Below are 89,335 nucleotides of genomic sequence, written 5' to 3'. Positions count from 1 at the left end.
CCATCCGCCGCAAGGACTTCCGCGGCCACACCGCCGGCCAGGCGCCCGGCTACGCCCAGGGCAACCTGGCCATCCTGCCGCGTGCCTATGCCGACGAGTTCCTGCGCTTCTGCCGCCTCAATCCCAAGCCCTGCCCGGTGATCGGCATGACCGAGCCCGGCGACCCGCGCGTGCCCGAACTCGGCGCCGACATCGACCTGCGCTACGACGTGCCCGGCTACTGCGTCTTCCGCGACGGCGAGAAGGTGGGCGAGGTGGACGACCTGGGCGCGCTCTGGCAGGACGACATGGTGGGCTTCGTGCTCGGCTGCTCGCTGTCCTTCGAGGCGGCGCTGCTCGACGCCCGCGTGCCGGTGCGCCACATCGACGACGACCACACCGTGCCCATGTACAACACCAGCCTGCCCAACGGCCAGGCCGGCCGCTTCGGCGGCAACATGGTGGTGAGCATGCGGCCGATGACGCCGGCCCAGGCCATCCGGGCCATCCAGGTCACGTCCCGCTTTCCGGCGGTGCACGGCGCGCCGGTGCATTTCGGCGACCCGGCCGCCATCGGCATTGCCGACCTGTCGCGCCCCGATTACGGCGCGCCCTCGGTGATCCGCGACGGTGAGGTGCCGGTCTTCTGGGCCTGCGGCGTGACGCCCCAGCAGGCCATCCGCGTCGCGCGCCCGCCGCTGGCCTTCACGCACAAGCCCGGCCACATGCTGGTGGCCGACGTGCGCAACAGCGAGCTGGCCGCCTTCTGAGCGGGACACGGCGATGGACATCGATCTCAACAGCGACCTGGGCGAGAGCTTCGGCGCCTGGCGCATGGGCGACGACACGGCCATGCTCGACGTGGTCAGCAGCGCCAACGTGGCCTGCGGCTTCCATGCCGGCGATCCGGCCGGCATCCTGGCCACGCTGCGCGGCGCGGCCGAGCGCGGCGTCACGGTCGGTGCGCACGTGGCCTATCCGGACCTGGCGGGCTTCGGCCGCCGCCACATGGACATGGCCAGCAGCGACCTGCGCGCTGCCGTCATCTACCAGATCGGCGCGCTGCAGGGCCTGGCCGCCGCGGCCGGCACGCGGGTGCGCTACGTCAAGCCGCACGGTGCGCTCTACAACGTCATCGCGCACGACGAGCGGCAGGCGCAGGACGTGATCGCCGCCATTTGCGCCATCGATCCATCGCTCGCGCTGGTGGTGCTGGCCGGCTCGCCGCTCACGGCCTGGGCCCGCGCCGCCGGCCTGCGCACCGTGGCCGAGGCCTTCGCCGACCGCGGCTACCGGGCCGACGGCAGCCTGGTGCCGCGCAGCCAGCCCGGCGCCGTGCTGCACGACCCGGCGGCCGTGGCCACGCGCATGGCGCAACTGGTGCGCGAGGGCACCGTCACCGCCAACGACGGCAGCACCGTGCGGATCGACGCCGAGTCCATCTGCGTGCATGGCGACAGCCCCGGCGCGGTGGCCATGGCGCGCGCGCTGCGCGAACGGCTGACGGCCGACGGCGTGGGCGTGCGCAGCTTCATGGATGCCGAAGAAGGAGTCGCGGCGTGAGCCTTCGCGTGTTGCCTGCCTCGGCCCGGTCGGTGCTGGTGGAACTGGACGACCTGGCCCAGACGCTGGGCCTGCTCGCCTCGCTGCAGGCCAGCCCCATCGCCGGCGTGGGCGAGATCGTGCCTGGCGCCCGCACGCTGCTGCTCGAGTTCGAACCGCACCGCCTGAGCCGCGAGGCCCTGGCCGCCGAGCTCGCTGCCCGCCCGCGCGCGCGCCGCGAGGCCCAGGCCGGCGCGGTGGTCGAGCTGCCCGTGCACTACGACGGCGAAGACCTGGCCGAAGTGGCCGGCCTGCTCGGCATCACGCCCGACGACGTGGTGCGCCGCCACACCGGCAGCGACTGGTTCGTGGCCTTCACCGGCTTCGCGCCCGGCTTCGCCTACCTGAGCGGTGGCGACGAACTGCTGCAGCGCGTACCGCGGCGCAGCTCGCCGCGCACGCGCATCCCCCCGGGCGCCGTGGCGGTCGCGGGCGGCTTCAGCGGCGTCTATCCCAAGGCCAGCCCGGGCGGCTGGCAGATCCTGGGCCAGACGCCGGTGCCCATGTGGGACCTGGACCGCGACCCGCCCGCGTTGCTGCAGCCCGGCCAGCGGGTGCGTTTCGTGGATGCCGGCGCGCGGCCGGTGGAGGGCAGCGGGGCGCTGCAACGCGACGCGCGGCCCAGCTCCTCCATGTCCGGCGAGGATGCCGGCGGGCCGCCGCGCGCAGCACTGACCGTCGTCCAGCCCGGCCTGCAGGCTTTGCTTCAGGACCTGGGCCGGCCGGGCCAGGCCGGCCAGGGCGTGTCGGCGTCCGGCGCCATGGACCGCAGGGCGCTGCGCGGCGCCAACCGGCTGGTGGGCAATGCCGCCGACGCCGCCTGCATCGAAGTGGCGCAGGGCGGCGTCGTGCTGCAGAGCCGGGGCGACACGGTCGTGGCCGTCACCGGCGCGGCAGGCCCCCTCACGCTCGTCGCCCCCGACGGCCGCCGCTGGGCCGTGCCCCGCCAGGCCCCCGTGGCGCTGGGCGATGGCGACCGCCTGCATCTGGGCGAGCCCGAAGCCGGCGTGCGCAGCTACGTCGCGCTGCGCGGCGGCATCGACCGCGCACCGGTGCTGGGCAGCCTGGCCTTCGACACGCTGGCGCAGGTGGGGCCGCCGCCGCTGGCGGCCGGCGACCTGCTGCCGGTGCGCAGCGCCGCCGGCCTGAAGGCCGTGGGCGACGCCGAGCTGCACAGCACGGCGCTGCCCCGGTCCGGCGAATGCGTCACGCTCGACATCCAGCTGGGCCCGCGCACCGACTGGTTCACGCCCGAGGCCATGGCGCTGCTGGCCGCGCAGGAATGGACCGTCACGCCCCAGTCCAACCGCGTCGGCCTGCGCATCCAGGGCGCCGAGCCGCTCACCCGCGCCGTCACCGCCGAGCTGCCGAGCGAGGGCACCGCGCTGGGCGCCATCCAGGTGCCGGCCAGCGGGCAGCCGGTGCTCTTCCTGGCCGACCATCCGCTCACCGGCGGCTACCCCGTCATCGGCTGCATCGCGCCCTGGCACCTGGACCTGGCGGGGCAGATCCCCGTCGGTACGCGCATCCGCTTCCACGTCGTCGCCGGCTTCACGCCCATCGAATTCCGAGACTGATCCCATGAAGAAAGTGCTCATCGCCAACCGCGGGGAGATTGCCGTGCGCATCGCCCGCGCCTGCGCCGACTATGGCGTGCAGTCCGTCGCCGTCTACGCCGACCCCGACCTCGACGCGCTGCATGTGCGCGTGGCCGACGAGGCCTACGGCCTGGACGGCCACCGGCCCGCCGACACCTACCTGCACATCGACAAGCTGCTGGCCATCGCCCGCCGCAGCGGCGCCGATGCGGTGCACCCCGGCTATGGTTTCCTGTCCGAGAACGCGGCCTTCGCCCAGGCGGTGATCGACGCCGGCCTGGCCTGGATCGGCCCGCCACCCTCGGCCATCGCCCGTCTGGGCGACAAGGTGGAGGCGCGCAAGATCGCACTCAAGGTCGGCGCGCCGCTGGTCGAAGGCACGGCCGATCCGGTGAAGGACGCCGGCGAGGTCGAGGCCTTCGCCCGCACCCACGGCCTGCCGATCATCATCAAGGCCGCCTTCGGCGGCGGCGGCCGCGGCATGAAGATCGCCTGGCGCCTGGACGAGGTCGCCGAGCTCTACGAGTCGGCCGTGCGCGAGGCCGTCACCGCCTTCGGCCGCGGCGAATGCTTCGTCGAGCAGTTCCTCGACCGGCCGCGCCACATCGAGGCCCAGGTCATCGCCGACACGCACGGCCACGTGGTGGTGCTGGGCACGCGCGACTGCTCGCTGCAGCGGCGCAACCAGAAGCTGGTGGAAGAAGCGCCCGCGCCCTTCATCAGCGAGGCCCAGCGCGCGCGCATCCACGAGGCCGCGCGCGACATCTGCGCCGAAGCCGGCTACGTGGGCGCGGGCACGGTCGAATTCCTGCTCAGCAACACCGGCGCCATCTCCTTCCTGGAGGTGAACACGCGGCTGCAGGTGGAGCATCCGGTGACGGAAGAGACCTGCGGCCTGGACCTGGTGGTCGAGCAACTGCGCGTGGCCGACGGCCTGCCGCTGACGCTGCGCGAGACGCCGGTGCCGCGTGGCCATGCCATCGAGTTCCGCATCAACGCCGAGGACGTGGGCCGCGGCTTCCTGCCCGCCCCCGGACCCGTGACGGCCTTCGAGCCGCCGGCCGGCCCCGGCGTGCGGGTGGACGCGGGCGTCTACAGCGGCGCCGTGGTGCCCGGCAGCTTCGACTCGCTGATGGCCAAGCTGATCGTCACCGGCGCCACGCGCGAGCAGGCGCTGGCGCGGGCCCGCCGCGCGCTGGCCGAGTTCCGCATCGAAGGCGTGGCCACGGTGCTGCCCTTCCACCGCGCGGTGCTCCAGCAGCCGGACTTCACCGGCGGCGAGGGCTTCAAGGTGCACACGCGCTGGATCGAGACCGACTTCGCGGAACCCCTGGCTGCTGCGGCGCGCGCCGAGCCTGCGCCGACCGAGGCGTTGCAGCGCACCGCCATCGAGATTGACGGCCGCCGCGTGAGCCTGGGGTTGCCCGCGGTGCTGCTGCGCGGCCTGGCCAGCGGCGCGGGCACGGCGGTGCCGCAGCCCGCGGCCGACGACACGCCCGCGAACGATCCGGCCGCGGTCGCGGCCCCCATCGCCGGCACGCTGCAGGCCTGGAAGGTGGAGGAGGGCGACGACGTGGCCGAGGGCCAGCTCATCGCCGTGATGGAGGCCATGAAGATGGAGATGCAGGTCTGCGCGCACCGCGCGGGCCGCGTGTCGCTGAAGACCGCGGCCGGGGCCTACGTGCCGGCGGGCGCGGCACTGGCGCACATCGGCTGAGGAAGCCCGACCGCCGCGGCATGCGGCCGCGGGGCGGCTGCCGGCCTGCGACAGGGCATGCGCCGCCGTTCATCGCTGCCGCGCGCCCGCCTCATACGCGGTGCGCGGCCCGAAGGTTGGCTTTGAGATGCGCCGGCACCCGCTCGTCGAAGCCCAGCGCCACGCGGCGCACCTCCGGGCTGTCGGTGGGCGCATGGCCGACACCCAGGGCCGAGGCGCGTGGCGGGTCGATGGCGACGACCGTGCCTTCGACGCGGCCGATGCCGGTGATCTCGCAGGCCACCACCCGGCCCGCATCGATGCTGCGCGAGTGGCAGGGCGTGCCCATCAGGATCACGTCGCCGGGCACCAGCGTGATGTGGCGCGCGATGTCGGCGATCACGTAGTGCGGGCCCCAGATGGTCTCGTCGCCGATGTGCGCCTCCTGCACCACGCGGCCGTCGACGAAGGTGCGCAGCGTCTGCGCGAACAGGTCCACGCCGCGCACGATGCCGGGCCCGATGGGCAGCAGCGTGTCCGCGCCCTTGACGCGCAGCATGCTGCCCTGGTCGGTGTCGCGGAAGTCCTGCAGGCCCATGTCCAGCGCGGGGCAGAAGCCTTCGATGTGGTCCCAGGCTTCGTCGGGCGTGACGTTGCGGCAGGTGCGGCCGATCACGACGGCGTACTCGCCTTCGTAGTTGAGGTACTGGCAGTCCGCCGGCTTGAGGATCTGGCCCTTGTGGCCGTTGAGCGAGGTCGGCGGCTTGGTGAAGTAGGTGGGCGTCTCGGTGGGCTTGGGCTTGTTGCGCGTCTCCATGCTGCGCGAGCTGTAGGAGATGTGCACCGCGATGATCTTGCTCGGGTTGACCGGCGGCAGGTAGGTCTGCGCGTCGGCGTCCAGCAGGCGGCCGTCGTCCAGGCGCAGGCGGCCGGCGTCGGCGCCGTTCTCCACCATCGTGCCCCAGAAGGCGCTGCCGCCGATGAGGACGCGGCGTCGTTCGACGCGGGGGCCCCGCATCACGGCGGGCAGGCTCTGGAGTGGGAATTCGAAGTTCATGGCGATTCTTGTGTGTGAGGGCTCAGGCCGGGAACCAGACGTGGATGTTTCCGGTGCCGCGCGCGTTCTCGTAGGCGGACAGGGCCTCGCCCTTGGCGCGGCAGTCGGCGCCGCCCATGGCGCCCAGCATCTGCAGGTAGTGCGCGCCGAAGGCCTCCCAGGGCTTGCGGCGGTACTCGGCGTCCCAGCGCTCAAGGATCAGGTCGTGCCGGCCTTCGGCCATCAATGCGATGGCGCCCTTGTCGCTCTCGATGTTCTCGGGCGAGGAGACGTTGTTCTCGTGGAAGATGCGCGGATGGTTCGGCTTCCAGTCGATGCCGTTGAACTTGTGGCTGAGCGCGCCCGAGGCCAGCAGCAGCACGCGCAGGCCGCTGGCGCGGATGCCTTCGCCGATGTCCTCGCCGGACTGGAGGAACTGCTCCCAGCGACAGTTCTGGCAGGAACTCACCGTCACCACCGGGATGTCGTCCAGCTCCAGCCGCAGGTGCTTGACCAGGTTGACCGTGGCGTAGTGCCGGCCCAGGTCGGGATGGTCGATGACGCGCACATAGCCCTGGCGCGCCCGCGAGGCGGTCTCCAGCGCCCGCGCCAGCTTCGGGTGTCCTCGGTAGGCGAAGGGCACACCGTGCAGGTACCAGGGCATCTCGTCGGAGATGTAGGTGCCGCTGTAGCGCGCGCCGCCGTCCACCAGGTGGTAGCCGGTGGTGAACCAGTGGCTGTCGAAGATCATGATCACGTCCGGCTTCGCCGCCGCGATGCGCTCGCGCAGCCGGGCATAGCCGGCGATCAGGTCCGAGTCCTCGCCCGCACCCTGCAGGCGGCGGAACTCCTCGCACTGCATGAGGCCGGGGTGATGCGACACGATGGCCGAGCCAACGATCTGTCCCATGGGAATGTCTCCTTGGTTGCGTTCAGCGGTGGCTGAAGCTCGCCTTGAACGGCTTTTTGGGGACCACGACGTCCTTGATGTCGCAGAAGAATTCGAAGCTCCAGTCGCCGCCTTCGCGGCCCACGCCGGAGCGCTTGATGCCGCCGAAGGGCGCGGCCAGGTCGCGGATGCCGAAGCTGTTGACCCAGATGAAGCCGGTGCGTACCTGCTTCGCCAATTCGGTCGCGTGGCCGGTCTCGCCGTAGCAGACGCCGCCCAGGCCGTAGTCGGTGCCGTTGGCCAGGGCGACGGCCTCTTCGTCGCTGGCGAAGGTCTGCAGCGTGAGCACGGGGCCGAAGACCTCGTTCTGCACGATCTCGCTGTCCTGCGCCACCTTCGTGAGCATGGTGGGCTGGAAGTACTGGGCGCCGAAGCCGTGGCGCTCGCCGCCCCACAGCAGCTCGGCGCCGGCCGCGACGGCGCGCTGCACGAAGCCCTCGACGCGGGCCACCTGGCGTGGATGGATGATGGGGCCGACTTCGGTGGCCTCGTCGCGCGGGTCACCCACGTTGAGCTTCTCAACGTGGCTGCGCATGGTGGCGATGAAGCGCTCGGCCACCTTTTCATGCACCAGGAAGCGCGTGCCCGCCAGGCAGACCTGGCCGGCATTGCGGTACATCAGCGCGCCGGTGGCGGCAGCGCCATCCAGGTCGGCATCCTCCAGCACGATGAAGGGGCTCTTGCCGCCCAGCTCCAGGCTGCAGGGCACCAGGTTGGCCCCCGCGGCCTGCGCAATGGACTTGGCCGTGGGCACGCTGCCGGTGAAGGAGACGCGCGCGATGCGCGCATCGCCCACCAGCCGCGCGCCGGTGCTGGCGCCCGTGCCCTGCACCACATTGAAGACGCCTGGCGGCAGGCCGGCCGCATCGGCGCAGTCGGCCAGCAGCGAGCAGGTCAGCGGCGCCCACTCCGGCGGCTTCAGCACGCAGGTGTTGCCGGCGGCCAGGGCCGGGCCCAGCTTCCAGGTGGACAGCATCAGCGGCGCGTTCCACGGCGTGATGATCACCACCACGCCGGCCGGGTCGTGGCGCACGATGTGGTGGGCCTGCTCGGTGTCGATGGGGCGGCTCTGCAGTTCCAGCGCATGCTGCGCGAACCAGCGGATGTTGAGCATGGCGCGCGGCACCACGCCGTGGCGCATGCGCGAGAGCAGCACGCCGGCGTCGGTGCTCTCCAGGCGGCAGAAGTCGTCGGCACGTTGGCCGATCTCTTCGGCGAAGCGCTCCAGGTAGGGCAGGCGCTCGGCGGCGCTCAGGGCGCTCCAGGCCGGGAAGGCGCGCTGCGCGGCCGCGATGGCGGCCTCGGTGTGGTCCTCCAGGCCTTCGGCGATGCGGCCCAGCGGCTGCTGGTCGATGGGGCTGAAGAGCGCGAAGGTGGTGGCCGAGGGCACGCGGCGGCCGTCGATGTAATGGTCGGGCGACACCGGGACGCCCGCGATGTCGAGCAGGGAAGAAGCCATGGATCGGTTTCCGGAAGAGGTGGCGGCGTGGTGCTTGGCGCGTCAGGCGAACTTGAGCGAGATGGCACCCAGCGGCCCGTAGTCGGCGTGGAAGGTGTCGCCGGCGGCGCAGTGCACCGGCCGGGTGAAGGAGCCGCCCAGCACGATCTGGCCGGCCTCCAGGCCTTCGCCGTGTGCGGCCAGCTTGTTGGCCAGCCAGGCCACGCCGTTGGCCGGGTGGTTGAGCACCGCGGCGCCCAGGCCCGACTCCTCGATCACGCCGTTCTTGAACAGCAGCGCGCCGGCCCAGCGCCAGTCCACCTGGTCCGGGCGCATGGGCCGCCCGCCCATCACGATGCCGGCGCTGGCCGCGTTGTCGGCAATGGTGTCGAGCACGGTGCGCGGCGCCTTCGTCACGCTGTCGAACTGCTCGATGCGCGCGTCGATCAGCTCCAGCGCGGGAATGACGTAGGCGGTGGCGTTGAGCACGTCGAACAGCGTGGTGCGGGGCCCGCGCAGCGGCCGGGCGAGGATGAAGGCGAACTCCACCTCCAGCCGCGGCACGATGAAGCGCGCGGCCTCCACCGTGCTGCCGTTGTCGATCACCATGCTCTGCAGCAGCACGCCGTAGTCGGGCTCGGTGATCTGCGAGGCGATCTGCATGGCGCGCGAGGTCAGGCCGATCTTGCGGCCGACGATGGTGTCGCCCGCGGCCAGCTTCAAGGCCGTCCATTCGCGCTGGATGGCGTAGCTGTCGGCGATGGTCATGCCGGGCAGGCGCTGGCTGAAGTGGGCCACGGGCCGGCGCGTGCGCTCGGCCTCGATGAGCGCTTGCGCAAGGGCGCGGTGGTCCTGGGGGATGTCGGTCATGCGTTGTCTCCGGGGGGCGCTGCGGTGGTCGTTCCTGCCCGCAGCGCGCCCGCAGTCTGCGCCGCGCGACGCCGGCGCACCAGCAATCGATTCCGCGGCATCATCAAGCAGCGCTTGATAATCCGCCCATGCCCCTCGTCCGCTACACCCTGCGCCAGCTCGAGGCATTCGCCGCCGTGGCCGAGCAGCACAGTTTTGCCGCGGCCGCCGGCCGGCTGGGCCTCACCGCCCAGGCCGTCAGCCAGCTGGTGGCGGAGCTCGAGGCCGTGCTCGGCTTCCGGCTCTTCGACCGGACCACGCGGCGCGTGGCCCTGTCCAGCGCGGGCCAGGACTTCCTGGGCCCGGCCGAGACGGTGCTGCGGCATGTGCAGGCTGCCGACAGCGCCGCCGCCGACGTGCGCAACCGCGCAGCCGGGCTGGTGCGCGTGGGTGCGCCGCTGGTGCTGGCCGGCACGGCCATTCCGGCGGCCATCCGCGGCTACCAGGCGCAGCGGCCGCGGGTGGTGGTGCGGGTGAAGGACCTGCCGGTCGACCAGCTGGTGGATGCCGTCCAGGCCGGCGACGTGGACCTGGCTGTGGGCCCCGACCGGCCGGCCGGCGACGCCGTGCGGCGCGACGGGCTCTTCGACAGCCGCTGGGTGCTCTGGTGCGCCCCCGCGCATCCGCTCGCGCGCCGCCGCCAGCTGCGCTGGGCCGATCTGCAGGGCCACGCCCTGGTGGCTGCCGGCCGCGACCACGAGCGCAGCGTGGCGCAGATGCATGCCAATGCGCCCGAGGGCGAGCGGGTCGAGCCGGTGGAGGTGGTGGACAACATCTCCACCGCGCTCGGCCTGGCCGCGCAGGGCCTGGCCGCCACGCTGGCACCGGCCTATGTGGGTGTGATGGCACTGCCGCTGGGCCTGGTGATGCGCCGCGTGCTGGGGCCCGAGACGGTGCGCAAGGTCTGTCTCTACCAGCCCGCCTCCCGTCCCCTGTCGCCCGCCGCGCAGGGCTTCGCGGAGCACCTGATGCAGTGGTTGCCGCAGTGGCCCGCGGACGCAGCGGGGTCGTCCAGGCCGCCTCAGCCCGCCAGGCGTGCCACCGTGCGGCGCTGAAGCGCGTCGAACACCGCACGCGTGCGCGCCAGGGCCCGCTCGCCCGGCACCGGCCCCTGCGCCTTGCGTCGCAGCAGGGTCAGCACAGCCTGCTTCTGGCTGCCCTTGAGCGGCCGGATCGCCACCCGCGCGGCCGCCAGCAGCACGCAGCTGGCCGGCACCAATGCCACGCCCAGGCCCGCGCCCACCAGGTCCAGCACGCCGTGCACGGTGCTCGCCTCGTAGCGGATGCGCGGCGAGAAGCCGGCGCGCGCGCACAGGTGGATGGCCTGGTCGAAATAGGCGGGGCCGCGGTGGCGGGTGAAGGCGACGAAGTCGGCCTCGGCAAAGCGCCGCAGGTCCAGCGCGCCGGCGGCCAGCGCGGCCGCGTCGGCCGCCGGCATCGCCACGCAGAAGGGATCGGGAATGCGCGCGACCGCCTCGATGCGCGGATGCCGGGCCGCGGCCCGCGCGATGCCCAGGTCGATCTGGCCGCTCGCCAGGGCGTCGACCTGCTCGCTGCTGATCATCTCGCGCAGCGCGATCTGCAGGCGCGGATGCTCGGCGCGCAGCGCGGCCAGCAGCTGCGGCATCACCGTGCTGCCGGCGGAGGGCACGAAGCCCAGCGACAGCCGTCCCACCGGCGACGCACCGGCCAGCCAGTCCTTGAGCCCCGCAGCCCGCTCGACCAGCTGCCGCGCCTCCGGCAGCAGGCATTCGCCCGCGGCCGTCAGGCGCACGCCCTTGGCGTGGCGCACGAACAGGGCGGTGCCCAGCAGGTCTTCCAGCTGGCGGATCTGTACCGACAGCGGCGGCTGCGCAATGAACAGCTTCTCGGCCGCGCGGCTCAGGCTGCCCGCTTCGGCCACGGCGATGAAATAGCGCAGGTGGCGCAGCTCGGCGGCCATGCTTGTCTCCATACCTGTGGGATATGGCAAGCATAGCGATTCCGTCCTGGACGTATCGCTTGGCCTTCTCCAGAATGCCCGCCATCGCCGCCCGCTTCGAGGTGGCACCGACGGAGACATTCTTGAAACGCCTGCTCGCCCTTGCCCTCTTTCCCCTGCTGGCCCTGAGCGCCGCCGCGCAGGACTGGCCCACGCGCCCGGTGAAGCTGGTGGTGCCGGCGCCGGCCGGCAGCAGCCTGGACTTCATCGCCCGCACGCTGGGCAACCGGCTGAGCGGCCGCTGGGGCCAGCCCGTGGTGGTGGACAACAAGCCCGGCGCGGGCGGCATGCTGGGCATGTCGGCCGTGGCCAAGGCGCCGGCCGATGGCTACACGCTGGGCATCGGCTTCAACGGCCCCATCGCCTTCGCCCCCTTCATGTACCGGCAGATGGCCTACGACCCCGCGAAGGACCTGCTGCCGGTGGTGCTGACCTCGTCGCAGCCCAACGTGCTGGCCGTGCCCGCCGCCAATCCGGCGCGCACCGTGCAGGAGTACGTCGCCTGGGCGCGCAAGCAGCCGGGCGGCGTGCCCTATGGCTCGGTGGGGGCGGGCAGCTCCTCGCACCTGACCATGGAGCTGTTCCGCAGCGCGGCGGGCTTCGAGGCCGTGCACGTGCCCTTCAACGGCTCGCCGCCGGCCGGCATCTCGCTGGCCTCGGGCGAGACGCAGGCGCTGTTCGCCGTGCAGCCGGCCCTGCTGCCGCTGGTCGGCAGCGGGCGCATCCGGCTGCTGGCCGTCACCAGCGCCCAGCGCATGGAGGGCATGAAGGAGCTGCCCACGGTGGCCGAGGCCGGCTACCCCGGCTTCGAGGCCCTGGCCTGGAACGGCGTGTTCACCGCGGCCGGCACGCCCGATGCGCTCGTCAGGCGCATCAATGCCGACGCCAATGCCGTCATGCAGGAAGCCGAGGTGAAGGACGCCTTCGCCAAGCAGGGCCTCGTCGTCGGCGGCGGCACGCCGGAGGCCTTCCGCAGCTTCATCGCGGCCGAGAGCGCCAAGTGGGGCGCCATCATCAAGAAGGTGGGCATCCGCATCGACTGATGCGCCTGGCCACGGCAAAGGAATGCGCATGCAAGCCCTGAGAAAGACCCGGCCCGAGGCCGGCCTGGAACTGGTGGAGGTGCCCGCCCCGGCCCTGCCGCCCGGCGATGCCGACGAGGTGCTGGTGCGCGTGCGCGCGACCGGCATCTGCGGCAGCGACCTGCACGTGGACGACTGGACGTCCAGCTATGCCTTCATCGCGCCGGCGCTGCCCGTGACCATCGGCCACGAATTCGTGGGGGTGGCGCAGACCGGGCCGCTGGCCGGCCGGCGCGTGGTGGTGCGGCCCTCCGTCACCTGCGGCAGCTGCGCCGCGTGCACGGCCGCGGACTTCGACCGCTGCGAGCAGCGCCGCGGCATCGGCATGACGCGCGACGGCGCTTTTGCCGACTGGGTGCGGGTGCCGCTGCGCAACTGCGTGCCGGTGCCCGAGGGCGTGGACGACGAACTCGCGGCGCTGACCGAGCCGCTCACCATCGCCATGCAGGCCCTGCGCATCGCCGGCGACGTGGCGGGCGCGCGGGTGCTGGTGATGGGCCCAGGCACCATCGGCCAGGGCATCGCGGCGCTGGCCCGGCGCGCGGGTGCCCGGCAGGTCGTGGTGAGCGGCCATGACGACGCCGTGCGCCTCGCGGCGTTGCGCCGCATGGGTTTCGACCAGCTGGTGGACGTGGCCGGCGGCAGCCTGGCCGATGGCGTGCGGCCCTTCCTGCACGGCGAGCGCTTCGACGTCGTGTTCGAGGCCACCGGCGTGCCCGAGACCATTGCCGAGGCCCTGCCGCTGCTGCGGCGCAACGGCGTGGTGGTGGTCACCGGCATCCACGCCCGGCCGCTCACGCTGGACCTGACGCCGCTGGTGCGCAACCAGCACCAGCTGCGCGGCTCCTTCCGCCCGCCGGAATCGGACTGGCCGCTCGCGCTCGCGCTGATGCAGGAACTGGCGCCGGTGCTGCGGCCCATGGTCAGCCATGTGCTGCCGCTGTCGCAGGCTGCCGAAGGCTTCGCGCTGGCCCATGGCAAGCGGGCCTGCAAGGTGCTGCTGGCGCCCGGGCATGTCCAGGCCTGACTGGCTGGCCGGCGCCGGCGCGGTGCTCGCGCTGTGGAACGACGTCGATGAAGAGGTCGCCGCCGACTATGAGGACTGGCATGCCAACGAGCATGTGCCCGAACGCCTGACGGTGCCCGGCATGCTCGGCGCGCGGCGTTTCGAGGCGGATGGTCGCCGCAGCCGGCCGCGCTTTCTCACGCTGTATGCGCTGCACGACGCGCAGGTGCTGCAGAGTGCGCCGTACCTGCGGCTGCTGTCGCATCCGACGCCCGCCAGCGCGCGCATGCGGCCGCATCTGCGCAACCTGTCGCGCTGGGTCTGCCGGGTGCAGCAGGCGTCCTTGCGCTGGATCGAAGCGCCGGTGGCGGTCCACACCGGCGCGCATGCACCGGCACCAGGCGGCGAGGCCAACGCCCTGCTGGTCGCGCAGCGCCTGCCCGACGCGCCGGGCCTGCCCTGGCTGGCCGCAGGGCAGGCCGCGGCCGTGCAGGGCACGTGGCTGGTGCTGCGGTCGGCCGGCGACGGCGACGGCGATGCCGGGCCGGCGGCGGACATGGACGTCTGCCGCCCCCTGCCCATCGCGCAGACCCGCTGCTGAAGCGCGTTTCCGGGCGGCGGCGCCCCGGCACCGATATCCCTCGCACCCGGCCGGCTTTGCGCGATGCGCTCGCGCGGGGCCGCTAGACTGGCCGGCAGATGTCCATCGACGCCTCCGAGCCTCCCAGTCCGTTGCTGGCCTGCGCCAGCCCTTCCGTGCCCCGCCGGCACGATTCCTTCCTCCCGCTTTCGAGACCGCACCGTGCCGGCCCTGCCGCTGCCGGCCGGGTCACGCTGCGCCTTGCTGCGGCCGCAGATGCCCTGGGGGCGCGCTCATGATCGAGCTGCTCACCGACCCGGCCGCCTGGGCCGGACTGCTCACCCTGGTGGTGCTGGAGATCGTCCTCGGCATCGACAACCTCATCTTCATTGCCATCCTGGCCGAGAAGCTGCCGCCGCACCAGCGCGAGCGGGCGCGGGTCATCGGCCTGTCGCTGGCGCTCGTCATGCGGCTGGGCCTGCTGTCGGTGGTGTCGTGGCTGGTCACGCTCACGCAGCCGCTGTTCTCGCTGGGCCCGCTGAGCTTCTCGGGCCGCGACCTGATCCTGCTGCTGGGCGGCCTCTTCCTGCTGTTCAAGGCCACGTCCGAGCTGCACGAGCGGCTGGAGGGCGTGGAGCACCGTGCCAGCGCCAATCCGGCCTATGCCGGCTTCGGCCTGGTGGTGGCGCAGATCGTGGTGCTGGATGCCGTGTTCTCGCTCGATGCGGTCATCACCGCGGTCGGCATGGTCGACGAACTGCCGGTCATGATGGCCGCCGTCGTCATCTCCATCGGCGTCATGCTGCTGGCCGCCAGGCCGCTCACGCGTTTCGTCAACGCACATCCCACGGTGGTGGTGCTGTGCCTGAGCTTCCTGTTGATGATCGGCCTCACGCTGGTGGCCGAGGGTTTAGGCTTCCACCTGCCCAAGGGCTACCTCTATGCCGCCATCGGCTTCTCGATCGGCATCGAGATGCTGAACCAGCTGGCGCGCCGCAACCAGGCCCGCCAGCAGGCCCTGCGGCCGCTGCGCGAGCGCACGGCGGAATCGGTGCTGCGGCTGCTGGGTGGCGGCCGCCGGCTGCAGGCCGCGGAGTCGCACTCCGATGCGCAAGCGGCGCTGGCCGACGCGCCGGCCTTCGCGCCCGAGGAGCGGCGCATGGTCAGCGGCGTGCTGTCGCTGGCCGAGCGCAGCGTGCGCAGCATCATGACGCCGCGCGCCGACGTGTCGTGGGTCGATCTGGAAGAAGCGCCCGACGCCGTCCGCGAGCGCCTGCTGGGTTCGCCCCACAGCCTGCTGCCGGTGTGCCGCGGCAGCCTCGACGCGGTGGTGGGCGTGGGACGCGCCACCGAGCTGCTGGCCGTGCTCGTCGCGCAGGGCCACATCGCGCAGGAGGGCGATCACCTGCGCACGCCCATCCATCTGCCCGAAAGCGCCGGCGTCACGCACGCGATCGACGTGCTGCGCCAGGCGAAGGGCCAGCTGGTGCTGGTCAACGACGAATACGGCACGCTCACCGGCCTGCTCACGCCGTTCGACGTGCTCGAAGCCATCGCCGGCGAGTTCCCGGACGAGGACGAGTCGCCCGAAATCGAAGCGCTGCCCGACGGCGGCTGGCGCGTGGCCGGCACTGCCGACATCCACCAGGTCCAGCGGCTGCTGGAAACCGACGGTCTGGTGAGCGAGGACGACAGCCACACCTCGGTAGCGGGCTACGTACTCGCCCAGCTGGGCCGCATGCCCGCCGTGGGCGAGGCGGTGCTGCACGATGGCTGGCAGCTTCAGGTGGTGGCGGTGGACGGGAAGCGCATCCTCACCGTGCAGATCCACCCCGCGCCGGCGGGCGGCGAGTCGGCCGTTCCAACGCAGGCTTAAGCGGCCGCCGAGGCCTCCCGCGCGGCGTCGGCGGTCTTCTCCAGGTAGGCGTACAGGCCCAGCGCGATGGCCAGCGGCAGCAGGTAGTACAGCGCGCGATAGGCCAGCACCGCACCCATCAGCCTGCCCTGCGGCACGCTGCCCGACAGCAGGGCCAGGTACACCGCTTCGAGCACGCCCAGCCCGGCCGGGATGGGCATGCACACCCCCACGACCGACGCGGCGAGCAACACACCCAGCACGTGCGCATAGGGCACGGCACCGCCCAGCAGCAGGTACATCAGCGTGCCCATCAGGCTCCAGTTGGCGGTGGACAAGGCCAGCTGCACCAGGGCGAGTTGCGGCGTCGGCAGGTGGACCGGCTTGCCCCGCACGGTCCAGTTCTTGCCGTGCCAGCGCAGGCAGGCCAGCAGGTAGGCGGCCGGCAGCAGCATCAGCACGACGCCGATGGCTTGCAGGGCACCGTTGGACAGGGGCACCGAGGCCGGCAACTCCAGCATGCCGGAGGAGAACAGTGCCCCGGCGACCAGGCCGTAGCCCAGCCAGTTGGTGCTGAGGCTCATGGCGATGATCTGGCCCACCTTGGTTTCGTCCAGACCCGCCCGGGCATAGAGGCGCGCGCGCAGCGCCACGCCGCCGACCAGCGAGCCCAGGTTGAGGTTGAAGCCATAACTGGCGACCGCGATGGCCCATGTGCGCCACACGGGCAACCGATGACCGGTGTGCCGCCGGCCGGTCAGGTCGAAGCAGCCGTACAGCGCATGACTGCCCAGCGCCAGGATGGCGGCTTCGGCGAGCACCAGTGCGGGATAGCGCTTAAGGGCGGCCCAGGCGCCGGCCCAGTCGATCTTGTGTGCATGCGAAATCAGCATCGCCAGCACCAGCAGGCCCAGCACCGGGACCGCCCAGCGACGGACCACGGGCCACAGGCGCGTCCAGCGGCTTTCGGTGCGGCCGTGCCCGCCGTGTGGGCGCGCAGGCGCCGATTCGGTGCCTGAGGGGGCCGGGCTGTCCATCACGGCGTGCGCCTTGGTGTCTTGCATCGGGCGATGTTGCCCCTGGGCACAGGGCGCGACCGTCGGCGGGCGTGCGCGGGCGGTGTAGGTGCGCAGGCGCTGGCCCGGTTCATGCTAGATATGCAGAGTCTCCTCGCAGCTCCCTTGCTGCGACTTCGCCCGGCGGTCCTCGGACCGACCGGGCTTTTTCATTGGCCGCCGGCGTTGCGCGGCGCGATGCGGTCCAGCGACTTGACCAGTTCGCTGCGCTCGTCGGAGGCGCGCTGGGCCAGGGCCGCCACCTGCTTGTCCTCGGCGTCTTCGGCCGATTTGCGGAAGATGCGCACCTGCTCTTCCAGCAGTGCGCGCACCGTGCGCACCATGTCGCGGTCGAACTGCGCGCCTTTGCTTTCGGCCACGCGGTCGACCATGCGCCGCGATTCTTCCGACATGTCCAGGGGCAGGTTGGTCTTGTGGCGTTCGGCGAAGTCGGTGATGTCGCGGTAGAGGGCGTCCGACTTGTTCTTGAGCTGGCCGGCCCATTCGCGCAGCTCCCGCTTTTGGAAGCGCTTCATGCCCAGTTCGCCGATCTGCCGGTCGCGGGCGAGCAGGCCGCCCGCGGAGCGCATGAACACGCGGTCGCCATTGCTCATGTCGCCGCGCAGGGTGGCATCGTCCGGGTCCTTGCTGTTGGGCTGGGCATGCAGCAGCGGCGCGGCAGCCATGGCACAGCCGGCCATCAGCGTCGCGAGCGCGCGGCGGCGGCTTGCGCCGGCATCGGCAATGGCGACAAGGTTGGAAGAGGAGGTGGATCGCATCACGGTCTCGCGGAAATCTTTCATCGCCGCTGAGCATGCGGGCCCGAGACCGGGGCGGACTGGCGCCATCGCGCCCAAGGCGGGTAGGACCGGGGACCCTGCCCCAGGCGGCGTTGTCCCACGCGCGGGCCGGCTGCGGCAGGTTCAGCGGTCTTCGCCGACCGGCCGGGGTTCGGCCGCGTCAGGCGCGGGGGTGGCGGACGCTGGTGCAGGAAATCCGTGCTGCTCCAGAAACGCCGCCACGCGCGGCTGCCAGATCTGCGGGGCGCGGGAGAAGGTCAGGTGCCCGTCCTCGCCCTGCGGCGGAAACCGGGTGAACTCGCCGGTGCCTCCGGCGGCGCGAAAGGCGGCGAACCAGGCCTGCGGATAGGTGGCGCCGAAGTACCGGTCGTTCTCGGTGTAGAGCCAGAGCGAGGGCATGCGCAGCGTGGCGCCGTAGTGGGCGAACAGCCGTTCCAGCCGCTGCGGCGCGCAGGGCCGGCCCGGCTGGGTCTGCGGGTTGCCGCCACCGCCGCCAGCGAAGTTGATCACCGCCTGCACCCCGGCGGGCTGCAGCGCGCCCACGGCGATGGCGGTGGTGCCGCCGTAGGACTGGCCCATCACCACGGCCCGGTCCTTGGCGGCATCGGGCCGGGCGCGCACGGCATCGAGCACCTGCAGCGTCTGCCGGGCCGCCGCGCTGTAGCCGGGCGGGTAGTTCTTGTCCTGGCAGGTGCCGCTGTCCTCCACGTCCTCCCCGCCGCTCACGCCGTAGCCGATGCGCGTGGGCACCGCCACGATGAAGCCACGTCGCACGAAAAAGGCCGACGCCTCCGAAAGACGCACCCGCCCCAGGCCCGCGCGCTGGTCGGCATGGGCGGAGCGGCCGTGGCCGAGCACCAGCACGGGCGCCGGCGTCGGGTTGGCGTCGTCGGACCACACGGTGACGCGGATGGGCTGGGCAACGGCCTTGCCGTAGGCGTCGACCACTTCGACCGGCACGTCCATCTGCGACTCCCGCAGCCGCGCATGCGCGGGAAGTGCGGCGAGCGCGGCGGCCAGCGCCACGAGGGCGAGGTGGGACGGCAGGCGGAGGGGCAGGGCAGACATGGTGGCGCGGTCATGTGACGAGGGTGCGCGGCACTGTAGGGCACCGGCATGACACATGCCTGCGCCGCCACGGCGCGGCGTCGCGCGCCGGGGCCCTCAGAAGCGCCAGCCGCCGGCCAGCCAGAGGCGCGGACGGCGGTCGGGGGCGGTCAGCGGCGCATCGCCTTCGCGCCAGGCGATGCTGGTGCGGGCATAGAAGTCCTTCCACTGGCCCTGCAGGCCCACGCCGTAGCCGCGCAGCGTCTGGTGGTTGCGGCCGGCCGCGTAGGGGTCGTGGCTGAAGCGGGCGCCGCCCGCGTCGTAGAACACCATCGCCTGCACGCCGGGCACCACGTCGTGGCGTAGTTCCAGGTTGAGCAGCCAGCCGTCGTCGCCCACGCCTTCGCCCTGCGGATAGGCACGCACGCCGTAGGCGCCGCCGACGACGAACTTTTCGGACGAGTCCAGGTTCTTGCGTGCCATCTGGCCCGAAGCCTGCACGGCGAAGGTGAAACCGGCCGGCAGGGCCTGCAGCCGGCTGGCGCCGAGCTGCAGCTTGGAATAGCCGCCGGCGGCACGCGGCCCGGCGGCGTCGAAGGCGGCGGCCGCGGGCGTGTCGATGTCGAGGCGGCCGGCCGTGGCGGCCACGCGCCAGGTGCTGTAGCCGCCACCGCCCAGGGCGTCGGCCAGGTCGCCGTAGGCTTCCAGCGTGCCGACCCGGGCCTTCTTGTCGGTCTGCGAGGACGTCAGGCCCACGCGGTCGCGCAGGTTGCGCGCCTCGACCGAGCCGGCCAGCCACACGTTCTGGTTCAGCCCGCGCAGCAGCGGCCAGCTGGCGTAGGCGCTGGCGGTGTTGGCCGTGCCGCTCGCATCCAGGTTGGCGAATTCGCGGCCCAGCTCGTAGCGGGTGGTGCTCAGCGCCACGCCGCCGCGCAGGCCGTTGCGGCCCAGCGGCAGGTCGTAGGCGATGCGGCCGGACAGCAGGTCCTGGTCGGAGGCGGTGCCCCGCAGGTCCAGCCGGTCGCCGATGCCGGTCAGGCTGTTGAAGGTCACGCGCGCATTGGCGCGGTTCTGGCCGGTGTAGCGGTTGCCGTGGTTGTCGAGCGAAAGGTCGCCATCGACCCGCTTGCCGGGCTCGGCCTCGACCACCAGGTCCGACGTGCCCACGCGCGCGCCGGGCTTGAGGTTGCCGCTGACGTTGCCCACGCCAGGCAGGTCCGACAGCAACAGCAGGGTGCGGTCCATGGCGTCGGCCACGATGGGCTTGCCGACCAGGCCCTGGGCCTCGACGAAGCCGGCCAGCACGTCGGTGCGCACCTGGCTGCGGTTGTCGAAGCTGAAGGCGGTGAGTTCGCTCTCGAGCACGGTGATGGTGACCACGCCGTCGGCCACCTGCTGGGCCGGCACGAAGGCGCGGGCCACGATGTAGCCGTGCTGGCGGTAGAACTGGGTGATGCGCTGGGCGCCCTGGCGCAGGGCGCCCAGGCTGGCCTGGGTGCCTTCCAGCGGCGCCACCAGGGCATGCACCTCGGCCGCGTTCAGCTCGCGCACGCCGTCCACGCGGATCTGGCGGACCAGGAAGCGCTGACCGATGTCGGCGCTGGTGTCCGTGTCGGCCGGCACCGTGAGGGTGGCACTGCCGCGCGGCGGCACGTCGATGGGCGGGCGCAACTCGCGCAGCACCTGGCCCGCATCTGGCGGCGCCACGGGCTGTGCCAGAGCGGGCAGGGCGGCCGCGGCCGCGAGGGTGACGAGGACGGCGCGGCCGACACGCGAAAGGGTGGCGCTGGGGGCGGCGCTGAAGGAATGGCTCATGGCGAAGACAGTCGGGAAATCCGTGGAAGGGGGCGGGGGCTCACTGCGGCGCGTCGCGGTCGGAACCGCGCACGCCGGCGGGCAGGCGGATGCCGCCGTCCGCCACGCTGAAGGTGCGGCGCTGCAGCAGGTTCTCCGCCGTGTTGGTGCTGACGACGGTGGCCTGGCGGGCCTGGGCGGTGCCCTGGCGGTTGCCGCCTTCGTCGCTGCCCTGGCTCACCTGGCTTTCGATACCGGGCGTCGGCACGCTGGCCGCGGTGTAGGCCGAATTGACGGCCGACGCATAGCTCGGCGTCGTGGTGGTCGCGTCCTGCACGGTGCCGACGGCGCCGACCACCTCGCCGGTGTAGAGCCTGTAGTTGGCCAGCCGGGTGGTGCCGTCCGCGCGGTAGTCGCCGGCGGAAAGCGTGGCGTACACCGCCTTGCCCGTGCCCGTGGACGCATCGGCATAGCGGCCCTGGGGCTGGACGACGCGGATGAAGTCGCCGAGCACCAGATTGCCGATGGCGTAGTTGCTGCTGTCCAGGCTCGCGGCGGTGCCGCCGTCCTGCGCCTTCGCCACCGTGCCCTGCAGGGCCACCAGCAGCGGCCGCGGGTTGACGTCGGCGGTGGTGGTGGCATTGCCGGCCGTGCGGTAGTTGGCCGCGTCGGCGCCCAGCAGGGTGATGCCCGTGACGGTCACCGCCTTGCCGGTGCCGGCATCGCGGTCGGCCAGCACGGCATTGCCGGTGGCGGCCACGCTGTCGCCGGCGACGACGCCGGAGGGGCTCAGGCGCACGGCCACGGCGGTGCTGCCGTCGTAGACCTTGTCCACGCCCGCGGCGGCCACGGCGATGGTCTTGGCGGCCACGTCGGCGCTCGTCGTGGCGGTGGTGCTGCTCAGCCTGTAGTTGCCGGCGTCCGCACCGCTGGCCGCGATGCCCGTCACGCTCACGGCCTTGCCGGCGGCGGCGTTCTTGTCGGCGAAGCGCGCCGTGCCGCTGAAGCTCAGGCTGTCGCCGGCCACCACGCCGCCGCTGGCCAGGGCCACGCTGGCGTCCGTGCTGCCGTCGTACACCTTGTTCACGCCGGTGGCGGCCACGGTGATGGACTTGGCCGTGACATCCGCCGTGGTGGCCGCCGTGGTGTTGATGGCGTAGTTGCCCGCGTCGGCGCCGCTGGCGCGGATGCCGGCGACGCTGACCGTCTTGCCGGTGCCGACGTTCTTGTCGGCCAGGGTGGCGGTGCCGGTGAAGCTCACCACGTCACCCGCCACGACGCCGTTGCTGGCCAGGTCGGCCGTCGCCGCGGTGCTGCCGTCGTAGACCTTGCCCACGCCGGTGGCCGCGACGGTGATGGCCTTGGCGGCCACGTCGGCCGTGGTGCTGGCCGTGGTGTTGATGGCGTAGTTGCCGGCATCGGCACCGCTGGCGGTGATGCCCGCCACGCTGACCGTCTTGCCGGTGCCCACGTTCTTGTCGGCGAGCGTCGCGGTGCCGTTGAAGCTCACCACGTCACCGGCCACGATGCCGTTGCTGGCCAGGTCGGCCGTCGCCGCGGTGCTGCCGTCGTAGACCTTGTTGACGCCCGTCGCTGCCACGGTGATGGCCTTGGCGGCGATGTCCGCCGTGGTCGCGGCCGTGGTCGCGGCCAGCACGTAGTTCCGGGCATCGGCGCCGGCGGCGGCAATGCCGGTCACGCCGATGGCCTTGCCCAGGCCGGCATTCTTGTCGGCGAAGCTGGCGTTGCCGGTGAAGCTCACGCTGTCGCCCGCCACCACGCCGCTGCTGGCGAGGTTGGCACTGGCGGCGGCCGTGCCGTCGTACACCTTGCCCACGCCGGTGGCGGCCACGGTGATGGACTTGGCCAGCACATCCGCCTTGGTGGTGGCCGAGGTGTTGATGGCGTAGTTGCCCGCATCGCTGCCGCTGGCCGTGATGCCGGCCACGCTCACCGTCTTGCCCGTGCCGACGTTCTTGTCGGCGAGCGTCGCGGTGCCGGTGAAGTTCACCACGTCGCCGGCCACGATGCCGTTGCTGGCCAGGTTGGCGGTGGCGCTGGTGGCGCCGTCGTACACCTTGTTCACGCCCGTGGCCGCGACGGTGATGGCCTTGGCCGTCACGTCGGCGGTGGTGCTGGCCGTGGTGTTGATGGCGTAGTTGCCCGCATCGGTGCCGCTGGCGCGGATGCCGGCCACGCTGACCGTCTTGCCCGTGCCGACGTTCTTGTCGGCGAGCGTCGCGGTGCCGGTGAAGCTCACCCCGTCGCCGGCCACGATGCCGTTGCTGGCGAGGTTGGCGGTGGCACTGGTGCTGCCGTCGTACACCTTGTTCACGCCCGTGGCCGCGACGGTGATGGACTTGGCCGTCACGTCGGCCGTGGTGCTGGCGGTGGTGTTGATCGCGTAGTTGCCGGCATCGGCACCGCTGGCGCGGATGCCTGCCACGCTCACCGTCTTGCCCGTGCCCACGTTCTTGTCGACCAGCGTGGCGGTGCCGGTGAAGCTCACCGTGTCGCCCGCGACGACGCCGCTGCTGGTCAGGTTGGTCGTGGCAGCGGTGGCGCCGTCGTACACCTTGTTGACGCCGGTGGCCGCGACGGTGATGGCCTTGGCCGTCACGTCGGCGGTGGTGCTGGCGGTGGTGTTGAAGGTGTAGTTGCCGGCATCCGTGCCGCTGGCATTGATGCCTGCCACGCTCACCGTCTTGCCGGTGCCCACGTTCTTGTCGGCCAGGGTGGCGGTGCCACTGAAGCTCACCGCGTCACCCGCCACGACGCCATTGCTGGCGAGATTGGCCGTGGCGCTGGTGGAACCGTCGTACACCTTGTTGACACCCGCGGCAGCCACCGTGATGGCCTTGGCCGCCACGTCCGCCGAGGTGGTGGCCGTGGTGTTGATGGTGTAGTTGCCGGCATCCGTTCCGCTGGCGGTGATGCCCGCGACGCTCACGGCCTTGCCGGTGCCCACGTTCTTGTCGGCGAGCGTTGCGGTGCCGTTGAAGTTCACCACGTCGCCGGCGACCACGCCGTTGCTGGCCAGGTTGGCGCTGGCGGCGGTCGACCCGTCGTACACCTTGTTCACGCCGGTGGCGGCCACCGCGATGGCCTTCGCCGCCACGTCGGCCGTGGTCGAGGCGGTCGTGCCCGTGAGCACGTAGTTGCCCGCATCCGCGCCGCTGGCGCCGATGCCGACCACGCTCACGGCCTTGCCGGTGCCCACGTTCTTGTTGGCGAAGGTGGCCGTGCCGCCGAAATTGACGGTGTCGCCCGCGAGCACGCCGCTGCTCGACAGCGTCGCGTTGGCAGCCGTGCTGCCGTCGTACACCTTGTTCACGCCGGCCGCGGCCACGGTGATGGCCTTGGCCGTCACGTTGGCCGTGGTGCTGGCCGTGGTGTTGATGGCGTAGTTGCCCGCATCGACGCCCGAAGCGCTGATGCCTGCGACGCTCACGGTCTTGCCGGTGCCGACGTTCTTGTCGGCCAGCGTGGCGGTGCCGGTGAAGCTCACCGCGTCGCCCGAGACCACGCCGCTGCTCGCCAGGTTGGCGCTGGCCGCGGTCGTGCCGTCGTACACCTTGTTCACGCCGGTCGCGGCGACGGTGATGGCCTTGGCCGTCACGTTGGCGGTGGTGCTGGCGGTGGTGTTGATGGCGTAGTTGCCTGCATCGACGCCCGAAGCGCTGATGCCCGCGACGCTGACGGCCTTGCCGGCGCCGACGTTCTTGTCGGCCAGCGTGGCGGTGCCGGTGAAGTTCACCACGTCACCCGAGACCACGCCGCTGCTGGCGAGGTTGGCCGCGGCAGCGGTGGAACCGTCGTACACCTTGTTCACGCCGGTGGCGGCCACGGTGATGGCCTTGGCAGTGACGTTGGCGGTGGTGCTGGCCGTGGTGTTGATGGCGTAGTTGGCGGCATCGGTGCCGCTGGCGCTGATGCCGGCCACGCTCACCGTCTTGCCGGTGCCCACGTTCTTGTCGGCGAGCGTCGCGGTGCCGGTGAAGTTCACCAGGTCGCCGGCCACGATGCCGTTGCTGGCGAGGTTGGCCGTGGCGCTGGTAGCGCCGTCGTAGACCTTGTTCACGCCGGTGGCGGCCACGGTGATGGCCTTGGCCGTCACGTCGGCCGTGGTGCTGGCCGTGGTGTTGATGGCGTAGTTGGCGGCATCGGTGCCACTGGCACTGATGCCGGCCACACTCACGGCCTTGCCCGTGCCGACGTTCTTGTCGGCCAGCGTGGCGGTGCCGGTGAAATTCACCACGTCGCCCGAGACCACGCCGTTGCTGGCGAGGTTGGCCGTCGCCGCGGTGCTGCCGTCGTAGACCTTGTTCACGCCGGTCGCGGCCACGGTGATGGCCTTGGTGGCGATGTCCGCCGTCGTCGTCGCCGTGGTGGCCGTCAGGGCGTAGTTGGCCGCATCGCTGCCGCTGGCGCTGATGCCGGCCACGCTCACGGTCTTGCCGGTGCCGGCGTTCTTGTTGGCGAAGGTGGCGTTGCCGCCGAAATTGACGGTGTCGCCCGCGAGCACGCCGCTGCTCGACAGCGTCGCGTTGGCGGCCGTGGTGCCGTCGTAGACCTTGTTCACGCCGGCGGCGGCCACGGTGATGGCCTTGGCTGTGACGTTGGCGGTGGTGCTGGCGGTGGTGTTGATGGCGTAGTTGCCCGCATCGATGCCGCTGGCGCTGATGCCGGCGACGCTCACCGTCTTGCCTGTGCCGACGTTCTTGTCGGCCAGCGTGGCGGTGCCGGTGAAGCTCACCACGTCGCCCGCGACCACGCCGCTGCTCGCCAGGTTGGCGCTGGCCGCGGTCGTGCCGTCGTACACCTTGTTGACGCCGGTAGCGGCCACGGTGATGGCCTTGGCCGTCACGTCGGCCGTGGTGCTGGCGGTGGTGTTGATGCTGTAGTTGCCCGCGTCGGTGCCGCTGGCGGCGATGCCCGCAACGCTGACGGTCTTGCCGGTGCCGACGTTCTTGTCGGCCAGCGTGGCGGTGCCGGTGAAGCTCACCACGTCGCCCGAGACCACGCCACTGCTGGCGAGGTTGGCGCCGGCCGCGGTCGTGCCGTCGTAGACCTTGTTCACACCGGTGGCCGCCACGGTGATGGCCTTCGCCGTCACGTTGGCCGTGGTGCTGGCCGTGGTGTTGATGCTGTAGTTGCCGGCATCGGTGCCGCTGGCGGCGATGCCCGCCACGCTCACGGCCTTGCCGGTGCCGACGTTCTTGTTCGCCAGCGTGGCCGTGCCGGAGAAGTTCACCACGTCGCCCGCGACCACGCCGCTGCTGGCCAGGTTGGCGCTGGCCGCGGTCGTGCCGTCGTACACCTTGTTCACGCCGGTGGCGGCCACGGTGATGGCCTTCGCCGTCACGTTCGCCGTGGTGCTGGCCGTGGTGTTGATGCTGTAGTTGCCGGCGTCGGCACCGCTGGCGGCGATGCCCGCGACGCTGACGGCCTTGCCGGTGCCGACGTTCTTGTCGGCGAGCGTGGCAGTGCCGGTGAAGTTCACCGCGTCGCCCGAGACCACGCCGCTGCTGGCCAGGTTGGCGCTGGCGCTGGTGCTGCCGTCGTACACCTTGTTGACGCCGGTGGCGGCCACGGTGATGGCCTTGGCCGTCACGTCGGCCGTGGTCGAGGCGGTCGTGCCGGTGAGCGCATAGTTGGCCGCGTCCGCGCCGCTGGCACTGATGCCGGCCACGCTCACGGCCTTGCCGGTGCCCACGTTCTTGTTGGCGAAGCTGGCGGTGCCGCCGAAGTTGACGGTGTCGCCCGCGACCACGCCGCTGCTCGACAGCGTGGCCGCCGCGGCCGTGGTGCCGTCGTACACCTTGTTCGTGCCGGCGGCGGCCACGGTGATCGCCTTGGCCGTCACATTCGCCGCCGTGGTGGCGGTGGTGCCCGAGAGCAGGTAGTTGCCCGCATCCGTGCCGCTGGCGCCGATGCCGGCGACGGTCACGGCCTTGGCGGTGCCCACGTTCTTGTCGGCAAAGCTGGCGGTGCCGCTGAAGTTCACCACGTCGCCATTGACCACGCCGCTGCTGCTCAGGCTGGCGCTGGCGGCCGTCGTGCCGTCGTAGACCTTGTTCACGCCGGCCGCGGCCACGGTGATGGTCTTGGCCGTCACGTTGGCGGTGGTGCCGGCGGTGGTGTTGATGCTGTAGTTGGCGGCATCGGTGCCGCTGGCGGCGATGCCGGCGACGCTCACCGTCTTGCCCGTGCCCACGTTCTTGTCGGCCAGCGTGGCGGTGCCGGAGAAGTTCACCACGTCGCCCGAGACCACGCCGCTGCTGGCCAAGTTGGCCGTCGCCGCGGTGCTGCCGTCGTAGACCTTGTTCACGCCGGTGGCTGCCACGGTGATGGCCTTGGCCGTGACGTTCGCCGTAGTACTGGCCGTGGTGTTGATGCTGTAGTTGCCGGCGTCGGCCCCGCTCGCGGCGATGCCCGCGACGCTGACGGCCTTGCCGGTGCCGACGTTCTTGTTCGCCAGCGTGGCCGTGCCGGAGAAGTTGACCACGTCGCCCGACACCACGCCGCTGCTGGCCAGGTTGGCGCTGGCCGAGGTCGTGCCGTCGTACACCTTGTTCACGCCGGTGGCGGCCACGGTGATGGCCTTGGCCGTCACGTTGGCGGTGGTGCTGGCGGTGGTGTTGATGGCGTAGTTGCCGGCATCGACGCCCGAAGCGCTGATGCCCGCGACGCTCACGGCCTTGCCGGTGCCGACGTTCTTGTCGGCCAGCGTGGCGGTGCCCGTGAAGCTCACCGCGTCGCCCGAAACCACGCCGCTGCTGGCCAGGCTGGCGCTGGCATTGGTCGTGCCGTCGTACACCTTGTTCACACCGGTGGCCGCCACGGTGATGGCCTTGGCGGCAATGTCCGCCGTCGTCGCGGCGGTGGTGGCGGTCAGCGTGTAGTTGCCCGCGTCGGTGCCGCTGGCGCTGATGCCCGCCACGTTCACCGCCTTGGCCGTGCCCGCATTCTTGTTGGCGAAGCTGGCGGTGCCGCCGAAGTTGACGGTGTCGCCCGCGATCACGCCGCTGCTGGCCAGCGTGGCGCTGGCGGCGGTCGTGCCGTCGTAGGTCTTGTTGACGCCCGTCGCGTCCACGGTGATGGCCTTGGCCGTCACGTTCGCGGCGGTCGTCGCGGTGGTGGCCGACAGCACGTAGTTGGCCGCGTCCGCGCCGCTGGCGCCGATGCCGGCCACGCTCACGGTCTTGGCGCTGCCCACGTTCTTGTTGCCGAAGCTGGCGGTGCCGGAGAAGTTCACGACGTCGCCATTGACCACGCCGCTGCTGGCCAGGTTGGCCGTGGCGGCCGTCGTGCCGTCGTAGACCTTGTTCACGCCGGTGGCGGCCACGGTGATGGTCTTGGCCGTGACGTCGAGGGTGCCGGACGCGGTGGTGCCGGCCAGCTGGTAGTTGCCGGCATCCGCACCGCTGGCGCCGATGCCGACGACGCTCACGGTCTTGCCCGTGCCGACGTTCTTGTCGGCCAGGCTGGCGGTGCCGGAGAAGTTCACCACGTCGCCGCCGACCACACCGCTGCTGCCCAGGGTGGCCGTGGCGGCCGTCGTGCCGTCGTAGACCTTGTTGACGCCGGTCGCGGCCACGGTGATGGTCTTCGCCGTGATGTCGCCGCTCAGGCTCTGGCCCGCCAGGACGTAGTTGGCGGCCCGGCCGCCGTTGTTGCCATCGGCCAGGCTGTAGCTGGCACTCACGGCCTTGGCGGTGCCCACGTTCTTGTCGGCGAAGTTGCCGCTGGCGCTGACGACGACCATCTCGCTGCCCACGAAGCCCGTGACGGTGCCCACGTTGACGGTGGCCGTGGCGTTGCCGTCGTAGGTCTTGGTCGCGATGCCGGAGCCCGTGACCGTCAGCGTCCGGGGCGTGATCGTGGCCGTCAGGCCCGAGGGCTGCACCAGCTGGTAGTTGCCGGCGTCCGTGCCGGTGGCGGTGTAGCCGCTGACGGCCACGGCCTTGTTGACGCCCGCGTTCGCATTGGCGAAGGCGCCGGTTCCCGTGCCCGAGATCGCGACCAGGTCGCCCGCCAGCGCCGTGGCCGTGGCGGTGCCGGAGAGCGTGGCGGCGGCACTGCCGTCGTAGGTCTTGTTGTTGGCCGAAATGCCGCTCACGTTCAGCGCGCGCGGCGTGACGGTGAGCGACTGCGCGAAGGGCGCGTACTGGTAGCCCAGGCTGTCCGTCAGCGTGCCGTTGAGCGTGTAGGCATAGCTGCCCACCTGGCGGAACCCTGCGCTGGACAGGGTGCCCGCCGGCGCCAGGGTGAAGCTCTGCGAACCGGTGAAGGACGACAGCGTGTCGCCGTCGATCATGCCGCTGTAGTTGCTGGCGCCGAGTGTGGTGGCGGGCTCGGCGCTGCCGTACACCATGGTCGTGGTGCTGGGCGTGACGCTGATCACCGGCGCGACCGAATACAGGAACCAGTTGCCGCTGCCGGCGTAGCTGGGCGTGGCGCCCGCCACATAGGCCTGGTTGTAGTGCTTGCTGTAGCCCGTCATGCCTTCGGTGCTGGCCGCGGGGTCGGTCGAGTAGACGAAGTAGCGGCCTGCGGCGGAGATGCCGGTGCTGCCCTTGTTGTTGATGAAGTTGCGGCCGGCCGCCAGCACGACATTGCCGGCGGTGGTCGTCGTGACGCTGCCGGTGCTGGCGATGGTCAGGTCGGCCGCGCTGCCGCGTGCCTCGACCGTGATGGCGTTGCTGGAGGCGCGCATGGCGCCGTTGAGCGTCACGCTGCCGGCGGCGACATTGATGGCGCCGTAGGACGTGGTCCCACCTACGCCATTCAAGGTGAGTGCCGCATTGGCGCCGCCGCCGTCGGCGGTCGTGTCGATCGTGAGTGCGACGGCTCCGGCGGAGTTGGCGTTCAGCGCGATGTTGCCCAGCAGCAGCCGGCCGGCGGCGTTGGTGCCGCCGGCGCGGTCGGTGGTGATGGTGTAGGTGCTACCGCGAGTCTGCATGTTGCCAGCCATGCCGCTCAGGTCGATGTCGCCGCCATTGGTGCTCAGGCCACCTGTGGCCGTCAGTGCACCGGCGGCATAAGTCTGGCTGCCCTCCGTGGCCACGGCGGCGTTCAGCGAGATTCCCGAGGCGATGCTGCCGCGCGTGTTGATGCTCAGGCTGTCCAGGTAGTAGCCGCCGGCCATGCCCGCGCCGCCATTGAGAACAACCGCTCCGCTGGCGTTGCCGACACCGGTGGTGATGGTCAGGCCGGCGCCCGTGGTGGTGGCCGAGACGGCACCGAGTGTCACGCCGCCAGCGCCCGAGCCGAGGCTGCCGATGGTGTTCATCCTCACGCTGCGAGTCAGCCGCACATCGCCGTTGAGGCTGATGGACCTGGCGTCCGCATACAGGTCGCCGTACAGGGTGATGTTGCGTCCGTAGTAACTCTGGCTGCCGGTGCCACCGTAGTTCGCGCTGGTGCTCACGGCGGACAGGCTGATGTCGCCGCTGGTGCCGTTTGGGCTGCGTGTGTCCACCAGCAGGCTGGCCAGGCTCAGCGGGTTGCTGGCGCTGTTCTGCGCGAGCAAGCTCACGTTGCCCCCGTTGCCGGTGAGGAAGTTCGTGGAGGCGTTGAAGTAGGTCTGGCCAGTGCTGTAGGACGTGCCGGATCTCAGGCTGGCGCCGCTGAAGCTGATGTTGCCGGCCGACGCGGTGTTGCCTTGCTCCGTGTCGATGGTGACGCCGTTGCCGTTGCCCAGGTAGGTATTGCCCGCCGACGAGAAGTCGCCCTTGAGCAGGATGCTGCTCGCGCCGCTGGAGCGGGAAGCCAGGGAGACGGTGTTGTCGCTGGCTGTCGTGGCGCCGGTGGCATTGAAGGACAGGCCGGACAGGTAGTTGCCGGCCCGGTTGTCGACGTTGCTCGGCGCATAGATGTAGCCGCCCTGCGCGGCGGTGGAGCTGGAATCCACCGTCAGCGAATAGCTGCCGCCGGAGGAGGAGACCGACGACGTCGCGTTGCTGTAGTCGCCATACAGGTAGATGGTGCCGCCGATGCCGGTGCGGCCCACATTGCTGTCCACCAGTACGGACTTCAGCAGGTCCACGCCGGCGTAGCCGTACAGCGTGATGTCGCCGCCGATGGTGCGGATGTCGCCGTTGAGCTTGAGGAGGCTCGACGGGCTGGCGCTGCCGCCCGCACTCAGCGTGTAGCTGCCGGTGCCCAGCGAGTTGCCGTCGGTCTGGATGCTGCGCTGGCCGGCCGTCAGGCTGAAGTTGCGGTTGTTGGCCGCCACGTTCACCTTGGTGGCGTCCACGCTGACCAGGCTGCCGCTGTCGCTGAAGTTGATGTCGTCGGGGCCCGCCAGATCGATGGCCACGTTCTGCGCGGCGCTCGCCGAGCCCAGGCTCAGGGAGATCGTCTTGAAATGGTTCTGGCTCAGCTCGTGGATGGCCACGTTGCCCTGCTGCGTGCCCACCGACAGCGTGTTGTTGCCCGTGCCCGCGCCCTGCGCGATCTGGATGTCCTTGCCGCCGGCGCCGATGGTGCTGGCCGCCGGCGTCGGATAGTTCTGCACGCTGAAGCTCACGTCGCCCGCGGTGATCTGCGCAACGGGCGCGCTGGCGTTGTAGCTGTTGGCCGCGGCGATGATGCCGGTCGCGTTGTAGATGGGAATGACCAGCGAGAAGCTGCCCGCGCCCAGGTTCACCGCGTTGTCGCCCAGCACGAAGCCGCCGGAACTGGCGGTCATCTCGAGGTAGCGCGGTTTGGACGTCGTGCGCGTGGTGTCGATGCCGTTGGTGGCGAAGAAGGTGGAACCGTCCGTGGGGCCGCCCGAGATCGTGGGCAGCACGACGTTGTTGCCGTCGCTCGCATAGACGATGCGGTCGCCGCCTGCGTACAGGATGTGGTGCGTGCCGACGTCCTTGACGTTCATCAGCTTCACGTAATTGAACGAGTCATCCACGATCTTCAGGAAGGTCGAGCCGCCCGAATTGGTCACCATCAGGCTGCTGTCCGTGTAGCCCATCGTGGTCGCGAGCTCCAGCGGACGTGCCTGGGTGCCCACATCCCGCGCGTTCAGGCGGATGTCGCCGGAGAGGATGTCCGCGACGCCGTTGCCGGCCGCCGCGCTGGCGAGCGTGGTGCCCGATGCGGAGAAGTAGCCGTCGCCCGTTTTCACCGCGTTGTCGGCGAAGCTCATGCTGGGGGCGGACAACTCCACGCTGGTGGCGCGGCCGCCGGCGCCCACGGTGTTCACGTCATCCGTCGCGACGGCCAGCACGCCGTTGGCATCGTTGCGCAGCAGCAGGTGGCCGGTGCCGTCGTGGCCGGTGCCGCCGAAGTCGCCCATCAGGCGGATGTCCTGCGTGCTGTTGGCCTGCGAACTCACGTTGACCGCGACCGTGCTGAACACCTGGTTGCTGCCCATCTGGCTCACGTAGGAACTGCCGGTGGTGTTGTTCACCGTCAGCGTCTGGTAGGCGTCGCCGGCGGTGTCGGTGCCGATCTTGATCGGGTTGGCGCTGCTGCCGATGGTGCCCGCCTGCAGCGTGGTGCTCACCTGCGTGCGGATGTCCGCCACCGTGGGGTCGGTGTTGGTGCTGGTGATGGTGCCGGCGGCCAGGTTGATGGCGATGCCGCGCTGCGAGAAGGCGGTGGGCGTGGTGGTGTAGTAGGGGCTGTAACTGCCGCTGCTGCGCAGGCTCCCGGCGGCCAGGGAGATGGTGCCGTTGACCCGCGCGTCGAGCATGCCGCCGTTGGTCTGGATGAAGCTGCCGGCCGCCATGGTCAGGTTGTTGCCCTGGGCCGTGACCGTTTCGCTGCCGCCCGTGCCCGACAAGGCGCCGACGTAGACGTTGCCGCCGCGCGTGGTGATGCTGCCCGTCGCCCCGAAATTCACGTTGCCCGTGGCACCGGGGGTGAGCACCACGTTCAGGCGGTTGCCGTAATAGGCGCTGTCGGTGGTGTTGGCGATGGCGGCGTTGACGTTGATGTTGTTGGCCGCCTGCAGCGTGAGCGTCGGGCCGACGTAGGACGCCGTGTTGTTGACGGTGATCGGCGCCGCGACGGTGATGTCGCCCGCCGAGGTGCCCGTCGTGCCCGTCGTGATGGTGACGCTGGTGCCCGCATTGAGCGAGGCGTTGATCGAGCTGGCCAGGATGACGGAGTCGGCCGCCGGCACGTAGTTGGCCGAATAGGCCGTTCCGCTGGCGCCGCTGGATGCGATCGTCACGTTGCGCGGGTCGAGCAGCCAGGCGCCGCCCTTGCCCGCCGGCGCCGTGGTGTCCACGCTGCCGACGGCCTGGAGTACGTCCTTGGAAGACGTCTCCACCTTGCCGCCGTCGCCGCCGCCCGCGCCGCCGCGCGCGGCGATGCTGCCGCCGAAGGCCGTGTAGTCCTGCGACCAGAGCACCGCCGTGCCGCCGCTGCCCTGCTGGCGGGCGCTGACGTCGATGGAGGCGCCCGGTGCCATCGTCACCGTCGAGGCATTGGCGATGTCGGCATCCTGGCCCTGCCAGCCACCGCCGATGCGCACCTTGCCGCCGCCGGTGGCGCCCGAGGCATCCACCGCCGCGCCGGCCTGCAGGTGGACCGCATGGCCGCTCACGGCCACCGCGCCGCCCTGGCCGCCGGCGGACGACACGTCGACGCGGCCCGACACGTTGACCTCGCCCGTGCGGGCGTCGCCGCGCAGCTCGACCACGCCGTTGCTGCTGTCCACGCCCTGCGCCTCGATGATGCCGGTGTGGTTGACGACCGCGCGGGCCACGGCGTCGGCCGCGTCGGCCGTCAGCGCCACGCGCCCGCCCGGCGCCTGGATCAGGCCGTGGTTGGCCACCAGCGCGTTGAGCGTGCCGCGGTCCACCGAGAAGCCGGCCAGACCGGCGCCGTTCAGGCGCACCGACACCGCATCGGCCGCGGCCAGCCGCACGTCGCCCCCCGGCGCCTGGATGCTGCCGCTGTTGATGACCTGGGCGCCGATCAGCGCCACGTAGCCGCCCTGGGCCGCGCGCAGCGAGCCCTCGTTCACGACCGTGCCCGTGCCGTTGCCGCTGAAGCTGAACTTGCCGTTGGCGAAGTCGGTGGTCGAGATGTCCCGCGTGGTGGCCAGCAGGCCGGCGGTGCTCACCTGCGCGCCTTTGCCGAAGAGGATGCCGTTGGGGTTGACCAGGAACACCTGGCCGTTGGCCTGCAGCGTGCCGTAGATCTGCGTCGGGTCCTGGCCCAGCACGCGGTTGAGCGCCACGGCGGCGCTGGAGGGCTGGACGAAGTGGACCGTGTTGCCGGCGCCGATGCTGAAGCGCTGCCAGTCGATGGCGGCCGCCTGCGTGTCCTGCCGGATCGTCATGACCGCGCCGGACTGCTGGATGCTGGCGCTGCCGGTGGTGACCTGGCCGCCGGATGGAAGGCCCGGGTCGGCCGCGGAGGCGCTGCCGATCAGCGTGGCGAGCACGGTGGCGGCCAGCGTGGTGGCGCCCCGCTTGCCGCGGGCGCGCGTGCGCTCGGGAGCGGGCACCCACGCCTGGAACTTGTCGCTCCAGACGAGCGAGAAGGCACGGTTGAGGGAGGCGTGGCGGTGAATAGACATGGTTTGACCAGATGGTTGCAAACCCAGTCTATTTGTATTCAGATGTTTCTTGTGTCGCTAAAGTGTTTTTCTCGGACTAAGTGTCCGTTGGTTGACAAATGTCTACAAACAATGCGCACAGTCGCAGGCGCCTGCGTCGCGCGCGTCGAGCGGGGGGCCTTGGCGGGTGCCGGCGCCGCGGCGCTGCTCAGTCGTCCACCCAGGTGACGACCTCTTCCAGCCCGGCCCGCGTCGTGCGGAAGCCGTTGGCGGGATGGGCGTCGTCGGCCAGCCCGAAGGAAATGCCGCACACGACGCGCCGGTCATCCGGCAGGTCGAAATGCGCCCGCAGCACGTCGGCGCGCGAGGCCAGGGCCGCCTGTGGCACCGTCGCCACACCGAGGCTGGTGGCGGCCAGCATGAAATTGGACACGTAGGCCCCGCAGTCCACGGCGCCATAGACGCCCAGGGCCTCGTCCGAGGTGACGATGGCCACGTGCGGCGCGCCGAAGAAACGAAAGTTCTCCAGCGCCTGACGGGCCGAGGCCTCGCGGTCGCCCTTGGCCACGCCCACGGCGTCGTACAGGGCCAGCCCGCATTCGCGCCGACGGGCCTGGTAGGCGCCGTGGTATTCGCGCGGCCAGGGATAGTCCGGCGCCGGTGGCCGGTGTTGGGCGGCCAGCAGCGCGTTGCTCAGGCGTGAGGTGGCTTCCCCGCTGACCACGATCACCTGCCAAGGCTGGGCGTTGCACCAGGAGGCGGTGCGCTGCGCCAGCTGCAGGATCTGCGCGATGGTGCCGTGGGCCAGCGGCTGCGGCCGGAAGGCGCGGCAGCTGTAGCGCTGGTCCAGGATCGTCTGCAGGGCGGCGAAGGACGAGGCGTCGTCGGGTCCGCCGACGGCGGAAGGGGCGTCGAGAGGCATGGGCAGTACAGAAGGGGTTGGCGAAGGCGGCCGGGCGGCACAGTGGCGGCGCGGCCATGTCGAAGTCAAGCGCCATGGTGCGCGAAAACGCCGCGTGCTGCAGCGGGGCATGCCAGGGGGCTCGGGCGTGCAGCGCCGCGCGCGCGGGGCGGACGTGCGAGCATCGACCCCCCCGCCACGACCCCGACACCCATGACCGCCAGCGACATCCAGCTCCTCCTCACCGCCCTTGCCAGCGTCGTCGCGCTGGTGTTCCTGATCGTGGCGCGGCCGCGGCTGCATCCCTTGCTGGCCCTGCTGCTGGTGTCGCTGGGCACGGGCCTGGCCACCGGCATGCCGCTGGACAAGCTGGTGCATGCCGTGGCCAACGGAGCCGGCAAGACGCTCGGCGCGGTGGGGCTGGTGGTGGCGCTGGGCGCCATGCTGGGCAAGGTGCTGGCACAGGCCGGCGTCACTGACACGCTGGCCAACGCCATTCTGCGGCGCGCCTCGCCTCGGGTGCTGCCCTGGGCCATGGCGGGCGTGGCCTTCATCATCGGCATCCCGATGTTCTTCGAGGTGGGCCTGGTGATCCTGCTGCCGCTGATCTTCGGCGTGGCGCGCAAGCTGGAGGCGCGCGGCGAAGGCCGCGGCTCGGCCTACGTCTACGTGGGCGTGCCCGTCATCGCCGCGCTGGCGGCCATGCACGGCATGGTGCCGCCGCACCCCGGGCCGCTGACGGCCATCGCCACGCTGGGCACCAGCGTGGGCGCGACCATGCTCTACGGCTTCATCGCCGCCGTGCCGGCCATCGTGCTGGCCGGGCCGCTCTATGCGCTGTTCATCGCGCCGCGCATGACGGTGCGGCCCGACGATGCGCTGCTGGCGCAGTACGCCTCGGCGGACGACACGGCCGCGCCGGCCGCCCACCGCACGCCGCCCGGCCTGGGCCTCGGCGTGGTCGTCGCGCTGGCGCCGGCCCTGCTCATGCTGTGCCATGCCGTGGCCGAGGTGCTGCTGCCCAAGGGCTCGGCCGTGCTGCATGTGGCGGCCTTCGTGGGCCATCCCATCGTCGCGATGCTGCTCGGCGTGGTGCTGGCGATGGTGGCGCTGCGGCCGGACGAGCCGGCCGCCGTGCGCAAGGCGCTGGGCGACAGCGTCAAGCCCATTGCCGGCGTGCTGCTCATCATTGCCGGCGGCGGTGCCTTCCAGCAGGTGCTGACCGACGCGAAGGTCGGCGACGCCATCGTTCACATGAGCCAGCAGCTGGCCCTGTCGCCGCTGCTGCTGGGCTGGCTGATCGCCATGCTGCTGTCGGTATCCACCGGTTCGGCCACCGTGGGCGTGGTAGGCGCGGCCGGCCTGCTGGCGCCGCTGGGCGCGGCCGAGCCCACGCTCAACCTGCCGCTGCTGGCGCTGTCCATCGGCTGCGGCTCGCTCTTCTTCAACTATGCCAACCATGCCGGTTTCTGGCTGGTGAAGGAGTCCTTCGGCATGAGCATGGGCGAGGCCACCAAGACCATTTCGGTGGTGCAGTCCATCGTGGCGCTGGTGGGGCTGGGCATGGTGCTGCTGCTGAACCTGCTGCCGCGGCTGGCCTGAGCGGCCGGGCGGCTTGGCGATTCCCTGCCTCGGGCAGCCGCCGGCATCTGCCGGCGCTTCGCACATCGGCGACGAATCTTCAGGAACCGTCGCGCGCCCGCCGCACGTTGGCCGCGGACGGAGGGACCGCCTGCGCGGCAAGGCCGTCGCTGCGGACAATCTTCCACGGCCCGCTGGCAGGGCCGAAGGGAGTTGCCGTGACGTCATCGAGTGCCGTCGATTGGAGGGGGTGGTTCTGGACCGTGCTCAGGCTGCTGTGCGTGTTGGTGATGTCGTGCGTGCCACTTCCGGCTTTCGTGCTGGTGGTTAACTCGCTCTTCGCGGCGCCGCTGGAGGCACCCACCTGGTTGTTCGCGGCGGCCTGGTGCTGCTACGCCGGGCTGTGTGTGCAGTGGGTTCGCGGCCGGCCGCTGTGTGGCCGTCTGCTGGCCGGCGGATGGCTGTCGCTGGCCTCCTTCTTGGCGCTCGCCGTCGTTCCGCCGGCTGCGATCCCGGTGAAGGACCAGTTGTGGGGCGCCTTGTTCTTTCTGTTTTTCGGCGCAGGTCCGCTGCTGATGTCGCTCTACTTCACGGTGCGCTGGCTGATGGCGCGCGGCCGCCGTCCGGCCGACTGACGGCCGGGCACTCGCCCGTCCGACGCCCGCCGCACCACGGGTTTTCCGGTGCTTGGGACTTCGGTGACGAAACTACAGGAAGCGTCGTGTCTCGGCTGCACGTTGACCGCAGAAAGCATGTTCGCAGTGCGGGGCGCGGCAGTCGCTGCGGACAATCTCCCGCGGCCCCTTTTTGGCGGGTCCAAGGGGAGCTTCCATGACGTCGTCGACTGCCACCGGCTGGAAGGTGTGGTGCTGGCCCTTGCTCCGGCTGATCTGCGTGATCTGCCTTTCCTGCCTGCCCTTTCCGACCTTCGTGCCAGCCATCCTGGCGCTCGTCGAAGAGCCTCGCAGTCTCCACACCTGGCTGTTCCTCGTCACCTGGCTGTTCTATGCGGCGCTTTGCGTACGGTGGATCCTGGGGCGATCCGTGTCTGGTGTCCTGCTCGCGGGGGGCTGGCTGTCCTGGCTCGGCTTCTGGAGCCTGCTCTTCGTTCGGATGGACTTGACGTGGAAAGTCTTTTTTGACGGGTTGTATGTGATCGCCATCGTTGGCGCCGGGCCCCTGCTGCTGGCCCTCTATTTCACCTTGAGGTGGGTCGTGGCACAGGTCGGGGGCGCCTACCGCGGACGGCGTGGCGGTCGCCTGTCCGACGGCCTTCGCGCGATACGCGCTCCATCATCCCGGACAGCTATGTGCAGCGGCAACATTGCCGCGCGCCATCCGAATCCAGACACCCCGGAGCTTCCCATGCATCTCGAAGGTTCCTGCCACTGCGGCCGCGTCCGCTTCAGCGTCGAATCGACGGAGCCGGTGCCCTTCATGCGCTGCTACTGCTCGATCTGCCGCAAGACGGCCGGCACGGGCGGCTATGCCATCAACCTGGGTGCGGACAAACGCACCTTCACGCTGCACAGCGGCCAGGACGATCTGCGCGTGTACCGCGCCATGCTGGACGGAAAGGAGAGCAGCGGCCAGCGCCACTTCTGCGGCCACTGCGGCACGGCGCTCTGGCTGTACGACGACAGCTGGCCGGAGCTGATCCATCCGCATGCCGGCGCCATCGACACGCCGTTGCCTGTGCCGCCGGACCACGTGCACATGATGCTGGACTCGAAGGCGCCCTGGGTGCAGGTGGAAGGGCAGCCGGACGATGCGCGCTTCGAACACTATCCCCAGGAATCCCTGGCGCAGTGGCATCGGCGGCATGGGCTTTGAGAAGGTGTGAACGGCCACGCCGGAGTCATTCACACCTTCTGACGCGACCTTTCAGCCGCAGGCCAGCCGGTGCGGCGCCGCCAGCTGCACGCCCCAGCGCCGGGCCACCTGGGCCGGGTCGAGCGCGCACAGTGCCGCGTACTCGTGCTGGCGCGCCGCGGCGATGCCGTCGTCGGGCGTGCTGTCCACCGCCGGATGGCACATCAGCACGTCGCCGTCGCGGCATTGCCGCAGCCAGGCGTCCAGCGACGCGGCATAGGCCTGCGCATCACGATCGAAGCCATACACGCCCAGCAGCCGGCCGCTGAGCGCCAGCCCCGCGCGCTTGGCCAGCCGGCGGTTGCCCCAGCCGCCCAGCCCATGGATCACGCGCTGCTTCAATGCCACCGCACCCACCGCCGGACCGGGCCGGGTGCCGCGCAGCCACGGCAGGTCGCGGCCGTAGCGCGCCTGCAGCAGCTCGGCCAAGGTCTCGCGCACGCCCGGCAGCTGGTGCACGTGACGGTGGCCGTCGACGTGGCTGGGTGCGCGGCCCATGGCGTCCTCGAAACGGTCGAGCTGCTCGCGCAGGATGGGGCGCCAGTAGGCGCTGCCGCGCGGCAGCAGCATGGCGCGCAGCGCCAGGCCGGCCAGGCTGGCCTCCAGCGCCGAGCCGTCCACGCAGGTCAGGTCGATGTGCAGGCCGGCATCCACCTGGGTGGGCGGCTGGTCGCGCAGCAGGGCCGCGTCCGCCGTCCAGGCCTGGCGCAGCACCATGGCGCTGGTGGCGGTCACCATGCCCTGTTCGATCAGCTGCAGGATGGCGCGGTCGATGCCGGGGGACAGGCCGTAGTCGTCGGCGCAGATGCACAGGCGGCGCAGCGGTGCCGTTTCTGCGGCGGCGCTGTTCGCGGCGCCGGGCGCTCGCGTGTCGTCGCTCATGGCGCCCCCGTCCAGGCCGGCAGGGCGCCGCGCGTCATGTCCCGGGCCAGGCAGTCGGCACCGTCGCTGGGGTGGGCGTCGTGGCGCCAGACGGCGATCTCGGTGCCGAAGGTCACCAGGTCCATGCCCAGCACCCAGGGTGCGATCAGCTGTGCATTGGAGGGGCCGATGACCCAGGTGCGCCCCGTGCCGCCGCCGCCACTGCAGACCTGGGCCGGCTGGGCCGCGATGGGCTGCAGCCAGCGGGCGCGGGCCTCGGGCTCGAAGTCGCCGGCGTCGGCCAGTTCCTTGCGCCAGTTGTCGCTGGCCTGGGCCACGGCGGGCCGCCAGTCGCCGGCCACCACCACCGGCCCATGCAGGCGCCAGTAGAAGGGCAGCTCGTAGTAATAGCGGTCCAGCATCACCACCCGGTCGCCGGGCGCGACGGCCTGGCCGGCCGGCAGCCGCAGCCGGGCATCGGGCGGGGTCCCGACATGGCCGGCCACCAGCACCGCCGCCACGCAGAGCGCGGCCGCCACGCCGCCGGTGGCGGCCAGCGCGCGGATGGGACGACGGGTGCGCGTCTCGCCCAGGTCCTGCGCGGCCGGGTCCGGCGCGCGCAGCGCCCGCGCCAGGCCGCCCGCCACCAGCGCGGCCAGCGGCGGCAGCGCCGGCAGCACGTAGCCCACCAGCTTGGACCGCGGCAGCGAGAAGAAGACGACGATCACGCCCAGCCACGCCCCCATGAGCAGGCGCACCGCCCGGTCGTCGGAGGACGGGGTCACGCCGTCCGCGGCCGGGCGCCGCAGCCAGCCCAGCAGCCAGGGCGTCCAGGGCAGGCACAGGCCCAGGATCACCGGCAGGTAGAACCACAGCGGATGCTGGTTGTTGAAGCCGCTGTCGGCAAAGCGGCGGAAATGCTGCGTGATGACGAAGTAGTCGAAGAACTGCGCATAGCGCAGCTGCATGGCCACGAACCACGGCCCGGCGATGGCCAGCATCAGGAGCCAGCCCGGCCACCAGGCGGCCAGCCGCAGGGCGGTGCGCCCGCGGCGCGCCAGCAGCGCCCACAGCACGATGACCGCGCCGGGCAGCACCAGGCCGATCAGCCCCTTGGCCAGCAGGCCGAGGGCCGCACCCGCGAAGGCGCCGGCCAGCGGCAGGCGCCAGGGCGCGCCGGCGTCGCGGCGCAGCAGCGCGTCGGCCGCGCAGGCGATGGTGGCGGAGATGCAGCCGGCCACCAGCATGTCCAGGTTGGCGAACTGGGCGCCGACGAAGAAGAAGGGGCAGGTGCACAGGATCAGCGCCGACCAGCGCGCTTGCCGCGCATCCCCATGCCGCCGCAAAAAGGCATAGAGCGCCGCCGCCGCCAGCCAGGCGCCCAGCACCGAGGGCAGCCGCGCCGCCCACTCGTGCACGCCGAAGACGCGCATGGCGCCGCCGGCGATCCAGTAGAAGAGCGGCGGCTTGTGGAAGAAGGGCAGGCCGTCGAGCCGCGGCACGATCCAGTCGCCCGACTGCAGCATGGCATGGGCCACGCCGGCATAGCGGCCCTCGTCGGGCGCCGTCAGCGGCCGCAGCCCGGCCGTGAGGGCGAGCCAGAGGCCCGCCAGCAGAAGAAACACCGAATCGCCACGCTGCCAGCTGCCGCGCGCCTGCGCGGCGAGGCTCACGGGCCCGGCTCCGACAGGCCGCTGCCGTGCTCCTCGCGCACCAGGAACAGGGGGCGCGCCTTCACTTCCTCGAAGATGCGGCCCACGTATTCACCCACGATGCCCACGGACACCAGCTGGATGCCCATGAAGAACATCAGGCTCACCACGATGGTGGACCAGCCGGGCACGTCGCTGCCCGAGATGAAGTGGTCCAGCACCAGGTAGACGCCATAGCCCAGTGCCGGAATCGCGAGCAGCAGCCCGATCACGCTGATGAGCCGCAGCGGCCAGGTGGTGAAGGCGGTGATGCCGTCCAGCGCCAGGTGCAGCAGCCGCAGCGCGCCGAAGCGGCTCTCGCCCTCGGCGCGCGGGGCGGGCGTGTAGGGCAGGGCCACGGTCTTGAAGCCGACCCAGGCGTACAGCCCCTTCATGAAGCGGTTGCGCTCGGGCAGGGCGAGCAGGGCGTCGACCACCTTGCGGTCCATGAGGCGGAAGTCGCCCGCGTCTTCAGGCAGCGGCGTGCGGCTGGAGACGTTGACCAGCCGGTAGAACAGGCTGGTGCCCCAGCGCTTGAGGGCGCTCTCGTCGGCGCGGTTCTCGCGCACGGCGTACACCACCTCGGCGCCGCCGCGCCACTGGGCCACCATCTGGCCGATCAGGTCGGGCGAATGCTGCAGGTCGCCGTCGAGCAGCACCACCGCGTCGCCCTTGGCGGCCTTGAGGCCGGCGCTCAGCGCGGCCTCCTTGCCGAAGTTGCGCGACAGCCGCACCAGGCGGAAGCCGGCCAGCTGGCACCAGGTGCGTGCCACGTCGGCCGTGGCGTCGCTGCTGCCGTCGTCCACCACGATCACCTCCCAGCGCAGGCCGCTGGCCTGCAGCAGCCGCTCCAGCAGGGGCAGCAGCAGCTTGAGGTTGCCGGCTTCGTTGTAGCAGGGGATCACGCAGGACAGCGCGGCCGCATGCCTCGGGATGGGCGGCTGGGCGACGACCTCGTCGTCCGGGACGACCTGGAGGTGCGCGGGGGGGGCGTGCAGGGCGACGCTCATGACAACGGTTCCTGGCGGTGGAGGGCGGCGATGGCGGCCGCCGCGCGGGAGGGCTTGGCGCCGGCCGGCAGGGCGGATTCGCGGGCGGCGCGCAGGTGGCGCAGCGCGGCCAGGAATGCGGCCAGCAGGAGGGCGGCGAGCAGGAAGCCTCCTACAACGTCCAAGGGGAAGTGCACGCCGACATGAATTCGCGCCCAGCCCGTCGCCAGGGCAGCGCCGGCCGCGACCATGCCCACCTGGCGCAGTCCCGGCCGTGCCAGCAGGCCCAGCGCCACCAGGCTCATGACCGTGGCGTGCGTGCTCGGCAACCCTTCGCTGCCGCCATGGGGCAGGTAGGCCGGCGTCACGCCCAGCATGAAGGGCCGCGGGAAGGCCAGAACCTGGGCCAGTGCATGGGCGACTGGCGCCGCCACCGCGGCGGCGGCCAGCAGGGCCAGCAGGTACGGCCGCTGCCGCGGATGCCGTAAGGCCGCCCATCCCATCAACCCCGCGCTCAGCCACGGGCCGTTGCGCGCCAGGAAGCAAGCGATCGCTAACAACCAGGAATTGGGCGTCGGCCCGGCCGTCATGGCCAGGAACAGGCCCATGTCCGGGCGCATCATGCGGCGCCCCGCCGGCCGGCTTCAGCCGCCCGTTGCTTGCCGCGCGCGGGGCCGGCCGTCTTGAAAATCGGCCCCCTGGCCCTGTCGTTCATCATGCCGGCGCATGCTAGGCAGGCGCCGTGAATCCACCCTGACAGGTCGTTTCAGCCCTGGTTCAGGTGTAGGACGAGGCCGCGACCGGGCGGGCTATTCCTCCTTCATGCCGGTGGCCTTGACCACCGCACCCAGCCGCGCCCGCTCCTCGTCCACGAACTTGACGAAGCTGGCGCGGGTGCCGCCCATCGGCTCGATGCCCATGCCCTTGAGGCGCTGCACGGTGGCCGGGTCCTTCATGGCCTTGTCCACGGCCTCGGCCATCTTGTCCAGGATGGCGGGCGGCGTGCCCGCCGGCGCATGCACGCCGGCCCAGTGGGCGATGCGGATGTCCTTGAAGCCCAGTTCGGCGGCGGTGGGCAGCTCGGGGTAGGCCGAGATGCGCTGCGTCCAGGTGGTGGCCAGGGCCTTGAGCTTGCCGGCCTTGATGTAGGGCAGCACCACGATGCTGGCCTCGGAGGTGGCGTCCACCTGGCCGCTGAGCACCGCGGTGATGGATTCGGAGCCGCTCTTGTAGGGCACCACGTCCAGCTTGGCGCCGTAGTTCTTCTCCAGCAGGCCTTCGACGAAATGCGGCGTGCTGCCCGTGCCGGCGGTGGCGAAGTGCAGGCCCTGGCCCTGCTTGGACTTGTTGACGAAATCGGTCAGGTCCTTGTACGGCGAATTGGCCGGCGCCACGATCACCGAGGGCGCCAGGCCGATCATGGCCACGGGCACCAGGTCGCTGTCCTTGTAGGGCACCTTGCGGATCATGCTGTTGGACACCACGCCCGCCGCGCTGACCAGAAAGGTGTAGCCGTCCGGCGCGCTCTTGGCCACCACGTCGGTGCCCAGCATGGCGCCAGCGCCGGGCTTGTTGTCCACCACGATGGGCTGGCCCAGCGCCTTGGAGGCGCCATCGGCCGCGGCGCGCGCCATCAGGTCGTTGGCGCCGCCGGCCGAGAAGGGCACGACGAAGTGGATGGGCTTGGCGGGCCACTGCGCCTGGGCGCAGGCCGCGCCGGCGGCCAGGGCGAGGGCGGTGAAGGCGCCGGCGAGCAGCACCGGGCGGCGGGAGGGGCGGGGGGACATGGGCATCTCCTGTTTGTGGATTGGTGTGGTTCAGGAACGCGGCCGGGGACCGGTCGGGCATCATGCCAGGGTGCGCCGCACATCAGGATGCGCGCAGGGTCGCCAGCGCGCCGACCCGACCACCGAGGAGACGCCATGCCCTACCTTCAACTGGACGTGAACGGCCGCTACGCCGCCGACAACAAGCAACGCTTGGCCGCCGCGATGAGCCGGACCTACGCGCAAATGATGGAGGTGGACATCCGCCGCATCAGCGTGGCGATCCGCGAACTGGGGGAGGGCGGCCTCTGGCGCATTCCGGAGGTGGGCGGCGAGCCGGTGCCGGTGTCGCTGATGATGCTGGACATCCGCCGCGGCCGCCCTGCCGAGTTGCGGATGGCCGTCGCCAGGGCGCTGTGCGCGCACTGCATCGAGATCCTGGGCCTGCGCAAGGATCGGCTGAACGTCGAGTTCACCCAGCACGACGGCGATGAGATGTACCACCCCACCCTGGGCGGCTTCAGTCCGGACTGGACGCCGGGCGAAGCCTGAAGCAGGACCCGGATCACAGGCCCAAAAAGACAAGCAGCGCGCGGCGCCGGATGCCACGCGCTGCGGGATCCTGCGGCGCCGAAGCGCGCCCGCTTCAGTCCAACTGCAACCCCGCCTCCTGCGCCGCCTTGGGCAGCACGGCCAGTTCGCGCTTGAGCACTTCGGCGAAGGCTTCGGGCGTGTTGCCGCTGGCGGGGGCCACGCCGCCCAGGTCGAGCAGGCGCTGGCGGAAGGCGGGCTCGGCGGTGATCTTGGCGATCTTCTCGCTCAGCAGCTTGACGACGGGTGCGGGCGTCTTGGCCGGGGCCACCACGCCGAACCACACGTCGAAGTCCACGCCGCCGGGCACGCCCTGCTCGGTCAGCGTGGGCACCTCGGGCCACAGCTCCGAGCGGCCCTGGCGCAGCTGGCCGATGGCCTTGAGCTTGCCCGACTGGATGAAGCTGCGCACGTCGCCCGTGCCCAGCAGGCCCCAGGCGACTTCGTTGGCCATCAGCGCCTGCACCAGCGGCGCGCCGCCCTTGTAGGGCACGTGCGTGAAGTTGCCGTTGGCATGGCTGTTGACCGACTCGGACGCCAGGTGCGACAGGCCGCCGGCGCCGGCCGAGCCGTAGGCCATGCCGCCCTTGCCGGCCTTCTTGCCGGCCTCCAGCAGCTCCTTCACGTTCTTGTAGGGCGACTTCTCGGGCACCACCAGCAGCAGCGGCGCCAGCGACACGCGCGCCACCGGCGTGAAGTCCGCGGCCTCGAAGCCGGCTTTCTTGTAGATCACCGGGTTGATGGAGAGCATGCCGGTCAGCGTCATGGCCAGCGAATGGCCGTCGGCCGGGCTCAGCGCCACGTTGTTCATGGCGATGTTGCCGCCGGCGCCGGGACGGTTTTCCACGATCACGGGCTGGCCCAGCTCTTCCTGCAGGCGCGGCTGCAGCGTGCGGGCGGCCACATCGGTGGCGCCGCCGGCCGGATAGGGCACGACCAGGCGGATCGGCTTGGTCGGATAGGCAGCGCCCTGCGCCGAGGCCGTGGCGGCCAGGCCCAGGGACAGGGTGCCTGCCATGACGAGGCGGGCGAGGAAGGTGAAAGTGCGCACGGTGTCTTGCTCCTGAATCGTTCTGTGGGGAAAGGTTGTCGTCGTTGCCGGATTGCAGCCCAGCGTCCGCCGCTCAGCGCGCGGCGCCGGTCTCGTAGTGCGCCTGCCGCGCCTCCAGCGCATGCCAGCCGATCAGCTGCTTGAAGTCGGCCATCGTGGTCTGCGCGAAGGGCAGGTCGTCGAAGTCGCCCGAGCGACGGCGGGCCAGCTCGGCCAGGTTGGCCTGCACGGTGTGCACGGTGGTCAGCAGGCTGGCGATGGGATAGGACGCGAAGGCCGCCACGCTCTCGATCTGGGTGCGGGTGAGCGCCGTCATCCAGGTGCCGGCCATCAGCTGCAGCGACAGGCGGCGGCCGCAGGCCTCGCGTAGCTGCACCAGCTGCTCGTAACTGTTGAAGGTGCGGGAGATGGGCTGGATCAGGTCCGCCCCCGCCTCGGCATAGCGCGCCGCGCGGTCCAGCGCTTCGGCCGGGTCCATGGCGTCGGTGCGCGCGACGATCAGCAGATCGGGGTCGGTGCGCGCATCGAGCGCGGCCTTGATGCGGGCCAGCGCGTCGTTCACCGACACCAGCGTGGACGTGGTGGTGGCGGCCGGGCAGCGCTTGGGGCTGACCTGGTCTTCCAGCTGCAGGGCGGCGGCGCCGGCCTTCTCGAATTCGCGCACGGTGCGGCCCACGTTGAGCACGCTGCCGTAGCCCGTGTCCGCATCCACGAAGATGGGCTTGGTCACCACGTGGGCCATGCGGTCGACCGTGGCCACGTTCTCGCTGAGCGTGTAGAGCTCCATGTCGGGCTGGCCCAGCAGCGCGGCCGAGATGCCGAAGCCGGTGCTGAAGATGCCGTCGAAGTCCGACTGGTCCACCAGCAGGGCCGACAGCGCGTCCTGCGCGCCGCCGAACCACAGGGTGTCGCCGCGGTCGATGCGGGCGCGCAGCGCCTGGCGGGAAGAGGAAGAGGTCATGGCAGGTCTCCGTTCGATGGGGCCGCCGCCCGGTGCAGGCACGGCCAGGGTCGGTGAATGAAAGGGCCGGCGCCGGGGCGGCGCTTCTCAGGCCGCGGGCGCCGTCGCGCCCTTGGCCGCGGCCAGCCGGCGCTGCAGGTAGGGGATGAGCCCGCCGGCTTCGAGCATGCCGCGCTCGGAGGCCGAGAAGGGCTGCAGCGCCAGCACCTGGCCGCTGCGGTGGTTGGTGACCTGGCTGGTCGCCCAGTCCACCGACAGCGTGTCGGCGCGCGCCGTCGCCGCCCGGATGCCCGGGCAGGTGATGAGCGGAAAGCCCATGCTCGTCTCGCCGCGGAAGAAACCCGGCGAGAAGGACTCGGCGATCACCGCCGCGATGCCCAGGTGCCGCATGGCGCGCATGGCCGGGTAGTGCGGATGGCCGTAGCCGAAGTTCTCGCCGCCCACCAGCAGGTCGCCCCGGGCGACGGTGGCCGCGAAGTCCGGCACGTAGTCGGCCATGGCCAGCGCGGCCAATTCCTTCACGTCGGTGATCTTGATGTTGCGCACGCCGACGATGAGGTCGATGTCGTAGTCGTCTTCTTCGAAGACCCAGGCCGCACGGCCGTGCAGGTTGGCGAGGCTCATGCGGCGGCTCCTGCAGAGGCGGCGGCTTCTGCCAGGTAGGGCCGGGGATCGGCGATGCGCCCTTCGAGCGCCGAGGCCGCCACCACCGCGGCATTGCAGATGTAGATCTCCGAATCCACGCTGCCCATGCGGCCGGGCGTGTTGAGCGTGCCGGTGGAAACGGCGCGCTGGCCATCGCTCATGGTCGCGATGCGGCCGAAGCAGTAGTCGCAGCTGGGCGAGCTGAGGAAGGCGCCGGCCTCCACCAGCACCTCGATCAGGCCCTCGCGCGCGGCGGCCGCCATGATGGCCCGGGAGGTCGGCACCACGTGCAGCTGAAAGCCCGGCTGGATGCGCCGGCCGCGCAGCACGTCGGCCGCCACGCGCAGGTCTTCCAGCCGGCCGCTGGCGCAGGAGCCCAGGTAGCCGGTGTGCACCTCCACGCCGGTGTAGTCGGCCAGGTCGCGCGTGTTGGCGGGACTGGGGGGCACCACGACGATGGGTTCGAGCGCGGAGACGTCGATGCGCACCACGCGCTCGTACTCGGCGTCGGCATCGGGGTAGACGGGATCGAGCTGCACCTTGGCGCGGCCCTTCACGTAGTCCAGCGTCTTCGCATCGGGCGCGATCAACATCGTGGTCGCGCCCAGAAACATCGCCTGGCCGCAGATGGTCTGCCGGCCCTCGATGCTCATGGCGTCGATCACCGGGCCGCACAGCTCCACCACCTTGAAGCGGCACGACGCCGGGCCCATCACCCGCACCATGTGGTGGAATACGTCGCGCGCCATGACGCCCGGCTGCAGCGTGCCCGTGAGTTCGACCTTGATCGTGGCCGGCACCGTGAGCGTGAGCGTCTCGGTGGCGAAGGCCTCGACCACGCCCTTGCGCGCGCCGAAGGCGAAGGTGCCGAAGGCGCCCAGCTGGCTCACGTGGCCGTCGAAGTGCACGGCAAAGGCGCCCGGCGTGGCGTAGCCCATCTCGGCCGACACCTGGTGGCCGATGCCTTCGCGCTCCACCACCGGCACGCCCTGCGCCTTGCCCCAGGCGCGGGTGATCTTGTGCAGCTCTTCCTCCTTGGGCGCGGTGGCCGGCACCATGTGGTCGATGAAGAGCACGAAGCGCTCGGGGCTCGTGACCTGCTCGACGCCGAAGTCTTCGCGCGTCTCCTTGAAGAACACGTCGGTGTAGCCGGGAAAGTCGTAGCTGATCACGAAGTCGGGCCGGGCCGTGATTTCTTCGCCGGGGCGCACCTCGGCCCGGCCGCTGGCCCGCGCCAGGATCTTCTCGGTCATCGTCTGGGGCATGGATGTCTCCGCTCGTTGGCATGCGCGATTCCCACCATGTGGCGGTTGCTGCATCGCGCTTGACCCAATTACATTGGCACACAGAGCGCCAGCGTTCAGGTGCAACCCCGATTACTGCCACACTGTGGAAACTGAAAAACGAACTCTCCGCAAGAAGGCCGGCGCGTCGGCGCAGCCTTCAACGCCGACGCAACCCCGCGAGGCGGCCGTGGCCCGCACCGGCACCCAGAGCATCGAGCGCGTGGTCGGCATGCTGCGCGTCGTGGCCTCGCGCGGGCGGCGCGGCATGCGCATCGCCGACGTGGTGACCATGAGCGGCCTGCCCATGTCCACCTGCTTTCGCATGCTGCAGCGGCTGGAGCTGGAAGGCCTGGTGCTGCGCGACCCGCTGACCCGCAAGTACCACCTGGGCCCGCTGCTGCACGAGCTGGGCCTGCTGGCCGAACCCCGCTACCGCCTGAGCGAGCTGTGCGACGCGGCCATGCATGCCATCGCCGAAGAGACGCAGGACACGGTCTACCTGAGCGAGCGGCGCGGTATGGAAGCCATCTGCACCAGCCGCGTGCTGGGCGACTACCCCATCAAGGCGCTGACGCTGGACGTGGGCATCCGCCGGCCCATGGGCGTCGGGGCCGGCGGCCTGGCCATCCTGAGCGCGCTGCCCGCCGCCGACATCGAGCCCATCATCGAAGCCAACGACGCGCGCTACGCCAAGTTCGGCGCCTTTGCGCCCGGCTTCGTGCGCCAGGCCGTGGCCGAGACGCATGCGCGCGGGTATGCCTTTCTGGACAGTGCGGCCACGCCCGGCACTGCGGCGGTGGGGGTGGCCTTTCCGCCGCACAACCCGGTGGCGGCCATCAGCGTCGCGGCCATTTCCAGCCGGTTGGGGGCCAAGCGGCGGGATGAGGTGGCGAAGGTGATTCAGCGGGAGGTGCGGGGGATCTGTGCCCTGCTGCGGGCGGAATCGGCGGGCACCGTGCATGGTCCGCGGGGCGGCCCGCGCTGAGGGACGTTGCCGCCGCTCGAGCGCGTTCGCAGCGCGCCGCTTCGGGGTCATCGAGCCTGGTGCCGAAGAACGTTGAGCGAACCGGCCTCGTCCACGACGCCTTGGACGCGATGGACCCCGGACTAGATGTCGAGTTGCAATAGGTTGTTCCCACAAAGGCGGGAGGCTGGGGGCTTGTGCCCCAGAGCGCAGTGCGGGCGCTCGCAGTTGTAGTAGCGCAGGAAAGCTGGCAACCAGGCGGTGCGCTCGGCACTGTTGGCCCAGGTGCGTCCATAGGCCCATTCGCGCAGACAGGTCTGAATGAAACGCTCGGCCTTGCCGTTGGTCTGGGGGCGGTAAGGCCGGGTGAAGGTGTGCTTGATGCCCAGCGCCTGACAGGTCTTGGCGAACAGCCGCGAGCGATACGCCGAGCCGTTGTCGGTGATCAGCCGCTTGATCTTCACGCCCAGCTGCCCATAGTGCGCCACGGCCGCCAGCAGGAAGCTCACCGCCGAGTCCTTGCGCTCATCAGCATGCATCTGCACGAAGCCCAGGCGGGAATGGTCGTCGATGGCCACGTGGGCGAACTCCCAGCCTGCGCCGTCCACCGAGTCGCGCCGGTTGCCTGTGACGCGGTGGCTGGGCCGCACGATGCGTCCGAGCTTCTTGGTGTCGATGTGCAGAAGCTCACCGGGTGCATCGCGCTCGTAGCGCAGCGGCGCGCTGACAGGATCGAGCGCCTTCAGGCTGGACAGACCCAGGCGGGCGAGCAGCCGGCACACGGTGGGCACGCTGCGCCCGACGATGCGAGCGATCTGCCGCATGGGCATGCGACAGCGGCGAAGCTGTTCGATGCGCTCGCAAAGCTGCGCGTCCAGGCAGGAGCGCGTGCGAGCCGGGCGTGAGCTGCGGTCCAGCAGGCCGCGCTCGCCATGCTGCTCGAAGCGCTGGAGCAACTTGCGTGCGGTGCGCGGGCTGATGCCCGCAGCCTCGGCTGCGGGCATCAGCCCCAGGGTGGCGATGCGCTGGACAAGCAATTTGCGTCCTTCGAAGGTCAATCTGGCATTCTTATGGCTGTTCACTCGGAAGATCCCTCTGGTGACTGAAGCGTGGTAACTCCAGTCTCCCAGACCCTTCCGGGTGAACAACCTATTGAGACACGACAACTAGATATCGAGCACGAGGTCCGCACTGCGCGCGCGCGACACGCAGGTACAGATCACCTTGCCGCTGGCCTTCTCGGCATCGGTGAGCGCGTGGTCCCGGTGTTCCGGCACGCCCTCGATCACCCCGGTGATGCACATGCCGCACTCGCCGCGACGGCAGTCGTAGAGCGGGTCCATGCCTGCGGCCAGCATGGCGTCGAGGATGGACTCATCCGCCTTGACCAGAATCGTGCGGCCGCTGGCCCGCAGTTCCACGCGAATCGGCCGGTCGGCGCCCAGAGCGACCGCGCCGCCGAAGGTCTCGAAATGGACGTCGTCCTCGTTCCACCCCAGGCGCCGAGCCGTCTCCACGACCTCGGCGATGAGCGAACGCGGACCGCACACATGGAGCTGCCGCCCCGGCGCGGGGTCGGCGAGGATGGCAGCAACGGGCATGCGCTCGCGTGCACCCTCTTCGCTGTGGTAGATGGTGGCGCCGGGCAAGGCAGCGACCTCGTCGTGGAAGGCCGTGCGGTGCCGCGACTTCGCCGCGTAGTGCAACTCGAACGGAAGGCCGCCACCCCGCAGTTCCCGTGCCATCGAGAGGATCGGCGTGATGCCGATCCCCCCTGCGATGAGCACACGGTGTGTCGCGCCGCCGCGCAGCGGGAACGCATTGAAAGGACCCTGCGCGTCGACGATGTCGCCGGCGGCCAGGGCATGCATGGCGCGCGAACCGCCGCGGCCGGCCGGCTCCAGTTGCACCGCCACTTCGTAGCAGTCGCCCTCGGCCCCGCGGCCGACGATCGAGTACTCGCGCACCATGCCACCCGCGTCGGCGGCCAGTGCGATCTTGAGGTGCGCGCCTGCCGTGCAGGGCGGCAGCGCCTGGCCGTCCGCTGCGGCGAAGTGGAGCCGGCGCACGCCGTCGGCGATGAACTCTGTGGCCTGGACGATGAGTTTCATAGTGGGGTGTCGAGCACGATGTGGACGCTCGCCGCCAATGCCAGCAGCGCACGCTCCTGATGTCGGTGGCCCACCAGCTGCATGCCGATGGGCATGCCATGGGGACCGCGAAGGCCGGGCACGCTGACGCAGGGCAGGCCGAGCAGCGTCCAGACGCGGCTGAACACCGGGTCGCCGGTCGCGTCGAGGCCAAGCGGCGCTTCGCCGGGAGCGGCCGGCACGAGCAGGGCATCGACATCGGCCATGAGGGCTTGCGCCACCTGCCGGCCGACGGCTGCGCGCGCCTGTGCGGCCAGGTACTCGGCCTGGGTTAGGGCCCGCCCCTGGTTCAGCAGTTCGCGCAAGGGCCGGCTCAATGCGTCGGCATGGTGCTCAAGCTCGAACGCCAGTTCGCGTGCCGCCTCGTAGGCCATCACCCGCTTCTGGTCCTGGGCGAGTGTGGCCTGCTCGCCGGGCATGTCCTTGCCGATGAGCGTCATGCCGCTAGCCTGCAGCCTCCGCACTGCCTCCTCGAACGCTGCCTGGCCGTCGGGCTGCGCCTCGGCCCATTCGTGCGTGCGCAGCACGCCGACGCGGCAGCCGGACGCGGGCATGTCCGGCAGCGGCGCGAAGGGCTCGTCCAGCAGCGCACAGCGCATGAGTTCCAGGTCGTTCGCCGTCCGGGCCAGCCATCCCAGGGTGTCGAGCGACGGCGACAGTCCCTTGACGCCTTGCAGGTCGAACACGCCATGTGTCGGCTTGAGCGCGAACACGCCGCAGTACGACGCAGGTCGGATCAGGGAGCCGGCCGTCTGGCTCCCGAGCGCCAGCGGCACCATGCCGGCGGCGACAGCCGCGGCCGAGCCGCTCGACGAGCCGCCTGGCGTGCGTGCCGCGTCCCAGGGGTTGGTGGTCTCGCCCGGCGAGAAGTAGGCGAATTCGGTGGTGATGGTCTTGCCCAGGATGTTGGCGCCGGCCGCGCGGAGCCGGGCGACGCAGGCTGCGTCGCGCGCCGGCTGGTGGCCGGCGTAGATGGTCGAGCCGTAGGCGGTGGGCATGTCTGCGGTGTCCATCAGGTCCTTGACCGCCACCGGAATGCCGGCGAGCAGTCCGCCGTCACGCCGGTCGAGGTCGCCGTCGAGGGCATCGGCCCGCTGGCGGGCCGGTGCATCGCGCATCAGCTTCCACGCCCGCACCGTGGGCTCGCGAGCGACGACGACATCGAGCGCCTGCTCGAGCACAGCCCGCGCGGTGGTGGAACGGCGTGCGAGTTCCTCGCGGATGCGGGTTGCGCTCTTCGCCGAGCGAGGGTCTGAAGATGGGGTCATGTTCTAGGCAGGTCTGGCCTGTCGGGATGGAACGCCGTGATGCCTTTGCCGTGGTCATCGAGCCGGATGGCACCTTGTGCCCACAGCGCGGAGAGGGCCGTCATGATGGGTTGGCCCAATCGGCGCGCCTGGTCGGGCGACCAGAACGCCGCGTGCAGGGTGCCGCTTCGACGCAGCAGTGGCGTCAGCGGCAGTTCCGCAGGCAGCGTGTCCGGCGGTGCCATCACGAGCAGGCGTCCATGGCGCGCCAGGGCACGCATGCTGTGGACGAGCAGGTCGGCATCGGCGATGCCGGCGATCACGTCGGCGCCTCCGTGTTCGCGGACGATGTCGGCCCACTGGCTCTCCTCCAGGCTGACGACGTCGTCCGCCCCGCAGCCACGAACGGCATCGAATTCGGCGCGCAGCCGCGTGAGTGCGATGACCTGCGCCTGCGCCGCCTTGGCCAGCTGGACGCAGGCCATGCCGATGTGACTGGCGGCATCGAGCACCAGCACGGCGTCGCCGGCCGCCAGCCGGGCGCGGTGGTGCAGCGCGAACCATGCCGCGGGCCAGCCGTGCATCAGGGCATCGACCGGAACGGACGCCGGCGCAGGGTCTGGACCGGTCATTGCAGCTGCGCCAGGTAAGGGCCGATCAGTGGCTGGCACTGGAACCAGCCGAACGCCGCCGTTCCGATTTGCCTGGCGATGCCGCGGGCGACATCGGGCGGGAGCACCCGTGGCGTGCCCGCTGCCTCGGCCAGCAGCTGGATCTGGCAGCTTCGGTCCATCAGGATGAACCACCACACCGCCTCGTCGACCGTCTGCCCCACGGTGAGCAGCCCATGGTTCAGCAGGATCGCTGCCTTATGCGTGGCCAGCGCCTCCGCGATGCGGCGGCCCTCATCGAGTTCGACCACCAATCCGCTCGGCTCGCCGTACACCACGTGGTCCTCCGAGACGGCGCAGACGTCCTGGTTGATCGGCAGCAGGCGTCTTCCCAGTGCCGCGAAGGCCGTGCCGTGCACCGGGTGCCCGTGCACGACGCAATGGACGTCGGGGCGGGCGCGGTGGAGCTCCGCGTGGATGGCGAAAGCGGCCGCATTGATGGCGCGCCCGTGCACCACGTCGCCCGAATGCCGGACCAGCGTCAGGTCGTCCGGACGCATCGACGCATAGGGCCGTCCGAAGGCATTCACCCAGAAGTGGTCCGGCAGGACCGGATCACGCACGGTCAGATGCCCGGCCACGCCTGTGTTGAGTCCCAGGGTGCCAAGGAGCCGGAATGCGGCGGCAAGCCGGACCTTCGCATTGGCGCGCGCGTCCTCGGTCGCGCCAAGCACGGGCGGCCGTGCGCTGGCCTGGAACTTGAAAGGGTTGGCCGGTCCCGTCATGGTCCAGCCTTGCGCCATGTGAACATTTCGACATACTCCCGCCCATGAGCCAAGACCCGGCCACCAGAACCATCGGCGAACACAGCGCCGAGCTGCGGGCGCCCGAGTTTTCCCTGCGCCAGCTGTCCTATTTCGTGGCCGTGGCCCGGCATCAGTCGCTGCAGAAGGCGGCCGACTCCCTGCACGTCTCGGCCCCGGCCGTGTCTGCCGCCATCGCCCATCTCGAAGAAGTGCTCAGCGTGCAGCTTTTCCTGCGCCGCCATGCGCGCGGGCTGGTGCTGACGGATGCCGGCAGCGCCTTCGCCGTCGAATGCCGAAACCTGCTGCTGCAGTCCTGGGAGCTGGGTTCGGGCCGGCTGGCCGATGCCCGGCATGTCCAGGGGCAGGTGCACCTGGCCTGCCTCTTCTCCTTCGCGCCCTATGTGGTGCCGCCGGTGATGCGCATGGCGGCAGAAAGCCTGCCGAAGGCACGGCTGCACTGGTACGAGGGCCACCACGAGTACCTGATGGAAGGGCTGCAGACCGGCGCCTTCGACCTGGCGCTGACCTACGACTTCGAGATTCCGTCCGGCGTCGAGTGCATCGACATCCGGCCGGCCCCGCTGCAGGCCGTGCTGCCACCCGGCCATCCGCTGCTGCGGCGCCAGCACGTGTCGGTGCGGGACCTGGCGACCGAGCCGCTCATCCTGCTGGACACGCCGCGCACCCGCAACTACATGCTCTCGGCATTCAGCGCCGACGGCGTGGCGCCGCGCATCGCCCACCGCGTGAACACCATGACCATGCTGCTCGGGTTGGTGAACGACGGGCAGGGCTTCTCGCTGCTGAACTTCTGCCCGCCGAACACGCATTCGGTCGAGTTGAAGTCCTCGCTGCGTGCCCCGAACCTGGTGCTGGCGCATACCCACCACTACCGGTTCACGCGCGCGTCCACCGCCATCACGGAGATGGTGACGACGGTGGCCGAGCATCTGGCGTTTCGCGCCGACTGACCGTGCGTTCCGATGGCGCGGGTCCCGCTCACTTCGGGGCACCGGCCAGCTCGAACTTGCCCGCCTTGACGGTCAGCATCACGACGCTCTCCGGCCGGGTGCCGAAGTGGTCCTGGGGCCCGTAGCTGTAGACCGCGGTCACGCCGGCATGGTCCTTGGTCGCCTCGATGGCATCGCGCACGGCCACGGGATCGGTGCCTGCCTTGCGAATCGCATTGACGATCAGCATGGCGGCGTCGTAGCCGTTGCCGGCGAAGGTCGCGGGCGGCTGGCCGAACTTGGCCTCGTAGTCGCTGACGAAGCGCGACACCACCGCCTTCTGCGGGTCGCTCGCCGCCAGCGACTGGGTCACGTAGAGCTTGGTCGACGGCAGCAGGATGCCGTTGGCCGATTCTCCGGCCAGCCGCAGGTAGTTGAAGTCGTTGGCCGAGTGGGCCATGTACAGCGGTGTTTTGATGCCGAGCGAACGGTGGTTCTTGGTCGCGATCGCCAGGCCGGGCCCGGTGGCCCACACGACGACGGCCTGCGCGTCCGAGGCCCGGATCTTCGTGAGCTGCGGCGTCATGTCGGTGTCACCGTTGCCGAAGGTCTCCTTGCCGACGATCTCGATCTTGTAGTCGGGGGCGAGCTTCACCAGCGAATCGCGTCCGCTCGTGCCGAAGGCCACGTCGGAGTTGAGGATGGCGATCTTCGTGATGCCGCGTGCCTGCATGTCCTTGAGCAGCGCGACCTGCACCACGGCATCGGTCAGCGGCGCGAGGAAGGAGAAGGTCTTCTGCTCCGGCGGCAGCACCACGGCCCGGGTGGCCGCGTTGGCCACCATGGGCACCTTCGACTTCTCGATGGTGTCCACGATGGCGAAGGCGGAGCCGCTGCTCATCGGTCCGATGATGGCCGTGACCTTGTCCTGCTCGATGAGCCGCTTCACGCCGGAAACCGTCTTGGTGTTGTCGCTCTCGGAGTTGACGTTGATCAGCTGCACCTTGCGGCCGTTGATGCCGCCTTGAGCATTGACCTGGTCGATGGCGAGTTGCGCGCCTTCCAGGCCGGGCTTGCCGAGGGAGGCGGCGAAGCCCGAGGTCTCGAGCAAGCCCCCGATCTTGATGTCCTGGGCATGGACGGCGGCGGCGGCCAGCAGGGCTGCGCCGAAGGCGACGATGTGCTTCATGGCTTTCTTTCGTGGTGGATCAGGAATGGGCAGGGGTGGCGTGCAGGTCGCCCAGTGCACGCTGGAAAAGTTCGGGCGTGGAGGTCCAGAGGCCGCCGCCGATGCGGCCGCGGCGGCCCTCGATGTCGATGATTCCGAGCGCGACTACGAGGTCGTAGCGCGATGCGGCGGCCTGCCGCGCCGCGAGACCGAAGCGGGCGCGGCTTTGCGCGAAGGCGGGGTGCGCTCCCATCAGCAGCGCGTCGGCCAGCTCGGCAGGCGGATGCGGCAGGAAGTCGGCGAACTGGGCTTGCTGCACCGGGGAATGCGCGAATGCCATCGCACCCAGGCCGGATGCCTCGATGAGCGCGCTGTCGCCGATGGCCGGCAGCCGCTGGTCGGCACCGATGCCGGCATCGAGCCGACCGTGCGGCGGGGTCGATGCGGCCGTGACCCAGTGGCCCGGCCGGCCCGCCAGCTGGATGCCGACGCGCTGGCCGTTGGCGCCGAGCGCGCTCACCAGGCTGCAGCCCGCTATGCCTTCCGCGCCGGCGAGCATGCACTTGGTCGCGGCCATCCAGAGATTGAGGAAGAAGCTCGGCGAGGCCGCGAGGAACTCCGCGACGCCGCCCGGCCAGGCATTGCCAAGAGCAAGCATCCCGGCGAGACGGGCCGTGGCGGCGGCGGTGCGCCCGTGCAGGTCGTCGCCCATCGACAGTGCGAAGTCCGCGATCGGAAGGAGCGCGATCCCGCGCCGGCAGCCCGGCAGCAGCGCATGGGCGAAGGGCCCGTTCAGCCACCGCAGATGCGCCACCACGGCCGGCGTGGGCAGGCCGAGCCGCAGTGCAGGGCCGCCCCCGCCATTGAGCGAGGAGAAGGCCCGCCGCTGCGCATGGTTCGCGTCGACGACGACCTGCACCCACTGGCTGGGCGACAGCACGGAGGCCAGCGGCACCGCGCAGCGATGGTCCTGCGCGGGCGTGAGGGCGATGTCTCCGCCGCGCAGCCGTTCCAGCGCGTCGTCGCGGTCGACGGCCCAGCCTTCGAAAACGGCCGCGGCCGCTGCCGAGTTGAGGACCGGGGCGGGCACCGAAGCGGCGCCGTCGAAGGAAGGTCCGGCGTGCAGCACGGTACGCGGAGGAAAGGCGAAGGCGTCGCCGGCGGGCAGAAGGTCTTGCAGCACCGGCACGACCTGCACCAGCGCTTCGAAGCCCCTGGCGTCCGCCGGGTGCGGAGCAAGGCCGCTCACGCCGCTGCCTCCAGCGGTGCTTCTTGCTGCATGCCGTCCTGCTGCGTGTCCTCCTGCGCGCTTCCCGGCCCGGACTCCCAGCCGAGGTAAGCCTGCGTGATGTCGGGCCGGCTCAGCAGTGCCTCGCTGGGCCCCTCGGCCACGATGCGGCCGTTGACGAGGATGTAGGTCCGGTCCGCCACCTGCAGCGCGGAGCGGGCGTTCTGCTCCACCAGCAGCACGGTCATGCCGCGCGCGGCCAGGCGAGCCAGCGAGCCGAGGATCTCGCGCGACACCTGCGGCGCAAGGCCGAATGAGGGCTCGTCCAGCATCAGCAGGGTGGGCCGGTTCATCAGCGCACGGCCGATCGCCAGCATCTGCTGCTCACCGCCGGAGAGCGTGCCGGCCTGCTGGTGCAGCCGCTCGCGCAGCCGCGGGAAAAAGTCCAGCACTTCCTCCATCACCGCATCGAGCTCGGCGCGTGCGGCGCCCCGGGGCCACAGCAGCTGCGTGACGCCCGACTGTCGCATGCGCGCGTAGCGTCCCATCAACAGGTTGTCCTGCACGGTGAGCGCCGGGAACAGGGCCCGCCCCTCGGGCGCCAGGCTGATCCCGGCGCCGGTACGGGCTTCCTTGCCGAGCGGCGCCAAGTCCCTGCCGGCGAAGCGCAGCATGCCGCCTTCGGGCTTCTCGGTGCCTGCGATGGCATTCAGCAGGGTGGACTTGCCGGCGCCATTGGCACCGATGAGCGCGACGATCTCGCCCTCGCCCACCTCGATGTCCACCCCGTCGAGTGCGGTCAGCCCGCCATAGCGCAGGCGCAGGCCGTCGACGGCCAGCACCACGGGCCGCGCGCGGGCCGGTTCGGCGCCGGCGCGTGCCGCGCGCAGTTCGGTGTTGCCGAGGTAGGCCTCGACCACGGCCGGATCGGTGCGCACTGCGTCAGGCACACCCTTGGCGATCACCCGCCCGTGATTGAGCACCACCATGCGCTCGGCAAGCCGGCTCACGAAAGCCAGGTCGTGCTCCACGAAGACCACCGTGGTGCCCGCGGCACGGATGCGCAGGATCACTTCCGCCAGGACGCGCTTCTCCAGCGTGTTGAGTCCCGCGGCCGGTTCGTCGAGGATGAGCAGTTCTGCGCCCGTCGCCAACGCCCGGGCGATCGACAGCAGGCGCTGCTGGCCGGCCGTCAGCAGGGCCGCGTTGGCATTCGCCAGCTGCCCCAGGCCCACCACCTGCAGCTTCTCCAGGCCCGTGGCGGCGAGGCGGCGGCCGGCCTCGGCCGCCCGGCCGATGCCGAGCAGACCCGCCAGAAGGCCCGACTGCGCCTGCGCGACGCCGGCCGCCATCACGTTCTCCAGCACCGTCATCTGCCGCAGCACTTCGGCGCCCTGGAAGGTGCGCACCAGTCCGCGGCGGTTGACCTGTTCGGCCGCCAGGCCGTCGATGCGCTCGCCCTTGAAGGTGACGGTGCCCGCATCGGCCTTGAGCGAGCCCGCCACCACGCTGAGCAGCGTCGACTTGCCGGCGCCATTGGGGCCGATGAGCGCGAGGATCTCGCCGCGCCGCACGTCGAAGGCGACGTCGCTGAGCGCCTTCAGCCCGCCGAAGCGGCGGCTCACGCCCTGCACGTCGAGCAGGATGTCTTCCTTGTTCATGCGTCGCTCCCAACCCGGCGGCGCGCGCCGGCGAACAGCCTGCCCGACAGTTGCTGGAGTCCCGCCAGCAGGCCCTGCGGGCACCGCACCATGACGAAGACCAGCAGCACGCCGTAGATGACCACGTCGAAACGCCCGAAGGGCTTGAGCGCCTCGCTGATGAGGACGACGAAGAACACGCCGAACACCACGCTCCACAGCCCCGAGAAGCCGCCGAGCGCCACGACGAGCAACAGCCGCACCGAGTAGCCGACGTCGAACGGCCCCGGGCTGATGTAGCCCAGCCAGTGGGCATAGAGCGCGCCGCCAAAGCCCGCATAGGCGCCCCCAAGGGCCATGACCTTGCGCTTGAGGCTGGCACTGGCGATGCCGACCGAGCCGGCGACCGCCTCGTTCTCGGCGACGGTGCGCATGGCGAAGCCGAAGGGCGACCGGACCAGGTTGCCGGCCAGCAGGATGCCCACGAGGCAGGCCGCCCAGGCGATGCAGAGCATGGCCGCATCGGCACGCAGGTCGATGCCGAGCAGCTGCAGTGGCGGCACGTCCGCCAGCCCGTCCTGCCCGCCGGTGACGCTGCGCCACTCCACCATGGCGACGTGGATGATGATGCCGAAGGCCAGCGTCGCCATCGCCAGGTGATGGCCACGCAGGCGGAACACGAGCCAGCCGATGCACCAGGCCGCCAGGGCGGACAGCGTGGTGGCCAGCGGAATCGCCAGCCAGGGGCTCAGTCCCAGCAGCTTGCACAACAGAGCCGAGGTGTAAGCGCCGAGCCCGACGAAGGCGGCATGGCCCAGCGAGATCTGGCCGGTGTAGCCCATCAGCAGCGACAGGCCGATGGCGGGCAGTGTCGTCATCGCCGCGATGACGAACAGGTTGATCAGGTAGGCGTTGCCGGAGGCCAGCACCAGGGCCAGCACCGCGATGGCGGCGGGAATGACGAACGGCCGTTTCATCGCTTCACCGTGTCCATTTCCCCCAGGATCCCGCCGGGTCGAAGAAAGAGGAAGCCGAGCAGCACGATGAACGCGATGGCGTTCTTGAAGCCCGAGCTGAGATAGCCGGTGGACAGCGATTCGAGGCTGCCGAGCACCAGGCCGCCCAGCGCGGCGCCGATCGGGTTGCCGAAGCCACCGATGATGCAGGCCACGAAGCCCTTGATGCCCAGGAACACGCCGGTGTCGTACTGCATCAGCGCCACCGGCGCCACGATCACGCCGGCGATGGCACCGACCAGGCTGGACAGGAAGAAGCCGATGGCGCGCATCGCGGTGTTGGGGATGCCCATGAGGCCGGCGGCCTTCGGGTTCATGGCGCAGGCGCGGAAGGCCTTGCCGACGTAGGTGCGGGTGTAGAAGACGTACAGCGCGAGCATCAGCGCCGCCGCGCAGCCCAGCACCCACAGCGCCTGCGGCGGCACGGTGACGCCACCCATGTCGATCGGCGTCTCGCCGGAGAAGGCGGGCAGGGGTTGCGCGTCGGTTCCCCACACGATCACGGCGATGCCCTGCAGCGCGACGCCGATGCCGATCGTGATGATGATGCCGCGCATCACGTCGGAGCCCGCCGGACGGATGGCGATCCGCTCGATGGCGATGCCGAGCAGGCCGACGGTCAGAACCGACGCCAGCAGCGCCAGGGGCATGGGAAGGCCGAGCCCGATGAGGCCGACGGCGCCCAGCGCCCCGAGCATCGACATGTCGCCCTGCGAGAAGTTGACGATGCCCGTCACGTTGTAGACCGCCGTGAAGCCCACGGCCACCAGGCCGTAGATGCAGCCGACGACCAGGCCCGAGGCCATGTACTGGAGGAATTCGGTCACAGCGGCCGCCCGGGCGCCTGGCCCTGCATCCAGGTCTCGGAGAAGGCCAGGAAGGCCGTGCTCTTGCGGGTCCCGGCGAAGTCGCGCTCGACCACCTTGCCTCGCAGGCGCCGGCCATTGACCGTGACCTGCGCGTCCTGCGCATCCAGGAACAGGCTGTACATCTGGTGTTCCTTGGTCGGTCCGGATTCCACCGGCATGTCGACCGCGTAGGGCGCGCCCAGGCTTTCCCAGGTCATCACGACCTCGAACTCGTTGCTCTTCACGATCTCCTGGTAGCGCGAGCGCGTGTCGCCGGCCCGGCTGACCTCCGTGGCCTGCAGGTAGCTGATGGCGCCGAGGCCACTCGAAACCCTGAACGAGGCGAATTTGGAGAAGAACTTGTCGACCAGGAAGCGTGCCAGCGTCTCGTTGTCGCTGATGCAGAAGTTCCGCACCGCCGGCAAGCCCTGGGCCACGTCGGGCTGGTCCAGCAGCAGCACGCCGCTGCCCATGCCATAGGGCGAGTAGGCGATGCGGAAGAAGGTGGCGAGGCCGGTCCACGGGCCGTCCTGCTCGTCTTTCAGGTAGATGCCGGGGTTGTCGCCGGTCCAGTCGACGCGGCCGGGATGGATGGGGGAAGGCGCGTTGTTCATCGGTGAGGGCCTTTTCGGTGGAAGTGCTGGCATTCAGGCCGCGGTTTCGCGCTGGGCCTCGACGTAGGCGGCGATCAGCGCCCGCACCTGCGCGTCGCGGTCCGCGGCTTCGTGGTGCGCGCCCTTGACGACGATCTGGGTGATGGCCTTGGCGATCTCGCGCAGCCGCTCGGCGTCGGCCTGCGCATCGGCGGAATCGGCGCACGGGATCTGCACCACGGTGTCGTGTGCATAGGTCGGTACGAGGTCGCCGGCGCGCACGGGCGACAGCGTCGGCGCCTGGCCCTCCGCCACGCGCCTGATCTGGCGGCGTAGCAGCTGGCGCAACATGGCGACGCCACGGTCGCAGCGTGTGAGGTTTTCCAACTGGTGGACCGCGATGGGCCGCTGCGAGACCTGGGCGTCGAAGTCGCCCGGCATGCGCTGGCGCTCTTCATAAGGTCGGTCGCCGTTTTGGCCGAAGAAGTCGACCGACTCCACGCCGCACAGGCTCTCGTCGGCGATGCCGCGCGGATCGGCCTCCGGATGGAAATGGCGCCAGCCGATGATGCGGCAGGTGTTGTTGTCCACCGGCGTGGTCCAGCGCGTGATCGCCACGCGGTTGAAGGCCTTGGGCTCGGCGCCGTCTTCCCAGATGTGGCCGACCTGGGCCAGGTTGGGCAGCAGGATGTCGTTGGAACGGATCCACACGTTGTCGCCCCAGCGCCGCGTGGTGACGTAGACCATGCCCGTCGGCGTCGGCACGAAGTCCATCTCGGGCAGCTCGCCCCAGACCTCCGCGAACTGCGTGAAGCTGATGCGCGTGTGCAGGAACACCGCGTGCGCCGGGTCCATGACGTTCTCGTGGACCTGCAGCCAGTTGCACGGATAGGTGATGACGTAGGGCACCAGCCGGTCGCCCTCGCGCTCGTAGGAGTCGTAGATCGGGAACTCGGGCTTGAGCGCCGGGGGACCGAAGTAGCCGAAGATCAGGCCCTTGTATTCGATCACCGGGTAGGCGCCGTGGCACACGCTGTGGCGCAGCGTCGATTCGGGCGGATCGCCAGGGGTTTCGAGGATCGTGCCGTCGACGCCGAACAGCCAGCCGTGGTAGCAGCAACGCAGGCCCTCGTCCTCGCAGATGCCGAATTCGAGCGAGGTGCCCCGGTGGCTGCAATGCAGCTCCAGCAGGCCTGGGGTGCCGCCTTTGGTCCGAAAGAGCACCAGGGGCTCGCCGAACATGCGGACCCTCTTCGGCAACTCACCCAGTTCGGACGACAGCGCGATGGGTTGCCAGAAGCGTCGCAGGTACTCGCCGGCCGGCGCGTCGCCTTCCACATGCGTGAGCTCTGCGTCTTCGGCCGTCGAGTGCTCGCGCTCGTAGGCGGAGTACGGCTTGATCAGGATGGTCTTCTTCGTCATTCATCGCTCCGAGGGAGTGCCGCCAGGGGTGGGGCATGCGATGAATGCTAGAAAGCCGGCGCTGGATCAACAATTCACAACGGAACGGCGATGGCTTCAGTTTTTCAGAAGTCGCCGGGAAGATGCACCATCGCGGTAATGCGACCGCCGGGTAGCTGGCATCGTGCACAACAAGCGTGCAGCGCGGAAGGCGTTCGACGCGGTGATCGAAGAGGCCCGGCGTCTCTCACTGGGCGGTAATCTGGTTCTCCCGCACCACCTTCTCCCAGGCCCGCGCATCCTCGTCCAGAAAGCGCCGGAAGGCCTGCGGCCCGTCGCCCACGGGCGTGAGGCCGTACTCCACCAGCTTGGCGCGGAAGTCCGGGTTGGCCATCACCTGCTGCGAGGTGGCCAGCAGCGACGCCAGCACCGGCTCGGGCGTGCCCTTGGGCGCGAAGATGCCGTGCCAGGAGTCGCCCACGAAGCCCGGGTACTGCTCGGCGATCGCCGGCACGTCGGGCAGGGCGGGAATGCGCTGCGCGCTGGTCACGCCCAGGGCGCGTACCTTGCCGGCGCGCACCTGCGGGATGGCGCCGGTGCTGGCGTCCAGCGCCACGTCGATGCGGCCGGCGATGACGTCGGGGACGAACTGGTCCTTGTACGGCACGTGGGTCAGCTTCAGGCCGGCCTGGTTCAGCCAGCGCGCAAGCGCGACGTGCGTGCCCTGGCCGATGCCGGCGCTGGCGTAGCTCAGCTGGTCGGGCCGGGCCTTGGCCTCGCGCACCAGGTCCTGCAGGCTGCGGTACTTCGAATCCACCGAGGTCACGAGCACATAGGGCACCGACAGGATGCGCGTGACCGGCACGAAGTCCTCGGCCTTGTACGGCAGCTTCTTGTAGACGTAGGGGTTGATCGAGAAGGTGTTGTTGACCGTCCAGAGCAGGGTGTAGCCGTCGGCCGGCGCATTGGCGACGGCCTGCGCGCCGATGATGGTGCTGGCGCCCGGGCGGTTCTCGACCACCACCGGCTGGCCGGTGAGGCGGGTGAACTGTTCGCCCCACAGCCGCGCGATCACGTCGGGCGACACGCCGGGCGGGAAGGGCACGACCAGCTTGACGGGGCGCGTGGGGTAGCTGGGCTGGGCTGGCGCCGTGGCGGGCAGGAGGGCGGCCAGGAGTGCCGACGCGGCGATGGCGCAGCAACGGCGGCGGGAGAGGGCGGAAAGGCGCATGGGGTTGTCTCGGTGATGGAATGAAGAGGATGCCGGGCCGCGGCCCGGCCCTCAGGCCTTGAGGTCCAGCCGCTTCACCAGCGGCGGAAAGTCGGCCGTGTCCTGGCGGATCAGCGCCTCGAAGGGCGCGGGGCCGCCGCCGGCCAGTTCCCAGCCGTTGACCTGGGCGCGGGCCTTCATCTGCGTGTCGGCCAGGGCGGTGTCCAGCGCCTTCGACAGCCGCGCGACCACTGCCGCGGGCGTGCCCTGGGGCACGGCCAGGCCGATCCAGAACGACGCGTCGAAGCGCGGATAGCCGCACTCGGTGAGCGTGGGCACCTCGGGCATCGACGTCAGCCGCCGCAGTCCGGTCTGCGCCAGCGGCCGGATGCTGCCGCCCTTGAGCGCCGGCTGGGCCGAGGAGAAATCCAGCAGCGCCAGCTGCACCTCGCCCGCCATCAGGCCGGTGATGAGCGGGCCGGAGCCCTTGTAGGGCACGTGCACCAGCTCGATGCCCGCCAGCGTCTTGAACTGCTCCAGCGCGATGTGGTTGGTGGCGCCGATGCCGGCGCTGCCATAGAAGAGCTTGCCCAGCTGGGCCTTGGCGGCGGCCACCAGCTCGGGCAGCGTGCGCCAGGGCGCGCGCGCGGGCGTGGCCAGGATGCCGACCGCGCGCAGCGCCAGGCCCACAGGCTGCAGTTCGCGCACCGGCTGCACCGTGGCGCCCTGCTGCACCAGCGGCGCAAGGATGTGGTTGGAGCGCGAGGTGACCAGCACCGTGTAGCCATCGGCCGGCGCAGCGGCCGCGGCGGCGGTGCCGATCAGGCCGGCGGCGCCGGGGCGGTTGTCGATCACCAGCGGCTGGCCCAGGCTGGCGCGCATGCTCTCGGCCAGGAAGCGCGCCACGATGTCCGACGGGCCGCCCGGCGGCTGGGGCACCACGAGCTTGATGGGGCGGCTCGGGTACCGGTCGTCCTCGGCGGCGCGGGCGGTCGTGGCGGCGAAGGGCGCGGTCAGCGCGGCCGGCAGCCCGAGCGGGGCCAGGCCGGCCAGAAAGCGGCGGCGGGTGGTCATGGGGGTGTGTCTCCTTGTCTGTTCTTCGTTCAGCGCTGGGCCACGGCGGTGCGCCCGCCCAGCGTCTCGGCCACCCAGTCGGCGATGTAGGCGCCGGCATTGGCCGAGTTGTCGAAGCTGGAATGCTGGGCGCCGCCTTCGCGGTCGGTGAAGACCTTGAGTTCGCGCTTGGGGCTATTGACCAGCTGGTCGTAGGTGCGCTCGGCCCACTTGAGCGGGATCTGCGAATCCTTCTTCCCGTGCGTGACCAGGAAGGGCACGCGGATCTTCTCGACCACGCCGTCCAGGTGCACCTGCTCGGCGATGCGCAGGAAGTCGTCCATGTCCTTCGCGCCCCAGACCCAGCGCACGTGCTCCCAGTAGTGCGGCACGGGAAAGCTGCCTTCCTTCTCCAGCCGGCGCTTCTGCACGTCGCGCCAGTCGTGGTTGGCGCCCCAGACCACGCCGCAGGCGAAGCGCGGCTCGAAGGCCACGGCGCGCGGGCAGTAGTAGCCGCCCAGCGAGACGCCCTCGCAGCCGATGCGCCGCGGGTCGACGTCGTCGCGGGCCTGCAGCCAGTCGACCACGCGGCTCGCCCAGTGCTCGGCATCGAAGCGGGCCGTCATGCCGTGCAGCCGCAGCGCCTCGCCGGTGCCGGGCTGGTCGAGCACCAGCGACGACACGCCGCGCTGCGCGAGCCAGTGCGGCAAGCCGACGCGGTACTTCATCTCCTTGGTCGAATCCAGGCCGTTGAGTTGCAGCAGCAGCGGCGCGGGCCCCTGCACGCCCTGCGCGCGCACGTACAGGCCGGCCAGCACGCCGCCCTCGTAGGGAATCTCCACCCGCTCGCAGTTCTCGCCGGCCAGCGCAATGCCGCGCTCGAAGGTGTCCAGAAAGCGCCGGTACAGCGCCGCCCGGCCCGGCGCGCCGTGGGCCTGCAGCCGCTCGGCCGTGATGAGGTAGGTGGCGGCGCGGCCCAGCTTGTCGCCGGCGGAGATCAGGCGGCCGCGCGCCTCGTCCTCGGCGGCCAGTTCGCACAGCTGGTCGGCCATGCGCTCCCAGCTTTGGCGGAAGGCCAGCGACGCCGCCGCATCCGGCTGGCGCGCCGCCTCCTGCAGCGGCGCGCACATGGCCTCGATCTCGCCGATGCGCGCGCCCATCTCGATGGCAAGGTCGACCGACAGGTTCCAGGCGTAGTGGGTGGGGAAGTACTTGAACATGGTGGTTGTGTCTCCTGGCCGTCGAACGCGTTTGCAATGGGTGGCGGCCGCCGCTCAGCTGCCGTCCGAGATGAGGGTGCCGCCGTCCACCACCAGCGTCTGCCCGGTGATGAAGCCGCCGGCGGCCGAGGCGAGCATCACGGCCACGCCCGCCACCTCGTGCGGCTCGCCCACGCGGCGCAGCGGCGTGGCGGCCAGCCGGCGCGCCATGAAGGCGGCATCGGCGATCAGCCCGTCGGCCAGCGGCGTGCGGACCAGGCCCGGCGCGATGGCGTTGACGCACACGCCGCGCGGGCCCCATTCCGCCGCCAGGTTGCGCGCCATCTGCGCCAGCGCGGCCTTGCTCAGGCCGTAGAGTCCGATGGCGCCGTTGCCGCGCAGCGCGGCGATGCTGGCCATCAGGACCACGCGGCCGTGGCGGCGTGCGCCCATGGCCGGCACCAGCGCCGCGCACAGGGCGTGGGCGCTGGCCAGGTTGACCTGGAACACACGCGCCCAGTCCTCCGCCTGCACGGCCAGCAGCGGCCCGGCAGGCCCCTGCATGCCGGCATTGCAGACGAGCAGGTCGATGCGGCCGAAGGCGGCCTGCGCCTGTTCGGCCAGGGCCTGCACCTGCGCGGGCTCGGCCAGGTCGGCCGCGACGGTGTGCACGTTGGTACCGAGCGATGCGCATTGCGCCGCGATCTCGCGCAGGCCGTCGCCCGCGCGGTCCGACAGCACCAGCCGCGCGCCATGCTGCGCATAGGCGAGCGCGATGGCCCGGCCCAGCCCGCCGGCCGCGCCGGTGACCAGGGCCACCTGCCCGTCCAGCGCGAACAGGCCCGGTGCCGACGGCGCGTCACTCAAGCTTGACCCCCACCTGATGGATCACCTGGCCCCAGCGCGCGGTCTCGGTGCGGATGAGGTCGGCAAACTCGGCGCGCGAGCTGGGCGCCACGATCAGGCCCAGGTCGGTGTAGCGCTGCACCACGTCGGGCGCCGTCACGGCCTTGACCAGCTCGTCGTGCAGGCGGTTGGCGATGGGCTCGGGCGTGCCGGCGCGCACCACCATGCCGGTCCAGCCGGGGATGTTGAGCGCGGGCATGCCCAGCTCGGCGATGGTGGGCACCTTCGGCAGCTGCGGCAGGCGCTTGTCGCTGCCCACCACGGCCAGCGCGCGGGCCTTGTTCTCGCGCACCAGCGGGATCGCGCTGGGGGCCACGTCCAGCAGGGCGTCGATGTGGCCGGCCATCAGGTCCTGCACGGCGGGGGCGCCGCCCTTGTAGGCCACGTGCGTGAGGTTGCCCTTGATCTGGCCGCGCAGCATCTCCATCCAGATGTGCGGCTGGCTGCCCATGCCGTAGGAGCCGTAGTTCAGGCCCTTGCCGCCCGCCTGCGCGGCCTTGACGAAATCCTGGAAGGTCTGGAACGGGCTCGACGCCGGCACCAGCAGCACAGTGGGCGAGACCAGCAGCCGCGTGAGCGGCATGAAGTCCTTGAGCGTGTCGTAGCTCAGCTTGGGATACAGGCCCTCATTCATCGAGAAGGGGCCCAGGTCGCCGTAGAACAGCGTGTGGCCGTCGGCCGGCTGCTGCTTGACGAAGTTGGCGCCGATCTGGCCGCCGGCGCCGGGCCGGTTGTCGATGACCACCGGCTGGCCCAGGCTGGCGGAGAGCTTCTGCGCCAGCATGCGCGACAGCGCATCGCCGAAGCCGCCGGCCGGGTAGGGCACCACCCAGGTTATGGGCCGCGAAGGGAAGCCGGCCTGGGCACGGGCAGCGGTGCCGGCCAGGCCCAGCGGCGCGGCGGCCAGGGCGGCGGCACCGCGCAGCAGCGTGCGGCGGGTGGGGCGGGCGAAGGGCGAAGCGGAATCGGTCATCGAAGCAGGTCTCCTGAATGGGATGGGATCAAAACTCGTCGGGGTCGCCGGCCGGCGTGAGCGCCCGGCGCACCAGCGCCCGCGCATCGCCGTCGTCGCGCAGGCCCAGGGCACGCGAAATGCGGTCGTCCAGCGGCGGATAGCGGCCGAACACGGCCTCCACGTCGGGCTGCGGCGCATGGCGGACCAGGGCCGGGCCGTCCACGCCGAACTCGGCCGACAGGGCCTGCACCACCTCGTCCATCGACAGGCGCAGCACCGGCAGCGGCCAGGCGCGGGCCGGGTCGTCGCCGACGGGCAGGGTGGCGGCATGCACCAGGTTCCAGGCGCAGCGGCGGGCCGACATCCACCACGCGGTGGCCTGCGGCCCCACGGGCAGCGTGACCGGCTCGCCGGCCGCCAGCGCATGCAGCAGTTCGCTCATGAAGGCCGACACCAGGCCCGAGGGCGCGCGGGGCCGGGCCACGATGCCGGGCAGGCGCAGCGAGCGGCCGTCGAGCCGGCCGCGGCGCGACAGGTCGGCCAGCAGCACCTCGCAGGCGAGCTTGTGGGCGCCGTAGACCAGCGGCGGGCGCAGCGGTGTGTGCGGCGTCACCACCGCCGGCAGCGCGCTGCCGTAGACGGCGATGGTGCTGGCATAGACCACCACGGGCGGCGCACTGCCAGTGCAGGCGTCGGCCAGCGTGTCGAACAGGTCCAGCGTGGCGTCGAGGTTGACGCGCCGGCTCAGGGCCGGGTCGGCCTCGGCCGCACCGCCCGGCACGGCTGCGAGGTGGAAGCACACGTCGGGCGCCAGGGCCGCGATGCGCGTCAGCACGTCAGCGCTGCCCAGGTCACCTTCGAGCGCGACCACGCCGGCCGGCAGCGCGCCCAGCCGCTGGTCGGCCGCGGCCAGCACGGCGATGCGCCGGCCGCCCACCTGCCCCTGCCGTTGCAGCAGCGCGAGCACATGCGCACCGATGAAGCCACCGGCGCCGGTCACGAGCACTTTCACGCTCAGTCCTCGAAGATGGCCACGGCCCGCGTCCAGCCGGCCGAGGCGCCACGGATCTTGTGCGGGAAGCAGCAAATGGTGAAGCCATGGCCCGGCAGCGACTCCAGGTTGTGCAGCTTCTCCAGGTGGCAGTAGCCGATGTCGCGGCCGGCCTTGTGGCCTTCCCAGATCAGCGCGGTGTCGCCGGTCTCGGCGATGCGCTGCGCGGTGTACGAGAAGGGCGCGTCCCAGCTCCAGGCGTCGGTGCCGGTCAGGCGCACGCCGCGCTCCAGCAGGTACATGGTGGCCTCGTAGCCCATGCCGCAGCCGGTGTTGACGTAGTCCGGCTGGCCGTAGCGGCTGCCGGCGCGGGTGTTGACCACCACGATGTCCATCGGCCGCAGCACGTGGCCGATGCGGGCCAGTTCGGCCTCCACCTCGGCCGCGCTCACCACGTGGCCGTCGGGCAGGTGGCGGAAGTCCAGCTTCACGCCGGGGCGGAAGCACCAGTCCAGCGGAATCTGGTCGATGGTCATCGACGGCCGCGCGCCGCCGGCCTTGGCGTCCTGCGTGGCATGGAAATGCCAGGGCGCGTCCAGGTGCGTGCCGCTGTGGGTGGTCAGCGTCACCCATTCGGCGGCGGCGGCCTGGCCTTCGGGGTAGTCCTCGGCGCGCGTGCCGGGGATCAGCTGCATGAACTCGGGCAGCGTGTCCTGGTGGGTCTGGTAGGTGATCTTCGGCGCCAGCGGGGGCGGGTCGGAGAGTATGTCGTTCTCCAGGTAGATCGACAGGTCGACGAAGCGGGGCATGGCGCGGCGCTCCTTCAGGCGGTGGGCGGCAGGGCCTGCACCACGCGCTGGTCGATGGCGCCGAAGACGGGCGCACCCTGCCACTGCGCCTCCATGCGCACGCGTTCGCCGAAGTGCAGGAAGGGCGTGCGGCTGGCGCCGTGCTCGATCAGCTCGATGGCGCGCCGCTCGGCGATGCAGGCCGAGCCACGCTGGCCGCCCGCGTTGGACACGGTGCCGGAGCCCACGATGGTGCCGGCCGACAGCCGACGCGTGAAGGCCGCATGCGCGATCAGCTGGTCGAAGCCGAAGCTCATCTCGCCGCCGTTGGGATGGCCGAAGCGCTCGTCGCCGCGCATCACCGTCAGGTCGAGGTGCACGCGGCCATCGCGCCAGGCCTCGCCGATCTCGTCGGGCGTGACGGCCACCGGTGCGAAGCTGGACGAGGGCTTGGCCTGGAAGAAGCCGAAGCCGGTGCGCATCTCGCGCGGGCCGAAGGCGCGCAGGCTGACGTCGTTGATCTGCACCAGCAGGCGCACGTGGCGCAGCGCCAGCGCGGCCGGGCAACCCAGCGGCACCTCGCCCACGATCACGCCGAACTCGCCCTCGAAGTCGATGCCGTGCGCCTCGTCGGGCAGCGGCAGGTCGTCGTGCGGGCCGAGCAGGTCGTCGGAGCCGCCCTGGTACATCAGCGGAATGCGGTCCGCATCGGGCATGGGCGCGATGTCGAAGGCCTTCTCCATCAGCCGGCCGTGGTTGAGGAAGGCCGAGCCGTCGCACCACTGGGGCGCGCGCGGCAGCGGCGCGGCGGCCTGGGCGGGGTCGAAGGCGAAGGCGCCGTCGGCCGTGCCGGCGTTCAGGCGCTCGTACAGGGCCAGCAGCGGCGCCTCGGCGGCGTGCCAGCGCTCGAGCGCATCGAGCAGCGTGGGCGCGATGGCGGCGGCATCGGCCGCATGCTGCAGGTCGCGCGAGACGACGACGAGGCGGCCGTCCTTGCGGCCGTTCTTGAGGGTGGCGAGTTTCACGCGGGAAAGTCCTCGTTCCAGTGGATGGGCGGCTGGCCGGCGACGGGCGCGCGGAAGCTGGGCAGGGTGCTGCCGCGCAGGCTGCCGAGGTAGACGGTGCGCAGGTCGGGGCCGCCGAAGCTCAGGCTGGCCATCCAGGGTGCCAGCGTGCCGTGGGCGGCAGCCATGATCTCGGGCGTAAGCGTGCGGGCCTCGTAGTGCGCATCGAGCGCGCGCGTGGCCTCGGGATTGCCGTCGTCCAGCAGCGTGAGCAACTCGCCGTCGGGCGTGATGGCGACCAGCCGGTCGCTCATGATCAGCGTCACCCACAGGTTGCCGAAGGCATCGAAGGCGAAGCCGTCGGGAAAGCCGGGCAGGCGCGCCGGGCCGTAGACCTCGCGCGCGCCCAGCGCGCCGTCGGCCTGCACGCGCAGGCGCGAGATGCGCCGCGCGTTGCTCTCGACCACGTACAGCCACTCGCCGGCGTCGTCCAGGCGGATCTCGTTGGTGCCCTCGAAGCCGTCGGCCACGATGCGGGCGTGGCCCTGCAGGTCGAACAGGGCGATGTAGCCGTCGGTGGCGCGGGCGTTGATGGAGTCGGTCCACGGCTGCATGCGGGTGGTCACCGTCAGGTACAGCCGGCCATGGCGGTCGCGCAGCGGAAAGTTGGCCTTGCCCAGCGGCTGGCCGTCGATGCGGTCGAACAGGCGGCGGATGCGGCCCTGGCGGTCCATCACTTCGACGGCATCGGTGCCCCAGTTGGCGATCAGCAGCTCGCCGTCGGCCAGGAAGGCCATGCCGTTGGGCAGAGAGCCTTCGCTGCGCACGTAGCGCTGGTCGAAGTCGATGGCCGGCATGGCCGTGGGCGCGGCGGGCGCCACCAGTTGCTGCGTGCCGTCGGGCGCGATGCGCATGGCGCCGCCGCGGGCGTCGGCGGCCCACACGGTGCCGTCGCGCTGGCACAGGATGCATTCGGGCCGCTGCAGGTCGCGGCCGACGTGGCGGATGGCGGCGCGGTCGACCTGCCAGCCGCGCAGGGGGTTGTCTCGTGTCATGGGAATCTCGGAGCGGGGCGAAGTGTGGGCCGGCACCGTCGCGGTGACCAACCGATTCGCCGGATGCCAGCCATCGGCTGGCGCGATGGCTGGGCCTGCTTAAGATCGGCGCCCCACCCGGAGACAACCCGCATGCGCTACCAACGCATCGACCTGAACCTGCTCGCCGCCCTGGACGCGCTGCTGGCCGAACGCAACGTGACCCGCGCTGCCGAGCGCCTGCACCTGAGCCAGTCCGCCATGAGCGGCGTGCTGGCGCGGCTGCGCGACTACTTCGGCGATGCGCTGCTGGTGCCCGTGGGCCGCACGCTGCAGCTCACGCCGCGCGCCGAGGCGCTGATCGAGCCGGTGCGCCGCATCATCCTGCAGGTGGATGCGGCCCTGGGCGTACAACCCGAGTTCGACCCGGCCACGGCGCGCCGGCATTTCACCGTCATCGCCTCCGACTACGTGACGCAGGTGCTGCTGGCCGAGGCCCTGCGCCGCATGGCGCCGGCCGCGCCCGGGCTGAGCTTCGACGTCCGGCCCACGCACGTCGGCATGGCGCAGGACCTGGACCAGGGCCGCGTGGACCTGCTGGTGACGCCGGCCCACCTGGCCCTGGCCGAGCATCCGCAGCAGACGCTGTTCGACGACACCTACCAGGTCATCGCCTGCGCGCAGAACGCGGCGCTGCAGGCCGGCCTGAGCCCCGCGCTCTACCGCAGCCTGGGCCACGTGGTCTATCAGAACGAGCAGGGCGACAACCCCTGGTTCGAGCAGTGGTACGCCCACCAGCACGGTGGCGACCGGCGCATCGAGGTGGTGGCCCACAGCTTCCTGCTGATGCCGCGCTTCATCCTGGGCACGTCGCGCATCGCCACCCTGCAGACCCGGCTGGCGCAGCAGTTCGTGCAGGCCATGCCGCTGCAGGTGCTGGCGCCGCCGATGGAGACGCCGCGCCTGGTGGAGGTGCTGCAATGGCACCGGCTGCGCGACGCCGACCCCGGCATCGCCTGGGTGCGCGCGCAGATCCAGGCGGTGGCGTCGGCGATGCCGCCGGTGTGAGCCGCTGGCAGCGGCGCCGGCCCGGCGCACGCGGCTTCACGGCCGACGGGGCGAAGGCGCCGCGGCGGGCAGCGCCGCCCGCCGGCGCCCGCCGATCTTCGGCATCCGCGCATGCGCCGGCCAGCACTGCCGCGCGCGCGCCGTCCCGCTTGCCCTGCCCGGAACCGCCATGACCAAGACCCTTCGCACCGCCACCTTCGCCGTGTCCGGCCTCGCCGCCCTCGGCTCCGCACTGGCCGCGGACACGAACCCCCTGGACGCCGAGCGCTGGAAGACGCGCCCCCTCGTCGTGGTGGCGCCGCATGCCGACGACCCGCTGCTGCGCAAGGTGGAAACCACGCTCGCCCGCACGGCGCCGCGCGAGGCCTTCGCCGAGCGCGAGATGGTGCTCTACCGCGTCGTCGGCGGCACCGGCAGCCGCGACGGCCGGCCGCTCGCCGCGGGCCAGACCCGGGCGCTGCTCCAGGCGCTTGGCGTGCGCGCGGACGGCCCCGCCACCGTGCTGCTGGTGGGCAAGGACGGCGGCACCAAGCTGCGCGAGCAGGGCGACGCGGACCTGAACGCCATCTTCCGCACCATCGACCGCATGCCGATGCGCCAGGCGGGTCGCTGAACCGCCTGCCCCCTCCCGGGCGCCCGCGTCCTGCGCGGGCCGTAGGCGGCGGACTGCACGGCGTTCAGCCTGTTTCCGCGGCGGCGGGGCGGCGTAGGAAAGATCATCGGTGGCAACCGATCCACGACCCGATCCCGCCGGAGCGTCCCATGCATTCCATGGAAAAGTACCTGTCCGAAGAGCCCTTCGCCCTGCGCCGCAGCGAGCGCTCCGACATCAACATCAACGACCGCCACGAGATCCGCCACTTCGCGCAGGAGCTGGGCGTGGACGAAGCCCATCTCGTGCGCGCCGCCGACGTGGCCGGCGTGTGCAGCCGGGCCGTGCAGGCGCACCTGGGCTGCTGACGGCACCGCCGCCACCGCCCCTCCTTCTTTCTGTTCCCCGACGGTCTGAAGCATGCCCCGCGCCCGCGCGACGTCCGCGCCTGAGGCGCCCCTCCGATCCTTGCTCTCAGACGCCTGATGTCCGCCATTGCGCCCACGCCGCTCCAGTCCGACGACCCTGCCCTGACCCGTCCGCCGGGCGGGCGCAAGAAGAAGAGCCGCGCAGGCCGCGCGCCCACGCTCTCCATGGCGGCCTGGCGCCAGTTCCTGGAAGTGGCCAGGCCCTACTGGGTGGGTGACCAGCGCTTCAAGGCCTGGGCCCTGCTGGCGATCCTGCTGGTGGTCATGCTGTGTGAGACGCAGCTGGCCGTCATGCTCATCTCCCGCACCGGCGAGATGACCTCGGCCCTGGCCGCGCGCGAGGCCGACCGGTTCTGGAGCGCCGTGCGCTGGAGCCTTGTCGTGCTGGCCTTCGCCGCGCCCATGTACGCCGGCTACTACTACATGCGCGACTACCTGGGCAACCACTGGCGCCGCTGGCTCACGCACCGTTTTCTCGATGGCTACATGCAGGGCCGCCGCTACTACGAGCTGGGCAGCCGCGAAGACCTGGACAACCCCGACCAGCGCATCAGCGAGGACATCAACACCTTCACCGGCCGCTCGATCAACTATGCGCTGATCTTCATCGGCTCGGCCATGCAGCTGGTGGCCTTCAGCGCGGTGCTGTGGTCCATCTCGAAGACGCTGGTGATCTTCCTGGCCATCTATGCCTTCGTCGGCACCTTCGTGGCGCTGTATGTCTTCGGCGCGCCGCTGATCCGGCTCAACTTCTGGCAGCTGCGGCGTGAGGCGGACTTCCGCTTCGGGCTGATGCGCTTTCGCGAGAACGCCGAATCCATCGCCTTCTACCGCGGCGAGGCGCAGGAGCGGGCCGAGCTGGACAACCGCTTCCAGGCCGCCTTCGTCAACTACGGACGGCTCATCAAGAAGCAGCGCACGCTCAACCTGTTCCAGCGCGCCTTCAGCCAGCTGACGCTGGTGGTGCCCAGCATCATCCTGGCCGGCGAGGTGCTCGCCGGCGACATGGAGGTGGGCCGCGCCGTGCAGGCCGGCGGCGCCTTCGCCGCGGTGCTGGGCGCGGTGGGCCTGATCGTGGACAACTTCGAAGGCCTGAGCCGCTTCGTCGCCGGCATCGACCGCCTGCACACCCTGGCTGGCGCCGTGATGCCGGGCAGCATGCGCGCCGCCTCGGCAGTGGCCGTGGCCACGCCGCCCGACGAGCAGATCAGGAGCGAATGCGGCGACGACGAGCTGTGCGTGGAGAACGTGACGCTCTACACGCCGCAGTTCAACCGCCTGCTGATCCGCGACCTGTCGCTGCGGCTGTCGCCGGGCGAGGGCCTGATGATCGCGGGCCCCAGCGGCTGCGGCAAAAGCTCGCTGCTGCGCGCCCTGGCCGGCCTGTGGCGCACCGGCAGCGGCACGGTGCGCACGCTGCCGGCCGAGCAGGTGTTCTTTCTGCCGCAACGGCCCTACATGCAGCTGGGCACGCTGCGCAGCCAGATCCTGTATCCGGCGGAAGCCTCGGCCCACAGCGACGCGCAGCTGCTGGAGATCCTGGACGCGGTGCACCTGGGCGGCCTGGCCGAACGCGTCGGCGGTCTGGACGCGGTGCACGATTGGGAAAAGCTGCTGTCCATGGGCGAGCAGCAGCGCATGGCCTTCGCCCGCGTGCTGGCCCGCCGGCCGCGCGTGGTCATCCTGGACGAGGCCACCAGCGCCCTGGACGCGGCCACCGAAGCCGCGCTCTACCAGCGGCTGCGCGACACCGGCGCGACCATGGTCAGCATCGCCCACCGGCATGCGGTGCTGCGCTACCACACCCATGTGCTGGAGCTGGTGGGCGGTGGGGGCTGGCGCATGCATGCGGCGCAGGACTTCAAGGGCGAATAGCGTGCCGGGCGCGCGCGGCCCTGGCGCGGCCCGGCGGAGTACGGGCGGCATGGCCAAGCCATGACACCCACGGCACTCATCCTGACGCTGCGCATGGATCCTGCCTCCGCAGCCCACTACACCCGCCTTCGTCGCGCGCACTTTCCGCCCGAACGCAACTGGCTCGATGCGCACATCACGCTGTTCCATGCCCTGCCGCTGACGGCGCTGGACGAGGTGCAGCGGGACCTGAGGGCCTGCGCGGCCACCACCCCGGCCTTCACGTTGCAGGTGGAACGGGTGCGCTTCCTGGGCGGCGGCGTGGCCTACGACCTGGCCGCCGCCGAGGCGCTGGCACTGCGCCGCACGCTGGCTGCCCGATGGGCCGGCCTGCTGGGCCGGCAGGACCGCCAGTGGCGCGGCCCGCTGCATGTGACAGTGCAGAACAAGGTGCGGCCCGACGCGGCGAGGGCGCTCCATGCCGAACTGGCGCGCGACTTCGTGCCGCATACCGTCCAGACCACGGGGCTGGACCTCTGGTACTACCTGGGCGGTCCGTGGCGGGCCGTCGGCGGCTGGCCCTTCCGGTCGCTCGGCGCCGCCGAAGACGCCGTCCAGGCCCGGTGACGGCTCACTGGTAGGCGAGGGACAGCAGCCCCGGCGGCAGCGCCGGCAGGGCGACCACGTCCGCCGCCACGCCGTTGACGGCGGTCAGGGTGGCCTCCAGCCCCCGGGTCATGTCGGGCGTGAACTGCTTGAGCAGATCGCGGCGCACCTGCTGCTTGAAGAAGACCAGCGACTCGGGCGACAGCTTCAGGCGCTCGCCGTGTTCCTGCCACACGTCGTCCTGGTTCATGAGGATGTCGACCGCGTCGCGGTAGGCGGCGGCGAAGGCGCGGGCGTTGCCCGGATGGGCCTTCGCATAGTCCTCGCGCATGCTGAAGAACAGGAAGGGCACGGTGGGCAGGCCCATCTGCTGGGCCAGCTCGCGGATCGTCACCAGCGTGCGGTAGCGGCCGCTGGCCAGCATCTCGGGCGCGAGCGAGTTCCACATCTGCGTGGCGTCGAGGTCGCCCTTCTCGATCAGGCCGCGCAGCAGCGGCACCGCGCCTTCGCGCACCTCGGCGTCCTTGCCGATGTCCATGTTGTAGAGCTGCTTGGCGGCGGCCTGCATGATGATCCAGTCGAAGCCGGTCTTGCTCTGCACGCCGACCCGCTTGCCCTTGAGGTCGGCCAGGGTCTTGAGCGGCGAGTCCTTGGGCACCACCACGCTGTTGACGTAGGTGAGGAAGGGCGCGATGCCGACGATGGGCGTGCCCGACGCGCGCAGCCGCGCGGCGGCCAGCCAGTCGAACACCACCATCTCCGCCGCGCCGCTCTGGATGGCGGCGGTGGCGGACTTCTGGTCGGCGTAGGGCACGGTCTCCAGCGTGAAGCCGTGCTTCCTGTCGAGGCCGTACTTCTTGATCACCGCCGGGGCGATGCCCATGGTGCCGGCCGGATTGATCATGATCCGCACGGTGCCGCCGTCGCCGGCGGGCTTGGGCTGGGCGTGCGCGGCCGACGCGGCCAGCAGCAGGGCGGCGAAGCCGCCGGCGAGGGTTCGGAGTGCGTTCTTGCGGTTCATGGTCTTCTCAGTGGGGGAGAGGGGAAGGAATGCCGGCCGGCAGGGCCGCCTGCTGCTCGAGGATGCGGATCACCTGCTTGCTGGACTCGAACAGCGCCAGGTCGTCGTAGCTGCGCGGGCGCGGCACGCTGCGCAGGTCGATCTCCTGCACGATGCGCCCGCGCCCCATCACGAGCAGCCGGTCGGCCAGGAAGGTGGCCTCGTAGGCGTTGTGGCTCACGAACACGATGGTGGTGCGAAAGCGCTGCCACAGCGCCAGCAGGCTCTGCCGCAAGGTGCGGGCGGTCAGTTCGTCCAGGGCGCTGAAGGGCTCGTCGAGCAGCAGGATGTCGGGGTCGATGCAGAAGGCCCGCGCGATGGAGGCGCGCTGCTGCATGCCGCCGGACAGCTGCGCCGGGAAGTCGTTCCGGTAGTCCGCCAGGCCCACGGCCTCGAGCACGGCGTCGATGCGGGTGGGCCATTCGCGGCGGGCGAAGCCACCGGCCTCCAGCACGAACGCCAGGTTCTGCGCCAGCGTGAACCACGGCAGCAGCCGCGGCTCCTGGAACACGTAGGCGACGCGGAAGCCCGCGCCGAGCTGCTCCCGGATGGGCCGGCCCTGGATGCGCACCTGGCCGCGGTAGTCGCCGTCCAGCCCGGCCAGGATGTTCAGCAGCGTGGACTTGCCGCAGCCGGATGGGCCCACCAGGCCCACGACCTCGCCGGGCGCGATGCTGCAGCCGATGTCGTGGAGCACGTGGCGGATGCCGCCGCTGCTGGCGAAGCTCTTGCCGAGGTGGAGGATGTCGATCTGTTGCATGGGTCTGCTCCTGGGGGTCATGGGCGGCGCCAGCGGAAGATGCGCCGCTCGAGCACCCCGAACACGCCGACCTCGATCACCAGCATGACCACCACGAAGCAGGCCGCATAGGCCAGCACGTGGGTCATGTCGAAGAGCTGGAAGTAGTACTCGATGCGAAAGCCCACGCCGTCGCTGCGGCCCAGCAGCTCGACGAACAGCACCATCTTCCACACCAGCCCCAGCCCGAAGCGGGACGAGGCCAGCAGCATCGGCGCGATCTGCGGGGCAACGATGCACCGTGCCACCTGGCCGCGGCTGGCGCGGAAGACCTGGCCCATTGCCAGCAGCCGCGTGTCCAGGCTCTTCAGGCCCTCCCGCACGTTGATCGCCACGAAGGGCACCACGGTGAGGGCCGCACCCAGCACGGCGCCCCGCTCGTTCATGCCCACCACCATGTAGACGGTGAGGATGGTGACGATGGCGGGCACCGTGATGCCGCAGACGATCCAGACGCGGAAGAAGGCGCCCGCCCGCTGCGACACCGCCATCGCGGTGCCCAGCGCCAGGGCGGTCCCCATGCCGAGTGCGAAGGCGAGCGCGATGCGGCCCAGCGTGACCGCCACGTCGGACCACAGCTCGGCCGTGCGGACCAGGGCGGCCATGGCCAGCACCACGCGCCAGGGACCCGGCAGCACCGCGGCCGGCAGCAGCAGGGAGGCGAGCGTCCAGGCGCCGAGCAGCGTCGCCACCGATGCACAGGTCCAGACGACGGTGCGCGACGGCCGCAGGCCGATCCGTGCCGGCCGCGCGGGCGCGGCGGCGGTTCCCGATGCGGCGCTCATGCCTGCACCTCGACGCGGCCGGCCACCACCCGGACCGGGAAGCGGCGCACCGCCTCGGTCGCGGGCCCGCAGCGCGGCACGCCGGTCGCGATGTCGAACAGCGCCTGGTGCAGGGGGCATTCCACGCAGCCGTCTTCCACGTAGCCTTCGGACAGCCGCGCCATGCCGTGGGTGCAGCGGTCGGCCAGCGCGTGCAGTGCGTCGCCGAGCCGGAAGACGGCCACCTCGTGGCCGTTCAGGCGGACGGGCCAGGCGGCGCCGTCCGGAAAGTCGCCGGGCTCGCCGACGTCGTGCCATGGGGTCATGCGGGCCTCCTCAGATGGGCGTGGCGAGCAGTTCCTGCACGCCATAGCTGTCGAGCACCACGGTGCGTTCCGCGAACAGCGGCTGCGGCCCGCGCAGGTCGACCAGGTCCAGGTAGACGCCGGCCGCGAAGGGCTTGGAGACGCCGGCCTGGTCCGACTGGATGACCAGGAACTGCGTGCGTGCACGGACCAGGCCGTCGCCGTCCGCGGGCGCCACCAGTGGCGGCGACATCAGGTGGCGGTCGAAGTGGATGTTGTAGATGTTGGCGGTGCGCAGCGAGACCACGCGGTCCTGCATCATGGCGACGCCCTGGCAGTCGATCAGGCAGGCCGGCAGGCCGCGCGCATGGTTCTCGCGGGGGATCACGCGGTAGCGGCCCTGCGGCGTGAAGAAGCCGGGCCATTGCTCCAGCGCGTCGTCGTCGACGGCATGGGCATAGCGAAGCTGCAGGTCCAGCACCTGGGCATGGGCGGTGTTCACAGCGGTGCCTCCGGGGAGAAGCCCATCGTGCGGGCGTACTGCTGCCAGAAGCCGCGCGTGCAAACTTCGGTCACCACATGGTCGGCGTCCTCGATGGGGCCGCGTCCCCCCATCTCGATGAAGGAGGCCGCCCCGGCCGCCTCGCCGCGGATGGACTGCTGCACCAGGCGGATCGCCTCGCCATCCTCCATGGAGATGTAGCCGGCCGGGCCGACCAGGTTGAGCTGCTGGAGCCGTGCCGCCGTGCGCTCGGCGGCGTCGTCCTCGAAGCCGAAGTACGTCCAGTACAGCTCGAGCGCGTCGGGCCCCAGTGGGCGCACCTGCCGCGTGGCCAGCGTGTTGAGGATCTGGTGCACCACCATGTTCGGGAACACCGAGACGATCAGGTTGCCGATGCCGTCGTGGAAGTCCGGCTCCCACTGCAGGAGCTGCGGCGCCTTCAGGGCGAAGTCGGCCTGGTACTTGTTGTCGGTGCCCTTGTAGGCCTCGACCACGCTCTCGGTGCTGTCGGTATTGGTGACCGAGTAGACGACCGCATGGCCGCCGCCCGGGCTCAGCAGCGTGTGCCCCTTCTGGGTCGACCGGTAGACGCCGAAAGTGGCCATGAAGGTGTGCAGCAGGCCGGCGTGGTAGGGGTCCTTGATGTTCTCGAAGTACAGCTTCCAGTTGGCCGAGATGCGCTGCCGGTGGTAGCCCAGCACCTTGAGCGGTTTGACGAGGATGCGGTCCAGATGGGCGACGATGTTCGGGCCCAGGTAGTCGACGAGCGGCGGCGCGTCGTCGGAGAAAGTGCCGAAGACCACGCCCTTGTAGAGCGCCACGCGCAGCTTCTGCAGTCCGTGCTGCGCGGGCTTGAAGTCCGCCGGATAGCCGCCGCAGCCGTTCAGGCCGCGCCGGTAGGGCACGCCGCACAGGTTGCCGGCGCTGTCGTAGTTCCACTGGTGGTAGATGCAGGCATGGTTCTCGGCCCGGCCGAATTCCTGCCGCACGACCTGCGCGCCGCGGTGCGCGCAGCGGTTGACGAAGGCCCGGACCTCGCCCTGCATGTCGCGCGACACCACCACCGGCACATTGCCCACCTGCACCAGCTTGAAGCTGCCCGGCTCCGCGATCTCGGCCTCCAGGGCCAGGTAGGACCAGGTCGGGCCGCGGAAGATGCGTTCCATCTCGCGCTCGTGGATCGCGGCGTCGGTGAACACGCGGTAGGGCGTGCGGGTGTAGTCGGCGGTCGGCCAGCGGAAGGCATCGAGCGGATCGCCGCCGGCGTGGGCATTGGCGGCGCCTGGCAGGGGAAGGGCGCTCATGCGGCCTCCCTGGCGAAGGCCAGCCAGCGCTCGACGAAGGCGTCGGGCTGCTCCACATAGGGCGCGTGGCCCACGCCGGGCATCACGTCCAGCGGACCGAGGCCGAGGGCCTCGGCGGCAGCTTGGCCGACCTCGACGGCCACCATCCGGTCCTGCTCGCCCCAGAGCAGGCCGAGGGGCCACCGTCCTGCCGCCTGGGCCAGCTCGTCGGTGACGAGGTCGCCGTTCAGCCCGTCGACCATGTAGTCGCCGAGGGCGCTCAACGCCTCCACCGCGCCGGCAGAACCGTTGATGCGCGATTCCTCGACGACGAGGTCTTCCGTGGCGAAGGCGGGATCGACGAACACGTTGCGCAGCTTCTGCTGCACCCCGTCGACCGACACGTTGCGCACGCCCCGCCGGATGGCCTCGCCCGCTTCCGCGCTGAGGGGTGCCAGGCCCAGCGGTGCGACCAGGTACAGGCTGGCGCAGCGCGCCGGTTCGGCGAGGGCGGCCAGCGCGGCGATGTGGCCGCCCAGCGAGGTGCCGACGAGGTGGGCGCGCTCGATGCCCAGCGCGTCGAGCACGCCCAGGCAGAACCGCGCCAGGGCAGGCGACCGGTAGTCGAAGCCGGCGGGCTTGGCAGCCAGTCCGTGGCCGGGAAGGTCGAAGGCGATGGCGCGGAAGCCGCGCTCGCCGAGGCGGGCCACAACGGCCGCCCAGCGGTCCGCGCGGGTCGACAGGCCGTGCACGAAGACCACGGCCGGCCCGGTGTGGCCGGCGGCGAGCACGCGGGTGCTCACGCCGCCGACGGTGAGAGGAAACTGCATCATGCGGGGCTCAGGCTTTCTCGAAATGGGCGCGGACATGGTCGCGGTCGTAGATGCGCCGCCACATGCCCTGGGAGAACTCGGAGAAGTGGCGCGCGTGCGTGGGCGCCGGTGTCAGGTCGACCGGCTTGCCGCCCAGCAGCACCGCATGGATGGCCTCGCGCCGCTGCAGCACCGTGATGTCGGCCAGCGGATCGCCGTCCACGACCACGATGTCGGCCAGCTTGCCCGGCACCAGGCCGCCCAGCCGGTCGCGCTCCCGCAGCAGCCGGGTGCTGGTGACGGTGGCGCAGCAGAGGGCCTCGGCCGGCGTGAAGCCCACGTACTTCACGTGCGCCTCCAGTTCCTTGGCGCCCCACTCGCCGTAGGGCGTGACGGCGAAGCCCGCTTCCGAGCCGGAGATGAAGGTGACGCCGGCCTCCCGCGCACGCCGGAGGTTGCGCGATGCGGCCTCGAGTTCGCGGCGCTGGATGTCGGGCCACCACGGCGCCGAGGGATCGGTGGGTTCGTTGAACTCGATGTTGTTGACCAGCAGCGCGAGCGAGGGGCACAGGCAGCCTCCGTGGTCGAGCACCGCCTGGATGCCGTCGTCGCAGATGTTGGAGGCATGGAAGATCACGTCAACCCCGGCGCGGGCGGCATAGAGGGCGCCCTCGCGCCCGCGTGCATGCACGACTGCCAGCTTGCCCAGGCGATGGATCTCGTCGACCATGGTGTGGGTCTCGGCCTGCGTGTACGCGGCGATGAGGCCACCGCCGCCACGGCGTGCGTGGATGCCGTCCATCGTCAGCTTGATGGCGTCCACGCCGTCCTTGGCCTGCTGCCGGATGATGCGGATGGCCTCGTCCATGGAGCCGGTCATGACGCCGGTCGACGGTTCCGGCACCCCCACCCAGGACGGGTACCAGTCGTAGAGGCCCTGCTGCGTCGTGAGCGCGCGGCCCGAGGCCGTGATGCGCGGGCCCTGCACCAGACCGACATTCACGGCATCGCGCACGGCCGGCGCGATCAGGCCCGAACAGGCCGGGTCCATGATCGAGGTGAAGCCCGACTTCAGGATGGCCTGCGCCGCCACCATGGAGCGCAGGGTGCGGAATTCCATCGTGGCGTAGAGGTCGATGTCCTCCTGGCTCAGCGCATTGCCGTACGAGATGTGCGCATGGCAGTCCACCATGCCCGGCATGACGAAGCGGCTGCCGTAGTCGAGCTGGATGTCGCCCGCCGCGGCCGGCGGTGCCGCGCTGGACGGGCCCACCCAGTCGATGGTGTCCTCGTAGAGCACCAGCGTCTGGTCGGGCTCGCTGCGGCCCGACACACCGTCGAAGAGCCGGCCGCAGCGGATGAATGTTCTGGCTGTCATCGCGGAGATGTCCTTTGTTGCTTCTTTTGTCGGCGGTCAAAACCGACTAGCATTCGCTAAAGCAACCGCCATGCCATCTTCTGAACCTCTTGCACCCATGCACACCGAAACCTGGCACTTCGACGAGGGCGAATTCGCCGTCCACCGGGTGGGCGAAGGACCGCCGCTGCTGCTGATCCACGGCATCGGTCCCGGCACCGCCTTCCAGGCCAACTTCTCGGCCGTGGTCCCCACATTGGCCCGCCATCGCACTCTTTACGGGATCGACCTGATTGGCTTTGGTGCGTCGCCCGCCGGGCCGGACGGCCCCCGCTTCGACTTCGCGCGCTGGGTGCGCCAGGCGGCCGCGGCGGTCGCGCGCATCGGCGTGCCGCGGGTCGACGTCTGGGGGCAGTCGCTCGGCGGAGCGGTCGCCCTGGCGCTGGCCGCCGCGTCGCCCGCCGTTCGCCGCGTGGTGGTCACGGGCGCGGGCGGCGGAGGGCGCCGGCTGAACGCGGCGCTGGATGCCTTCTGGACGGCGCCGGCGGACCTCGCGGCACTGCGGGTGGCGATGCAGGGTGCAGTCTTCGATGCGTCGGTGCTGCGGGACGAGCAGCTGGCGCTGCGCCTCGATGCGCTCGTGCGCGATGGCCGCGGCGCCGACTTCGAGGCCATGATGGCCAGCGGCAAGGCCCACAATCTGCGCAGCTGCTGGCTGGCACCGGAACTGCTCTCGACGGTCCGCGCGCCGGTGCTGCTGATCCACGGCCGCGAAGACCGGCCGGTGCCCTATCGGGAGAGCGCGCTGCACCTGTTCGATCACCTGGGCGATGCCCGCCTGGTGCTGCTCGGACGCTGCGGCCACAACCCGATGCTGGAGCACACGGCCGCCGTCTGCGATCTGGCGCTTCAACATCTCACCTCGACGCACGACTGATGCAGTACCTCGACCCAGAACGACTTCCGGCCCCGGCGGGGCCCTATTCCCAGGCGACGCGCGTGTCGGGTCCCGGCGAATGGCTCCACATCTCCGGCCAGGTCGGCGTGAACATGGACGGCACGACGCCGGCCGCCTTCGAGGCGCAGGCGGAGCTGGCCTGGGGCTACCTGGCGCAGGCGCTCGAGGCCGCCGGCATGGACATGGGCCACGTGGTCAAGACGACGACCTACCTGGTCGCGCGCGCAGATGCCGCGGCCATGCGCGCCATTCGCCTGCGCCACCTGGGTGCGCATCGGCCGGCGTCCACGCTGGTGCTGGTCGCGGGGCTGCTGGACCCGGCCTGGAAGATCGAAGTGGAGGCGGTCGCCTTCCGGCCCGGGGGCACGCACTAAGATGTCCCAGGTCAAGAAGGAGGAAGTGCGCCTGGCCATCCTCGCCTCCGCCAGGACGCTGTTCACCACGCAGGGCTACAGCGCCACCACGATTCCCATGATCGCGCGCGGGGCCGGCATCTCGCCACCCAACGTGTACTCGTACTTCGCGTCGAAGCTGCAGGTGCTCTACGCGATCTACGACCCGTGGCTGCGCGAGCGCTTTGCCGCGCTATCGGCCGAGGTGGGCGCGCGCCGCACGCCCGCGACTCGGCTGCGGCGGCTGTTCGAGGGGCTCTGGCAGGAGTTGCCGGCCCACGACCAGGGCTTCGCCAACAACGTGATCCAGGCCATCTCGACGGCGACGCCCAAGGACGAGTACCGCACGGGGCTCATCGACTGGATGGAGCGCGAGATCGAACGGATGCTGGTCGAGGCGCTGCCGCCGGAGCGACACGCCCTGGTGCGCAACACCGACGTGCCGCACATGGTGGTCATGGCCATGGACGGCTACATCATGTACTGCCACACCTGTCCCGAGCGGGCCTGCAGCGGCAGGACCATCGACGCGATGTGCCGGATGCTGCTGGGGTGAGGGCCGGCTGACCCGGGAGATGCCTGGGGACCGCACGGGGCGCGCGGGCGCTTGACTGCCGCTCGCGGAGAATCCGGCCGGACCCTTCCCATGCCGCCTGCCGCCGATCCCGCCGTCCCACCCCAGCTGCCTGCAGCGCCCGTCGCGCGGCAGGGGCGCCGCTGGCCCGGCGCGGCCGCCTGGGTGGCCGCGCTCGCCCTGGCGGGACTGGCCGTCGCCCTCGTGGGCGAATGGGCCGCCGACCGCGCCGCGCGCAGCCAGGCCGACGAACTGCGCCGCGCCGCCGAGGTCCAGCGTGCGGCCCTGGGCGATGCCACCGGCCGCTTCCGCCACCTGCCCTTCGCCGCGGCGCTGCATCCGGTGGTGCTGGCGCTGCTGGCCCGACCCGGCGACGCGGCGCTGCGCGAGCGCGCCAACCGCTACCTGGAGGAGCTCGACCAGCTGGCCGGCGCCGAGGCGCTGTACCTCATCGACGCCCACGGCGTCACCCTGGCCGCCAGCAACTGGGCCCTGCCGCACAGCTTCGTCGGCCAGTCCTACGCCAACCGGCCCTACTTCACCGAGGCGCTGCAGGGCCGCACCGGCCGCTTCTACGGCGTCGGCCAGACCACCGGCGAGCCGGGGCTGTTCCTGTCGGCCCCGGTGCGCGGGCCCGGCGGCGCCGTGCTGGGCGTGGTGACGGTCAAGGTCAGCCTGCGGCCGCTGCAGGAGGCCTGGCGGCGGGCGGTCGACCCCATTCTGCTGACCGATGCGCGCGGCATCGTCTTCCTCAGTTCGGTGCCCCAGTGGCTCTACCACGCCACCCGGCCGGTGGACGCGCAGGGCCTGGCCCAGGTGCGGCGCGACCAGCAATACGGCCCGCGCGCCAGCTTCCCGCGGCTGCCGTGGCACATCGTGTCCGGGGGCGACGGGCCGGATTCGCTGGTCGCCACCCAGATCGACGGCCGCGCCCGCCGCTTCCTCGCCGTCAGCGAGCCGGTGGACGAGCTGCCCTGGACGCTCACCGTCATGGCCGACCATGCCCAGGTGGTGCGGGCGCGCGAGATCGCCTGGCTGGTCAGCCTGCTGGGCGTGAGCCTGTTGCTGCTGACCGGCCTCTACTGGCGGCTGCGCGAGCGCCGCTTCGCCGAGCAGCGCGACGCGCGGCGCGACCTGGAAGTGCGGGTGAAGGAGCGCACCGAGGCCCTGGGCGAGGCGCATGCCTTCCGCAAGGCCATGGAAGACGCCCTGCCGGTGGGCATGCGCGCGCGCGACGCCGAGGGCCGCATCACCTACGTCAACCCCGCCTTCTGCCGCATGACCGGCTTCGCGGCGGAAGAACTGCTTGGGCGGCTGCCGCCCTATCCCTACTGGCATCCCGACGAGGTGGAACACCACTGGCAGCACTACGACGCCATGATGCAGGGCCGCCCCGCCCTGGCCGGCCACGAGGCCCGGCTGCGCCATCGGGACGGCCAGGACGTGCTCGCCATGATCTACACCGCGCCCCTCATCGATGCCGACGGCCGCCATGCCGGCTGGATGAGCTCGGTGGTGGACGTGACCGAGCAGCGGCGCGCCGAGGGCCAGCAGCGCCAGAACGAGGCGCAGCTGCAGCACGTGCAGCGGCTGGCGAGCCTGGGCGAGATGGCCTCCACCCTGGCCCACGAGCTGAACCAGCCGCTGATGGCCCTGAGCAACTTCGCCAGCGCCGCCAAGGCCTTCGCCCGCCAGGGCGAGCAGGCCCTGCTGGCGCAGAGCCTGGACGAGACCATCGAGCAGGCCCAGCGCAGCGCCGAGATCGTGCGGCGCATCCGCGGCTTCGTGCGCCAGCGCACCGCCGGGGCCGAGGACTGCGCCGTCGCCACCCTGGTGGCCGAGGCGCTGGCCCTGCTGCGCGGCGAGCTGCGCGAGAACCAGGTGGCGCCGGTGGTGCGCATGCCCGACGGTCTGCCGCTGCTGCGCGTGGACCGCGTGCTCCTGGCGCAGGTGCTGCTGAACCTGGTGTCCAACAGCCTGCATGCCATGCGCGCCGTGCCGCCGGCGCAGCGCAGCCTGGAGATCGAGGCCGAGCGCCTGGACGGCCGCGTCCGCATCCACGTGGCCGACCGCGGCAGCGGCATCGACGCCGCCATCGGCGAGCAGGTCTTCGCGCCCTTCTTCACCACCCGGCCCGGCGGCCTCGGCCTGGGCCTGAACATCTGCCGCACCATCGCCGAGGCCCACCGCGGCCGCCTGTTCTTCCAGGCCCGGCCCGGCGGCGGCACCATCTTCACGCTCGAACTCCCCATCGCACCGCCATGACCCCTGCCGCCAACAACCTCTGCATCGTGGACGACGACGAGGCCGTGCGCCGCTCGCTCGGCCTGCTGCTGCTGTCGCGCGGCTACGCGGTGCGCACCTTCGCCAGCGGCGAGGACTTCCTGGCCGGCGCCGAGCTGCAGCAGCCCGGCTGCGCCATCCTCGACCTGCGCCTGGGCGGCATGAGCGGCCTGGCCGTGTTCGACGCGCTGCGCGAGCGCGACGCGGCGCTGGAGGTGATCTTCCTCTCCGGCCACGGCGACATTCCGATGGCCGTCGAGGCGGTGCAGAACGGCGCGCTCGGCTGGCTGGAGAAGCCCTGCAACGACGAGCGCCTGCTCGACGCCGTGGCCCGCGCGCTGCGCAAGGCGCAGGAGGGCGCCGCCCGCCGCGAGGCCCGGCGCGGCGCCCAGGCGCTGTGGCGGAAGCTGACGCCGCGCGAGATGCAGGTGGCGCGGCTGGTGGCCGAGGGCAAGCCCAACAAGGAGATCGCGCAGGAGCTGGCCCCGGTGGAGCTGCGCACCATCGAGACCCACCGTGCCCACGTGTTCGCCAAGCTGGGCGTGGCCAACAGCCACGGGCTCTACCGCTTCCTGCACGAGCACGGGCTGTAGGCGCAGCGGTTCGGCGAGGGCGGGGCGCGATGCAGGGATAACCCTTGCGTAGCGCCACGGAGGCGCGCCGCCCGCGGCTACGGACGACGGCGCGCGCGCGGCGCGCCACACTGCCGGCCGGCCGTCCACGCGGCGGTGCTCCCCAACGAACAAAGGAAACAAACCATGCAACGCAGTCACTGGAAGGCGCTGGCCGGCAGCGCCATGTTCGCCGCCCTCGTCGCCACGCCCGCCGCCTTCGCCCAGGGCTACCCCGAGCGGCCGATCGAACTGCAGGTGCCCTTCGCGCCGGGCGGCACCACCGACATCGTGGGCCGCGTCATCGCCGACCCGCTGGGCAAGATCCTGGGCCAGCCCGTGGTGGTGGTGAACAAGGCCGGCGGCGGCGGTGCCGTGGGCGCGCTCGAGACCTCGCGCGCCGCGCCCGACGGCTACAAGCTGGGCGTGGCCACCGTGTCGAGCACGGCCGCCAACCCGGCCATCAACCCCAAGACGCCGTACAACCCGCTCACCGACTTCACGCCGATCATCAACATCGCGGCCACGCCCAACGTGATCGCGGTGAACCCCGGCTTCCCGGCCAAGGACTACGCCGCCTTCGTCGCCGAGCTGAAGAAGAACCCCGGCAAGTATTCGTACGGCACCTCCGGCACCGGCGGCATCGGCCACCTGCTGATGGAGCTGTACAAGAGCGTGACCGGCACCTTCGTCACCCACATTCCCTACCGCGGCGCGGGTCCGGCCCTGAACGACGTGGTGGCGGGCCAGGTTCCCATCATCTTCGACAACCTGCCCTCGGCGCTGCCCTTCATCAAGGCCGGCCGGCTGGTGCCCATCGTGGTGGCCGCGCCCGAGCGTCTGAAGGAGCTGCCGAACGTGCCCACCTTCAAGGAAGTGGGCCTGGAGCCGGTCAACCGCATGGCCTACTACGGCATCCTGGGCCCCAAGGGCCTGCCGAAGGACGTGGTCGACAAGATCAGCATGGGTACCAAGAAGGCGCTGGAAGACCCGGCCGTGCGCAAGCGCATCGAGGACACCGGCTCCATCATCGTGGCCAACACGCCGCAGCAGTTCGCCGAGCAGATCAAGGCCGAGTACGAGGTCTACAAGCAGGTCGTGCAGAAGCAGAAGCTGACGCTCGATAACTAGAAAAGACCACCCCGTTGGGACTTCCTCACTGCGTGTGGAAGTCCCATCCCCCTCGAGGGGCGCACCCGGCGGCCCG

Annotated in this window: 75 protein-coding genes; 26 read left to right on the top strand and 49 right to left on the bottom strand. The window is 71.2% G+C overall.

The window, feature by feature from the left end; all coding sequences use genetic code 11:
* The first annotated feature begins 2 nt into the window (after positions 1-2).
* From NS331_RS01365 to NS331_RS01350, 4 genes are read left to right on the top strand one after another with little or no spacing between them, the layout of a single operon-like run.
* Positions 3-749: a putative hydro-lyase gene (locus tag NS331_RS01365; RefSeq protein WP_058640226.1), complete on the top strand. Its 747-nt coding sequence runs from the start codon at positions 3-5 to the stop codon at positions 747-749.
* A 13-nt stretch (positions 750-762) separates the two neighbouring features.
* A complete protein-coding gene (locus tag NS331_RS01360) occupies positions 763-1,542 on the top strand; it encodes a LamB/YcsF family protein (RefSeq protein ID WP_058640225.1) in 780 nt (259 codons plus the stop codon).
* A complete protein-coding gene (locus NS331_RS01355; protein ID WP_058640224.1) occupies positions 1,539-3,158 on the top strand; it encodes a 5-oxoprolinase subunit B/C family protein in 1,620 nt (539 codons plus the stop codon). The genes NS331_RS01360 and NS331_RS01355 overlap by 4 nt, the downstream gene beginning before the upstream one ends.
* A 4-nt stretch (positions 3,159-3,162) precedes the next feature.
* On the top strand, positions 3,163-4,896 hold the full coding sequence (locus NS331_RS01350; protein ID WP_058640223.1) for an acetyl/propionyl/methylcrotonyl-CoA carboxylase subunit alpha: 1,734 nt from the start codon (positions 3,163-3,165) through the stop codon (positions 4,894-4,896).
* A gap of 91 nt (positions 4,897-4,987) precedes the next feature.
* Here NS331_RS01350 and NS331_RS01345 read toward each other — a convergent pair whose 3' ends face one another.
* From NS331_RS01345 to hpaH, 4 genes are read right to left on the bottom strand one after another with little or no spacing between them, the layout of a single operon-like run.
* The gene (locus NS331_RS01345) at positions 4,988-5,932 is read right to left on the bottom strand and encodes a fumarylacetoacetate hydrolase family protein (RefSeq protein WP_058640222.1); all 945 of its coding nucleotides are present in this window, start codon (positions 5,930-5,932) and stop codon (positions 4,988-4,990) included.
* A 22-nt stretch (positions 5,933-5,954) separates the two neighbouring features.
* Entirely contained in the window at positions 5,955-6,821 is an 867-nt protein-coding gene (locus NS331_RS01340) for a DODA-type extradiol aromatic ring-opening family dioxygenase (RefSeq protein ID WP_058640221.1), read from the bottom strand.
* 22 nt (positions 6,822-6,843) lie between these two features.
* A complete protein-coding gene (locus NS331_RS01335; RefSeq protein ID WP_058640220.1) occupies positions 6,844-8,319 on the bottom strand; it encodes an aldehyde dehydrogenase family protein in 1,476 nt (491 codons plus the stop codon).
* 42 nt (positions 8,320-8,361) lie between these two features.
* Positions 8,362-9,168, bottom strand: a complete 807-nt coding sequence (gene hpaH / locus NS331_RS01330; protein ID WP_058640219.1) for a 2-oxo-hept-4-ene-1,7-dioate hydratase — start codon at positions 9,166-9,168, stop codon at positions 8,362-8,364.
* Between the two features lie 128 nt (positions 9,169-9,296).
* Between hpaH and NS331_RS01325 the strand changes: the two genes are divergently transcribed.
* Complete coding sequence (locus NS331_RS01325) at positions 9,297-10,262, top strand: LysR family transcriptional regulator (protein ID WP_058640218.1); 966 nt, start codon at positions 9,297-9,299, stop codon at positions 10,260-10,262.
* Here NS331_RS01325 and NS331_RS01320 read toward each other — a convergent pair.
* Positions 10,229-11,149: a LysR family transcriptional regulator gene (locus tag NS331_RS01320; RefSeq protein ID WP_058640217.1), complete on the bottom strand. Its 921-nt coding sequence runs from the start codon at positions 11,147-11,149 to the stop codon at positions 10,229-10,231. The genes NS331_RS01325 and NS331_RS01320 overlap by 34 nt on opposite strands.
* 122 nt (positions 11,150-11,271) lie before the next feature.
* On the opposite strand from NS331_RS01320, the gene NS331_RS01315 reads away from it, so the two are divergent.
* The 4 genes from NS331_RS01315 (at position 11,272) to NS331_RS01300 (ending at position 15,732) form a co-directional block, all read left to right on the top strand.
* A complete protein-coding gene (locus NS331_RS01315; RefSeq protein ID WP_058640234.1) occupies positions 11,272-12,231 on the top strand; it encodes a Bug family tripartite tricarboxylate transporter substrate binding protein in 960 nt (319 codons plus the stop codon).
* Positions 12,232-12,259: 28 nt separating this feature from the next.
* Positions 12,260-13,297, top strand: a complete 1,038-nt coding sequence (locus NS331_RS01310) for a zinc-dependent alcohol dehydrogenase (protein ID WP_058640216.1) — start codon at positions 12,260-12,262, stop codon at positions 13,295-13,297.
* Positions 13,284-13,877, top strand: a complete 594-nt coding sequence (locus NS331_RS25950; protein WP_058640215.1) for a DUF4286 family protein — start codon at positions 13,284-13,286, stop codon at positions 13,875-13,877. The genes NS331_RS01310 and NS331_RS25950 overlap by 14 nt, the downstream gene beginning before the upstream one ends.
* Positions 13,878-14,154: 277 nt before the next feature.
* Complete coding sequence (locus tag NS331_RS01300; protein ID WP_058640233.1) at positions 14,155-15,732, top strand: TerC family protein; 1,578 nt, start codon at positions 14,155-14,157, stop codon at positions 15,730-15,732.
* Here the strand turns inward: NS331_RS01300 and NS331_RS01295 are convergent.
* The 6 genes from NS331_RS01295 to NS331_RS01270 all read right to left on the bottom strand — a co-directional run bounded on the left by NS331_RS01295 (position 15,729) and on the right by NS331_RS01270 (position 34,845).
* Positions 15,729-16,775 (bottom strand): lysylphosphatidylglycerol synthase domain-containing protein, encoded by a 1,047-nt coding sequence (locus NS331_RS01295; protein WP_242873614.1) that lies wholly within the window; start codon positions 16,773-16,775, stop codon positions 15,729-15,731. The genes NS331_RS01300 and NS331_RS01295 overlap by 4 nt on opposite strands.
* 161 nt (positions 16,776-16,936) lie before the next feature.
* Positions 16,937-17,545, bottom strand: a complete 609-nt coding sequence (locus NS331_RS01290; RefSeq protein ID WP_193758024.1) for a DUF4142 domain-containing protein — start codon at positions 17,543-17,545, stop codon at positions 16,937-16,939.
* A 144-nt stretch (positions 17,546-17,689) separates the two neighbouring features.
* Positions 17,690-18,634, bottom strand: coding sequence for an alpha/beta hydrolase family protein (locus NS331_RS01285; RefSeq protein WP_153012699.1), 945 nt, complete (start codon positions 18,632-18,634; stop codon positions 17,690-17,692).
* A 96-nt stretch (positions 18,635-18,730) separates the two neighbouring features.
* Positions 18,731-20,428 carry a ShlB/FhaC/HecB family hemolysin secretion/activation protein gene (locus NS331_RS01280; RefSeq protein ID WP_058640213.1) on the bottom strand — a complete coding sequence of 566 codons (1,698 nt, stop codon included), beginning with the start codon at positions 20,426-20,428 and terminating at the stop codon, positions 18,731-18,733.
* Between the two features lie 40 nt (positions 20,429-20,468).
* Positions 20,469-33,944 carry a YDG domain-containing protein gene (locus tag NS331_RS01275; protein ID WP_058640212.1) on the bottom strand — a complete coding sequence of 4,492 codons (13,476 nt, stop codon included), beginning with the start codon at positions 33,942-33,944 and terminating at the stop codon, positions 20,469-20,471.
* Between the two features lie 187 nt (positions 33,945-34,131).
* A complete protein-coding gene (locus tag NS331_RS01270) occupies positions 34,132-34,845 on the bottom strand; it encodes a nitroreductase (protein WP_058640211.1) in 714 nt (237 codons plus the stop codon).
* Between the two features lie 192 nt (positions 34,846-35,037).
* Between NS331_RS01270 and NS331_RS01265 the strand changes: the two genes are divergently transcribed.
* From NS331_RS01265 to NS331_RS27415, 3 genes are all read left to right on the top strand, one after another.
* Positions 35,038-36,426 (top strand): GntP family permease, encoded by a 1,389-nt coding sequence (locus NS331_RS01265; protein ID WP_058640210.1) that lies wholly within the window; start codon positions 35,038-35,040, stop codon positions 36,424-36,426.
* A 242-nt stretch (positions 36,427-36,668) separates the two neighbouring features.
* Positions 36,669-37,040 carry a hypothetical protein gene (locus NS331_RS01260; RefSeq protein ID WP_058640209.1) on the top strand — a complete coding sequence of 124 codons (372 nt, stop codon included), beginning with the start codon at positions 36,669-36,671 and terminating at the stop codon, positions 37,038-37,040.
* A gap of 196 nt (positions 37,041-37,236) precedes the next feature.
* Positions 37,237-38,238 (top strand): GFA family protein, encoded by a 1,002-nt coding sequence (locus tag NS331_RS27415; RefSeq protein ID WP_345940331.1) that lies wholly within the window; start codon positions 37,237-37,239, stop codon positions 38,236-38,238.
* A gap of 51 nt (positions 38,239-38,289) precedes the next feature.
* On the opposite strand, the gene NS331_RS01250 is transcribed toward NS331_RS27415, so the two are convergent.
* The 5 genes from NS331_RS01250 to NS331_RS01230 all read right to left on the bottom strand — a co-directional run bounded on the left by NS331_RS01250 (position 38,290) and on the right by NS331_RS01230 (position 43,611).
* On the bottom strand, positions 38,290-39,159 hold the full coding sequence (locus NS331_RS01250; RefSeq protein ID WP_058640207.1) for a ChbG/HpnK family deacetylase: 870 nt from the start codon (positions 39,157-39,159) through the stop codon (positions 38,290-38,292).
* Complete coding sequence (locus tag NS331_RS01245) at positions 39,156-40,811, bottom strand: ArnT family glycosyltransferase (RefSeq protein WP_058640206.1); 1,656 nt, start codon at positions 40,809-40,811, stop codon at positions 39,156-39,158. Before NS331_RS01245 ends, NS331_RS01250 begins: the two co-directional genes overlap by 4 nt.
* Positions 40,808-41,839, bottom strand: coding sequence for a glycosyltransferase family 2 protein (locus NS331_RS01240; RefSeq protein ID WP_082702172.1), 1,032 nt, complete (start codon positions 41,837-41,839; stop codon positions 40,808-40,810). Before NS331_RS01240 ends, NS331_RS01245 begins: the two co-directional genes overlap by 4 nt.
* Entirely contained in the window at positions 41,836-42,441 is a 606-nt protein-coding gene (locus NS331_RS01235) for a phosphatase PAP2 family protein (RefSeq protein WP_058640205.1), read from the bottom strand. The genes NS331_RS01240 and NS331_RS01235 overlap by 4 nt, the downstream gene beginning before the upstream one ends.
* Before the next feature lie 186 nt (positions 42,442-42,627).
* Positions 42,628-43,611 (bottom strand): tripartite tricarboxylate transporter substrate binding protein, encoded by a 984-nt coding sequence (locus NS331_RS01230; protein ID WP_082702171.1) that lies wholly within the window; start codon positions 43,609-43,611, stop codon positions 42,628-42,630.
* A 129-nt stretch (positions 43,612-43,740) separates the two neighbouring features.
* Between NS331_RS01230 and NS331_RS01225 the strand changes: the two genes are divergently transcribed.
* Positions 43,741-44,136 (top strand): tautomerase family protein, encoded by a 396-nt coding sequence (locus NS331_RS01225; RefSeq protein ID WP_058640203.1) that lies wholly within the window; start codon positions 43,741-43,743, stop codon positions 44,134-44,136.
* 94 nt (positions 44,137-44,230) lie between these two features.
* Here the strand turns inward: NS331_RS01225 and NS331_RS01220 are convergent, their stop codons facing one another.
* The 4 genes from NS331_RS01220 to NS331_RS01205 all read right to left on the bottom strand — a co-directional run bounded on the left by NS331_RS01220 (position 44,231) and on the right by NS331_RS01205 (position 48,097).
* A complete protein-coding gene (locus NS331_RS01220) occupies positions 44,231-45,226 on the bottom strand; it encodes a Bug family tripartite tricarboxylate transporter substrate binding protein (protein ID WP_058640202.1) in 996 nt (331 codons plus the stop codon).
* A 73-nt stretch (positions 45,227-45,299) separates the two neighbouring features.
* Positions 45,300-46,187 (bottom strand): isocitrate lyase/PEP mutase family protein, encoded by an 888-nt coding sequence (locus NS331_RS01215; RefSeq protein WP_058640201.1) that lies wholly within the window; start codon positions 46,185-46,187, stop codon positions 45,300-45,302.
* 87 nt (positions 46,188-46,274) lie between these two features.
* Positions 46,275-46,811, bottom strand: coding sequence for a 3-isopropylmalate dehydratase small subunit (locus tag NS331_RS01210; RefSeq protein ID WP_058640200.1), 537 nt, complete (start codon positions 46,809-46,811; stop codon positions 46,275-46,277).
* Positions 46,808-48,097, bottom strand: coding sequence for a 3-isopropylmalate dehydratase large subunit (locus NS331_RS01205; protein WP_058640199.1), 1,290 nt, complete (start codon positions 48,095-48,097; stop codon positions 46,808-46,810). Before NS331_RS01205 ends, NS331_RS01210 begins: the two co-directional genes overlap by 4 nt.
* 208 nt (positions 48,098-48,305) lie before the next feature.
* On the opposite strand from NS331_RS01205, the gene NS331_RS01200 reads away from it, so the two are divergent.
* Positions 48,306-49,103: an IclR family transcriptional regulator gene (locus NS331_RS01200; protein ID WP_058640198.1), complete on the top strand. Its 798-nt coding sequence runs from the start codon at positions 48,306-48,308 to the stop codon at positions 49,101-49,103.
* Positions 49,104-49,225: 122 nt separating this feature from the next.
* Here the strand turns inward: NS331_RS01200 and NS331_RS01195 are convergent, their stop codons facing one another.
* From NS331_RS01195 to NS331_RS01175, 5 genes are all read right to left on the bottom strand, one after another.
* Positions 49,226-50,164 carry an IS481 family transposase gene (locus NS331_RS01195; protein ID WP_058640197.1) on the bottom strand — a complete coding sequence of 313 codons (939 nt, stop codon included), beginning with the start codon at positions 50,162-50,164 and terminating at the stop codon, positions 49,226-49,228.
* Between the two features lie 84 nt (positions 50,165-50,248).
* Positions 50,249-51,193, bottom strand: coding sequence for a PDR/VanB family oxidoreductase (locus NS331_RS01190; protein ID WP_058640196.1), 945 nt, complete (start codon positions 51,191-51,193; stop codon positions 50,249-50,251).
* The gene (locus NS331_RS01185; protein WP_058640195.1) at positions 51,190-52,500 is read right to left on the bottom strand and encodes an amidase; all 1,311 of its coding nucleotides are present in this window, start codon (positions 52,498-52,500) and stop codon (positions 51,190-51,192) included. Before NS331_RS01185 ends, NS331_RS01190 begins: the two co-directional genes overlap by 4 nt.
* Positions 52,497-53,063, bottom strand: a complete 567-nt coding sequence (locus NS331_RS01180) for a zinc-binding dehydrogenase (protein ID WP_058640194.1) — start codon at positions 53,061-53,063, stop codon at positions 52,497-52,499. Before NS331_RS01180 ends, NS331_RS01185 begins: the two co-directional genes overlap by 4 nt.
* Positions 53,064-53,107: 44 nt before the next feature.
* Positions 53,108-53,893, bottom strand: a complete 786-nt coding sequence (locus tag NS331_RS01175; protein WP_206597304.1) for a class II aldolase/adducin family protein — start codon at positions 53,891-53,893, stop codon at positions 53,108-53,110.
* A gap of 26 nt (positions 53,894-53,919) precedes the next feature.
* On the opposite strand from NS331_RS01175, the gene NS331_RS01170 reads away from it, so the two are divergent.
* Complete coding sequence (locus NS331_RS01170) at positions 53,920-54,867, top strand: LysR family transcriptional regulator (protein WP_242873613.1); 948 nt, start codon at positions 53,920-53,922, stop codon at positions 54,865-54,867.
* Between the two features lie 28 nt (positions 54,868-54,895).
* Here NS331_RS01170 and NS331_RS01165 read toward each other — a convergent pair whose 3' ends face one another.
* From NS331_RS01165 to NS331_RS01090, 16 genes are all read right to left on the bottom strand, one after another.
* Complete coding sequence (locus NS331_RS01165; protein ID WP_058640193.1) at positions 54,896-56,035, bottom strand: ABC transporter substrate-binding protein; 1,140 nt, start codon at positions 56,033-56,035, stop codon at positions 54,896-54,898.
* Positions 56,036-56,054: 19 nt separating this feature from the next.
* Complete coding sequence (locus tag NS331_RS01160) at positions 56,055-57,263, bottom strand: YlbE family protein (protein WP_058640192.1); 1,209 nt, start codon at positions 57,261-57,263, stop codon at positions 56,055-56,057.
* A complete protein-coding gene (locus NS331_RS01155; protein WP_082702168.1) occupies positions 57,260-58,903 on the bottom strand; it encodes an ATP-binding cassette domain-containing protein in 1,644 nt (547 codons plus the stop codon). The genes NS331_RS01160 and NS331_RS01155 overlap by 4 nt, the downstream gene beginning before the upstream one ends.
* The gene (locus NS331_RS01150) at positions 58,900-59,859 is read right to left on the bottom strand and encodes a branched-chain amino acid ABC transporter permease (protein WP_058640191.1); all 960 of its coding nucleotides are present in this window, start codon (positions 59,857-59,859) and stop codon (positions 58,900-58,902) included. Before NS331_RS01150 ends, NS331_RS01155 begins: the two co-directional genes overlap by 4 nt.
* Positions 59,856-60,725 carry a branched-chain amino acid ABC transporter permease gene (locus tag NS331_RS01145; RefSeq protein WP_058640190.1) on the bottom strand — a complete coding sequence of 290 codons (870 nt, stop codon included), beginning with the start codon at positions 60,723-60,725 and terminating at the stop codon, positions 59,856-59,858. Before NS331_RS01145 ends, NS331_RS01150 begins: the two co-directional genes overlap by 4 nt.
* A complete protein-coding gene (locus NS331_RS01140) occupies positions 60,722-61,360 on the bottom strand; it encodes a hypothetical protein (protein ID WP_058640189.1) in 639 nt (212 codons plus the stop codon). Before NS331_RS01140 ends, NS331_RS01145 begins: the two co-directional genes overlap by 4 nt.
* Before the next feature lie 33 nt (positions 61,361-61,393).
* Positions 61,394-62,761: an aromatic ring-hydroxylating dioxygenase subunit alpha gene (locus tag NS331_RS01135; RefSeq protein ID WP_058640188.1), complete on the bottom strand. Its 1,368-nt coding sequence runs from the start codon at positions 62,759-62,761 to the stop codon at positions 61,394-61,396.
* Between the two features lie 226 nt (positions 62,762-62,987).
* Positions 62,988-63,971: a tripartite tricarboxylate transporter substrate binding protein gene (locus tag NS331_RS01130; protein ID WP_058640187.1), complete on the bottom strand. Its 984-nt coding sequence runs from the start codon at positions 63,969-63,971 to the stop codon at positions 62,988-62,990.
* A gap of 51 nt (positions 63,972-64,022) precedes the next feature.
* On the bottom strand, positions 64,023-65,024 hold the full coding sequence (locus NS331_RS01125) for a Bug family tripartite tricarboxylate transporter substrate binding protein (protein ID WP_058640186.1): 1,002 nt from the start codon (positions 65,022-65,024) through the stop codon (positions 64,023-64,025).
* 29 nt (positions 65,025-65,053) lie between these two features.
* Positions 65,054-66,223 (bottom strand): alpha/beta hydrolase family protein, encoded by a 1,170-nt coding sequence (locus tag NS331_RS01120; RefSeq protein WP_058640185.1) that lies wholly within the window; start codon positions 66,221-66,223, stop codon positions 65,054-65,056.
* Between the two features lie 54 nt (positions 66,224-66,277).
* Positions 66,278-67,069 (bottom strand): SDR family NAD(P)-dependent oxidoreductase, encoded by a 792-nt coding sequence (locus NS331_RS01115; RefSeq protein WP_058640184.1) that lies wholly within the window; start codon positions 67,067-67,069, stop codon positions 66,278-66,280.
* A complete protein-coding gene (locus NS331_RS01110) occupies positions 67,062-68,081 on the bottom strand; it encodes a Bug family tripartite tricarboxylate transporter substrate binding protein (protein WP_058640183.1) in 1,020 nt (339 codons plus the stop codon). The genes NS331_RS01115 and NS331_RS01110 overlap by 8 nt, the downstream gene beginning before the upstream one ends.
* A gap of 28 nt (positions 68,082-68,109) precedes the next feature.
* Complete coding sequence (locus NS331_RS01105) at positions 68,110-69,075, bottom strand: NAD-dependent epimerase/dehydratase family protein (protein WP_058640182.1); 966 nt, start codon at positions 69,073-69,075, stop codon at positions 68,110-68,112.
* 2 nt (positions 69,076-69,077) lie between these two features.
* A complete protein-coding gene (locus NS331_RS01100; protein ID WP_058640181.1) occupies positions 69,078-69,863 on the bottom strand; it encodes a cyclase family protein in 786 nt (261 codons plus the stop codon).
* Positions 69,864-69,877: 14 nt separating this feature from the next.
* Entirely contained in the window at positions 69,878-70,867 is a 990-nt protein-coding gene (locus NS331_RS01095) for a fumarylacetoacetate hydrolase family protein (RefSeq protein WP_058640180.1), read from the bottom strand.
* Positions 70,864-71,901 (bottom strand): SMP-30/gluconolactonase/LRE family protein, encoded by a 1,038-nt coding sequence (locus NS331_RS01090; RefSeq protein ID WP_058640228.1) that lies wholly within the window; start codon positions 71,899-71,901, stop codon positions 70,864-70,866. Before NS331_RS01090 ends, NS331_RS01095 begins: the two co-directional genes overlap by 4 nt.
* 132 nt (positions 71,902-72,033) lie before the next feature.
* Between NS331_RS01090 and NS331_RS01085 the strand changes: the two genes are divergently transcribed.
* From NS331_RS01085 to NS331_RS01065, 5 genes are all read left to right on the top strand, one after another.
* A complete protein-coding gene (locus tag NS331_RS01085; RefSeq protein WP_058640179.1) occupies positions 72,034-72,948 on the top strand; it encodes a LysR family transcriptional regulator in 915 nt (304 codons plus the stop codon).
* Between the two features lie 169 nt (positions 72,949-73,117).
* A complete protein-coding gene (locus NS331_RS01080; protein ID WP_058640178.1) occupies positions 73,118-73,561 on the top strand; it encodes a DUF4174 domain-containing protein in 444 nt (147 codons plus the stop codon).
* 149 nt (positions 73,562-73,710) lie between these two features.
* Positions 73,711-73,908 carry a DUF3606 domain-containing protein gene (locus NS331_RS01075; protein ID WP_058640177.1) on the top strand — a complete coding sequence of 66 codons (198 nt, stop codon included), beginning with the start codon at positions 73,711-73,713 and terminating at the stop codon, positions 73,906-73,908.
* A 117-nt stretch (positions 73,909-74,025) separates the two neighbouring features.
* Positions 74,026-75,843, top strand: coding sequence for an ABC transporter ATP-binding protein/permease (locus tag NS331_RS01070; RefSeq protein WP_058640176.1), 1,818 nt, complete (start codon positions 74,026-74,028; stop codon positions 75,841-75,843).
* Positions 75,844-75,936: 93 nt separating this feature from the next.
* Positions 75,937-76,449 carry a 2'-5' RNA ligase family protein gene (locus NS331_RS01065; RefSeq protein ID WP_206597303.1) on the top strand — a complete coding sequence of 171 codons (513 nt, stop codon included), beginning with the start codon at positions 75,937-75,939 and terminating at the stop codon, positions 76,447-76,449.
* A gap of 4 nt (positions 76,450-76,453) precedes the next feature.
* On the opposite strand, the gene NS331_RS01060 is transcribed toward NS331_RS01065, so the two are convergent.
* From NS331_RS01060 to NS331_RS01025, 8 genes are read right to left on the bottom strand one after another with little or no spacing between them, the layout of a single operon-like run.
* Positions 76,454-77,449 (bottom strand): ABC transporter substrate-binding protein, encoded by a 996-nt coding sequence (locus NS331_RS01060; protein WP_058640174.1) that lies wholly within the window; start codon positions 77,447-77,449, stop codon positions 76,454-76,456.
* A 7-nt stretch (positions 77,450-77,456) separates the two neighbouring features.
* A complete protein-coding gene (locus tag NS331_RS01055) occupies positions 77,457-78,248 on the bottom strand; it encodes an ABC transporter ATP-binding protein (RefSeq protein ID WP_058640173.1) in 792 nt (263 codons plus the stop codon).
* 17 nt (positions 78,249-78,265) lie between these two features.
* On the bottom strand, positions 78,266-79,072 hold the full coding sequence (locus NS331_RS01050; RefSeq protein WP_058640172.1) for an ABC transporter permease: 807 nt from the start codon (positions 79,070-79,072) through the stop codon (positions 78,266-78,268).
* A complete protein-coding gene (locus NS331_RS01045; protein ID WP_082702164.1) occupies positions 79,069-79,377 on the bottom strand; it encodes a non-heme iron oxygenase ferredoxin subunit in 309 nt (102 codons plus the stop codon). The genes NS331_RS01050 and NS331_RS01045 overlap by 4 nt, the downstream gene beginning before the upstream one ends.
* A 10-nt stretch (positions 79,378-79,387) precedes the next feature.
* The gene (locus NS331_RS01040) at positions 79,388-79,858 is read right to left on the bottom strand and encodes an aromatic-ring-hydroxylating dioxygenase subunit beta (RefSeq protein ID WP_058640170.1); all 471 of its coding nucleotides are present in this window, start codon (positions 79,856-79,858) and stop codon (positions 79,388-79,390) included.
* Positions 79,855-81,162: an aromatic ring-hydroxylating oxygenase subunit alpha gene (locus NS331_RS01035; protein ID WP_058640169.1), complete on the bottom strand. Its 1,308-nt coding sequence runs from the start codon at positions 81,160-81,162 to the stop codon at positions 79,855-79,857. The genes NS331_RS01040 and NS331_RS01035 overlap by 4 nt, the downstream gene beginning before the upstream one ends.
* Entirely contained in the window at positions 81,159-81,974 is an 816-nt protein-coding gene (locus tag NS331_RS01030) for an alpha/beta fold hydrolase (protein ID WP_058640168.1), read from the bottom strand. The genes NS331_RS01035 and NS331_RS01030 overlap by 4 nt, the downstream gene beginning before the upstream one ends.
* Positions 81,975-81,981: 7 nt before the next feature.
* The gene (locus NS331_RS01025) at positions 81,982-83,331 is read right to left on the bottom strand and encodes a metal-dependent hydrolase family protein (protein WP_058640167.1); all 1,350 of its coding nucleotides are present in this window, start codon (positions 83,329-83,331) and stop codon (positions 81,982-81,984) included.
* A gap of 97 nt (positions 83,332-83,428) precedes the next feature.
* Between NS331_RS01025 and NS331_RS01020 the strand changes: the two genes are divergently transcribed.
* The 6 genes from NS331_RS01020 to NS331_RS00995 all read left to right on the top strand — a co-directional run bounded on the left by NS331_RS01020 (position 83,429) and on the right by NS331_RS00995 (position 89,259).
* A complete protein-coding gene (locus NS331_RS01020; RefSeq protein ID WP_058640166.1) occupies positions 83,429-84,247 on the top strand; it encodes an alpha/beta fold hydrolase in 819 nt (272 codons plus the stop codon).
* Entirely contained in the window at positions 84,247-84,642 is a 396-nt protein-coding gene (locus NS331_RS01015) for a RidA family protein (protein ID WP_242873612.1), read from the top strand. The genes NS331_RS01020 and NS331_RS01015 overlap by 1 nt, the downstream gene beginning before the upstream one ends.
* Position 84,643: 1 nt before the next feature.
* A complete protein-coding gene (locus tag NS331_RS01010) occupies positions 84,644-85,216 on the top strand; it encodes a TetR/AcrR family transcriptional regulator (RefSeq protein WP_058640164.1) in 573 nt (190 codons plus the stop codon).
* A 90-nt stretch (positions 85,217-85,306) separates the two neighbouring features.
* Positions 85,307-87,499 carry an ATP-binding protein gene (locus tag NS331_RS01005; RefSeq protein WP_082702162.1) on the top strand — a complete coding sequence of 731 codons (2,193 nt, stop codon included), beginning with the start codon at positions 85,307-85,309 and terminating at the stop codon, positions 87,497-87,499.
* On the top strand, positions 87,496-88,110 hold the full coding sequence (locus NS331_RS01000) for a response regulator transcription factor (protein ID WP_058640163.1): 615 nt from the start codon (positions 87,496-87,498) through the stop codon (positions 88,108-88,110). Before NS331_RS01005 ends, NS331_RS01000 begins: the two co-directional genes overlap by 4 nt.
* A 165-nt stretch (positions 88,111-88,275) precedes the next feature.
* The gene (locus tag NS331_RS00995) at positions 88,276-89,259 is read left to right on the top strand and encodes a tripartite tricarboxylate transporter substrate binding protein BugE (protein WP_058640162.1); all 984 of its coding nucleotides are present in this window, start codon (positions 88,276-88,278) and stop codon (positions 89,257-89,259) included.
* Positions 89,260-89,335: the final 76 nt, after the last annotated feature.

Origin of the sequence: Pseudacidovorax intermedius (assembly GCF_001476815.1) — a bacterium.
GTDB classification, from domain to species: domain Bacteria; phylum Pseudomonadota; class Gammaproteobacteria; order Burkholderiales; family Burkholderiaceae_C; genus Xenophilus; species Xenophilus intermedius_A.
The sequence above is the reverse complement of the archived record's forward strand: the minus strand, read 5'-3'. Positions and strand labels throughout refer to the sequence as shown.

Coding starts and splice junctions, on each gene's coding strand:
- NS331_RS01190 (WP_058640196.1), bottom strand. CDS start 51,193: ATGAAACTCATCGTCCAGGCCACAGAGTTCATCGCCGACGGCGTGCGC.
- NS331_RS01310 (WP_058640216.1), top strand. CDS start 12,260: ATGCAAGCCCTGAGAAAGACCCGGCCCGAGGCCGGCCTGGAACTGGTG.
- NS331_RS01180 (WP_058640194.1), bottom strand. CDS start 53,063: ATGCACGGCTGGCCCGCGGCATGGTTCGCGCTGCACCACCGCGCCCGG.
- NS331_RS01015 (WP_242873612.1), top strand. CDS start 84,247: ATGCAGTACCTCGACCCAGAACGACTTCCGGCCCCGGCGGGGCCCTAT.
- NS331_RS01230 (WP_082702171.1), bottom strand. CDS start 43,611: ATGCCCATGTCCCCCCGCCCCTCCCGCCGCCCGGTGCTGCTCGCCGGC.
- NS331_RS01010 (WP_058640164.1), top strand. CDS start 84,644: ATGTCCCAGGTCAAGAAGGAGGAAGTGCGCCTGGCCATCCTCGCCTCC.
- NS331_RS01170 (WP_242873613.1), top strand. CDS start 53,920: ATGAGCCAAGACCCGGCCACCAGAACCATCGGCGAACACAGCGCCGAG.
- NS331_RS01110 (WP_058640183.1), bottom strand. CDS start 68,081: ATGACCGATTCCGCTTCGCCCTTCGCCCGCCCCACCCGCCGCACGCTG.
- NS331_RS01285 (WP_153012699.1), bottom strand. CDS start 18,634: ATGTCTGCCCTGCCCCTCCGCCTGCCGTCCCACCTCGCCCTCGTGGCG.
- NS331_RS01030 (WP_058640168.1), bottom strand. CDS start 81,974: ATGATGCAGTTTCCTCTCACCGTCGGCGGCGTGAGCACCCGCGTGCTC.
- NS331_RS01035 (WP_058640169.1), bottom strand. CDS start 81,162: ATGAGCGCCCTTCCCCTGCCAGGCGCCGCCAATGCCCACGCCGGCGGC.
- NS331_RS01280 (WP_058640213.1), bottom strand. CDS start 20,428: ATGAGCCATTCCTTCAGCGCCGCCCCCAGCGCCACCCTTTCGCGTGTC.
- NS331_RS01080 (WP_058640178.1), top strand. CDS start 73,118: ATGACCAAGACCCTTCGCACCGCCACCTTCGCCGTGTCCGGCCTCGCC.
- NS331_RS01025 (WP_058640167.1), bottom strand. CDS start 83,331: ATGACAGCCAGAACATTCATCCGCTGCGGCCGGCTCTTCGACGGTGTG.
- NS331_RS01090 (WP_058640228.1), bottom strand. CDS start 71,901: ATGACACGAGACAACCCCCTGCGCGGCTGGCAGGTCGACCGCGCCGCC.
- NS331_RS01185 (WP_058640195.1), bottom strand. CDS start 52,500: ATGACCCCATCTTCAGACCCTCGCTCGGCGAAGAGCGCAACCCGCATC.
- NS331_RS01075 (WP_058640177.1), top strand. CDS start 73,711: ATGCATTCCATGGAAAAGTACCTGTCCGAAGAGCCCTTCGCCCTGCGC.
- NS331_RS01000 (WP_058640163.1), top strand. CDS start 87,496: ATGACCCCTGCCGCCAACAACCTCTGCATCGTGGACGACGACGAGGCC.
- NS331_RS01335 (WP_058640220.1), bottom strand. CDS start 8,319: ATGGCTTCTTCCCTGCTCGACATCGCGGGCGTCCCGGTGTCGCCCGAC.
- NS331_RS01045 (WP_082702164.1), bottom strand. CDS start 79,377: ATGACCCCATGGCACGACGTCGGCGAGCCCGGCGACTTTCCGGACGGC.
- hpaH (WP_058640219.1), bottom strand. CDS start 9,168: ATGACCGACATCCCCCAGGACCACCGCGCCCTTGCGCAAGCGCTCATC.
- NS331_RS01205 (WP_058640199.1), bottom strand. CDS start 48,097: ATGCCCCAGACGATGACCGAGAAGATCCTGGCGCGGGCCAGCGGCCGG.
- NS331_RS25950 (WP_058640215.1), top strand. CDS start 13,284: ATGTCCAGGCCTGACTGGCTGGCCGGCGCCGGCGCGGTGCTCGCGCTG.
- NS331_RS01140 (WP_058640189.1), bottom strand. CDS start 61,360: ATGAACAACGCGCCTTCCCCCATCCATCCCGGCCGCGTCGACTGGACC.
- NS331_RS01165 (WP_058640193.1), bottom strand. CDS start 56,035: ATGAAGCACATCGTCGCCTTCGGCGCAGCCCTGCTGGCCGCCGCCGCC.
- NS331_RS01100 (WP_058640181.1), bottom strand. CDS start 69,863: ATGCCCCGCTTCGTCGACCTGTCGATCTACCTGGAGAACGACATACTC.
- NS331_RS01240 (WP_082702172.1), bottom strand. CDS start 41,839: ATGAGCGTCGCCCTGCACGCCCCCCCCGCGCACCTCCAGGTCGTCCCG.
- NS331_RS01265 (WP_058640210.1), top strand. CDS start 35,038: ATGACCGCCAGCGACATCCAGCTCCTCCTCACCGCCCTTGCCAGCGTC.
- NS331_RS01050 (WP_058640172.1), bottom strand. CDS start 79,072: ATGAGCGCCGCATCGGGAACCGCCGCCGCGCCCGCGCGGCCGGCACGG.
- NS331_RS01065 (WP_206597303.1), top strand. CDS start 75,937: ATGGATCCTGCCTCCGCAGCCCACTACACCCGCCTTCGTCGCGCGCAC.
- NS331_RS01225 (WP_058640203.1), top strand. CDS start 43,741: ATGCCCTACCTTCAACTGGACGTGAACGGCCGCTACGCCGCCGACAAC.
- NS331_RS01175 (WP_206597304.1), bottom strand. CDS start 53,893: ATGGCGCAAGGCTGGACCATGACGGGACCGGCCAACCCTTTCAAGTTC.
- NS331_RS01085 (WP_058640179.1), top strand. CDS start 72,034: ATGCGCTACCAACGCATCGACCTGAACCTGCTCGCCGCCCTGGACGCG.
- NS331_RS01270 (WP_058640211.1), bottom strand. CDS start 34,845: ATGCCTCTCGACGCCCCTTCCGCCGTCGGCGGACCCGACGACGCCTCG.
- NS331_RS01295 (WP_242873614.1), bottom strand. CDS start 16,775: ATGCAAGACACCAAGGCGCACGCCGTGATGGACAGCCCGGCCCCCTCA.
- NS331_RS01125 (WP_058640186.1), bottom strand. CDS start 65,024: ATGACCACCCGCCGCCGCTTTCTGGCCGGCCTGGCCCCGCTCGGGCTG.
- NS331_RS01290 (WP_193758024.1), bottom strand. CDS start 17,545: ATGCGATCCACCTCCTCTTCCAACCTTGTCGCCATTGCCGATGCCGGC.
- NS331_RS01320 (WP_058640217.1), bottom strand. CDS start 11,149: ATGGCCGCCGAGCTGCGCCACCTGCGCTATTTCATCGCCGTGGCCGAA.
- NS331_RS27415 (WP_345940331.1), top strand. CDS start 37,237: ATGACGTCGTCGACTGCCACCGGCTGGAAGGTGTGGTGCTGGCCCTTG.
- NS331_RS01325 (WP_058640218.1), top strand. CDS start 9,297: ATGCCCCTCGTCCGCTACACCCTGCGCCAGCTCGAGGCATTCGCCGCC.
- NS331_RS01055 (WP_058640173.1), bottom strand. CDS start 78,248: ATGCAACAGATCGACATCCTCCACCTCGGCAAGAGCTTCGCCAGCAGC.
- NS331_RS01215 (WP_058640201.1), bottom strand. CDS start 46,187: ATGACCTCTTCCTCTTCCCGCCAGGCGCTGCGCGCCCGCATCGACCGC.
- NS331_RS01020 (WP_058640166.1), top strand. CDS start 83,429: ATGCACACCGAAACCTGGCACTTCGACGAGGGCGAATTCGCCGTCCAC.
- NS331_RS01340 (WP_058640221.1), bottom strand. CDS start 6,821: ATGGGACAGATCGTTGGCTCGGCCATCGTGTCGCATCACCCCGGCCTC.
- NS331_RS01210 (WP_058640200.1), bottom strand. CDS start 46,811: ATGAGCCTCGCCAACCTGCACGGCCGTGCGGCCTGGGTCTTCGAAGAA.
- NS331_RS01130 (WP_058640187.1), bottom strand. CDS start 63,971: ATGCGCCTTTCCGCCCTCTCCCGCCGCCGTTGCTGCGCCATCGCCGCG.
- NS331_RS01005 (WP_082702162.1), top strand. CDS start 85,307: ATGCCGCCTGCCGCCGATCCCGCCGTCCCACCCCAGCTGCCTGCAGCG.
- NS331_RS01070 (WP_058640176.1), top strand. CDS start 74,026: ATGTCCGCCATTGCGCCCACGCCGCTCCAGTCCGACGACCCTGCCCTG.
- NS331_RS01150 (WP_058640191.1), bottom strand. CDS start 59,859: ATGAAACGGCCGTTCGTCATTCCCGCCGCCATCGCGGTGCTGGCCCTG.
- NS331_RS01275 (WP_058640212.1), bottom strand. CDS start 33,944: ATGTCTATTCACCGCCACGCCTCCCTCAACCGTGCCTTCTCGCTCGTC.
- NS331_RS01060 (WP_058640174.1), bottom strand. CDS start 77,449: ATGAACCGCAAGAACGCACTCCGAACCCTCGCCGGCGGCTTCGCCGCC.
- NS331_RS01360 (WP_058640225.1), top strand. CDS start 763: ATGGACATCGATCTCAACAGCGACCTGGGCGAGAGCTTCGGCGCCTGG.
- NS331_RS00995 (WP_058640162.1), top strand. CDS start 88,276: ATGCAACGCAGTCACTGGAAGGCGCTGGCCGGCAGCGCCATGTTCGCC.
- NS331_RS01155 (WP_082702168.1), bottom strand. CDS start 58,903: ATGAACAAGGAAGACATCCTGCTCGACGTGCAGGGCGTGAGCCGCCGC.
- NS331_RS01250 (WP_058640207.1), bottom strand. CDS start 39,159: ATGAGCGACGACACGCGAGCGCCCGGCGCCGCGAACAGCGCCGCCGCA.
- NS331_RS01135 (WP_058640188.1), bottom strand. CDS start 62,761: ATGACGAAGAAGACCATCCTGATCAAGCCGTACTCCGCCTACGAGCGC.
- NS331_RS01350 (WP_058640223.1), top strand. CDS start 3,163: ATGAAGAAAGTGCTCATCGCCAACCGCGGGGAGATTGCCGTGCGCATC.
- NS331_RS01345 (WP_058640222.1), bottom strand. CDS start 5,932: ATGAACTTCGAATTCCCACTCCAGAGCCTGCCCGCCGTGATGCGGGGC.
- NS331_RS01120 (WP_058640185.1), bottom strand. CDS start 66,223: ATGTTCAAGTACTTCCCCACCCACTACGCCTGGAACCTGTCGGTCGAC.
- NS331_RS01235 (WP_058640205.1), bottom strand. CDS start 42,441: ATGATGCGCCCGGACATGGGCCTGTTCCTGGCCATGACGGCCGGGCCG.